Origin of the sequence: Bradyrhizobium sp. 17 (assembly GCF_023073515.1) — a bacterium.
Lineage (GTDB): Bacteria > Pseudomonadota > Alphaproteobacteria > Rhizobiales > Xanthobacteraceae > Bradyrhizobium > Bradyrhizobium canariense_D.
This window is the reverse complement of the sequence record NZ_JADPJQ010000125.1, coordinates 1-114,857: the sequence shown is the minus strand read 5'-3', so window position 1 is coordinate 114,857 and position 114,857 is coordinate 1. Positions and strand designations below refer to the sequence as shown.

General features: G+C 61.6%; 105 protein-coding genes and 11 pseudogenes (1 of these 116 running past the window's edge). 49 read left to right on the top strand and 67 right to left on the bottom strand.

What is annotated here, in order from left to right:
• From IVB13_RS34110 to IVB13_RS34095, 4 genes are all read right to left on the bottom strand, one after another.
• Window positions 1-894, bottom strand: partial view of an MBL fold metallo-hydrolase gene (locus tag IVB13_RS34110; RefSeq protein ID WP_085352554.1) — the 5' portion only. The gene continues 30 nt to the left of window position 1, outside the view; the window shows 894 of its 924 coding nt (coding positions 1-894); the start codon lies at window positions 892-894; its stop codon lies beyond the left edge, outside the window.
• Between the two features lie 149 nt (window positions 895-1,043).
• Window positions 1,044-2,258, bottom strand: coding sequence for an acyl-CoA dehydrogenase (locus IVB13_RS34105; RefSeq protein WP_007594720.1), 1,215 nt, complete (start codon window positions 2,256-2,258; stop codon window positions 1,044-1,046).
• Window positions 2,259-2,418: 160 nt separating this feature from the next.
• A complete protein-coding gene (ribB, locus tag IVB13_RS34100; RefSeq protein WP_018456228.1) occupies window positions 2,419-3,495 on the bottom strand; it encodes a 3,4-dihydroxy-2-butanone-4-phosphate synthase in 1,077 nt (358 codons plus the stop codon).
• A gap of 153 nt (window positions 3,496-3,648) precedes the next feature.
• The gene (locus IVB13_RS34095) at window positions 3,649-5,376 is read right to left on the bottom strand and encodes a cation:proton antiporter (protein WP_085352555.1); all 1,728 of its coding nucleotides are present in this window, start codon (window positions 5,374-5,376) and stop codon (window positions 3,649-3,651) included.
• Between the two features lie 67 nt (window positions 5,377-5,443).
• Between IVB13_RS34095 and IVB13_RS34090 the strand changes: the two genes are divergently transcribed.
• Window positions 5,444-5,971 (top strand): DUF3124 domain-containing protein, encoded by a 528-nt coding sequence (locus tag IVB13_RS34090; RefSeq protein WP_026233112.1) that lies wholly within the window; start codon window positions 5,444-5,446, stop codon window positions 5,969-5,971.
• A 91-nt stretch (window positions 5,972-6,062) separates the two neighbouring features.
• Window positions 6,063-7,295: a PLP-dependent aminotransferase family protein gene (locus tag IVB13_RS34085; RefSeq protein ID WP_247491693.1), complete on the top strand. Its 1,233-nt coding sequence runs from the start codon at window positions 6,063-6,065 to the stop codon at window positions 7,293-7,295.
• Window positions 7,296-7,299: 4 nt separating this feature from the next.
• Here the strand turns inward: IVB13_RS34085 and IVB13_RS34080 are convergent, their stop codons facing one another.
• The gene (locus tag IVB13_RS34080; protein ID WP_018456224.1) at window positions 7,300-7,572 is read right to left on the bottom strand and encodes a helix-turn-helix domain-containing protein; all 273 of its coding nucleotides are present in this window, start codon (window positions 7,570-7,572) and stop codon (window positions 7,300-7,302) included.
• 157 nt (window positions 7,573-7,729) lie between these two features.
• Between IVB13_RS34080 and IVB13_RS34075 the strand changes: the two genes are divergently transcribed.
• Together IVB13_RS34075 and IVB13_RS34070 are read left to right on the top strand one after the other, a co-directional pair.
• Window positions 7,730-8,182, top strand: a complete 453-nt coding sequence (locus IVB13_RS34075) for a hypothetical protein (RefSeq protein WP_247491680.1) — start codon at window positions 7,730-7,732, stop codon at window positions 8,180-8,182.
• Window positions 8,183-8,278: 96 nt separating this feature from the next.
• A complete protein-coding gene (locus IVB13_RS34070; protein ID WP_247491678.1) occupies window positions 8,279-8,506 on the top strand; it encodes a hypothetical protein in 228 nt (75 codons plus the stop codon).
• Between the two features lie 235 nt (window positions 8,507-8,741).
• Here IVB13_RS34070 and IVB13_RS34065 read toward each other — a convergent pair whose 3' ends face one another.
• The 8 genes from IVB13_RS34065 to IVB13_RS34030 all read right to left on the bottom strand — a co-directional run bounded on the left by IVB13_RS34065 (window position 8,742) and on the right by IVB13_RS34030 (window position 16,525).
• Window positions 8,742-9,560 (bottom strand): aldo/keto reductase, encoded by an 819-nt coding sequence (locus tag IVB13_RS34065; protein WP_247491676.1) that lies wholly within the window; start codon window positions 9,558-9,560, stop codon window positions 8,742-8,744.
• A 145-nt stretch (window positions 9,561-9,705) separates the two neighbouring features.
• Window positions 9,706-11,256: an alkaline phosphatase D family protein gene (locus tag IVB13_RS34060; RefSeq protein WP_247491666.1), complete on the bottom strand. Its 1,551-nt coding sequence runs from the start codon at window positions 11,254-11,256 to the stop codon at window positions 9,706-9,708.
• 119 nt (window positions 11,257-11,375) lie between these two features.
• Window positions 11,376-11,795 (bottom strand): hypothetical protein, encoded by a 420-nt coding sequence (locus IVB13_RS34055; protein ID WP_247491664.1) that lies wholly within the window; start codon window positions 11,793-11,795, stop codon window positions 11,376-11,378.
• Window positions 11,796-11,902: 107 nt separating this feature from the next.
• Window positions 11,903-12,904, bottom strand: a complete 1,002-nt coding sequence (locus tag IVB13_RS34050; protein ID WP_007594746.1) for a nitronate monooxygenase family protein — start codon at window positions 12,902-12,904, stop codon at window positions 11,903-11,905.
• A gap of 92 nt (window positions 12,905-12,996) precedes the next feature.
• A complete protein-coding gene (locus IVB13_RS34045; protein ID WP_247491662.1) occupies window positions 12,997-14,616 on the bottom strand; it encodes a DHA2 family efflux MFS transporter permease subunit in 1,620 nt (539 codons plus the stop codon).
• A complete protein-coding gene (locus IVB13_RS34040) occupies window positions 14,613-15,767 on the bottom strand; it encodes an HlyD family secretion protein (RefSeq protein WP_247491660.1) in 1,155 nt (384 codons plus the stop codon). The genes IVB13_RS34045 and IVB13_RS34040 overlap by 4 nt, the downstream gene beginning before the upstream one ends.
• Window positions 15,768-15,967: 200 nt before the next feature.
• Window positions 15,968-16,126, bottom strand: coding sequence for a hypothetical protein (locus IVB13_RS34035; protein WP_007594751.1), 159 nt, complete (start codon window positions 16,124-16,126; stop codon window positions 15,968-15,970).
• Between the two features lie 24 nt (window positions 16,127-16,150).
• Window positions 16,151-16,525, bottom strand: coding sequence for a PRC-barrel domain-containing protein (locus IVB13_RS34030; RefSeq protein WP_007594753.1), 375 nt, complete (start codon window positions 16,523-16,525; stop codon window positions 16,151-16,153).
• A 157-nt stretch (window positions 16,526-16,682) separates the two neighbouring features.
• On the opposite strand from IVB13_RS34030, the gene IVB13_RS34025 reads away from it, so the two are divergent.
• The 7 genes and pseudogenes from IVB13_RS34025 (at window position 16,683) to IVB13_RS33995 (ending at window position 21,183) form a co-directional block, all read left to right on the top strand.
• Window positions 16,683-18,470, top strand: coding sequence for a thiamine pyrophosphate-requiring protein (locus IVB13_RS34025; protein ID WP_018456213.1), 1,788 nt, complete (start codon window positions 16,683-16,685; stop codon window positions 18,468-18,470).
• A gap of 8 nt (window positions 18,471-18,478) precedes the next feature.
• The gene (locus tag IVB13_RS34020) at window positions 18,479-18,706 is read left to right on the top strand and encodes a hypothetical protein (protein ID WP_018456212.1); all 228 of its coding nucleotides are present in this window, start codon (window positions 18,479-18,481) and stop codon (window positions 18,704-18,706) included.
• A gap of 87 nt (window positions 18,707-18,793) precedes the next feature.
• Window positions 18,794-19,345: a DUF4142 domain-containing protein gene (locus tag IVB13_RS34015; RefSeq protein ID WP_247491659.1), complete on the top strand. Its 552-nt coding sequence runs from the start codon at window positions 18,794-18,796 to the stop codon at window positions 19,343-19,345.
• 188 nt (window positions 19,346-19,533) lie between these two features.
• Window positions 19,534-19,632: pseudogene (locus IVB13_RS34010) on the top strand (NAD(P)-dependent oxidoreductase); the annotation flags it as partial.
• A gap of 134 nt (window positions 19,633-19,766) precedes the next feature.
• Entirely contained in the window at window positions 19,767-20,351 is a 585-nt protein-coding gene (locus tag IVB13_RS34005; protein WP_018456209.1) for a phosphatase PAP2 family protein, read from the top strand.
• Window positions 20,348-20,695 carry a DUF3147 family protein gene (locus IVB13_RS34000; protein WP_018456208.1) on the top strand — a complete coding sequence of 116 codons (348 nt, stop codon included), beginning with the start codon at window positions 20,348-20,350 and terminating at the stop codon, window positions 20,693-20,695. Before IVB13_RS34005 ends, IVB13_RS34000 begins: the two co-directional genes overlap by 4 nt.
• Window positions 20,695-21,183, top strand: coding sequence for a DUF3147 family protein (locus IVB13_RS33995; RefSeq protein ID WP_018456207.1), 489 nt, complete (start codon window positions 20,695-20,697; stop codon window positions 21,181-21,183). The genes IVB13_RS34000 and IVB13_RS33995 overlap by 1 nt, the downstream gene beginning before the upstream one ends.
• Here IVB13_RS33995 and IVB13_RS33990 read toward each other — a convergent pair.
• Window positions 21,180-21,347: a hypothetical protein gene (locus tag IVB13_RS33990; RefSeq protein WP_247491657.1), complete on the bottom strand. Its 168-nt coding sequence runs from the start codon at window positions 21,345-21,347 to the stop codon at window positions 21,180-21,182. The two genes, IVB13_RS33995 and IVB13_RS33990, sit on opposite strands and share 4 nt — an antisense overlap.
• Window positions 21,348-21,523: 176 nt before the next feature.
• On the opposite strand from IVB13_RS33990, the gene IVB13_RS33985 reads away from it, so the two are divergent.
• Window positions 21,524-21,772, top strand: a complete 249-nt coding sequence (locus IVB13_RS33985; protein ID WP_018456205.1) for a hypothetical protein — start codon at window positions 21,524-21,526, stop codon at window positions 21,770-21,772.
• Between the two features lie 137 nt (window positions 21,773-21,909).
• Here the strand turns inward: IVB13_RS33985 and IVB13_RS33980 are convergent, their stop codons facing one another.
• Complete coding sequence (locus IVB13_RS33980) at window positions 21,910-22,116, bottom strand: hypothetical protein (protein ID WP_007594775.1); 207 nt, start codon at window positions 22,114-22,116, stop codon at window positions 21,910-21,912.
• Between the two features lie 315 nt (window positions 22,117-22,431).
• On the bottom strand, window positions 22,432-22,626 hold the full coding sequence (locus IVB13_RS33975; RefSeq protein ID WP_247491717.1) for a hypothetical protein: 195 nt from the start codon (window positions 22,624-22,626) through the stop codon (window positions 22,432-22,434).
• Window positions 22,627-22,722: 96 nt separating this feature from the next.
• Between IVB13_RS33975 and IVB13_RS33970 the strand changes: the two genes are divergently transcribed.
• Complete coding sequence (locus IVB13_RS33970) at window positions 22,723-23,235, top strand: DUF4142 domain-containing protein (protein WP_085352567.1); 513 nt, start codon at window positions 22,723-22,725, stop codon at window positions 23,233-23,235.
• Between the two features lie 4 nt (window positions 23,236-23,239).
• Here the strand turns inward: IVB13_RS33970 and IVB13_RS33965 are convergent, their stop codons facing one another.
• Window positions 23,240-23,536, bottom strand: coding sequence for a hypothetical protein (locus IVB13_RS33965; RefSeq protein WP_247491655.1), 297 nt, complete (start codon window positions 23,534-23,536; stop codon window positions 23,240-23,242).
• Window positions 23,537-23,818: 282 nt separating this feature from the next.
• Between IVB13_RS33965 and IVB13_RS33960 the strand changes: the two genes are divergently transcribed.
• On the top strand, window positions 23,819-30,106 hold the full coding sequence (locus IVB13_RS33960) for a HAMP domain-containing protein (RefSeq protein ID WP_231188781.1): 6,288 nt from the start codon (window positions 23,819-23,821) through the stop codon (window positions 30,104-30,106).
• A 13-nt stretch (window positions 30,107-30,119) separates the two neighbouring features.
• Window positions 30,120-31,610 carry an HWE histidine kinase domain-containing protein gene (locus IVB13_RS33955; RefSeq protein WP_085352570.1) on the top strand — a complete coding sequence of 497 codons (1,491 nt, stop codon included), beginning with the start codon at window positions 30,120-30,122 and terminating at the stop codon, window positions 31,608-31,610.
• Here the strand turns inward: IVB13_RS33955 and IVB13_RS33950 are convergent.
• On the bottom strand, window positions 31,607-31,828 hold the full coding sequence (locus IVB13_RS33950; protein WP_018456200.1) for a hypothetical protein: 222 nt from the start codon (window positions 31,826-31,828) through the stop codon (window positions 31,607-31,609). The genes IVB13_RS33955 and IVB13_RS33950 overlap by 4 nt on opposite strands.
• 138 nt (window positions 31,829-31,966) lie before the next feature.
• On the opposite strand from IVB13_RS33950, the gene IVB13_RS33945 reads away from it, so the two are divergent.
• Complete coding sequence (locus IVB13_RS33945; protein ID WP_247491653.1) at window positions 31,967-32,224, top strand: hypothetical protein; 258 nt, start codon at window positions 31,967-31,969, stop codon at window positions 32,222-32,224.
• A gap of 94 nt (window positions 32,225-32,318) precedes the next feature.
• The gene (locus IVB13_RS33940; RefSeq protein WP_018456198.1) at window positions 32,319-32,567 is read left to right on the top strand and encodes a hypothetical protein; all 249 of its coding nucleotides are present in this window, start codon (window positions 32,319-32,321) and stop codon (window positions 32,565-32,567) included.
• A 130-nt stretch (window positions 32,568-32,697) separates the two neighbouring features.
• Here the strand turns inward: IVB13_RS33940 and IVB13_RS33935 are convergent, their stop codons facing one another.
• The gene (locus IVB13_RS33935; RefSeq protein ID WP_039799669.1) at window positions 32,698-32,907 is read right to left on the bottom strand and encodes a hypothetical protein; all 210 of its coding nucleotides are present in this window, start codon (window positions 32,905-32,907) and stop codon (window positions 32,698-32,700) included.
• An 18-nt stretch (window positions 32,908-32,925) separates the two neighbouring features.
• Window positions 32,926-33,142 (bottom strand): annotated as a pseudogene (locus IVB13_RS33930) (hypothetical protein).
• Window positions 33,143-33,257: 115 nt separating this feature from the next.
• On the opposite strand from IVB13_RS33930, the gene IVB13_RS33925 reads away from it, so the two are divergent.
• Complete coding sequence (locus IVB13_RS33925) at window positions 33,258-33,452, top strand: DUF3072 domain-containing protein (RefSeq protein ID WP_018456195.1); 195 nt, start codon at window positions 33,258-33,260, stop codon at window positions 33,450-33,452.
• Window positions 33,453-33,537: 85 nt separating this feature from the next.
• Complete coding sequence (locus tag IVB13_RS33920; protein WP_018456194.1) at window positions 33,538-33,855, top strand: DUF6496 domain-containing protein; 318 nt, start codon at window positions 33,538-33,540, stop codon at window positions 33,853-33,855.
• A 6-nt stretch (window positions 33,856-33,861) separates the two neighbouring features.
• Here the strand turns inward: IVB13_RS33920 and IVB13_RS33915 are convergent, their stop codons facing one another.
• On the bottom strand, window positions 33,862-34,236 hold the full coding sequence (locus tag IVB13_RS33915; protein WP_026233103.1) for a hypothetical protein: 375 nt from the start codon (window positions 34,234-34,236) through the stop codon (window positions 33,862-33,864).
• 267 nt (window positions 34,237-34,503) lie between these two features.
• The gene (locus IVB13_RS33910; RefSeq protein ID WP_085384116.1) at window positions 34,504-36,042 is read right to left on the bottom strand and encodes a Do family serine endopeptidase; all 1,539 of its coding nucleotides are present in this window, start codon (window positions 36,040-36,042) and stop codon (window positions 34,504-34,506) included.
• Between the two features lie 209 nt (window positions 36,043-36,251).
• Here IVB13_RS33910 and IVB13_RS33905 point away from each other — a divergent pair.
• Window positions 36,252-37,077 (top strand): annotated as a pseudogene (locus IVB13_RS33905) (universal stress protein).
• 114 nt (window positions 37,078-37,191) lie between these two features.
• Here IVB13_RS33905 and IVB13_RS33900 read toward each other — a convergent pair.
• The 9 genes from IVB13_RS33900 to IVB13_RS33860 all read right to left on the bottom strand — a co-directional run bounded on the left by IVB13_RS33900 (window position 37,192) and on the right by IVB13_RS33860 (window position 46,426).
• Window positions 37,192-37,404: a hypothetical protein gene (locus IVB13_RS33900; protein WP_018456190.1), complete on the bottom strand. Its 213-nt coding sequence runs from the start codon at window positions 37,402-37,404 to the stop codon at window positions 37,192-37,194.
• A 279-nt stretch (window positions 37,405-37,683) separates the two neighbouring features.
• A complete protein-coding gene (gene rpe, locus IVB13_RS33895; RefSeq protein WP_247491643.1) occupies window positions 37,684-38,421 on the bottom strand; it encodes a ribulose-phosphate 3-epimerase in 738 nt (245 codons plus the stop codon).
• Entirely contained in the window at window positions 38,418-39,353 is a 936-nt protein-coding gene (cbbX, locus tag IVB13_RS33890; RefSeq protein WP_018456188.1) for a CbbX protein, read from the bottom strand. Before cbbX ends, rpe begins: the two co-directional genes overlap by 4 nt.
• A gap of 97 nt (window positions 39,354-39,450) precedes the next feature.
• On the bottom strand, window positions 39,451-39,858 hold the full coding sequence (locus tag IVB13_RS33885) for a ribulose bisphosphate carboxylase small subunit (RefSeq protein ID WP_007594833.1): 408 nt from the start codon (window positions 39,856-39,858) through the stop codon (window positions 39,451-39,453).
• An 11-nt stretch (window positions 39,859-39,869) separates the two neighbouring features.
• A complete protein-coding gene (locus tag IVB13_RS33880) occupies window positions 39,870-41,330 on the bottom strand; it encodes a form I ribulose bisphosphate carboxylase large subunit (protein ID WP_247491641.1) in 1,461 nt (486 codons plus the stop codon).
• A gap of 31 nt (window positions 41,331-41,361) precedes the next feature.
• Entirely contained in the window at window positions 41,362-42,447 is a 1,086-nt protein-coding gene (gene fba / locus IVB13_RS33875) for a class II fructose-bisphosphate aldolase (protein ID WP_247491639.1), read from the bottom strand.
• Window positions 42,448-42,461: 14 nt separating this feature from the next.
• On the bottom strand, window positions 42,462-44,483 hold the full coding sequence (gene tkt / locus IVB13_RS33870) for a transketolase (protein WP_247491637.1): 2,022 nt from the start codon (window positions 44,481-44,483) through the stop codon (window positions 42,462-42,464).
• Window positions 44,484-44,499: 16 nt separating this feature from the next.
• On the bottom strand, window positions 44,500-45,375 hold the full coding sequence (locus IVB13_RS33865; protein WP_063993396.1) for a phosphoribulokinase: 876 nt from the start codon (window positions 45,373-45,375) through the stop codon (window positions 44,500-44,502).
• A 13-nt stretch (window positions 45,376-45,388) separates the two neighbouring features.
• Entirely contained in the window at window positions 45,389-46,426 is a 1,038-nt protein-coding gene (locus tag IVB13_RS33860) for a class 1 fructose-bisphosphatase (protein WP_247491635.1), read from the bottom strand.
• Window positions 46,427-46,545: 119 nt separating this feature from the next.
• Here IVB13_RS33860 and IVB13_RS33855 point away from each other — a divergent pair, with 119 nt between their 5' ends.
• Window positions 46,546-47,517 (top strand): LysR family transcriptional regulator, encoded by a 972-nt coding sequence (locus tag IVB13_RS33855; RefSeq protein WP_018456181.1) that lies wholly within the window; start codon window positions 46,546-46,548, stop codon window positions 47,515-47,517.
• 257 nt (window positions 47,518-47,774) lie between these two features.
• Here the strand turns inward: IVB13_RS33855 and IVB13_RS33850 are convergent, their stop codons facing one another.
• The 6 genes from IVB13_RS33850 to IVB13_RS33825 form a co-directional block, all read right to left on the bottom strand.
• Window positions 47,775-47,984: a hypothetical protein gene (locus tag IVB13_RS33850; protein WP_085352580.1), complete on the bottom strand. Its 210-nt coding sequence runs from the start codon at window positions 47,982-47,984 to the stop codon at window positions 47,775-47,777.
• Between the two features lie 138 nt (window positions 47,985-48,122).
• A complete protein-coding gene (locus IVB13_RS33845) occupies window positions 48,123-48,533 on the bottom strand; it encodes a DUF4118 domain-containing protein (protein ID WP_247491633.1) in 411 nt (136 codons plus the stop codon).
• A gap of 136 nt (window positions 48,534-48,669) precedes the next feature.
• The gene (locus IVB13_RS33840; RefSeq protein WP_018456177.1) at window positions 48,670-49,863 is read right to left on the bottom strand and encodes an MFS transporter; all 1,194 of its coding nucleotides are present in this window, start codon (window positions 49,861-49,863) and stop codon (window positions 48,670-48,672) included.
• A gap of 52 nt (window positions 49,864-49,915) precedes the next feature.
• Window positions 49,916-50,470 carry a TetR/AcrR family transcriptional regulator gene (locus IVB13_RS33835; RefSeq protein WP_247491631.1) on the bottom strand — a complete coding sequence of 185 codons (555 nt, stop codon included), beginning with the start codon at window positions 50,468-50,470 and terminating at the stop codon, window positions 49,916-49,918.
• Window positions 50,471-51,574: 1,104 nt separating this feature from the next.
• On the bottom strand, window positions 51,575-52,534 hold the full coding sequence (locus tag IVB13_RS33830) for an N-carbamoyl-D-amino-acid hydrolase (RefSeq protein ID WP_247491629.1): 960 nt from the start codon (window positions 52,532-52,534) through the stop codon (window positions 51,575-51,577).
• Between the two features lie 513 nt (window positions 52,535-53,047).
• Window positions 53,048-53,203, bottom strand: coding sequence for a hypothetical protein (locus tag IVB13_RS33825; protein WP_247491627.1), 156 nt, complete (start codon window positions 53,201-53,203; stop codon window positions 53,048-53,050).
• Window positions 53,204-53,380: 177 nt separating this feature from the next.
• Here IVB13_RS33825 and IVB13_RS33820 point away from each other — a divergent pair, with 177 nt between their 5' ends.
• The 3 genes from IVB13_RS33820 to IVB13_RS33810 all read left to right on the top strand — a co-directional run bounded on the left by IVB13_RS33820 (window position 53,381) and on the right by IVB13_RS33810 (window position 54,574).
• On the top strand, window positions 53,381-53,641 hold the full coding sequence (locus tag IVB13_RS33820; protein WP_018458811.1) for a hypothetical protein: 261 nt from the start codon (window positions 53,381-53,383) through the stop codon (window positions 53,639-53,641).
• A gap of 161 nt (window positions 53,642-53,802) precedes the next feature.
• Complete coding sequence (locus tag IVB13_RS33815; RefSeq protein ID WP_026233665.1) at window positions 53,803-54,027, top strand: hypothetical protein; 225 nt, start codon at window positions 53,803-53,805, stop codon at window positions 54,025-54,027.
• Window positions 54,028-54,247: 220 nt separating this feature from the next.
• Window positions 54,248-54,574: a hypothetical protein gene (locus tag IVB13_RS33810; RefSeq protein WP_085352582.1), complete on the top strand. Its 327-nt coding sequence runs from the start codon at window positions 54,248-54,250 to the stop codon at window positions 54,572-54,574.
• A gap of 662 nt (window positions 54,575-55,236) precedes the next feature.
• Here the strand turns inward: IVB13_RS33810 and IVB13_RS33805 are convergent.
• From IVB13_RS33805 to IVB13_RS33775, 7 genes are all read right to left on the bottom strand, one after another.
• Window positions 55,237-55,482, bottom strand: a complete 246-nt coding sequence (locus IVB13_RS33805) for an FAD-dependent oxidoreductase (protein ID WP_247491617.1) — start codon at window positions 55,480-55,482, stop codon at window positions 55,237-55,239.
• A gap of 137 nt (window positions 55,483-55,619) precedes the next feature.
• A complete protein-coding gene (locus IVB13_RS33800) occupies window positions 55,620-55,826 on the bottom strand; it encodes a hypothetical protein (RefSeq protein ID WP_247491614.1) in 207 nt (68 codons plus the stop codon).
• Entirely contained in the window at window positions 55,823-56,026 is a 204-nt protein-coding gene (locus IVB13_RS33795; RefSeq protein WP_247491612.1) for a hypothetical protein, read from the bottom strand. The genes IVB13_RS33800 and IVB13_RS33795 overlap by 4 nt, the downstream gene beginning before the upstream one ends.
• A gap of 141 nt (window positions 56,027-56,167) precedes the next feature.
• Window positions 56,168-56,383 (bottom strand): hypothetical protein, encoded by a 216-nt coding sequence (locus IVB13_RS33790; RefSeq protein WP_247491611.1) that lies wholly within the window; start codon window positions 56,381-56,383, stop codon window positions 56,168-56,170.
• Between the two features lie 57 nt (window positions 56,384-56,440).
• Window positions 56,441-56,875, bottom strand: a complete 435-nt coding sequence (locus tag IVB13_RS33785) for a thiamine pyrophosphate-binding protein (protein WP_247491600.1) — start codon at window positions 56,873-56,875, stop codon at window positions 56,441-56,443.
• 290 nt (window positions 56,876-57,165) lie between these two features.
• Window positions 57,166-57,606, bottom strand: a complete 441-nt coding sequence (locus IVB13_RS33780; RefSeq protein ID WP_247491580.1) for an Lrp/AsnC family transcriptional regulator — start codon at window positions 57,604-57,606, stop codon at window positions 57,166-57,168.
• An 82-nt stretch (window positions 57,607-57,688) separates the two neighbouring features.
• Window positions 57,689-58,585, bottom strand: a complete 897-nt coding sequence (locus IVB13_RS33775) for a LysR family transcriptional regulator (protein WP_247491715.1) — start codon at window positions 58,583-58,585, stop codon at window positions 57,689-57,691.
• Between the two features lie 154 nt (window positions 58,586-58,739).
• On the opposite strand from IVB13_RS33775, the gene IVB13_RS33770 reads away from it, so the two are divergent.
• The 3 genes from IVB13_RS33770 to IVB13_RS33760 are packed head-to-tail and all read left to right on the top strand — an operon-like array spanning window position 58,740 to window position 63,005.
• A complete protein-coding gene (locus tag IVB13_RS33770) occupies window positions 58,740-60,164 on the top strand; it encodes a VOC family protein (RefSeq protein ID WP_247491578.1) in 1,425 nt (474 codons plus the stop codon).
• A gap of 36 nt (window positions 60,165-60,200) precedes the next feature.
• Window positions 60,201-61,763: an aldehyde dehydrogenase family protein gene (locus tag IVB13_RS33765; RefSeq protein WP_247491556.1), complete on the top strand. Its 1,563-nt coding sequence runs from the start codon at window positions 60,201-60,203 to the stop codon at window positions 61,761-61,763.
• A gap of 12 nt (window positions 61,764-61,775) precedes the next feature.
• The gene (locus IVB13_RS33760) at window positions 61,776-63,005 is read left to right on the top strand and encodes a pyridoxal phosphate-dependent aminotransferase (protein ID WP_247491545.1); all 1,230 of its coding nucleotides are present in this window, start codon (window positions 61,776-61,778) and stop codon (window positions 63,003-63,005) included.
• Window positions 63,006-63,104: 99 nt separating this feature from the next.
• Here IVB13_RS33760 and IVB13_RS33755 read toward each other — a convergent pair whose 3' ends face one another.
• Window positions 63,105-63,788, bottom strand: a complete 684-nt coding sequence (locus tag IVB13_RS33755) for a GntR family transcriptional regulator (protein ID WP_247491543.1) — start codon at window positions 63,786-63,788, stop codon at window positions 63,105-63,107.
• Between the two features lie 167 nt (window positions 63,789-63,955).
• Between IVB13_RS33755 and IVB13_RS33750 the strand changes: the two genes are divergently transcribed.
• The 4 genes from IVB13_RS33750 to IVB13_RS33735 all read left to right on the top strand — a co-directional run bounded on the left by IVB13_RS33750 (window position 63,956) and on the right by IVB13_RS33735 (window position 71,817).
• Window positions 63,956-67,360 carry a molybdopterin-dependent oxidoreductase gene (locus IVB13_RS33750; protein ID WP_256467706.1) on the top strand — a complete coding sequence of 1,135 codons (3,405 nt, stop codon included), beginning with the start codon at window positions 63,956-63,958 and terminating at the stop codon, window positions 67,358-67,360.
• Between the two features lie 50 nt (window positions 67,361-67,410).
• Window positions 67,411-68,865, top strand: coding sequence for a TIGR00366 family protein (locus tag IVB13_RS33745; protein WP_247491530.1), 1,455 nt, complete (start codon window positions 67,411-67,413; stop codon window positions 68,863-68,865).
• A 313-nt stretch (window positions 68,866-69,178) separates the two neighbouring features.
• Complete coding sequence (locus IVB13_RS33740) at window positions 69,179-70,534, top strand: integrase arm-type DNA-binding domain-containing protein (RefSeq protein ID WP_247491528.1); 1,356 nt, start codon at window positions 69,179-69,181, stop codon at window positions 70,532-70,534.
• Window positions 70,535-71,616: 1,082 nt separating this feature from the next.
• Window positions 71,617-71,817: a hypothetical protein gene (locus IVB13_RS33735; RefSeq protein ID WP_247491526.1), complete on the top strand. Its 201-nt coding sequence runs from the start codon at window positions 71,617-71,619 to the stop codon at window positions 71,815-71,817.
• 489 nt (window positions 71,818-72,306) lie between these two features.
• Here IVB13_RS33735 and IVB13_RS33730 read toward each other — a convergent pair whose 3' ends face one another.
• The 3 genes from IVB13_RS33730 to IVB13_RS33720 all read right to left on the bottom strand — a co-directional run bounded on the left by IVB13_RS33730 (window position 72,307) and on the right by IVB13_RS33720 (window position 75,032).
• Window positions 72,307-72,654, bottom strand: coding sequence for a hypothetical protein (locus IVB13_RS33730; RefSeq protein WP_247491525.1), 348 nt, complete (start codon window positions 72,652-72,654; stop codon window positions 72,307-72,309).
• Window positions 72,655-72,670: 16 nt separating this feature from the next.
• Complete coding sequence (locus IVB13_RS33725; RefSeq protein WP_247491713.1) at window positions 72,671-72,871, bottom strand: hypothetical protein; 201 nt, start codon at window positions 72,869-72,871, stop codon at window positions 72,671-72,673.
• Between the two features lie 1,258 nt (window positions 72,872-74,129).
• Window positions 74,130-75,032, bottom strand: a complete 903-nt coding sequence (locus tag IVB13_RS33720; protein WP_247491523.1) for a methyl-accepting chemotaxis protein — start codon at window positions 75,030-75,032, stop codon at window positions 74,130-74,132.
• 340 nt (window positions 75,033-75,372) lie between these two features.
• On the opposite strand from IVB13_RS33720, the gene IVB13_RS33715 reads away from it, so the two are divergent.
• From IVB13_RS33715 to IVB13_RS40325, 4 genes and pseudogenes are all read left to right on the top strand, one after another.
• Window positions 75,373-75,774, top strand: a complete 402-nt coding sequence (locus IVB13_RS33715; RefSeq protein WP_247491521.1) for a hypothetical protein — start codon at window positions 75,373-75,375, stop codon at window positions 75,772-75,774.
• Window positions 75,774-76,100, top strand: a pseudogene (locus IVB13_RS40335) (ATP-binding protein); the annotation flags it as partial. The gene IVB13_RS33715 and the pseudogene IVB13_RS40335, both read left to right, overlap by 1 nt.
• Window positions 76,075-76,284: an ATP-binding protein gene (locus tag IVB13_RS40330; protein ID WP_276578413.1), complete on the top strand. Its 210-nt coding sequence runs from the start codon at window positions 76,075-76,077 to the stop codon at window positions 76,282-76,284. The pseudogene IVB13_RS40335 and the gene IVB13_RS40330, both read left to right, overlap by 26 nt.
• Window positions 76,199-76,661: pseudogene (locus IVB13_RS40325) on the top strand (ATP-binding protein). The gene IVB13_RS40330 and the pseudogene IVB13_RS40325 overlap by 86 nt, the downstream one beginning before the upstream one ends.
• Window positions 76,662-77,275: 614 nt before the next feature.
• On the opposite strand, the gene IVB13_RS33705 reads toward IVB13_RS40325, so the two are convergent.
• From IVB13_RS33705 to panB, 3 genes are read right to left on the bottom strand one after another with little or no spacing between them, the layout of a single operon-like run.
• Complete coding sequence (locus IVB13_RS33705; protein ID WP_247491510.1) at window positions 77,276-77,446, bottom strand: hypothetical protein; 171 nt, start codon at window positions 77,444-77,446, stop codon at window positions 77,276-77,278.
• 42 nt (window positions 77,447-77,488) lie between these two features.
• Entirely contained in the window at window positions 77,489-78,364 is an 876-nt protein-coding gene (gene panC / locus IVB13_RS33700) for a pantoate--beta-alanine ligase (RefSeq protein WP_247491508.1), read from the bottom strand.
• 13 nt (window positions 78,365-78,377) lie between these two features.
• Window positions 78,378-79,250: a 3-methyl-2-oxobutanoate hydroxymethyltransferase gene (gene panB / locus IVB13_RS33695; protein WP_247491506.1), complete on the bottom strand. Its 873-nt coding sequence runs from the start codon at window positions 79,248-79,250 to the stop codon at window positions 78,378-78,380.
• Between the two features lie 685 nt (window positions 79,251-79,935).
• Here panB and IVB13_RS33690 point away from each other — a divergent pair.
• Complete coding sequence (locus IVB13_RS33690; RefSeq protein ID WP_247491504.1) at window positions 79,936-80,088, top strand: hypothetical protein; 153 nt, start codon at window positions 79,936-79,938, stop codon at window positions 80,086-80,088.
• Between the two features lie 581 nt (window positions 80,089-80,669).
• Here IVB13_RS33690 and IVB13_RS33685 read toward each other — a convergent pair.
• From IVB13_RS33685 to bioB, 5 genes and pseudogenes are all read right to left on the bottom strand, one after another.
• Entirely contained in the window at window positions 80,670-81,935 is a 1,266-nt protein-coding gene (locus tag IVB13_RS33685) for an adenosylmethionine--8-amino-7-oxononanoate transaminase (protein ID WP_247491503.1), read from the bottom strand.
• Window positions 81,932-82,316 (bottom strand): annotated as a pseudogene (locus IVB13_RS33680) (AAA family ATPase). The gene IVB13_RS33685 and the pseudogene IVB13_RS33680 overlap by 4 nt, the downstream one beginning before the upstream one ends.
• Window positions 82,317-82,327: 11 nt before the next feature.
• Window positions 82,328-83,488 (bottom strand): 8-amino-7-oxononanoate synthase, encoded by a 1,161-nt coding sequence (locus IVB13_RS33675; protein ID WP_247491711.1) that lies wholly within the window; start codon window positions 83,486-83,488, stop codon window positions 82,328-82,330.
• 70 nt (window positions 83,489-83,558) lie between these two features.
• Complete coding sequence (gene panD, locus IVB13_RS33670) at window positions 83,559-83,912, bottom strand: aspartate 1-decarboxylase (protein ID WP_247491501.1); 354 nt, start codon at window positions 83,910-83,912, stop codon at window positions 83,559-83,561.
• 7 nt (window positions 83,913-83,919) lie between these two features.
• Entirely contained in the window at window positions 83,920-84,957 is a 1,038-nt protein-coding gene (gene bioB, locus IVB13_RS33665; protein WP_247491499.1) for a biotin synthase BioB, read from the bottom strand.
• Window positions 84,958-85,070: 113 nt separating this feature from the next.
• On the opposite strand from bioB, the gene IVB13_RS33660 reads away from it, so the two are divergent.
• From IVB13_RS33660 to IVB13_RS33645, 4 genes and pseudogenes are all read left to right on the top strand, one after another.
• Window positions 85,071-85,700, top strand: coding sequence for a GntR family transcriptional regulator (locus IVB13_RS33660; RefSeq protein ID WP_247491465.1), 630 nt, complete (start codon window positions 85,071-85,073; stop codon window positions 85,698-85,700).
• Window positions 85,701-85,863: 163 nt separating this feature from the next.
• Window positions 85,864-86,169, top strand: coding sequence for a Dabb family protein (locus IVB13_RS33655; RefSeq protein ID WP_247491463.1), 306 nt, complete (start codon window positions 85,864-85,866; stop codon window positions 86,167-86,169).
• A gap of 171 nt (window positions 86,170-86,340) precedes the next feature.
• Window positions 86,341-87,733, top strand: a pseudogene (gene pabB, locus IVB13_RS33650) (aminodeoxychorismate synthase component I).
• The gene (locus tag IVB13_RS33645; RefSeq protein ID WP_247491461.1) at window positions 87,730-88,323 is read left to right on the top strand and encodes an aminodeoxychorismate/anthranilate synthase component II; all 594 of its coding nucleotides are present in this window, start codon (window positions 87,730-87,732) and stop codon (window positions 88,321-88,323) included. Before pabB ends, IVB13_RS33645 begins: the two are co-directional and overlap by 4 nt.
• A 260-nt stretch (window positions 88,324-88,583) precedes the next feature.
• On the opposite strand, the gene IVB13_RS33640 is transcribed toward IVB13_RS33645, so the two are convergent.
• Window positions 88,584-90,104: a porin gene (locus tag IVB13_RS33640; protein ID WP_247491460.1), complete on the bottom strand. Its 1,521-nt coding sequence runs from the start codon at window positions 90,102-90,104 to the stop codon at window positions 88,584-88,586.
• Window positions 90,105-90,645: 541 nt separating this feature from the next.
• Window positions 90,646-90,774: a hypothetical protein gene (locus tag IVB13_RS40250; RefSeq protein ID WP_256467191.1), complete on the bottom strand. Its 129-nt coding sequence runs from the start codon at window positions 90,772-90,774 to the stop codon at window positions 90,646-90,648.
• A gap of 665 nt (window positions 90,775-91,439) precedes the next feature.
• Here IVB13_RS40250 and IVB13_RS33635 point away from each other — a divergent pair.
• The 4 genes and pseudogenes from IVB13_RS33635 (at window position 91,440) to IVB13_RS33620 (ending at window position 95,891) form a co-directional block, all read left to right on the top strand.
• Window positions 91,440-92,655 (top strand): ISAzo13 family transposase gene (locus tag IVB13_RS33635; RefSeq protein ID WP_247491458.1). Its coding sequence is split into 2 segments (ribosomal slippage): window positions 91,440-91,999 and window positions 91,998-92,655, totalling 1,218 coding nucleotides; the frame shifts between segments, so codons are not numbered across the junction.
• 334 nt (window positions 92,656-92,989) lie between these two features.
• Entirely contained in the window at window positions 92,990-94,474 is a 1,485-nt protein-coding gene (istA, locus tag IVB13_RS33630; RefSeq protein ID WP_247491709.1) for an IS21 family transposase, read from the top strand.
• Window positions 94,471-95,282 (top strand): annotated as a pseudogene (gene istB, locus IVB13_RS33625) (IS21-like element helper ATPase IstB). The gene istA and the pseudogene istB overlap by 4 nt, the downstream one beginning before the upstream one ends.
• A 219-nt stretch (window positions 95,283-95,501) precedes the next feature.
• Window positions 95,502-95,891, top strand: coding sequence for a recombinase family protein (locus tag IVB13_RS33620; RefSeq protein WP_346732293.1), 390 nt, complete (start codon window positions 95,502-95,504; stop codon window positions 95,889-95,891).
• Window positions 95,892-96,454: 563 nt separating this feature from the next.
• Here IVB13_RS33620 and IVB13_RS33615 read toward each other — a convergent pair.
• The 8 genes from IVB13_RS33615 to IVB13_RS33580 form a co-directional block, all read right to left on the bottom strand.
• On the bottom strand, window positions 96,455-97,978 hold the full coding sequence (locus tag IVB13_RS33615) for an altronate dehydratase (RefSeq protein WP_247491705.1): 1,524 nt from the start codon (window positions 97,976-97,978) through the stop codon (window positions 96,455-96,457).
• A 343-nt stretch (window positions 97,979-98,321) separates the two neighbouring features.
• Window positions 98,322-99,935 (bottom strand): L-glutamate gamma-semialdehyde dehydrogenase, encoded by a 1,614-nt coding sequence (gene pruA, locus IVB13_RS33610; protein ID WP_247491456.1) that lies wholly within the window; start codon window positions 99,933-99,935, stop codon window positions 98,322-98,324.
• Between the two features lie 349 nt (window positions 99,936-100,284).
• Entirely contained in the window at window positions 100,285-102,252 is a 1,968-nt protein-coding gene (locus IVB13_RS33605; protein WP_247491454.1) for a hydantoinase B/oxoprolinase family protein, read from the bottom strand.
• 3 nt (window positions 102,253-102,255) lie between these two features.
• Window positions 102,256-104,304: a hydantoinase/oxoprolinase family protein gene (locus IVB13_RS33600; RefSeq protein ID WP_247491451.1), complete on the bottom strand. Its 2,049-nt coding sequence runs from the start codon at window positions 104,302-104,304 to the stop codon at window positions 102,256-102,258.
• Window positions 104,305-105,155: 851 nt separating this feature from the next.
• Window positions 105,156-106,544 (bottom strand): aspartate aminotransferase family protein, encoded by a 1,389-nt coding sequence (locus IVB13_RS33595; RefSeq protein WP_247491449.1) that lies wholly within the window; start codon window positions 106,542-106,544, stop codon window positions 105,156-105,158.
• Between the two features lie 90 nt (window positions 106,545-106,634).
• Window positions 106,635-107,603 (bottom strand): D-2-hydroxyacid dehydrogenase, encoded by a 969-nt coding sequence (locus IVB13_RS33590; RefSeq protein WP_247361442.1) that lies wholly within the window; start codon window positions 107,601-107,603, stop codon window positions 106,635-106,637.
• Window positions 107,604-107,778: 175 nt separating this feature from the next.
• Window positions 107,779-109,173 carry an MmgE/PrpD family protein gene (locus IVB13_RS33585; RefSeq protein WP_247361444.1) on the bottom strand — a complete coding sequence of 465 codons (1,395 nt, stop codon included), beginning with the start codon at window positions 109,171-109,173 and terminating at the stop codon, window positions 107,779-107,781.
• 249 nt (window positions 109,174-109,422) lie between these two features.
• On the bottom strand, window positions 109,423-110,460 hold the full coding sequence (locus IVB13_RS33580; RefSeq protein ID WP_247491446.1) for an ABC transporter substrate-binding protein: 1,038 nt from the start codon (window positions 110,458-110,460) through the stop codon (window positions 109,423-109,425).
• Window positions 110,461-111,007: 547 nt separating this feature from the next.
• On the opposite strand from IVB13_RS33580, the pseudogene IVB13_RS33575 reads away from it, so the two are divergent.
• The 5 genes and pseudogenes from IVB13_RS33575 to IVB13_RS33560 form a co-directional block, all read left to right on the top strand.
• A pseudogene (locus IVB13_RS33575) lies at window positions 111,008-111,251 on the top strand (transposase); the annotation flags it as partial.
• 315 nt (window positions 111,252-111,566) lie between these two features.
• Entirely contained in the window at window positions 111,567-111,692 is a 126-nt protein-coding gene (locus tag IVB13_RS40245; RefSeq protein WP_256467705.1) for a hypothetical protein, read from the top strand.
• Window positions 111,676-112,347, top strand: coding sequence for a transposase (locus IVB13_RS33570; RefSeq protein ID WP_247491444.1), 672 nt, complete (start codon window positions 111,676-111,678; stop codon window positions 112,345-112,347). The genes IVB13_RS40245 and IVB13_RS33570 overlap by 17 nt, the downstream gene beginning before the upstream one ends.
• Before the next feature lie 36 nt (window positions 112,348-112,383).
• The gene (locus IVB13_RS33565) at window positions 112,384-112,653 is read left to right on the top strand and encodes an IS110 family transposase (protein ID WP_247491442.1); all 270 of its coding nucleotides are present in this window, start codon (window positions 112,384-112,386) and stop codon (window positions 112,651-112,653) included.
• 194 nt (window positions 112,654-112,847) lie between these two features.
• Window positions 112,848-113,203: pseudogene (locus IVB13_RS33560) on the top strand (IS3 family transposase); the annotation flags it as partial.
• Window positions 113,204-113,256: 53 nt separating this feature from the next.
• Here the strand turns inward: IVB13_RS33560 and IVB13_RS33555 are convergent.
• Window positions 113,257-114,732 (bottom strand): annotated as a pseudogene (locus IVB13_RS33555) (IS66 family transposase); the annotation flags it as partial.
• Window positions 114,733-114,857: the final 125 nt, after the last annotated feature.

Here is a 114,857-nt window from a genome sequence, read left to right as displayed (position 1 = left end):
GATCACGGGATCGCCGTCCGTCGCCACCACGCCGCGGGCGACCAGGTCTTCCAGATGCGCCAGCACGGAATAGCCCGCCGCGGTGGTGAGCCTCGGATCGATGCCGATATAGATCGCCCGGACCATGGTCGGGATGTCGGTCTCGCCCTTGGCAAGGCGGTGCAGGATGGAGGCCTCGCGCGCCTTGCGGTGACGGATCAGGAAGCGCACGAAGCGCGGGCCTTCTGGAATTTCGGGGCCGTGACCGGAGAAATACACATCCTCCTCGCGCGCGGCGAGACGATCCAGCGATTCCATGTAGTCGATCATCGAGCCGTCGGGCGGGGCCACGATCGAGGTCGACCATCCCATCACGTGATCGCCGACGAAGTTGAATTTTCGCTCGGGCCAGGCAAAAGCGAGGTGGTTGGCGGTATGGCCGGGTGTCGCCACGGCCTCGAGCCGCCAGCCATCTCCTTCGACCACGTCGCCATGGCCGATCCTGATATCGGGCGCGAAGTCGCGGTCGGCGCCGGATTCCGGGTTGTGCTTCTCGCTCTCGAAGCGCGGGCGCGAGGCGCGGTGCGGGCCTTCGGCGTAAACTGGCGCGCCGGTCGACCGCTTGATCCGCGCGGTGTTCGGCGAATGGTCGCGGTGGGTGTGGGTGACGAAGATATGGCTCACCGTCTCGCCGCTGACGGCATCGAGCAGCGCCGCCGCATGCGCCTCGTCGTCCGGACCGGGATCGATGATCGCGACGTTGCCCCGGCCCACGATGTAGCTGACCGTGCCGGTGAAAGTGAACGGACTCGGATTGTTACAGAGCACGCGCCGCACGCCGGGGCGGACTTCCTCGACGATGCCGGGCTTCAGCGGAAAGTCGCGGTTGAACGGGACGTCGTCGTTGTCGGACATGGCTTGCTCGTACCTTGCTGACTTCGTCATGCCCGGCCTCGTGCCGGGCATCCACGTTCTTCGCGTGGTCTAAGACGTGGATGGCCGGGACAAGCCCGGCCATGACGCGATTGGAGAGTTCAGTCGCATCCCACACTGGGGCGGTTTGCTCAGAAAAACGCCTGAATGCCCGTGATCGCGCGGCCCAGGATCAGGGCGTGGACGTCGTGGGTGCCCTCGTAGGTGTTGACGGTCTCGAGGTTATGGACGTGGCGCATCACGTGATACTCGATCGAGATGCCGTTGCCGCCGTGCATGTCGCGCGCGACGCGGGCGATGTCGAGCGCCTTGCCGCAATTGTTGCGCTTCATGATCGAGATCATCTCGGGAGCGAACTTGCCCTCGTCCATCAGGCGACCGACGCGCAGCGAGCCCTGAAGGCCCAGCGCGATCTCGGTCTGCATGTCCGCGAGCTTCTTCTGCACGAGCTGGGTCGCGGCGAGCGGCTTGCCGAACTGCTTGCGGTCGAGCGTATACTGGCGGGCGCGGTGCATGCAGTCCTCGGCCGCGCCGAGCACGCCCCAGGAAATGCCGTAGCGGGCGCGGTTGAGGCAGCCGAACGGGCCTTTCAGGCCGGAGACGTTGGGCAGCAGCGCGTCTTCCGGAACCACGACACCGTCCATCACGACCTCGCCGGTGATGGAGGCGCGAAGCGACAGCTTGCCGCCGATCTTCGGTGCCGACAGGCCCTTCATGCCCTTCTCCAGCACGAAGCCGCGGATCTGGTTGTCGTGCGCGGCCGACTTGGCCCAGACCACGAACACGTCGGCGATCGGCGCGTTCGAGATCCACATCTTGCTGCCGGTCAGGCGATAGCCGTCCGACACCTTCTCGGCGCGCGTTTTCATGCCGGCCGGATCGGAGCCGGCATCAGGCTCGGTCAGCCCGAAGCAGCCGACCCACTCGCCGCTGGCGAGCTTCGGCAGGTACTTCTTGCGCTGGTTCTCGTCGCCATAGGCGTAGATCGGATACATCACCAGCGAGGACTGCACCGAGTTCATCGAGCGGTAGCCGGAATCGACCCGCTCGATCTCGCGCGCGACCAGACCATAGGCGACATAGCCTGCATTGGCACAGCCATATTCCTCCGGCAACGTGATGCCGATCAGGCCGAGTTCGCCCATCTCGTTGAAGATCTCGCGATCCGTCTTCTCTTCGAGATAGGCCTTGGCGACGCGCGGCAGCAGCTTGTCCTGGGCGTAGGCGCGCGCGGTGTCGCGCACCATGCGCTCGTCTTCGGTGAGCTGCTCGTCGAGCAGGAACGGATCGTCCCACTGGAAAGAAGCCGAAGCCGGCTTGTCCTTGGCCTGAGGGCGCGCGGTCATGAAACGTCCTTTCGTCTGGTTCCGTCAAAATTTGCCCGACAAAGTAAAGCGCCGCGGCAACAAGTGCAATTGCGTTGCAGATGTACGGGTCTGCGTGATTCCCGGGGACCCGCGAGGCGCGCCTCGGGGGATGCGCTTCGCGCACCCCTGGATGACAGCGCTAGCTTTCGAGTAGCTCGTTGGCGACGATCTCGATGCCGAAGCCCGAAAGGCCCTTGTAGTCGTGCACCGAGGAGGTGAGATGCCGGATCGAGGTGACGCCGAGATCGCGCAGGATCTGTGCACCGACGCCGACTTCGCGCCACTGGCGGTTGCGGTCGGCCTCGGTCGCGCTCTCATCGGGCAGCGGCGCCACAGGGACACCGGCCGCACCGTCGCGCAGATAGACCAGAACGCCACGGCCCGATTTCTTGAAGTGCTCGAGCACCGCCGCCATGCGCTTGTGGCCGGTGAAGATGTCCTTGACGATGTTCGGCTTGTGAAAGCGTGTCAGGACGTTCTTGCCGTCGCCGACGCCGTTGTAGACGAAGGCGACATGGGCGATGGAATCGAACGGCGAGCGGTAGGCATAGCCCTGCAGCGGCCCGATCGGGCTCTCGGTGACGAAGGTCGAGACCCGCTCGATCAGTTTCTCGCGCACCTGGCGGTAGGCGATCATGTCGGCGATGGTGACGTGCTTGAGCTTGTGCTGGGCGGCGAAGCGGGCGACCTGCTCGCCCTTCATCACGCTGCCGTCGTCGTTCATCAACTCGCTGATGACGCCGACCGGCGGCAGGCCGGAGAGCTTGCACAGGTCGACCGCGGCCTCGGTATGGCCGGAGCGCAGCAGCACGCCGCCGTCCTTGGCGATCAGCGGGAAGATGTGACCGGGACGGGCGAAGTCGTTGGCGCCGGCATTGGGATTGGACAGCGCGCGGCAGCACGAGGCGCGCTCCTCGGCCGAGATGCCGGTGCCGCCGTCGGGCTTGTAGTCGATCGAGACCGTGAATGCGGTGGTGTGCGCTGAGTCGTTGTGGGCCACCATCGGATCGAGCCGCAGGCGGCGCGCATCTTCGCTGGTGATCGGGGCGCAAACGATGCCGGAGGTGTGGCGGATGATGAACGCCATCTTCTCGGCGGTGCAGAACGAGGCGGCGACGATCAGATCGCCCTCGCCCTCGCGGTCTTCGTCGTCGGTGACGACCACGAGCTCACCCCGGGCAAAGGCCTGCAAGACTTCCTGGACGTTATCCGGCATTTCCCAATCTCTATCGGTTATGGCCCGGAGGCTTAGCCGGACTTGAGCCGGGGCGCTAGTGTCCCCGGCGCAACCGCATATGCCGGACCGCAGCCCTGCCCGACGGGCGGCTCGCGTCGGGCCTAAGCCCGGTGAGAAGCCGGCCGGGAGCGGTCAGGGCAGCACTTCGCGCCGCTCGCCGAGCCGCTGATCGAGCTCGGCCCGCTTGTCGGCCAACAGGCCGGCCTGGGCGGCCTCGATCACCGTGAACAGCTCATGGGCGTCGCTGAGCCGGGTCACGGTGACATAGCTGGCGCCAGCCGCGTAGAGTTCGTCTACATCCGACAACAGATCGGCCGTGGCAATGATCATGGCGGTCGGGTTGAGGGTGCGGACGTGGCGGACCAGCTTCTCGTTGCTGGCACCCTTCAGAAGCGCATCCGGGACGCTGAGGATGATCATCTCGGATTTGCCGACGCCGGCATGGAGCAGCGTGTCGGCGCTGCTGATATCGCCATAGATCACGTGCAGGCCGCGCGACAGCAGCGTCTGGTACACATTGGGATTGAAGTCGATCACGGTGATCTGCTCGAGCAGCACCGGTGCCTGCCGCTCGATCTCGGCCAGCAGCGCGCTCGCCGCACGGAAAAAGCCGAGGATGACGATGCGGCGCGCCTCGCCATGGCCCTCGTGTCCTTCCTCGCCGTGGCCATTGCCGTGGTCGAGATCGCGCAGGCCGATCCGCTTCAGGGGACCGATCGCCCAGCGGGTGATCTCGTCGCTGCGGGTCATCACGAAGGTCGAGAGCACCGCCAGCACCACGAAGGCGAAGGAGGCCGCGTTCGCCGTCTGGGCTGCGATGTGGTGGTCGGCAACGCCGGTCTGGATCACCACCAGCGAGAACTCGGAGATCTGCGCGAGATTCAGGGCCGGCAACAGGCTGGCGCGCAGGCCCTGCTTCATCAGATAGAGCGGGACGAAGGTGGTCACGAGGCGGCTCACCACCGTGAACGCCGCGATCATCAGGGCAAGTCCGATCACGGAGAGGCCGGGCACGGGAATGGTCATGCCGAGCGCGACGAAGAACAGCGTGATGAAGAAATCGCGAAGCGTGGTGACCTTGGCCGTGACATCGAGCGCGTAGGGAAAGGTCGAGAGCGAGACGCCGGCGATCAGGGCGCCCATCTCGCGCGACAGCGACAGCCGCTCGGCGGTCTCGGCGACCAGGAAGCACCAGGCGAGCGCGCCGAGCAGGATCAACTCGGGGCGGCGGGCGATCTGGTGAAACAGGCGCGGCAGCACGTAGCGGCTCACCAGCAGTGCCGCGGCGACCAGCACCGCGACCCGCCCGATCGAGAGCAGGATCACGCTGATTTCCAGATTGGCAAGGCTCGGCTGCACCGCTAGAAACAGGATGGCGAAGATGTCCTGGAGCACCAGCACGCCGAGGGTGATGCGGCCGGGCAGCGTGTCGAGCTCGCGCTTCTCGTAGAGCACCTTGACGATGATGACGGTGCTCGACAGCGCGCAGGCGACACAGAGGTAAACCGCATCGAACTGTCCGCCCCCGAGCGACAGGCCGATGCCGACGAAGAACAGCACCCCGAGCAGGCAGCCGCCGAGGAGCTGGCCGCCCGCCGCGAACAGGATGACCTTTCCCGCCCGCACGATCTTCTTCAGGTCGATCTCCAGGCCGATCATGAACAGCATGAAGATCAGGCCAAGCTCGGAGATGACGCTGATCGATTCCTGCGACTTGACCCAGCCGGCGCCAAATGGACCAATGCAGAAGCCGGCGATAAGATAGGCCAGGATCAGCGGTTGCCTGGAGAAGTGGGCAAGCAGGCCCAGCATCCAGGCAAACAGGATACAGAGAGTGATGTCGCGAATGAGCTCGTGCATGCCAGATTGGTCCGTTTTGCCGCACCCTAGTGATCGAGTGCGTTGCGGCAAGCGAGCAATTCGTCACATGCGGATGGGGCTCGCCATTGCACTGCTGCTATGCCCCCTCGCCTGCTCCGTGCCCGCAGCCGCTCAATCCAAGGTGAATATCGAACAAAACTTTGCAGATTCCCTCACCGCACTGCCGAAAGAAGAACTCGCCGTCGCCGGCGGGTTCTACGTGCCCGCCTATTCCAGTGTCGCGATGAGCCAGGGCAAGCTGCGCGTCGACTTCTCGGTGACCCTGAGCGTGCACAACGCCTCCGAGACGCAAGCACTGGTTGTCAAACGCATCGCCTATTTCGACACCGCAGGCAAGCAGGTCGAGAGCTATCTGAAGGCGCCCGTCGCGTTGAAGCCCCTCGCCACCGTCTCAATCTTCATTCCGACCGACGACGTACGCGGCGGGACCGGAGCCAATTTCCTGGTCGATTGGGCCGCAGCAAGCGAGATCGCCGAGCCTGCTGTCGAGGCCTTGATGGTTGGCGGCGTCGCCAATGCGCATTACGCTTTCATCAGCCAGGGCCGTCCGACCCGGACGGCCGGCAAGAACTAAGGCCGTCTGTCCGCCGGATGCGGGCAAAAGAAATAGGCATGGCCGACGCAACGCCGGCCGGCTCAAAAAGAAAACAACGAGGAACGCTCCCATGACGTCCAGCTTCGATTTTGCGCCCCTGTTTCCCGCAGGGCTGCCGGCCCCCTCTGCGCGCTGGACGGGCCTCGCCAAATACAGTTTTGTCGGCGGCAACAACGACTCCGAGCAGGTGCCGCTCGATGATCTGATCGAGGCGGCCAATCTGGCTCTGCAACGCGAAGGCCGCTCGCTCGCCACTTACGGGCTGGCACATGGTCCCCAGGGCTATCTGCCCTTGCGCGAATTCCTGGTGGCAAAACTCAAGCGCGATGCCGGCATCAACTGCACGCTCGACGATCTCCTGATCGTGTCCGGCTCGCTGCAGGCGCTCGACCTCGTCAACGCCACGCTGCTGACGCGCGGCGACACCGTGATCTTCGAGCAGGATAGCTATCAGGGCTCGCTGACCCGCCTGGCACGGCTCGGAGTCAACGTGATTGGCATTCCCCTCGACCACGACGGCATGCGCATGGACGTGCTGGCCACGACGCTGGCCGACCTCAAGGGCCGCCGCATCCGTCCGAAATACATCTACACCATTCCGACCGTGCAGAACCCGACCGGCAGCATCATGCCGGAGGGCCGCCGCACCGAGCTGTTGCGGCTGTCGGCAGACTACGGCGTGCCTGTTTTCGAGGACGATTGCTATGCCGATCTGGTCTGGTCGGGACAGCGGCCGCCGGCGATCCATGCGATGAGCCCGAACGGCGGCGTGATCCATATCGGCTCGTTCTCCAAGTCGATCGCGCCGGCGCTGCGCGTGGGCTTCATCGTCGCGCCCTGGGATCTGATGTCGCGGATGCTGGCGCTGAAGACGGACGCCGGCTCAGGCGCGCTGGAGCAGATGGTGCTCGCTGCCTATTGCAAGCCGCATTTTTTGACCCACGTGCCGGCACTGACGAAGGCGCTACGGACCAAGCTTGATACGCTGATGGAGGCCGTCAACGAGCAGTTCGGGACGGCCGCCGAGTTCGAGGAGCCCAAGGGCGGGATCTTCCTGTGGGTGAAGCTGCCCGATCAGGTGGATACGCTGAAGCTGTATCAGGCCGCGCTTGCCGCCGGCGTATCGATCAATCCGGGGCCGGAATGGTCGACTGACAAAAACCACTCCAGATCGCGACTGCGGCTGTGCTTTGCGAGCCCCTCGCATCAGCAGATCCGCGAGGGCGTGGCCGTGCTGGCCGAGGTCTGCCGCAAGGAGTTCGGCGTGCCGGCCCGCAGTGCCAATGTGGAGAATCGAGCTTGAGCCTTCAGACGATCTGGGGCTGGCTGCCGTGGATCGCGGAGGCCAGCCGCAGCAGCAGCACAATCGAGACGTTGCCCTTTCCGGCCTCGATCTGGGCGATGTAGCGCTCGGATATCCCGGAGCGGCGGGCGAGCTCCCGCCGCGACAGGACGCAGCGCATGCGCGAGGACTTCAAGCGGTCGCCCAGCTCGGCTAGAAACGCGCTCTCGGAATAAGGCGGCACGGCGCAGCTCCCCGGCAGCACCTCGCCTGCGAAATCCCTGACTTGATTCAGCATCGGTTTATCCAATTTCCCTTCGGGAGCGCCATCCTACCGGGGAAACGGGCTGCCTCATTGACGCGGATCAAATTCGCGCGCGAATGGCGGTCAGCGTGGACGATGGCGCGCGGGATGCTACACTTCGGAATTCTTTGCAGGTGGGGCCTTTCAGGACATGAGACGTTGTTTGTGCCGCTCTATCGCGGCAGCAGTGCTGTGGGTTGCGTTCACGCCCGCGGCCGGTGCCGAGTCGCTTGCGGCGACCGTCGAGCAATGGGGCCTGCTTGGCTCATGGGCGGTCGATTGCGCCGGCCGGCCCGACCGCGAGAAGGGCGCGCTCTTGACTTACGAGATCCGGAAGGACGAAAGGGTGATGTACCGGCGCAATTTCGGCGAGGCCAAGGACGAAAACGAAGTGGTATCGGCGATGGTCAGCGCCGACGGCCTGCTCAATGTGATGGTGTACTTCCCCTTGCTGCAGCAGACCCGCGAGTTCGGCCTCCTACTCTCGAAGCAAGGCAGCTTGCGCGCAATCTACAATCGCAGTGAGCGCGGCGAATACACGATCAGGGACGGCAAATACGTCGCCACTGGCGCGCCAACACCTGCACAACAGCGCTGCGATTAACTCACCTGAACAGGCGTTCAGAATTCTCCTGCGATTCCTCCGGAACGTTCCCGCGAATGCGCCGTTTAGATTTGCATTCCATTGGAGGAGGACATCATGAAGAAGATTGGTTATGTGCTTGCCGCTGTCGGCGCGCTCGCGGTTGCAATGCCGACGCTCGCCAGCGCGGAGACGGTAGTGATCAAGCGCGGTGGTCATCATCACGGCATGTATGGCGCCCGCGCCGAATACGGCATTCATCGCGATCACGGCTGGCATCGCGGCTGGCGCCATCGCGACCGCGTCGTCGTGATCAAGCGTGGTCACCGTCATCATTGGGACTAATGCGCAACGCAATATGGAAATGGCCCTTCACGGGGCCATTTTCTTTGCGTGCCTTCTTCCTTCTCCCCTTGTGGGAGAAGGTGGCGCGAAGCGCCGGATGAGGGGTATCCCTCGGCGAATTCAAACTGACAAATGTGCGCGCGGAGAGAGACCCCTCACCCGTCTCGCCGCTGCGCGGCGAGCCACCCTCTCCCACAAGGGGAGAGGGTCCGGCGGTGCGGCCCAGCGTCGACTCTCAGTCCCATGCCGGCGCGAAGCCGGGATTGACGCAGCGCCTGTCCTTCGGCAGCGCGGCGATCTTGTTGCGGTCGGCATCGTCGAGCGTGATCTTCAGCGCGTCGAGATTGGCCTGCTGGCTCTCTCGGCGCGAGGCTTTCGGGATCGCGGCGACACCGTCCTGGTCCAGCAGCCATTTTAGCGCGACCTGCGCCGCAGTTGCATTATGCTTGGCGCCGATCTCGGCCAGCACCGCATCTGACGCGATGCGTCCCTGCGCCAGCGGGCAATAGGCGACCAGCGGGATCGACTTGGCGTTGAGATAGGCCAGCACCTTCGATTGATCGAGCATGGCGTGGTATTCGATCTGATTGCATGCGATCGGCGCCTTGATGTCCTCGACCGCGATCTTCAGCAGCGCCGCGGTGAAATTGGCGACGCCGATCGCCCGCGTCCGCCCCTCCTGCTTCAGCGTCATCAAGGTCTCGAACACAGCACCCCAGTTCGCCGCCTTGGACGGCCAGTGCACGAGATAGAGGTCGACATGATCGAGCCCGAGCTTGGTCAGGCTGGCGTCGAAAGAGCGACGGATGGCGTCGGGGCTGAGGTTCTCGTGCCAGACTTTCGTCGTGACGTGCAGCTCGCCCCGCGGCAGCCGGGCCGCGGCGAGCGCCGCGCCGATCGGTTCTTCGTTGCCGTACATCTCTGCGGTATCGATATGGCGATAGCCGATCGACAGTGCGCTCTCGACCGCCGCGCGGCAGGTATCGCCCTGCATGCGGAAGGTCCCGAGGCCGAGCTTGGGCATGCTGATGCCCTGTGTCTTGAGATTATCCATGAACAAGTTCCTGACATCGTTCGGCCCGCCGGAGGCCAGCAGCGATGCTGCGTGAGCAGACTCTTCGGGGATGGAAAAGAGGTGGCGGGAGCGGACAGCATAGTGCGGCAGACGCACGGCGGCCAATCAAGATCGGGTTAGCGACCTAGGAATGCTGCGCCACCACGGCTGGACGCGTCTGCGGCTGCGGCTCGATATCGACCGACCAGAGATCCCGGTTGTCGACGTCCTTCAGCGTCACGGTCATCACGCCGGTTCGGCCATCGATGTCGACCTTGCCGAAGAACTGCAGTCCGAAACAGGGCGCGAGGTTTTCGCCCTGCGCCTCACTGCACCCGTTCTGGTACATCGCGACCGGACCAAAGGTATTGTCGAGCTCGCCCGGGCCCCAGGTTCCGGCGTGCAAGGGCCCCGAGACGAACTCCCAGAACGGTTCGAACTCCTGGAATTGCGCCCTGTTCGGATCGTAATAATGCGCGGCGGTGTAGTGCATGTCGGCGGTGAGCCAGACGATGTTGCGGATTCCGGCGCGCTTGATGGACGCGAGAAGATCGGCGATCTCGTGCTCGCGCCGGTCGGGCGGCCCATCACCCAGCGCGACCGCATCGAGACTGACCAGGCCGATCGGCAGATCGGCCGCGATCACCTTCCAGGTCGCGCGCGAGGCCGCGACTTCACGCTTCAGCCAGGCGAGCTGCTCGGCACCCAGGATCCAGCCGCGATGATCGTCGCCCTTGTTCCAGCTCTCGTCGCGATAGCTGCGCATGTCGATCATGAAGACGTCGAGCAGCGGACCATAGGCGATCTTGCGATAGACCCGCCCCTTTCGCGCGCCGATGTCGCGGATCGGCATGAAGTCGAAGAACGCGCGACGGGCGCGCGCGACCAGGCGCGGGGTGCCGTCATCCTCGTGGCCGGCGGCGTCATAGCTGCCGGTCGGCGACCAATCGTTGGTGACCTCGTGGTCGTCCCATTGTGCAAACATCGGCACCTCGGCGTGGAAGGCGCGGAAGTGCTCGTCGAGATGGTTGTATTTGTAATTGCCGCGGAACTGCGCCAGCGTGTGCGCGACCTCTGATTTCTCCTCGGTCACGACATTGCGCCAGATCTCGCCGTTCGGCAGCTTCTGCTCGGAGGGGATCGTGCAGTCGGCGTAGATGTGATCGCCCGAGTGGATGAAGAAGTCCGGGCGATTGTCGAGCATGGTGCGATAGCTGCGGTAGCCGCCGCGCGATGTGTCGATGCCCCAACCCTGCCCCGCGGTATCGCCGGACCACAGGAACGAGATCGACTGGCCGGCAGCCGGCGCAGTGCGGAAATGGCCGATGCGACTTTCACCGGCATCGTCGAAGCGCACACGATAGAAGATGTCCTGCCCGGGCGGCAGATCGTCCAGCAGCAGTTTCGAGGTGAAGTCGTCATCGGGCGACGCATCGCTCGAAGCCGACGCGATCACGGTCTTGAAGCTTTCCACGGATGAATAATCCACCCGCATCCGCGCCTGCCTGTCGGCGCGCGCCCAGATCACGGCGGAGCCATCCGAGACGTCGCCGGACTGGATGCCGCCTGCGATCTGCGGACGATCCGCGGCGCGGCTGAGATGCGGCGTTGCGAGCGCGGCAACGGCGAGGCTCGAGGTGGAACGGACCAGGAATTGCCGCCGAGTCCAGGCGCGCGAGGCGCGGAGCGCTACCATTCAGGAAACCTTCGTCGACTAGCGACGGAAGGTGCCTGCGTCGTTTGACCCCCGGCTTACGGTTTCTTGACCGCGGGCCTACGGTTTTGCAACGTGCCGGATGACGGCTCGGAGCTGACCTAGTGCTTCCAGTTGCAGATGCCGCCGCTGCGGCACGGCCAGGTCTGGATCCGGGTGTCCATCGCCTGCGCGTCGAGCGGATTGCCGTGGCGATGCGCGAGCTTGGTGCGTGCCGCGCCGCGTGGCTGCGCGGGCTTGACGTGCGCGACCTTCGGCTCCGACACGCGCACGCGTTCGGCGGCGACCTTCTTCGGCCCGTCGACCGGCTCGGCGCGCGCCTGCGCCTCGTTGCCACCGCGCGCCTCCAGCGCGACCGGCGCGAACCGGGTTTCGGGCCCGAGCCGCTTGGGCGACAACACCGCCTTCGAAAGATCGAGGCCGAGATAGTCGTCGGGCTTGTAGTCGTCAGCGCGCGCGACGCCGCCCCATGCGAGCACGAGGGCAACGGCCATTGCAAAAGGAGCGCTCTTCAGAATCACGGACGCCTCCTGAAATTGATTGTTAAGAGGTAATTTACCTCTATTTAGGAGGCGTCGCGCGCAATTCCAGCGGTCAGCTGCCGCCGTGGTTAAGAAGTTTGGCGGTGTCAGGCGACCTTTCGCGGTGCACCCGTCTCTTCAAGAAACCCCATTAGACGGGTACGGATGATGGTTTCCGCCTCAGCCATGATCCTGTCGACGAGTTCCTTGCAGGTGGGGATGTCGTGGATGAGGCCTGCGACCATTCCGCAGCTCCAGGCGCCGGCGTCCATCTGCCCATCCAGCATGATCCTGGGATAGACGCCCGCGACCTGGTCGTGGATGTCGTCGATCTTCAGCTTGTCGCCCTTCTCGCGTTCGATCTCGAGCAGGCGGTCGACATTGGCGTTCTTCAGCACGCGCTCGGTGTTGCGCAGGCTCCGCATGATCAGGCGGGTGTCGCGTTCGGTCGCCGCGACCAGCGCGTTCTTGACGTTCTGATGCACCGGGGCTTCCTTGGTGGCGATGAAGCGCGTGCCCATGTTCATGCCGGCCGCCCCCAGCGACAGCGCCGCGACGAGGCTGCGGCCGTCCGCCATGCCACCGGACGCGACGAACGGAATCTTCAATTCCTCCGCCGCGCGCGGCAGCAGAATCATGTTGGGAATGTCGTCCTCGCCGGGATGGCCGCCGCACTCGAAGCCGTCGACACTGACGGCGTCGCATCCGATGCGCTCGGCCTTCAGGGAGTGGCGCACCGAGGTGCATTTGTGGATGACCTTGATCCCGGCAGCCTTCAGCGCCGGCATGTAGGCTTCCGGGCTGCGGCCGGCGGTCTCCACGGACTTGATGCCGCCTTCGACGATGGCGGCGATGTATTCCGGATAAGGCGGCGCGGCGAAGGTCGGCAGGAAAGTGAGGTTCACGCCGAACGGCTTGTCGGTCATATCGCGGCAGCGTGCGATCTCTTTTGCCAGCAGCTCCGGCGTCTTCTGCGTGAGACCGGTGATGATGCCGAGTCCGCCGGCATTGGAGACGGCAGCCGCCAGCTCGGCAAAGCCGACGAAATGCATGCCGCCCTGGATGATGGGGTGCTCGATGCCGAACAGTTCGGTGATCGCGGTCTTCACTTAAACTACCTCCCGGGCTCTTGCTTGACGTTCGGACCAGTCTAGCCAGACTTTTGCGCCGCGGTCACCCTTTCTCTCCGAACGGCCATTGCTCAATGCCCCCGCGCGGGAGCGCCCAGCTTGATCGGGCGCAGCACCGCGGCGGTCGGGATCATCAGCACCGCGATGATCGCGAGCGTCCAGAACACGTCGATATAAGCGAGCAAATCGACCTGCTGCTGCAAGGTGCGCCCAACCCAGGCGACCGCCTGCGAGGCTGCATCACTCGCGTTCGAGCCCTGAGCCTGGAAGAAGCGGGTCATCGTCTCGATGGTCTGCTGATAGCCGAGGTCCGATGGCGCGGCGTGCTCGATCAGGCGGCTCTGGTGGAATTGCTGGCGCTGCGCCAGAATTGTCTGCGCCAGCGCGACGCCCATGGAGCCGCCGATATTGCGGGCGACGTTGATCAGCGCCGACGCCTGGTTGGTCTTGTCGGGCGGCACACCGTCATAGGACGCGGTCGTGACCGGCAGGAACAGGAAAGGAAGACCGAGCGCGAGGAAGATCCGCGACATCGCGGCATAGCCGTAGGTGATATCGCCGGTAAGGCCCGTGAGATGCCACATCGAGAAGGCGACGATGGCGGCACCGAACATGATGAGATATTTCGGCTGCACGCTGCTGACGAGGCGGCCGACCACTGGCATCAGCACCAGGGTCGCGACGCCGCCGGGCGACAAAGCGAGACCGGCCAGCATGGCGGTGTAGTTCAAATCGCTCTGGAGCAGTTGCGGCAAAAGCTGTGTCGTCGAGATCAGCACCGCGCCGGTCGCAAGCATGACCAGGAAGCAGGCGGCGAACTGGCGACGGCCCAGCAGGCGGAGATCGACGATGGGATCCTCCCGCGTCAGCTCCCACGGGATCAGCGCAAGCAGTGACATGGCCGAAAGTACCGCGAAGAACACGATCATGTTCGAGCCGAACCAGTCGTTGCGCTGGCCTTCGTCGAGCACGTATTCAAGCGAGCCGAGCCCGATCGCGACCAGCAGGAAGCCGACATAGTCGACCCGCAGGCCCTTGCTCAGCAGCTTCTCCCGCTCCTCCTCCGCATCCGAGGGCTCGTTGACCAGCGTGCCGACCAGAAACAGCGACAGCAATCCCATGGGGACGTTGATCAGGAACACCCAGTGCCAGGTGTAGGTGTCGGTGATCCAGCCGCCGAGCGTCGGACCGATCACGGGTGCGACCACGACGGCGACGCCGTAGATCGCGAAGGCCTGGCCGCGCTTGTGCGGCGGAAAGGAGTCGGCAAGAATCGCCTGCTCGCTGGTCGCCATGCCGCCGCCGCCAAGGCCCTGAAGGATGCGGAACAGCACCAGCGCCTGCAAATTCCAGGCGAAGCCGCACAAAAGCGAGGAGACCGTGAAGATCGCAACGCAGATCATGTAGAAGCGCTTGCGGCCGATCACGGTCGACAGCCAGCCCGAGATCGACAGCACGATGGCGTTGGCGACGAGATAGCTGGTGATGACGTAGGTGCTCTCGTCGATGCCGACGGCAAGCCCACCGGCGATGTGGCGCAAGGCAACGTTGGCAATGGTGGTGTCGAGCACCTCCATGAAGGTCGCGATCGAGACGACGAACGCGATGAGATAGGGATTGTGACCGCCCGCCGCCGAGCGCTCCGGCGACCAGCCGTCCGCGGACGCACTGCCCTGCGCCGTGTCGGTCATCGCACCCTGGTCCAGGGCACGACCGACATGCCGGGACCAACGGGCAGATCGGCCGGCCAGCTGTCGACCACGATCTTCACCGGCACGCGCTGCACCACCTTGACGTAGTTTCCGGTGGCGTTCTCCGCCGGCAACAGGCTGAACGCGGTGCCGGAGCCCGGCTGCACGGACTCGACATGGCCGGTGAGCTTGCGCGTGGGATAGGCATCGATGCGGATCTCGACCGGCTGACCCGGCCGCATGTCGTTGAGCTGCGTCTCCTTGTAGTTGGCGACGATCCAGACCTCGTCAGGCACGAACATCATCAGGCTCTGTCCGGCTGTAACGAAAGTGCCCTTGGCGCCGCTGAGCTTGACGACGCGGCCGGACTGCGCCGCAACCACGCCGGTATATTGCAGGTTCAGCTTGGCCTGATCGAGCTGCGCCTGCGACTGGTGGAGCTGCGCCCGGGCGCCCTCGAGCTGCGCGTGCAGCGACTTGATGCCAACTTGCGCAGCCGTCACCGCGGTCTTCGCGCGTTCAGTGTTGGCCTGCTGCGCCTGAAGGTCGGAGCGGGTCTGCTGCTGGCGCTGCACGGTGCCGGCCCCCTTCTCGACCAGATCCTGGGCGCGCGCGAACTCTTCCTGCGAGAACTGGAGCTGGGCCTGGGCCTGTTCGAGCTGCGCCTCCGCCTGCTTGATCTGCTCCTGCTGGGAGACGATCTGCGCCTCGACATTGGCGATGTTCGCCCTGGCGACCGCGACCTGCGCATTGGCCTGATCGATGGCGATGCGATAGTCGCGCTCGTCGATCTTGGCGAGAAGGTCCCCGGCTTTGACATGCTGGTTGTCCGTCACGGGTATGTCGGTCACGTAGCCGCCAACCTTGGAGGCCACGGAAAAGCTGCGCGCGGCGACGAAGGCATCGTCGGTGGATTCATAGTGGCGCACCTGGAGCCAATAGAGCACTCCGCCGATAAGGGCCGCGAGCAAGACGATGGTGCCAACGCTTGCCAGCAACCAATGCTCGCGAATCCGCTCTCGCAGCGACGGCGCCTTGGCCGGCTTCGAGTCCGTGGCGTCACGGGCCTGATCAGGAGATATCTTCGGAGCTTCCTTCGCCCTCTGCGGCTGCTCCGCGGACGGTCCACGCTCCCGTGTTTGAGCATCCACGGTGAACACCTTTCTCGGGGATCAAACTGGCGGCAGAGCCGCCAAGGCCGGCACACGCGCCGCGAGCCCAACTGCAACTCCTGATCATGGTTCCGCTTGTTGCGAGCACCATCGCGTTCGTGAACGCCCTGCCCAAAAAGCGAGCGCGGCACAGTGCATGCCGCGCTCGCCTCGATATCTCATGGGAAGCGCACCCGGTCTCAGTGCGTCTTCGTCGCGTGCCATTTCTCGAGATCGGGTTTCACCTCGTCCGATCCCTGCTCCTTTTCCGGAGTGCCCTTCCAGGGCTTGTCCGTCTGCTTGTGCGAACCCCAGTCGCTCTGCTGCCGGGGATCGTCGTTAGGCCGCTCCTTGCTCATCGAGCTTCCTTTCGGTGGAAACGCTTACGCGAAGGGGACACCGTAATAGGAGTTGATCCCGCGAACCGCGGCGTCATCACCCCAGTTCCAATCACTCCGTTCGCCGTATTTGGGCGCGCCTTCCAGTTCCTTGGTGGTGATGCCGGTGACGTAACCGCCGAGCTCCGTGTCGTATTTCAGCGACTGCCACGGCAGCGGATAGTGGTCGTTGCCGAGGCCCAGAAATCCGCCGAAGCCGAGCACGGCGTAGGACACCTTGCCGCTGATCTTGTCGATCATCACGCGTTCGATCGAGCCGATTTTGTTGCGATCGGCACCGTAGACCGATGTTCCCTCGACCTTGTCGCTGCCGATCAACCGACCCATCTCGTTTTGGTCCAGTTCACCCTGATTCAACATCTCAATTCTCCACTCAGCCGATTGTGGAGACAACCCGAAGAGGTGCGCGATCGTTCCGGCATGTTCCGTCAGACTTGAGGAACATCGCCGGAAACGGGTGGTTCTCTCAACTTCAAATCCCGGAAACAAAATACCGGAAAACGAAGGGCCGCCCTTGATGTCCCAGACCGTCTCCGACTTCATCGTTCAACGTCTGCATCAATGGGGCGTGCGCCACCTCTTTGGCTATCCTGGCGATGGCATCAACGGCGTGTTCGGAGCCCTTCAGCGTGCTGAGGGCAAGATCGGCTTTGTTCAGACCCGGCATGAGGAGATGGCCGCTTTCATGGCGAGCGCCTATGCGAAGTTCTCTGGCCAACTCGGGGTCTGTATCGCAACTTCGGGCCCCGGCGCCTCGCATCTGATCACCGGGCTCTACGATGCCCTGCTGGATCACCAGCCCGTGCTCGCGATCGTCGGCCAGCAGGCACGCAATGCGCTGGGCGGGCAATATCAGCAGGAACTCGATCTCGTCTCGATGTTCAAGGATGTGGCTGGCGCCTACGTCATGCAGGCCTCCTCGCCGGCGCAGATCCGGCATCTGATCGATCGATCGATCCGGATCGCGCTGGCCCGGCGGACGCCAACGGTGATCATCCTGCCCAACGATATCCAGGAGGAGCCCTACGAGGACCCGCCGCGCGCTCACGGCACTCTGCACTCCGGCATTGGCTATAGCGCTCCAAGCATCAAGCCTCGTGACGCTGACCTCGACCGTGCCGCCGAGGTGCTCAATGCCGGCAAGAAGGTCGCGATGCTCATCGGCGCCGGCGCGCTCCACGCCACCGAGGAGGTGATCGCGGTCGCCGACCGCTTGTCCGCCGGCTGCGCCAAGGCGCTGCTCGGCAAGGCGGCGCTCCCCGACGATCTGCCGTGGGTCACCGGCTCGATCGGCCTGCTCGGCACCGAACCCAGCTACAACATGATGATGGAATGCGACACACTTCTGATGGTCGGCTCCGCCTTTCCCTATGCCGAATTCCTGCCGAAGGAAGGCGCGGCGCGCGGCGTGCAGATCGACATCGACGCCAGCATGATGTCGATCCGCTTTCCCATGGAGGTCGGCCTCGTCGGCGATGCCGCCGAGACGCTGCGCGCCCTGCTGCCGCGACTGAAACCCAAGAGCGATGGCGCCTGGCGCCAGGGTATCCAGGACGACGTCGCGAAATGGTGGAAGACGCTCGATGATCGGGCACATCAGCCCGCAGCACCGGTCAATCCGCAGCTCGTCGCCTGGGAGCTGTCTCCGCGCCTGCCCGACCGCGCCATCGTCACCAGCGATTCCGGCTCCTGCGCCAACTGGTTCGCGCGCGACCTGAAGATGCGCCGCGGCATGACGGCCTCGCTCTCAGGCGGGCTCGCCTCGATGGGTGCCGCGGTGCCCTATGCGCTCGCCGCGAAATACGCCCATTCCGACCGCCCGGTGATCGCACTCGTCGGCGACGGCGCGATGCAGATGAACAACATGGCCGAGCTGATCACCGCCGCCAAGTATTGGCGCGACTGGAAGGATCCGCGCTTCATCGTCTGCGTCTTCAACAACGAAGACCTCAACCAGGTGACCTGGGAGCAGCGCGTCATCAACGGCGATCCGAAATTCGAGGCGTCGCAGCGCATACCAAACGTGTCCTATTCGCGCTTTGCCGAACTGATCGGCCTCTCCGGCATCTATGTCGACAGCCCGCGGCTGCTGGGCTCGGCCTGGGAGCAGGCGCTGGCGAGCGAGATGCCGGTGGTGCTGGAGGTGAAGACCGATCCCGAAGTGCCGCCGCTGCCGCCGCACATCACCTTGCAGCAGGCCAAGAACTTCTCGCTTGCGCTGCTGAAGGGCGATCCCAACGAGAGCGGAGTGATCAAGGGGGCGGCGCGGCAGGTGCTGGAAAAGATCCTACCTGGAAACGAATAAGGTGAAGCATGAGCGATTTCCGCGATATCCAGCACGGCGTCAACGATCCCGTGGATGGCCTCGACGTGAAGCGGCAGATCAACGACAACCGGACGCCGCATGAACGGGCACAACGCCATGCAGACGTGCGTGCCGAGGCCACTGCCACGCCGAGCGAGCCGTTTCTGCCCGAACGGCTTCGGCGCAAGCCTACCGATCCAATCAACCCGCGGAGCGGGCGGAGACCGACGGATTAGCCGTTAGGAACTCCGGCCGCTGCAGTGTGTTGGTGGGCGCAACGTCGCGCGGCGAGAGGCTGCGCGCCCATTCGGAGGGATCGGACCATGAAACGAATGATTATCGCAGCTGCTTGCGTGCTGCTCGCAGGCCCCGCACTCGCCCAGTCGCTCGGCGAGAAAACCGGCGTCAACTCGGCGCTCGGCGTCGCGCCCGCCACTGCCGACTTCGTCAAGGAAGTCGCCATCAGCGATATGTTCGAGATCGAGTCGAGCAAGCTCGCCGAGCAGAAAGGCAACGCGCAGGAGCAGACCTTTGCGCAACAGATGGTGACCGACCACACCAAGACCAGCAGCGAACTTAAGGGCCTTGTCAGCGGCGGCAAGGTGCAGGCGACCCTGCCGACAGCACTCGACAGCTCGCATCAGAGCAAACTCGACAAGCTCAAGAGCGCGAATGGCAAGGACTTCAGTTCGGATTACAATTCGTACCAGGTCAGCGCCCATGAGGACGCAGTCTCGCTGTTCGAGCGTTACGCCAAGGGCGGCGACAATTCCGACCTGAAGGATTGGGCCGGCAAGACGCTGCCGGCGCTCAAGCACCATCTCGACATGGCCAAGGAGCTCGGTAAGGCGCCGAGCGTCGGTCAGACCAAGTAAACATCTTACGAGGACGCCGGCCCTACCGGCGTCCTCTCGTTTTGCAACGATGCCTGTCTCCGCGCAGTGAGATCGAAGATCGCGGAGATCGTCATGACACATCACGACAAGACTTCAGTATCCCGCCGGCACGTCGTCCAAGCGGCGAGCGCAACGCTCGCTGCTGCTTCGCTGGCCTCTTCGACAGCGGAGGCATGACGCCGCTCGGCCGTTCCGGCCAGCCCGCCGAACTGGCCTCGATTTATGTGCAGCGTGCCGCGGCCGACGCGAGCAATGCGACCGGCTAGGTGTATGGGTCCGCTGGTGGATCGGGACAGCCGTAGTCGGCGCGGCAGACTTATGCCACGAGGCAGAGCCCAGGAACCTTCTTTGTCTCCGGGCTTTACAAAACTGTCATGAAGGACATCACGCTTGCAGACCGATGGCATTAGTAGAGGTTAAACCTAGCCGGATCGACACCGCGATCGCGGATACGATCGCTGATCACACCAATTCAGGCATCGAGCACACGGCGCAGACATTGACCTGGGCTGCCGACGAGCACGTGCTGCTCGCGCTGGCCGCGGCAGGGTGGCTCTACACTCATATTTGGCAGCCCCAACAGCGCCCCGTTGCAAATCACGTTCTGGCCGTGTCGCTGGCGACTGCCGTCCTCCCGCATGTCCTGAAATCCATATTCGATCAGACCAGGCCAGACCGGCTGACCATACGCGGACACCGACATGGAGTACCCATCTCAGGACAGGCGCGCGACGCCTTCCCGTCCGGTCACGCGGTCCATATGGGCGCACTTGCCTCGGCGGCGGGCCTGCTGCCGAAAACGCCGCGTCGGTTGGTGCGTGCGATTGCGGTCGCACTTTCGCTGACACGGATTGCGGTACTCGCGCATTGGGCAAGCGACGTCGTCGCAGGCTTTGCGCTGGGCGCGGCCGTAGAGAGACTCTTGCGGCCATGGACACTGACGCAATCGTTGCGCAAGCAGCTCACTTGGCGGAAACGGCCATGACCGAATATGTCGTGCGCTTCATCGCCGGTGGCATCATCGTCTCCGCTTTTGCGATCTTGGGCGATATGCTCAAACCCAAAAGCTTTGCGGGGTTGCTCGGCGCAGCACCGTCAGTTGCACTGGCGACGCTCGGCATCGCCGTCGTCCAGCACGGCCCGCAATATGCCGCGGCAGAAAGCTGGACGATGATCTATGGCGCGGTCGCGCTCGGCTGCTACAGCGTCGTCGTCTGCCATCTGCTGATCAGATACTGTGTGTCCGCGCTGCCGGCGACCGTCCTTGCTGGTATCGTGTGGCTTGCGGTCGCCTTCGGCCTGCTCGCCGGCTTTGGAGGTGCGGCCTGATGCCGGTCAAGCTGTCGCTCTCCGCGCTGAAGCAGACGCGCTGGTACGAATACGGCATTCGTTTCCTGCTCGGTGGCCTGGCGACCGTGCTCACGGGGGTGCTGGGAGCGCGCTTCGGTGTTTCCGTCGGCGGACTTTTCCTTGCGCTTCCCGCCATCTTCTGCGCGAGCGCAACGCTGGTCGAAAGCCATGAACGGCGCACCAAGGAGAAGGCCGGCCTCAGCGGCACGCGCCGCGGACAAGAGGCCGCCGGGCTCGACGCGGCTGGTGCCGCCTGGGGAAGCATCGGTCTCCTGGCATTCGCCGCCGTCTTTCATGTTACCGTGGCCGCAAGCGTTCCGGGCGCTTTCGCCGCCGCGTTGATAGCTTGGGCCGTGGTTTCGGTATTGGCCTGGGGGCTCAGGCGCAAGCTGCGCATCGTCTCCCGCAAACCGCACCGGTCAGCCCATTCGCCATCAGCAAAGGGTTCTCCCCTTACGAAGCGTTAGCCCGCTTTGGCATGCATTGACGGCTGCAATCTCGGCGGTTGAAGGCCCGGGCTGTTGGCCCAGCGCTCGACCTGCTCGATGACCTTCTGGTGGCTGGGACGCACCGGCCTGGGTGCTTCGCTCTCTTCGACATGTGTGCGGGGCAATCTGACTTCGTTCGACATGACGTCTCTCCCATTTGCCGGGAGTATACACCTGTCAAAGGATCTTTGCATCACATAAGTTATTGATTTTATTATATTTTCTGTCTAACTTGGCGTCATAGCCGCATCTTGTGGAACCGCGGCCGAATGAGTTCGTTGAGTAAACTACTCAACTTGCTCATTTTGGGTGATTGATCATGAACGACCTTCGCGCCGAGCGGCTCCAGGTCATGCTGTCACCGGAAGAACTGGCCGCGGTGGACGACTTCCGGTTCAAACATCGCATGCCGACGCGAGCCGCGGCCGTGCGCGAGCTCCTGAAGCTCGGACTGGCCACCGCCGCAGTCGATGCAGGGGCGAATGTCAAATCGAGCAGGTTCGGAGTTTTCGGGCGCGGCCCGGACGGCCATACGCAACCGCATCCCGAGCGCGGCTCCGAGGATTAGTCCAGCCTGAGGCTCAAGCAAACGGCCCCGGCACGGGGTGCCAGGGCCGTCCTTGGAGATTACTTCCGGATCACCGGGGGCATGACAACCGGAAGCAATCCCTCGACTCTTCGCGTGTGAATTCGTTCCTGAAGGAATTAACCGCTCGGCGCGTCGCCGGAATCATCCGGCGCCATGCCGGAACCGGGCGTCTTGCTGTTGTCGTTCAGCTTGGGATCGCGCGTGGCCTCACGAGAGGGCGAGCCCTTTGGCTCCGACTTGTGCACGGTCTGCGCACGCTGCTTGTCCCGCGGCTGCTGTTCACCGCGCTGATCTCTGATGATGCCTTGGTCGGAATGGGCCATGATAGCTCTCGCCTCTTTGCTGTCTCGAAGCGCTTACGCGCCGGAGCGTCGAAGGTTCCGACCCGCGAGATCAGACTGCTAACTGTGCGCTGAGTGCACCGGGGTCGATGCATTTTCGTGATGCACCTGCCGCACTGTCGTCACGGTGGCGAACGCGACCGACATGCCAAAGGCGAGGATGAGCGAAAGAAGAGCCAGACGTGGAGCCATTGCAAAAACCTCCTGAAACAGGAAATCAACGCGATCGACTGTTACGAATGATCCTGCTTGTTGTCCGTGCGCAGTCTCACACGCAGATCCACGAACACGACAGAATTACGCATCCTGCTTTTGAGGCCTGCGCGTTGGAACGGGCGGCACCTCGCCGTCGAGCCAATCCTGCTCGTCGGCAAGTGCCGTCCACGCATTCGCCATGCGCAGAAAACGATTGTGTGCCGGCTGTGCTTCGGCCCTCTCGGCGAGCTGGAGGCAGTTGCCGGCGTTATCCCTGAAGATCTCGGACTGTTTCATCAACATGAATTGGGGACGGAACCGACGCGTCGCAACCGCCCTTACCGGATCGTAACATCTGCGGAACTTTCGACCGCCATCCGCCATTGGACGTCCATGCGGATTCTTCTCGCGATGGTTTTGGCGTTCATCAGCACTGCACCGCTTGCCGACAGCACCGGAGAGCGACGGCCGACCGGCCGCACGCCGACCGCAACCGAGACCATCAGCGACCTCTACACTTTCAGCCGCTTTCAGCAGGGCTTGCTGGAGAGCACCGACCTGAAGGGCAATGCCGAGGTCAAGAACCTCGCCGCCCTGCGCGCCGAAGAAGCAGCCCGGCGCGACAAGGCCCTGAAACAGATTCAGGAGACGATCGGCACCGAACCGCGCGTCGCCAAGACGACCTCGGCGAGCGCGAGCCTGGTCGAGCCCGAAACTTCGGACGGACCGACTTTCGTCAGAAGCTTCTATGCCGCGCAGATTCCCGAGTATGAATCGGTGATCGACCTGCTCGAGCGCTATCTGAAGGCGCCCGACAATGCCGCGCTTGCAACATTCGCGCGCGAGCAGCTCCCGCTGTTGCGCTCACAGGTCAAAGACGCCGAGCGCACCATGGCAGACAAGTAGCCGTTTATTTCTTGCTCGGATGACTTTGCTGGCTCTCCGGCCGCACGGTGCGGTCGCTCTCCGGCATCCGGTCCCGGCCGGCATCCCCATTGTCATCCTTGCCGCCCGAAGTCGAGGTGCCGCTACCGCTGGGATTAGAGCGGGTCGACGCACCCGTAGTTGGTGTGTCCGCGCGTGGGGTGGCGGAGCTTGCGGCGGGGTCGCCGGTCACCGCACCACGGCCGCTGGGCGCGCCGCCTTGTGCGAACGCCGATCCAGCCAACAACATCACCGTGCCGATCACGGCAAATCCTGCTTTCATGTGCGCTCTCCCTGTATTCGAGGCTAACAGCAGGACCAGCGGTCCGTTCCGGAAGCGATGACCGAGGCCCGAAACGGGGCCCCAAGGTGTCTTCCCTCGGCCGAAATCAGGAACCCAATGGAACCATTCCGAGGTATCGCTATTATGTTAATCGGGCTGAGCAAAGCAGGTTCCACGTCCTGGCGCCGTAACGTTGGCGCTTGATTTCGAATTTGGCTGACGCTCTATTTTGATAATCCGCGTCTTGCCTGGGAATCGGCTGACGCCTGCGGGGGACAAATTATGAGCGACCTCGATCCCGGATCTGCATCACGTTCCGGTCGTCGCGTTCCAAAGCCAAAAACCAACGGCATGTCGGAGCCCGATTCCCGGGCAGAATTGCTGCTCGCCCTGCAGGCCATGCGCAACGGCGATTTCTCCGTGCGCATGAGCGGCGACTATCTCGGCATCGACGGCAAGCTCGCCGACACTTTCAACGACATCATCGCCGCCAATCAGCGCATGGCGCAGCAGCTCGAACTGGTCGGCCAGGTGGTGGGCCGCGAGGGCAAGACCCGCCAGCGCGTGAAGTTTGGGCTGGCCTCCGGCTCCTGGGCCGACATGGAAGGCTCGGTCAATACGCTGATCGACGATTTGCTGTGGCCGACGCGCGAGGTGACGCGCGCGGTCGCAGCCGTGGCGCAGGGCGACCTGCTCCAGACCGTCAAGCTCGACGTCGATGGACGCCCCCTGCGCGGCGAATTCCTGCAGTCGGCGACCATCGTCAACACCATGATCAAGCAGCTCGGCGTGTTCACCTCCGAGGTGACGCGCGTGGCGCGCGAGGTCGGCACCGAAGGCAAGCTCGGCGGCCAGGCCCAGGTGCCTGAGGTGACCGGCGTCTGGAAGGATCTGACCGAGAGCGTCAACTCGATGGCGAACAACCTGACCAACCAGGTTCGCAACATCGCCGAGGTGACGATCGCAGTTGCGAACGGCGACCTCTCGAAGAAGATCACGGTCGACGTCCGCGGCGAGATCCTTCAGCTCAAGGAAGCCATCAACACGATGGTGGACCAGCTCCGCTCCTTTGCCTCGGAAGTGACGCGCGTGGCGCGCGAGGTCGGCACCGACGGCAAGCTTGGCGGCCAAGCCATCGTGCCAGGTGTCGCCGGCACCTGGAAGGATCTCACCGACAGCGTCAACGCGATGTGCGGCAATCTCACCGCACAGGTGCGCAACATCGCCAACGTCACCACCGCCGTGGCCCGCGGCGACCTGTCGCGCAAGATCACGGTGGACGTGCGCGGCGAAATCCTGGAGCTGAAGGACACCATCAACACCATGGTGGACCAGCTCAACTCGTTCGCCTCGGAAGTGACGCGCGTCGCGCGCGAGGTCGGCACCGAAGGCAAGCTCGGCGGCCAGGCCCAGGTGCCGGGCGTCGCCGGTACCTGGAAGGACCTCACCGACAACGTCAACTTCATGGCGTCGAACCTCACCGCGCAGGTCCGCAACATCGCCGACGTTGCCACCGCCATCGCGAGCGGCGACCTCTCCAAGAAGATCACGGTGAACGTCTCGGGCGAAATCCTTCAGTTGAAGGAAACGCTCAACACGATGGTCGACCAGCTCAACGCCTTCGCCGGCGAAGTCACGCGCGTCGCGCGCGAGGTCGGCACCGAGGGCCGGCTCGGCGGCCAGGCCAACGTGCTCGGCGTCGCCGGCACCTGGAAGGACTTGACCGAGAGCGTCAACTCGATGGCCTCGAACCTCACCGCGCAGGTCCGTAACATCGCCGAGGTGACGACCGCGGTCGCGGGCGGCGATTTGTCGAAAAAGATCACCGTCGATGTCCGCGGCGAGATCCTCGAGCTGAAAGACACCATCAACACCATGGTGGACCAGCTCAACGCCTTTGCCGGCGAAGTCACGCGCGTTGCCCGCGAGGTCGGCACCGAAGGCAAACTCGGCGGCCAGGCCCAGGTGCGCGGCGTCGCCGGCACCTGGAAGGATCTCACCGACAGCGTCAACTCGATGGCCTCGAACCTGACCGGCCAGGTCCGCAACATCGCCGAAGTCGCGACCGCGGTGGCCAAGGGCGATTTGTCGAAGAAGATTACCGTCAACGTGTCAGGCGAAATCCTTCAGCTGAAGGAAACGCTCAACACCATGGTGGACCAGCTCAACGCCTTCGCCGGCGAAGTCACGCGCGTCGCGCGCGAAGTCGGCACCGAAGGCAAGCTCGGCGGCCAGGCCGAAGTCCCCGGCGTCGCCGGCACCTGGAAGGACCTCACCGACAGCGTCAACTCGATGGCGGGCAACCTCACCGCCCAGGTCCGCAACATCGCCGAAGTTGCGACCGCGATCGCCGGCGGCGACTTGTCGCGCAAGATCACCGTGGACGTGCGCGGCGAGATCCTTCAGCTCAAGGACACGCTGAACACGATGGTCGACCAGCTCAACCGCTTCGCGGGCGAGGTGACGCGCGTGGCGCGCGAGGTCGGCACTGAAGGTCGGCTCGGCGGCCAGGCCAACGTGCCCGGCGTCGCCGGCACCTGGAAAGACCTCACCGACAGCGTCAACTCGATGGCGGGCAACCTCACCGCCCAGGTCCGCAATATCGCCGAAGTCACCACTGCCGTGGCGCGCGGCGACCTCTCGCGCAAGATCACCGTCGACGTCCGTGGCGAGATTTTGGAGCTGAAGAATACCATCAACACCATGGTGGACCAGCTCAACGGCTTTGCCGGTGAAGTGACGCGCGTGGCGCGCGAAGTCGGCACCGAAGGCAAGCTCGGCGGCCAGGCCGAGGTGCCCGGCGTTGCCGGCACCTGGAAGGATCTCACCGACAACGTCAACTTCATGGCCTCGAACCTCACGGCTCAGGTCCGCAACATCGCCGAGGTCGCGACCGCGATCGCCGGCGGCGACCTGTCGAAGAAGATCACGGTGGACGTGCGTGGCGAAATTCTGCTGCTCAAGGACACCTTGAACACCATGGTCGAGCAGCTCCGCTCCTTCGCCGCGGAAGTGACGCGCGTCGCGCGCGAGGTCGGCACCGAGGGCCGGCTCGGCGGCCAGGCCGTCGTGCCCGGCGTCGGCGGCACCTGGAAGGACCTCACCGATAACGTCAACCTGCTGGCCGCGAACCTCACCACCCAGGTCCGCAACATCGCCGAAGTCACCACCGCCGTCGCGCGCGGCGACTTGTCGCGCAAGATCACCGTCGACGTGAAGGGCGAAATCCTCGAGCTCAAGAACACCATCAACACCATGGTGGACCAGCTCAATGCGTTCGCCGGCGAAGTGACGCGCGTTGCCCGCGAGGTCGGCACCGAAGGCGAACTCGGCGGCCAGGCCCAGGTGCCCGGCGTCGCCGGCACCTGGAAGGATCTCACCGACACCGTCAACTTCATGGCGGCGAACCTGACCGAGCAGGTCCGCGGCATCGTCAAGGTGGTGACCGCGGTCGCCAACGGCGATCTCAAGCAGAACCTCACCGTGAAATCGAAGGGCGAGGTCGCGGCGCTCGCCGACACCATCAACAACATGACCGAGACGCTCGCGACTTTCGCCGACCAGGTGACGTCGGTGGCGCGCGAGGTCGGCGTCGAGGGCAGGCTCGGCGGTCAGGCCGACGTGCCCGGCGCCGCGGGCACCTGGAAGGACCTCACCGGCAACGTCAATTTGCTGGCAGCCAACCTCACCTCGCAGGTGCGCGCGATCGCGGAAGTGGCGACCGCCGTGACCAAGGGCGACCTGACGCGGTCGATCCAGGTCGACGCCCGCGGCGAGGTCGCAGAGCTGAAAGACAACATCAACACGATGATCACGAACCTCCGTCTCACGACGGACGTGAACACCGAGCAGGACTGGCTCAAGACCAATCTGGCGAAATTCACCAACATGCTTCAGGGCCAGCGCGACCTCACCACTGTCGGTCGCCTGCTGCTGACCGAATTGTCGCCGCTGGTGAACGCGCATACCGGCGTGATCTACCAGGTCGAGAATGAAGAGAATCCGCGGCTCCTGCTGCTTGCCTCCTATGCCGGCGACGGCGTCTATCCGTATCCGCGCGTGCTGCCATTCGGCGACGGCCTGATCGGCCAATGCGCGCTCGACCGGCGCCCGCGCGTGATTGCGGACATTCCGCCCGACGTGGTGCCGATCAATTCGGCGCTGCTTCGCGTCGCGCCGAAGAACCTCGTGGTGCTGCCGGTGCTGTTCGAAGGCCAGGTCAAGGCGGTCATCGAGCTCGCCTCGCTCACCTCCTTCACGACCTCGCAGATGACCTTCCTGGAGCAGCTCACGGACTCGATCGGCATCGTGCTCAACTCGATCGAGGCGACGATGCAGACCGAAGGCCTTCTCAAGCAGTCGCAGCAGCTCGCCGGCGAGCTCCAGACCCAGCAGCGCGAATTGCAGCAGACCAACGACCAGCTCGAACAGAAGGCGCAGCAGCTCGCCGAGCGCAACGTCGAAGTCGAGCGCAAGAACCAGGAGATCGAGCAGGCCCGCCGCGCACTGGAGGAAAAGGCAACCGAGCTCGCGCTGACCTCGAAGTACAAGTCCGAATTCCTGGCCAATATGAGCCACGAGCTGCGCACGCCGCTGAACTCGATCCTGATCCTCGGCCAGCAGCTCACCGACAATCCGGACGGCAATCTTACCGGCAAGCAGGTCGAATTCGCCCGCACCATCCATGGCGCCGGCACCGACCTGCTCAATCTCATCAGCGACATTCTCGATCTCTCCAAGATCGAGTCGGGTACGGTGACGGTCGACGCCGAGGAAATCCTGACCGCGAATCTGCTCGAGACGGTCGGGCGGCCGTTCCGTCACGAGGCGGAGAACCGCAATTTGTCGTTCAAGATCGACGTCGATCCGAATCTTGCGCGCAGCCTCGTCACCGATTCCAAGCGCCTGCAGCAGGTTTTGAAGAACCTGCTCTCCAACGCCTTCAAGTTCACCGCCGAAGGCGAGGTGCGCCTGAAGGTCGCCGCCGCGGTCGGCGGCTGGGGCACGGATCATCCCGTGCTGAACTCGGCGCCGGCCGTGATCGCATTCGAAGTGTCCGACACCGGCATCGGCATTCCCCTGGAGAAGCAGAAGCTGATCTTCGAAGCGTTCCAGCAAGCGGATGCCGGCACCAGCCGCAAATATGGCGGCACCGGCCTGGGCCTTGCGATCAGCCGTGAACTCGCAAGCCTGCTAGGCGGCGAGATCCACCTGCGCAGCTTGCCGGGCAAGGGCTCGTGCTTCACGCTTTACCTGCCGCTGAAATATTCCGGCCCGACGCTCGCGCCCCGCGCAACGCCCCAACAGAGCCAGCCGCCGGCGCTGCAGCCCGCGACAGCCGAACCGCAGCGCGTGATCGAGCAGCTTCCCGACGACCGGCTCAACCTCGAACCCGGCGATAGCATCCTCCTGATCGTCGAGGACGACCCGCACTACGCGCGCGTGTTGGTCGACCTCGCCCGCGACAAGGGATTCAAGGTGCTGGTCGCGGCCCGCGGCGCGGAGGCGCTGGAGCTTGCAAAGCAGTACCAGCCGAGGGCTGTCTCGCTCGACGTATTCCTGCCGGATATGCTCGGCTGGACCGTGCTGAGCCAGCTCAAGCACAATCCGCTGACCCGCCACATCCCCGTGCAGATCATCACGCTCGACGAGGACCGCCAGCATGCGCTGGCGCGCGGCGCCTTCTCCTTCGTCAACAAGCCGACGACGACCGAGGGTGTCTCGGCCGCGCTGACCCAGATCAAGGAATATGCGCGACCGCGGCGCAAGCGGCTGCTCATCGTCGAGGACAACGAGGCCGAGCAGCTCTCGATCCGCGAGCTCCTGCATCACGACGACATCGAGATCGTGACGACCGGCACCGGTGCCGACGCCCTCTCGATGCTGCGTGAGAACCCCTGTGATTGCGTCGTGCTCGACCTGCGCCTGCCCGACATGACCGGCTTCGAGGTGCTGGACCAGATCCGCAATGACGAGGCGCTCTCGAACGTTCCGGTGGTCGTCTTCACCGGCCGCGAGCTGTCGGCCGAGGAAGATGCGGAGCTCCACACCATGGCGCGGAGCATCGTGGTCAAGGGCGTGGAATCGCCGGAGCGCCTGCTCGACGAGACCGCGCTGTTCCTGCACCGCGTCATCACGGAGTTGCCGATCGAGAAGCAGCGCATGCTCGAGAAGCTGAACAGTTCCGACGAAGACCTGATCGGCAAGACCGCCCTCCTCGTCGACGACGACGCCCGCAATATCTTCGCGCTGTCGAGCGTGCTGGAGCGGCGCGGCATGAAGGTGCTGACGGCCACGACCGGCAACGAGGCGGTGGCCCTGGTCGAATCCAACCCGGAGATCGCCATCGTGCTGATGGACATCATGATGCCGCAGATGGATGGCTATCAGACCATCGGCGTCATTCGTGAAAACCCCACCTTCGCCCGTCTTCCGATCATCGCGTTGACGGCCAAGGCCATGAAGGGCGACCGCGAGAAATGCCTCGAGGCCGGCGCGTCCGACTATCTCGCCAAACCCGTCAACACCGATCAATTGCTGCTTGCAATCCGCATGTGGCTGCACCGCTGAGTTGGATGCCCGTATGGACCACGAAAAGGTCAACATCCTCCTCGTCGACGACCAGCCGGCCAAGCTGCTCGCCTATGAGGTGATCCTGAAGGATCTCGGCCAGAACCTCGTGATCGCCTCGTCCGGTCGCGAGGCTCTGGAGGTGCTGCTTAAGACCGAGATCGCGGTGATCCTGGTCGACGTCTGCATGCCCGAGCTCGACGGCTTCGAGCTCGCCGCGATGATCCGCGAGCACCCGCGCTTCCAGAAGACCGCGATGATCTTCATCTCGGCCATTCAAGTCAGCGACATCGACCGCCTGCGCGGCTACGAGATGGGCGCCGTCGACTACGTCCCGGTGCCGGTCGTGCCGGAGGTGCTGCGCGCCAAGGTCAAGGTGTTTGCAGAGCTCTATCGCAAGACGCGCGAGCTCGAACGGCTGAATCAGGACCTCGAGGACCGCGTGCGTGCACGCACCGCCGAGCTTGAGAATTCCACAGCAAAGCTGCGCGAGAGCGAAGAGCGGCGCAGCATGGCGATCGCCGCCGGCAAGATGGGCTCCTGGGACTGGGACTGGATCACCGGCGACTGGATGTGGGACGAGGGACAATACCGCATCTTTGGTGTTGGCCCGGAGAGCTTCGAGGTGAATCCGGCCAACGTTCAGGCGCTGTTGCATCCGGATGACGTCGATCAGTTGCGCAAGGCGATCGCCGAATTCAACAAGGGCACGCGCTCCTATGAAACGGAGTTCCGCATCGTGCGGCCCGACGGCGATGTGCGCTGGTGTGTCGGCACGGCCGCCGCCACGGTTGACGATAGCGGTCGGGTCATGCGCGTCAGCGGCGTGACGGTGGACATCACCGAACGCAAGCGCGCCGAGGAACGGCAGACTCTCCTGGCGCGGGAAGTCGATCATCGCGCCAAGAATGCGCTGGCGCTGGCGCAATCGATCGTGCGCCTCACCCGCGCCGACGAGGTCAAAGCCTATGTCAGCGCCGTCGAGGGACGCATCAATGCACTGGCGCGCGTGCACACGATCCTGTCGCTATCGAGCTGGCAGGGCGCCGAACTCTCGAAGCTGATCGACGAGGAGCTTGCGCCCTACTCCCTCGGCGGTCAGATCAAATTGGCGGGGTCGGAAGTTCAGTTGCTGCCGGCAACCGCCCAGACGCTGGCGCTGGCGCTGCATGAGCTTTTCACCAACTCGGCGAAATATGGCGCGCTCTCGACGCGGACGGGACGGCTCGCAATCGGCTGGCAGGTCGAGGACGAGCTGCTCACGCTGACCTGGGAGGAATCCGGCGGCCCGCTCGTCATGACGCCGAAATCCCGCGGCTTTGGTACGCGGAGCCTGCTTGCGAGCGTCGAGTCCCAGCTCGGCGGGCAGGCGCGATTCGATTGGCGCGCCGAGGGTCTGCTGTGCCGGCTCGAGGTGCCGTTGGTCCGCAAGACTGCCGCGACGACCGCGCCCGGCAACTTCGAAGCCGCCAGCTCCGCCGAATTGCAGCGCGCTTCCGGCTAACCGGAGGCCGCACTCTTCCTGCGCTGCGTCGTTTGCGGCTCGCGCGCGACCCGTCCTTCGAGCCAGGCTTCTGTTTGGGCGAGATCGCGCAGAGCCTTGGCATAGCGGCACGCCGCGCTTCGCTCCGCGCCGCGGGGCAGCTTGCGCGCTTTGCGGAGGATGTCCGCAGCGGCATTACGATAAGCCAGAGAGCGATAGAGAAAGACCACCTTACCCATATCGAATGTTCCCGTGTTGCGCGGTCATTCTCGCCCACCCGGCATGAACGTCGGATGAAGCGGACGATGACAATTCCTTCATGCGGGTGGAACCGGCGCGTGTCGCAGGCGTTGCATGCGAGATTGGGATAGAGTTCCATGCGCGCGAAGAAGTCGTCTGACCTGATCTCTCCCAGCGGGCTCGTCAAGCTGATGACGCACGCGATGATGGGCGCAGCCTTAGGACTCGCTTTCAGCCTCTTGCTCGTGCTGTCCAATCCCGGCGTCGCCAATTTGCTGAGTCACGGCGGAAGGCAGGCCGTTGTCGTTTTCGCCCTCACCTTGGTGACGACGTTCGCGATCGGCGCGACACTGACGGGCGTCGTTTTCATCCTGGCCGAGGACAAGCGATCTTGAACTATGCGTGCTTTACCGGAATTCTTTGTTCGGAACTCCTGCGACGAATGGCAGTTGGCTGCCTGCGTCAATTCAACTCAGGGAGTTCCCGCAGATGAAGACCACCAAGCTCGCTCTTGCCGTGATGTTGGCAACCGGCCTCGCCGCTGCACCGTTCGCCGTGCAGGCCAAGTCGCACAAGGCAAAACACGGATCATCGATGTCATCGTCGCAGACCACCACGGGCGCCAACACCAAGTCCTCCAAGGGTGCTGATCCCTCCGGTCAGGGCGGCTCCGGCCCCGGCTCCGACCAGGGCGGCACCATGACGAACAACAAAGCCGGCATGAGCAACACCAAGTAGGCGTTCGTCGAAAACACGAAGGCCCCGCGATCGCGGGGCCTCTTGCTTTGGTATTCGAACAGACTTCTCTCGGGCCGCTTCGTCAACATGCGGTATCGACGAGCCCCGCACCTCGCGTTGCGCGTAGGCTTCAGCTACGATGGCTGCCCAGGATGTCAGGATGAACGCCTGCAGGATCTGACTTCACCAGATGGTCGAGTCGTGCGCGCTTGCGCGCGATCAAGAGCTGGGCCGCGGCGTCGTCGAGCCCCTCGCGTTGCAGCTGCCGGATGGCAGAGCCCAGTTCGAGAATCTCGGCGCGCAGCTTTAGAATCCGGTATGCATCCGGGTCTTCCTCCACCGTGCGCTCCCAAGGCTCTCAGCGGCGCGCGATCACGCGCAGAGGACTACCTGATGTCTTCGCGGAACGAAGGCGCATCCCGGACATTCGGCAGGACATCGCCGCCACCTGCAGCCTTCCATTCGCCGATCAGCAGATTGATTTTCCGGCGCAGATCCATCTGCGCCAGGGCCTTCTCCGTGCAGTCCCGATCGCGCTCGACAAGCTCGCGTACGGCCGCCTCGACATCGGCCATTTCCAGCCTCAAGGCGCTGATTTTACGTCGAATTTCATTAATTTTGTTGTCCATGACTTGTTAGAACAAAATAAGAACATATAGTCAAGTCACGATTTCAGAAGGGAGAAGCGACATGCAGGTTCAAGGTAAATACGATGCCAAGTCTTTCCTCACCGAGCAGATGACGCGGGCGCAGGGCCTCCGGCTGAAACGGCTGAGCGAAGAGGCGTATCAGCCCGCGCAATACGCGCGGGATCTGTCCTCCAGCGAGGCAGCACGGCGCATTCAGGTGCTGGAAGCGGAGATCGAGCTGGCGGATTCGTTCTAGGCTAGGTCGCCCATCCGGAACGTTGCTTGCGCTTTCGGAACCATGCCTGTCCCGGATTGTTTTCCCGGGCCAAGGGAGAACATGCATGGCACGCAAGGCAAAGAAGCGCCGCTACTCGCGCAGCTCCGGCAGCGATGTCGAAGGCGAGATGAAGCGCTACAAGAAGGGGACCGCGAAAAGCGGACCGGGCGGTCGAGGCGGACGCGTGAAGAGCCGCAAGCAGGCAATCGCGATCGGCCTGTCGAAAGCGCGCAAGAAGGGCAAGAAGGTCCCGAAGAAGGCCGCGAAACGAAAGACGTCCAAGAAGACGTCAAAGAAGACATCTCGGAAAACATCCAAGAAGACTTCGAGAAAGAGTTCGAAGAAGACGTCGAAGCGCAAATCCTCCAAACGGTCGCGCTGACCTCAGTCAGATCATGCTGCCCGGCATGAAGCAGCGGATCGAAACGCCGAACGCGGTCTTCACCGGCCACACCATGGTGCGGCCGGCCCGGTTCGGCTCGGTGATCACGGCTTCGTCCGGTACCTCGACCCACTCGCCGTCGAGCCGCACGCGGTAATGTCCATTGTGCGAGTCCCAATCGGGATCGGCGACCGCAAACCCATCCGCATCCGAGCAGCACGGACCGAGATGGCTGCGCAGGCCGTCGAACCACGGCTTGAGAGGTGAGTCCGCGTAGCGGCCGTCGTCGCGCCCGAGAGCGTTTCCACCCCATAGCACGAGTGGCGCTACCAACGGCGCCACAAGCAGCGCACTTCTCAGCGAGAGCTTCAATCGATCCATGTCGGCACCGATCAAATACGAATTGCCGGCCGGCTCAGCGGCGGCAAGTTCGAAGTTCCACGCTTGCAATCGTCGGTGGCTTCATTGCCGCCGAGTCTGTACGAGATCCGCAATTGTGATGAGCGAACACGGCTTTTTCGGACGAAACCGGGTCATCCTCCCTGCCGTTAACGAGAATGTTATCGGCGATGTGCGGAAATCCTGAAGGCGAACAGGAAAGGCGGCCCGAAGGCCGCCTTTTTGGAGTTGCGCCGATCGACGTTCGCCTTATGCGAGCGGCACCGCCACGAACCGGGTCGTCTGCGCGCTTCTGACCTGCAGCAGCACGCTGCGCTTGCCGGACGATTTCGCTTGCGCCAGCTCCGAACGGACATCGCCGATATTGGCGACGGCCTTGCCGCCCACGTTGAGGATGACGTCGCCGGTCTGGATGCCGCGTTGCGCGGCCGGGCCTTGCGGATCGACTTCAGTGACGACGACGCCCTTCTGGCCGGCGCCCTGCACGTCGCCGGCCGGAGCCAGGCTGAGCCCCAGACGCGGCGGCATGCCGGCATCTGGCTGCGACTTGCCCTCGTCGGCTCTAGCCTGCCGCTCGTTCGGCAACTCGCCAAGCGCCAGTGTCACCGTCTTGCTGTCGCCTTTGTGGACGACATTGAGCTTCACGGACGTGCCCGGCGCCAGGGTGGCGATGGTGCGGGCGAGATCGCGGGAATCCTTGATCGCGGTGCCATTGACGGCGGTGATGACGTCGCCCGCCTCGATGCCCGCCTTCGCCGCCGGGCTGCCGTCCTGCGGATTGTCGACGATCGCACCGCGCGCCTCCTTGAGGCCGAGACTGTCGGCGATATCCGACGTCACCGGCTGCACCTGCACGCCGAGCCAGCCGCGTGTGACCGCGCCCTTGTCCTTCAACTGTGCGACGACGAGCTTTGCGGTCGAAGCCGGAATGTCGAAGCCGATGCCGACCGAGCCGCCGGAGGGCGAGAAGATCGCGGTGTTCACGCCGATCACGTTGCCGTTCATGTCGAAGGCCGGCCCGCCGGAATTGCCCTTGTTGATCGGCGCGTCGATCTGGATGAAGTCGTCATAGGGACCATTGCCGATGTCGCGGCCGCTGGCCGAGACGATGCCGGCGGTCACGGTGCCGCCGAGGCCGAAGGGATTGCCGACCGCGACCACCCAGTCGCCGATACGCGGCTTCTGGTCGGAGAATTTGACGAACGGAAAATCCTTCTTGCCCTCGACCTTGATCAGCGCGAGATCCGTCTTCGGATCGGTGCCGACCACTTTCGCGCTGTAGATGGTGCCGTCGTCCATCGTCACTTGCACCGATTCGGCGTGATCGACGACGTGGTTGTTGGTCACGGCATAGCCGTCGGCGGAGATGAAGAAGCCGGAGCCCTCACCCGTGATCATCTGGCGGCGCTGGCGCGGCATGCCCTCCATGCCCCCCGGGCCGCGGAAGCCGAATTGCCGCGAGAACTGGTCGAACGGCGTCGCCTCGTCCGAATCCATCCGGTTCTGTTGCAGCATCGCGCTCTTATCATTGTCCTGGTCGATCCTGACCCGCACCGAAATGACGGCGGGTTTGACCTTGCTGACGAGGTCGCCGAAGCCCGGCGGTGTCGCGGCGGTCTCCGCGGCCTGGGCGGGCGCAATGAAGGAGGTCGCGCTGAACGGCGAAGAGCCGGGAGCAGTCGCCAGCACGGCCACGCCAAGCGCGGCCACGGTGCCGAGCAGCGCGAGCCGGCGCGGCCTCAGGACCTTGCGGGACGTTGTGGTGTCGGAATTGACGTGATCGCTCATGTCGATATGTCCATGTTGGGTAAGTCGCCTTGCACCCAACATGGTGGTCGCCACCTTACAGCGTCCCGTCCACGCGATTAAATCTTGGCAAAGTAGCCGGGCCGGCGATACGGCCAAAGGTCAAGGCTGCACGTTTGATGCAGCTCAACGCGGGCCATGCGCACCGTGGAAGACTGCGGCCACCGGATGATGTCCATCGGAGGCACGTCATGTACAAAGACATTCTCGTCCACATCCCCACCGAGCGGCCGATCCGCCCGGTGATCGACGGCTCGATCTCGCTCGCAGCGGGCCTCAACGCCCATCTCGATGCAGTTGCGGTTGGCTATGTGGCAACCAGTGCGGCCTATATCATGGAGGGCGGCGCTGCGGTGGCGGCGGTGTTCGAGATGGAGCGCGAGAGTGCAGTGGAGCGGGCCGAGGCGGCGCTCGCGGTATTCAAGAGCAAAGCGATGAACGCCGGCATTTCCTACACATGCCACCCACTCGGGGCGATGCCGGGGGATGCGGTCGGCTTGCTCGGCGAGATGGCGCGGCTGCACGATCTCAGCATCGTGCTCCAGCCGGATCCGGCGCAAGGCTCACTCGACAACGATGTGCCCGGCGAGATCCTGTTCCAGGCGGGTGGCCCGGTGCTTTTCCTGCCCTACACCTTCCATGGAGCGTTCAAGGCGAAACGGATCGGCATCTGCTGGGATGGCAGCCGCCTCGCCGCGCGCGCTATGCGCGACGCCTCACCATTCCGAGGAGATCGTGATCATTGCGATCAACGAAACAGATATGGTTCCCGAGGAAGTCTCGACGCGCAATCTGGCAAGGCATCTCGGCCGGCGCGGACTGTCGACCCGCACGGTCAACCTGTCGGCGGCGCGCTCTGACATTCAGCCGACCATGCTGTCGCTGGCAGCCGATGAGAACCTGGATCTTCTGATCATGGGCGGCTACGGCCATTCGCGTTTGCAAGAACGGTTCCTCGGCGGCGTCACCCGCGCCATGCTGGAAGCCATGACCGTCCTGACGCTGATGTCGCATTAATCGAGGGCTTATCCAGGTCGGGCCGGTCACAAGCCTTGTCGTTCGGGCTGACAACCGCGTCTTGAGCGGTGCCGGCGTCGGCAAGTTCAGGTCATATTCGAACAAGTTGGACCGTCACGCCGCGGCGGGTCTCTCCCACGCCGTGGCCTCGACGCCGTCCTCGTCTTGTTGCGCATTGCACGCGTCGAAATGCGCCTTGAGTTCGACTTCGGCGAGATGTTCGAAATGTTCGGCCTGGCCGAGCAGTTCCCAGCTCTGGAGCGGCCGGTAGGCGGCCTGCTGACGACAGAGGGACGCTAGCGCGCGGTAGCGACGTACGTTGTCCATGAGACCCTCCCTCGCATTCACAGAGCTTATTGCCCTTATTTGCGTCAGGGCGATGGCGGTTGTGCAAAAGATTTGCTGCGCCCGCCGCGCGCTTGACTCGCTTGTTTCTAGGCAAACGCGTATCGAGGCGAAAGTTCCAATCAGCGCGGACTCAACGCTTCGGACCTTACCGCAGGCCAAGGCTAGGGTTGTGGGTCATCCTCGTATATCTGCAGTGCAAAGGGGCACGCCCTGGCACACCCCATTACGGTGCCGGCTCGCCCGCCTGTATCCGGCAGTCTACCGGATGAGCGCGGGCTCACCGGCACGCATTGTCTGCGCCGAACTATGTTGCAGCATCGGAACCCTGCCGGCTTCCGCAGCGGCGCGGATGGCCGCGACGTTGCCGGCATAGTCCGCGCTGCTCTTGCCGCGAAACACGGCGGAGCCCGCTACAAGCGTATCGGCGCCCGCAGCGGCCACGGCGGCGGCATTGTCGCGCGTGATGCCACCGTCAACCTCGAGTCGGATCGGCCGGTCGCCTATCATGCTTCGAATACGCCCGATCTTCTCGAGTTGGGATTCGAGGAAGGACTGGCCGCCAAAGCCCGGATTGACCGTCATCACCAGGACGAGGTCGAGGCGATCGAGCACATATTCGATCGTGCTTTCGGGAGTCGCGGGACACAGGCTGACGCCGGCTTTCTTGCCGAGCGCGCGGATGGCCTGGAGCGAGCGATCGAGGTGCGGACCGGCTTCGGCATGCACCGTGATGACATCCGCGCCGGCCTTCGCGAACGCTTCGAGATAGGGATCGGCGGGCGCGATCATGAGATGCACGTCGAACATTTTCTTCGTCAGCGGCCGGATCGCCCTGATGACGTCCGCGCCATAACTGATGTTCGGGACGAAATGCCCGTCCATGACGTCGCAGTGAATCCAGTCGGCACCCGCCGCATCGATCGCCACGATCTCCTCGCCGAGGCGGGCGAAATTCGCAGCCAGGATTGACGGCGCGATGAGGATTTCTCTCGTCATGGCTTCGCACTCCCCTGCGCGTCCGCACCGCCGCTGAAGACGCGGCTCGCCAGGACGTCCATGGGATCGATCGTTTCGAGGTCGGCGATATCGAGCATGCGGTCGAGATCGGACACCAGCCGATCGGCCTGCCGCAGGCGGATGCGGTCGACGGCGTTGCGGATCGAGCGCGCATTGGAGAAGAACGGCTGGGTCCGACGTAGCGCGATGTATTTCTCGAACGCCTCGCGCGCCGCCGCCGAGAGGCGATAACCCCGTTCCTTCAGCATCAGCTCGGCGATGACGAGCAGCTCGGCTTCCGCATAGTCCGGAAAGTCGATGTGATGCGCGATCCGCGAACGGAAGCCGGGATTAGAGGCAAAGAAGCTCGTCATCCGCTCGCCATAGCCGGCAAGGATCACGACGAGGTCCTCGCGCTGGTTTTCCATCACCTGGAGCAGGATCTCGATCGCCTCCTGGCCGTAGTCGCGCTCGTTGTCGGGACGGTGCAGATAATAGGCCTCGTCGATGAACAGCACGCCGCCCATCGCCTTCTTCAGGATCTCCTTGGTCTTCGGCGCGGTGTGGCCGATATACTGGCCGACCAAATCGTCGCGCGTCACCGAGATCACCTGCCCGCGCCGCACGAAACCGAGGCCGTGCAGGATCTTTGCCATGCGCAGCGCGACCGTCGTCTTGCCGGTGCCGGGATTGCCGGTAAACGACATATGCAGCGTCGGTGGCGACGAAGCCAATCCCGCACGCTGCCGAATACGTTCGATCAGCAAGAGCGACGCGATCTGGCGCACGCGGCTTTTCACCGGCTTCAATCCGATCAGCTCCTGCTCGAGCTGCTGCAGCGTGCCCGTGATTCCAGCCTCTTCGGCCTCCTTGCGGAGATCGAAACTGGTCTCGCCGGGCTCAGTGGTCATTGCGTGGGGAACATCCAGCATCGGCACCTCGAAGAAAAGGGCTTCGCCGCGGGGAGCGGCGAAGCAGTGGTCCGCCAAGGAAACGGAGCAGGGAGTGCTCCGCGCGGAGGAGAATGACTTAGGTTGGTGCGTGCGCGGGCTGCCGGCGCACGGTGGTGTAGCGGATCGCGCGTCCGCCCACCTCCTGCCGCACCAGCTCGAACTCGGCTTCCTGCGGCGGGCGGTTGACGATGAACGAGATCCGCACCGATTCCCACCCATGGCTGGAGTCGAAGCCGCTGAGGCGGATGTATCGGTCGCCATACACTCTGCGGCATTCGGCGAGCTCCATCATCACGCCGGCGGCGTCCTGGAGATCGAACATCGGCAGGCCCCACATCTCCCAATAGGTGTTGCGGGGATGCGGATCGTCGGTGAACTCGATGTTCACGGCCCAACCATTGGTCAGGCAATATTGCACCTGCTTGGTGATCTGGTCGTCGGTCAGATCGGGCAGGAACGAGAAGCAGCCTTGGGTCAGCTTCATGTCAAATCTCCTCAAACGGTTTCGAGCGCGGTCGGCACGAAGTCCGGCGTGTCCGTGGATTCATAATTGAAGGAGACGTCCTTCCAGACCTCGAGCGCAGCTTTCAGCGGCGTGCAGGTCTCGGCCGCCCTGGCCAGGATCTCCGGTCCTTCGTGGACGTAGTCGCGGCCCTCGTTGCGGGCGAGGATCATCGCTTCCAGCGCCACACGATTGGCGATCGCGCCGGCCGCGATGCCCATGGGATGGCCGATGGTACCGCCGCCGAACTGGAGCACGACGTCCTCGCCGAGCAGGTCGAGCAGTTGATGCATCTGCCCGGCATGGATGCCGCCGGAGGCGACCGGCATCATCTTGTTCAGGCTCGCCCAGGACTGGTCGAAGAACAGGCCGTGCTCGAGCCTGGCCGGGTTGAAGTCTTCGCGGCAGACATCGTAATAGCCGCGCGTGGTGTTGGGATCGCCTTCGAGCTTGCCGACCACGGTGCCGGCATGGATGTGGTCGACGCCGGCAAGCCGCATCCACTTGGCGATGACGCGGAATGACACGCCATGGCTTTTCTGCCGCGTATAGGTCGAGTGACCGGCGCGATGCAGATGTAGGATCATGTCGTTGCGCCGCGCCCATTTCGCCATCGACTGGATTGCGGTGTAGCCGATCACGAGATCGATCATGACGATGCAGGACCCGAGCTCCTTCGCGAACTCGGCGCGCTCGTACATATCCTCCATGGTTCCCGCGGTGATATTCAGGTAGGTCCCCTTGGCCTCACCGGAGGCCGCCTGCGCCCGGTTCACCGCCTCCATGCAATAGAGGAAGCGGTCGCGCCAGTGCATGAACGGCTGCGAGTTGATGTTCTCGTCATCCTTGGTGAAGTCGAGCCCGCCCTTCAGCGCCTCGTAGACCACGCGACCGTAATTGCGGCCCGAGAGGCCGAGCTTAGGCTTGACGGTCGCGCCGAGCAGCGGTCTGCCGAACTTGTCGAGCCGCTCGCGCTCGACCACGATGCCGGTGGCCGGTCCCTGGAACGTCTTCACATACGCGACCGGGAAACGCATGTCCTCCAGCCGCAGCGCCTTCAGCGGCTTGAAGCCAAATACGTTGCCGATGATCGAGGCCGAGAGGTTGGCGATCGAGCCCGGCTCGAACAGGTCGAGGTCATAGGCGATGTAGGCGAAGTACGAGCCCGGCGTGCCCGGCACCGGATCGACGCGGTAGCATTTCGCGCGATACTTCTCGGCGGCGGTCAACCGATCGGTCCACACCACCGTCCAGGTCGCGGTCGAGGATTCGCCGGCGACTGCGGCTGACGCCTCGATCGGATCGACGCCCTCTTGCGGCGTGACGCGGAACAGCGCGATGACGTCGGTGTCCTTGGGCACGTAGTCGGGCTCCCAATAGCCCATGCGCTTGTATTCCATCACGCCCGATCGATATCTTTCCTTGCCGCGGACGGTTCCTGCATGTGCATTCATGGCTCTCTCCTGCTCTTCTCTCTCTGAATGACTAGGCCGCGACGGGCTCGCGGGCGTCGACGCGCGGATCGAGATCGCCGGCGCGGTAGCGCCGCGCCATCTCGCTCAAGGGAACGGCCTTGATACCGCTGGCGTGGCCTGCGGTGCCGAACTGCTCGAAGCGCTCGCGGCAGAGCTCGCGCATCGCATCCATGGCGGGCTTGAGAAATTTGCGCGGATCGAACTCGGAGCGCGTTTGCGCGGCCACTTTCCGGAACACCGCGGTCATTGCCAGCCGGCAGTCGGTGTCGATATTGACCTTGCGCACGCCGCTCGTGATGCCGCGGACGATCTCCTCGACCGGCACGCCCCAGGTCTGCGGCATCTCGCCGCCAAACTGGTTGAACATGTCCTGGAGCGGCTGCGGCACCGAGGAAGAGCCGTGCATCACGAGATGCGTGTTCGGCAGCCGGCGATGAATCTCCTCGACCACCCGCATCGCCAGAATGTCGCCGTCCGGCTTGCGGCTGAACTTGTAGGCGCCGTGCGAGGTGCCCATCGCGATCGCGAGCGCATCGACTTTGGTGGCGCGGACGAAGTCGACCGCCTGGTCGGGATCCGTGAGCAACTGATCATGGCTGACCGTGCCTTCGACGCCGTGACCGTCCTCCTGCTCGCCGCCCCCATGCTCGAGCGAGCCGAGCACGCCGAGCTCGCCTTCGACGGAGGCACCGACCCAATGCGCGAGATCGACGACGCGGCGGGTGATCGCAACGTTGTAGTCGTAGTCGGCCGCGGTCTTGGCGTCGGCCTTGAGCGAGCCGTCCATCATCACCGAGGTGAAGCCATGGGCGATCGCGGACGCGCAGGTCGCCTCGTCATTGCCATGGTCCTGGTGCAGGCAGAGCGGGATGTCTGGATAGGTCCGCTCCAGCGCATCGATCATGTGCGAGAGCATGAGGTCGCCGGCATAGCTGCGCGCGCCGCGCGAAGCCTGGATGATGACGGGCGCGTCGACCTCGGCCGCCGCCTGCATGATCGCGATGCCCTGCTCCATGTTGTTGATGTTGAACGCCGGCACCGCGTAGCCGTGACTGGCGGCGTGGTCGAGCAGCTGACGAAGAGTGATACGGGCCACGACAAATCCTCCTGTTATTGCTTGCCGGCGCGGGCCATCGCCCGCCGGGCGGCTTCCGCAACGCCTTGCGGCGTGATGCCGAATTCGCGGTAGAGCACCGGGGCCGGCGCCGAAGCGCCGAAGCCGCGCATGCCGACGAATTCGCCCTCGGTGCCGATCCAGCGGTGCCAATCGCCGACGACTGCCGCCTCGATGCCAACCCGCGGCGCGGTGCCGAGCACAGCGGCGCGGTAATCCTCCGGCTGCTCCTCGAACAACGCGAAGCAGGGCGCGGAGACCACGGCCGCACGGACGTGCTCGGTAGCGAGCAGGCGGGCCGCCTCCAGCGCAATAGACACTTCCGAACCCGTTGCGATGAGCGTCACGTCGCGGCCACCGTCCGGCGAAACGATCAGATAGGCGCCGCGTGCGACGCGGTTCCTCCCGCGGACATCGCTGCGGAAGGTCGGCAGCGCCTGACGGGACAGGCACAGCACGGAGGGACGATTTTCAGCTTGGAGCGCGCAGTCCCATGCTTCCAGCGTCTCAACCGCGTCGGCCGGCCGGAAAACAAGCAGGTTCGGAATGACGCGGAGCGCTGCGAGATGCTCGACCGGTTGGTGCGTGGGGCCGTCCTCACCGAGGCCAATGGAGTCATGGGTCATCACATGAATGACGCGGATCCGCATCAAGGCCGCAAGGCGGATCGCCGGCCGGCTGTAATCGGAGAAGGCGAGGAAGGTGCCACCATAGGGAATGAAGCCGCCGTGCAGCGCGAGACCGTTCATCGCGGCCGCCATGCCATGCTCGCGGATGCCATAATGGATGTAATCGCCGGCGAACGCGTCACGCTTGACCGGGGTCTGCGCCTTGGCATGCGTCAGGTTCGAATGCGTGAGGTCCGCCGAGCCACCGACGAATCCGGGTATCGTCCCTGCGATGCCGTCGAGCACCTGTTGCGACGCCTGCCGCGTCGCGAGCTTCGGACGCTCGGTGGCAAAGCGCTCGCGCAATTTCGCCGAGGCCTGGGCATAGGCGTTCGGCAGGGCAACCGCCTTGCCCTCGATAAACAGGTCGCGCTGCTCGGGCGTCGCGCATTCATAGCGATCGAGCCAGGCGAGACGCTCGACCTGCCCGCGCTGCCCGATCATCCGCCATGCTTTCAGGATCGTGACAGGCACCACGAAGGGCTGATAGTCCCAGCCGAGCGCTCGCCGCGCCGCCGCCGCCTGTTCGGTGCCGAGCGGCGCGCCATGCGCCTTCTCGGTGCCCTGACGATCCGGCGCGCCATAGCCGATGATGGTGCGGCAGGCGATCAGCGACGGTCTTGCGCTCTCACGCTCCTCCGCAATCGCCTGCGCAACTGCTTCGGAATCGTGCCCGTCGACACGGCGCACCGACCAGCCGGAGGCAGCGAAGCGCGCAAGCTGGTCGTCGGAGGTCGCAAGCGAGGTCGGCCCGTCAATGGAGATGCCATTGTCGTCGAACAGTACGATCAGGCGGCCGAGCCCGAGATGGCCGGCGAGCGAAATCGCTTCCTGGCTGATGCCTTCCATCAGGCAGCCGTCGCCGGCGATCACATACGTAAAGTGATCGACGAGGCCATCGCCATGCCGCGCATTGGCCATGCGCTCGGCGAGGGCCATGCCCACCGCGGTCGCAATCCCCTGCCCCAGCGGACCGGTCGTGGTCTCGACGCCCGGCGTGTGGCCATATTCCGGATGCCCCGGTGTCTTCGAGCCCCATTGCCTGAAGGCCTTGATGTCGTCGAGGCTGACGTCGCCGCCGGTGAGATGGAGCAATGCATAGAGCAGCATCGAGCCGTGGCCCGCCGACAGCACGAAGCGATCGCGATCCGGCCAATGGGGGTGAGCCGAGTCGAATTTCAGGAAGCGCGAGAACAGCACGGTGGCGACATCGGCCATGCCCATGGGCAGTCCGGGGTGGCCGGACTGCGAAGTCTCGATGGCGTCGACCGCGAGGAAGCGGACGGCGTTGGCGAGATCGCTATGCGATACCGCCGTGAGGTCAGCGTCGGCGTGGACGGAGATGTTCATCGGATCCTCCCCTCGTTCACTTCAGGTTTCGCTTACGCTCGATCAGCTGCATGATCAGCGGCGTCAGGATCAGCTGCATCGCAAGATCGAGTTTCGCGCCGGGACACACGATCGAATTGGCACGCGACATCCAGCTTTGCGGCAGCATCGAGAGCAGATAGGGGAAGTCGATGCCGCGCGGGTTCTTGAAGCGGATCACGACCATCGACTCGTCCGGCGTCGGGATCCAGCGCGCGATGAACGGATTGGAGGTGTCCACCGTCGGCACACGCTGGAAGTTGATGTCGGTCTCGGAAAATTGCGGGCAGATGTAGTGGATGTAATCGGGCATCCGCCGCAGAACGGTGTCGGTAACGGCCTCGGTCGAATAGCCTCGCGCACTGCGGTCGCGGTGCAGCTTCTGGATCCATTCGAGATTGATAACGGGCACGACGCCGATCTTGAGGTCGGCATAACGCGCGACGTTGACCTTGTCGGTAACGACAGCACCGTGCAGGCCCTCGTAGAACAGAAGGTCGGAGCTCTCCGGCAGCCGTTTCCATTCGGTGAAGGTGCCGGGTGCGGCGCCATGCAGCGCGGATTCCTCGGCGTCGTGGACGTAGTGCCGCGTCGTCGCCGTGCCGGTCTCGCCATAGTCGCGGAACGCCCGCTCCAGCTCCTCGAACAGATTGGTCTCGGGGCTGAAATGGCTGAAATGCCTGTTGCCGCGATCGGCCTCCTTCGCCATCTGCGTGCGCATTTCCGCGCGATCGTAGCGATGGAAGGCGTCGCCTTCGATGTAGGCGGCGTTGACCTTCTCGCGGAAGAAGATCTGCTCAAAGGTCTTCTTGACCGACGTGGTGCCGGCGCCGGAAGAGCCGGTGATGGAGATGATCGGATGCTTCCTGGACATCGGGGCGCCTCGCTCAGAGCCGGAAGAAGCCGCGCCGCGCGAACAGCGGTGCGGAGACGCTGGCGACCAGCAAGGGATCGCAATGCAGTTCCTCGACGCGCTGCACCTCGTTGTTCGAACCCATGATCAGCGGCACGCGTTGATGCAGGCTCTGCGCCGAGAGTTCGAGGATACGCTCGCGCCCGGTCGAAGCCGAGCCGCCGGCCTGCTCGACGATGTAAGCCATCGGGTGCGCCTCGTAGACGAGGCGCAGGCGGCCATCGCCATAGCCGGGCCGTGAATCGGAGGGATAGAGGAACACGCCGCCGCGGGTAAGGATGCGATAGGCCTCGGCCACCAGCGAGCCGACCCAGCGCATGTTGAAATTGTGGTTGGCCTGCCCTTCCACACCGGCGAGGCATTCGTCGACGAACGCTCGCACCGGCTGTTCCCAATGCCGGCGGTTCGAGGCGTTGATCGCGAACTCCTCGCAGGTCTCGGAGATCTGCACGGCGCTACGTGCGAGACGGAAGCAACCGGACTTGCGGTCAAGCGTGAAGATGTCGACGCCCTCGCCAAGCGTCAGCACCAGCGAAGTCTGCGGGCCGTAGGTGACGAACCCCGCCGCGAGCTGCGCCGAGCCGCGCTGATGGAAGGCGAGCGCGAGATCGTCGGGCGCGGGCAGGATCGAGAAGATCGTGCCCACGGTCATGTTGATGTCGATATTGGAGGAGCCGTCGAGCGGATCGATCGCGACGCAGATCTTCGCCGCGCGGTCACCGATCTGCGGTTCACGCATCTCCTCCGACGCCAGTGCCGCGATCGGCAGCTTGCCGAGACAGCGGCGCAGGATCGCATCCGCCTGCACGTCGAGATCGCGCTGCACGTCACCGTCGCTGTTGCGGCCGGTGGTCAGGCCCGATGCATCCGCAAGGTCTCCCGTGGCGATGAGATCGGCGATCTCGATCGCGGCCGCCGCGATGGCATCGACCGCGGCCACTACGGCCAGCGCATGCGGCGCCGTCTCGGAATACCGCTGAAGGTGGTCGTCCAGCCTGAGTTGCCCGGTCATCTGCGTCCATCCCTTTGCAGCGCCGCATCCAGTTCCCTCCTCGCTGGAGGTCGGTGCGGTCAGTGCCAACAACGACGAGATTGACAGGGGCGGCTTAATAAGCAAAATTTCTATTCATAATGAGCGCCAAAGAATTATCTTATAATGTCCATTCGGCAGCACAGCTCCGGCATCTCACGATCCGGCAGCTTCGCTCGCTTGCGGCGCTCTCGGCAAAAGGCAGCGTCACGGCAGCCTCGACCCAGCTCGGCCTGACGCAGCCGGCCGTGACCCAGCAATTGCGCCAGCTGCAGGATCTCGCCGGACTGCCGCTGCTGCAGCGGACCGGCGACGGCATGCTGCTGACGGAAGCCGGCAAGGAGGTGCTGGCGCTCGCCGAGCGCGTCGAGGCCGCAATCGCGGACTGCCAGGGTTCGCTCGACCTGCTTGCGGGGCGAACCGGCGGCACGGTGCATCTCGGCGCGGTCTCGACCGCGAAATATTTCGTGCCGCACGCGATCGCGGCATTCTCGAAGCGGTATCCGAAGATCGAGATCAAGCTCACGGTCGGCAATCGCGAGGAGATCCGCGGGGCCATGCACGGCTACGACCTCGACTTCGCGGTGATGGGTCGGCCACCGGCCGATGTCAGCGTCGACGTCCGGCAGCTCGGGCGCAATCCGCACATCATCGTCGCGCGCAAGGGGCACTGGCTGGAGAAGGATTCCGGCCTCAACCTCACCGACCTCGTGCACGAGACCTTCCTCACCCGCGAGCCCGGCTCGGGGACGCGGACACTGATGGAAGGCATGTTCCAGAGGTCGGATCTTGAGCCGATCATCGGCATGGAGATGAGCAGCAACGAGACCATCAAGCAGGCGGTCATCGCCGGGCTCGGCATCGCCTTCATCTCGGCCCACACCGTGGCGCACGAGCTCACCGAGGGCCGGCTGATCGTGCTCGACGTCGCGGGCCTGCCGATCGTGCGGCAATGGTACGTGATCCGCCGCAGCGACAAGGTGCTGTTGCCGCCGGCGCAGGCGATGTTCGATTTCTTGGGATCGGAGGGGTCGAACTATCTTCCCGACGTGCCCGAATTCGGCGCGCGATAGCCCGTCGAAATTCAGCCCATCAGCTTCATCGCGACCGTAGCCGCGAGAATGACGATGATCTGGAGCAGGCGCTCGGTCGTGAAGATGCGGTTGAAGGTGGTCATCGCTTGCCCCGGCCGAATTGGGATGTCTCGGTCGGGACGTTGCTAGCACAGACGGGCGTCGAGATAACTCCGTAATCGCCCTGTGTTTTCCGTGCACGACCCGACGACCGGCCCTTCGGCGGGCCTGCGCAAGGCCGCGCCGATGGTTAACGATCAGGCCGCGCGTGTAGCGGCGTAGTCCATCTGCGCGGCGAAATAGGCTTCCAGCTCCAGCAGCGCCCGCGCTTCCCAATCCTTCGCCTGCTCGAGCAGCGACCAGCTCTGGTCCGGGCGGAATGCAGCGGTCTGGCGATAGAGCGATGCGATACCGCGGTAGCGGCGCACGTTCTCCAAGATGGCGTGACCGGTAATTTGGCCGTTCATGTCCGAAAACTCCCTCGTCATTCCCGAGGGAGAAATTGCGGCCAAATCTTTTTCGAAAAGTTAGCGCCGCACAGCAAGCGTGCGAATGGTTTCCGGACTGTTGCCCGCGCGCAACGTGCGCGGCCGCACAAGGCCGATCTATTGCGAATTCGTCGCCGCGCTCTCGCCCCGCGGCTTCAACCCACCGCGGCTGATGATCTCGCGGCAGAGATCGGCAAGGCCGATCACCAGCACGGCGAGCAGGCAGAACAGCTTGATGGAATCGGCATGCGCGCTGGTCAGCGAATTGAACTCGAAGAAGGGCGGCATGAATGCCCACCATACCAGCGGAATGGTGAGTAGTGAGGCGAACGCCGCCGCCGGTGCGCCCGCAATAATGCCGAGCACGAACAGGCTGGGCAGGAACGCCGCGAAATAGAGTTTTGCGCCGAGCGCGACACAGCCGCCCTGGAGCGCAGCCGACATTGCGACAACGATGAATCCAAGCAGAAACGCCTGCCACGACCATGGTCGTACCCGCGGTACGCCAACCAGCCCCGCACGCCTCATCAGCCTCCCCCTGCCGCCCGTTAACCAGGCTCGCTTGCGACCAAAGTACTACAGCGGCAGGGAAACTGCGAGGTGGAAATTGCCGACCCGGCGGCCTTGGTAAACGGGCCGGATCGCTAATTGGAGCAACCAGCCCCTACTCGGTGGCCGCATAGACCAGGCCTGCGACGGGCAGCGCGAGGCCAAAGGCCGATGCGAGCGTCCAGCCGCCTTGTGCAAACGCCCACGCGCCGACCGCCGAGCCCGCCGCGCCCGCGGTGAAGAAGGTCGCCATGTAGAGACCGTTGAGGCGGCTGCGGTGCTCATGCCCCAGCGCGAAGATCGCGCGGAAGCCGAGCACGACGTTGCCCTGCACGCCGATGTCGATCGCGATCGCAGCCACGACCAGGCAGGCGAGGTTCAGCACCGATCCGGGCGCGCCGACATGCGTAATCAGGAATCCTACGGCCGCGAGTAGCAGCGCGACCAGCGTGGCCATGCGGCTATGGCCGCGATCGGCAAGCCGTCCCGCGATCGGGGCTGCGAACACGCCGGCGACACCGGCAAGCGCGAACAGCGCGATGCCGCGCTGGGTGAAGCCGAATTCGCTCGCGAGCAGCAGCGGCGTCACGGTCCAGAACAGGCTGAAGGCGCCGAACAGGCTGGCCTGGTACAGCGCGCGGCGGCGCAGCAGCGGCGTGGTCCGCACCAGATGGAGCATCGACAGCAGCAACTCGCCGTAATGCATCCGCGCGACCGGCCTGCGCTTCGGCAGCGTCATCCAGAGTACCGCTGCGAGCACGATCATCAACGCGGCCGAGCAGAAGAACACTGCATGCCACGACAGCATCGCCGTGACGAAACTCGACACCGGCCGCGCCAGCATGATGCCGAGCATCAGGCCGGTCGAGACGTTGCCGACGACGCGGCCGCGAATGGCTGCCGGCGCAAGATGCGCCGCATAGGGAATGATGATCTGCACCGCGACCGAGCCGAGTCCGATGAACAACGCGGCGATCAGGAAGGGCAGCGCGTGGGACGCGAACCCCGCGGCGAGCAGGGCTGCCGCGCCGAGCGTGATGACGGAGCAAATCAGGGTACGGTTCTCGACGAGGTCGCCGAGCGGGACGATGAAGAGAAGCCCCACGCCGTAGCCGATCTGCGTCATGGTGACGATCAGTCCCGCCGCTTCATGCGACAGGCCGAGCGCGGCGCTGATCGGGGCGATCAGCGGCTGGGCGTAATAGATGTTGGCGGCGACCATGCCACAGGCCGCGGCAAGCACGAAGGTCAGTCGCTGCGACACCGCATCCGGATCCGGCGCGGTCTCGATCGTGGCATTCATCGTCATTCACAGGCTCTCCAGATATCGGAAACGGTCGTTTCCTAATATGACAAAAAATTCAGGCGAGCAGCTTAATCGCGACGGCGACCAGGCGCTTGCCGTCGAGCGAAAGGCCCGCCTTGCCGACCACGCGCAGGCCTTGCGTGATGCAGATCATCAGGCGCGCGGTGTCGGCGGCGGCGACATGGCGGGGAATCGAGCCGTCGGCCTGCCCCTCGCGAATGAGGCCGGCGATGAAGCCTTCGTTGGTCTCGAGCCGCGCGCTGACGAGGGCGGCGACCACCGGATCGACCGCGGACAATTCGACCGCGCTGCCGACCACGAGGCAGCCGCGCCGCCCCTCGCTGCCCTGGGAATGCTCTACATACGACAGCAGCATGTTGCGCAGCCGCTCGCGGCCATTGTCGCCTTTTGCCGCCGCGCTGCGCGTCTGCTCCTGGCGCAGCGCGGCGTAGCGCTCGAAGGCGGCGAGAAACACCGCATGCTTGTCGCGAAACGCCTTGTAGACGCTGCCGGTCGCCAGCCGCATCGCCGCGGTGAGATCGCCGATCGAGGTGGCATGATAACCGCGCTCGGAAAACACGCGGACGGCCCTGTCGAGCGCGGTGTCCATGTCGAACTCCCGCGGACGGCCAGGCGGACGGCCAATGGGCGGGGATTTGCGGGCCGCTTTTTGCATTGCACGATAATAGGGAATGTTTGTTTCCAAACAAAGACACTTGGTTGTGATTGGGGCGGTAGGGCCACTAACTCCGGCGTCGCCCCTGGCCAAGGCCAGGACCCATTATCCCAGGGAAGGGGTTGGGCGGACATTCGTTCGGTGGGATTGATATCGCCTTAAATCGATAGACCTCGCGGTATGCGTCCTGGCCTTCGCCACGACGACATTTGAGGTTGTTATGCCTGACTGCCGGGCATCGCCACGGCGCAGGCCACATCGCGGTCCTGCGCACATTTCAACTTGCAGACATGCCTTCTCATCCTCGCGGCTGATTCCGCCCGAGCTTTGCTTCGTCGCTTCACCCTCTTGTCCAAGAGGGCGCAGGGAAGGCCGGGTGCCGGCTGGCACCCGCGGTCCGCTGCGCGAAAAGCACACGCAGAGAGAACCGCACAGCAGCATACAGGTGTAGCCAATCACTCGGCCTTCCCTGCGCGATGGTTGGACGGCTTATGCCGTGCTCTCCCGGGAGCCGAGTTCTCTTTGGCCTCCCTCGTCCTCGCAGAAGTCACCGGCACCGCGCCGGTTGACGCAGATGCCGCATCCGCAAGAGCTTGACCGTAGCAACGACGGCCAGGACCACACGGTTTTGCCGTACGCGCTCGCCATTTCGCCGCAGTTTTCCCAGCCCTGTCGACGGAGCCGGAAACTTACAGACGAGACGAAGCCTAGCAGCGCCGCTCGTCGGCACGCAGCCTTGGGCTCACGGAGAGCAATCCGCCCTGCCCTTGGCCTCTCGCACCCGAACGCTGCCGCGTCCACCGCAAGCCCGGCTCGCGAACATGACGACCACAAGATCGCCCCTCAAGGATGAGCCGGGATGGACGACACATACGCCGTTTCCGAATTTCGGTAAAGCGGAATATTTTTGTGAGAGCGGATTGACACGGGGGCGACACAGCAAGGTCCCGTAGCCCGGATGAGCGAAGCGACATCCGGGGTCTTGCCACAAGCGACAGCGGTCCCGGGTGTCGCTGCGCTCACCCGGGCTACGAGAGCTCACCGCTTCGTTCGCACCGGCGTTCCGTCGGCCATGAGTGTCACTCCCTTCCGTTCGACAATCATCCCGTAGGCGTGCGGCTGACGGTGAACGTCGAAATTGAAAGTGGTGCGCTTGTAGGAGTTGCAGAGATCGAGATCGCAACGGGCGAGCGCGATCTCGTCCCCCTTGGTCGTGCATCGCGCGATGATCTCGCCGGAGGGCGCGATGACGCAGCTTCCGCCGATGTGGTCGACGCCCTCCTCGACACCCGCTTTGGCGACGCCGACCACGAAGGTGCCGTTCTGGTAGGCGCCGGCCTGCATCACCAGATGATTGTGGAACAGCGAGAGATCGTCATGCTCGGGTGCGGGCGGATTGTGCACCGGCGTGTTGTAGCCGATCATCACCATCTCGACGCCCTGCAGGCCCATCACCCGGTAGGTCTCGCTCCAGCGGCGGTCATTGCAGATCGCCATCCCCATCACGCCGCCAAAGGCCTCGGTCACGCCAAAGCCATCGCCTGGATCGAAATAGCGCTTTTCCAGATGCTGGAATTCGCGCCACGGCTCATGCTCGGCATGCCCGGGCAGATGAACCTTGCGATATCTCGCGACGATGGCGCCGCTCTTCTCGACCAGGATCGAGGTATTGTAGCGCCTGACAATTCCGGCCTCGACCGTCAGCTCGGCATAGCCAAGATAAAATCCGATGCCGATCTCGCGCGCGAGATCGAACAGGCCTCTTGTCTCCGGCCCCGGCATCTCGCGCTCAAAGAAGCTGTCGATCTCAGCCTGATCCTCGAAATACCAGCGCGGAAAGAACGCGGTCAGCGCGAGCTCGGGATAGACGATCAGGTCGCAGCCGTTGGCCTTCGCCTGGCGCATCAAGGCCATCAGGCGCGCCACGACCGCGGTTCTCGTCTCGGTCCGCGCGACAGGGCCAAGCTGGCCGGCTGCGATCGTCACAAATCTCGTCACGAATCTTTCCCTCGTCCGCTTCCCGGGTCAGGTCGCGGCAGAGACTATCGCGCGATGCGCCGCGCGCACAGCCTCGCTGTCCGGCACGGTGCCCAACCGAGAGGCAGCCCGACCGTCACGTGGAAAGTACCGAGAACAGATAATCTCGCAAACCCCCGCTCGTGCTGCTCAGGCGATCGAGCATGGGCAGCTACACGCCTACCGGGGGGAAGATGCATCTCACGGAGCGCGACTTACCAACCCGCCGATGCAGGTTCGTTGAAGAACATCGTCTGATCGCGCGCCGCCATGCGCGAGGGCTGGCGTCGACGGTGCCTCTCCGCACTGCGCTTGTTCGAAACGGTCCGAGCTGCTTGCTTCGGCGTCGCATCAGGCTGCGCCACCATTGCAAAAGCTTGGCGGGGCCTCTCCTGCGTGGGCAGCGCGTCGGCGACGGCAGGCGCGGGAGTCGGCGGAACCGACTCGGCTTTGGACAGCGATATTTGCCGTACGCTGGTGTCGAGGACGATCTTCTCAGGCCAGGTTTGCGCGGAATGAACGCGCACAATCGACCGATCTGGCCTCGGCCGGCGCGGCGGCGCTCACGGGGGCGGTCATGTACCGGTCGGCGAGGAAAAGGAGGGCGAGCAGAGCGCCGCCGGTGAAGACGAAATAGCGGATGAGCGGCATGGGTCCCTCGATCGCCTCGTTGTCGAGGCCCCTGCAGCAACGGGAAAGAGTGGCAATCGTTCCGGTGCGCTGTCGAGCAATCGCGGGAGACGCTCAGCCGCCCACTGGCATTCCGCTTGCTGCACGGGAATCAAATCCCTCAGACCCGCAGTGGGTCTGTCTCATCGTGAGGCGATCATGCACCCGACGTCCCGTTTCGAAGCGACCATGCCGACACAGCTCCACGCATTGATCTCCGATCTGCGTTGGCGCTTGCAAATGATCGACGCCGACATTCTGGAGGAAGAACGGAAGGCCGGAATCTCCGATCCCCAAAACCTCGCCTACCCCATGCTAGCGCAGAACCTGCGGGCCCGGCGCGACAATATCCGGGTGAGCATCGCGATTCTCGAAAGCCGCCTCGAAAAGCGATCGACGGAGCGGCCGCGCGCGGCCTGATGCGGCGACGGCGATTGGCTCCCGTCGCACCCAGGTTAACGCGAAGGAACTCCCGTTGCCGATCTGCAACGGTTCCCGTCCGTCTGAAGCCGGACAAAAGAAACTCCCATTGCGGCCACGAACCCCTCTCACAACGCCGTGAGACGAGCAGGGGAACGACGATGCGTGCGCAAAGAGTCTGGGTGGTGAATGGGGCCGCCAGCGTCGAACAGTTGCAAACCAGATTGGACGATCTGAACAAGCGGCTCGGTCAACTCGAGACTCAGCACCCCGAGAGCTGGAAGGTCGAAGAGCTCAGATCGACTGCGCTCAGCCTGTCGCGCGAGATCGACGACATCCGCTGCGCCGAGGCGACGGCGGCGCTGAGCGAGCTCCTGCGGAAATAGCCGGCGTTCGCGATTCGCCCGTCGCGCAGGAACCAACGCCGCCTCCCCGCCATTGCCATGCCGAGCATGGAGCAAAATCATGACCAGGCACCTGACGCGGGCCGATCTCGCGCGCGGCGTGGCCGGCGCGGTATCCACGCTGGTCCTGTGCGCGACGATGGCATTCACCATCGCGCGCCACTTCGCTTTGTAAGGCATTTGGCGCTGTGAGGTATTTTCGATGACGTCCGACCCCGAGGAATCGGTCAGGCTGCAAGGCTACGGCGAGATGACCCTGCGTACGGCCGTCACGACGATGATGTTGCTTGCGCCGCGCGAGCGCGCGGATGCCGCCATCTTCCGCGTCCGCGACGGCGTCCGGCTTGCCTCAAGCGAGATTGCCGAACTCGCCTCCGAATGGGGCATCACGCCAACGCCGGAGATCAGGTCTCCGAACCTCGTCCCGGAGCAGCACTGGACCCACGTCGTTCGCGGCATGGTGCGTGAGGCGCCGCTGCCGGCGCTGATGATTGCGTTTATGGTCGGCGTGCTGGTGGCGAGGCGGTAGTCCTCTGACCTAGCTTGCAACGCCGAGTTATCGAAACAGGCAATGCCGAGCCATGCCACCGCGACAGACCGCCCTGTCCGGCCAAATCGGCCGTGGACCCGCCCTGAAAATCGTTGCAAGAAGACGCTCCCGGGCGCCGGCGGCTGGTCCGCCAAGCTTGGGAACGAGCCTCTAGAAAAACGTCGACTTTTGGAAGAATGGTCGGAGTGGCAGGATTCGAACCTGCGACCCCTGCGTCCCGAACGCAGTGAGCATCTTCTAAGTGATTGATCCTTCTCGCTGCGACAGGTGTTTCCGTCTCGTTTTGTTCACGGTCGTTTCACCCAATTCGTTGCGATTTCGTTGCGGCGTCCTGGACGAGAACAGGGCTGCGGGAGATCTGAGATAGTTGGATGCGGGCTGAGACTAGGTCCTGGCCGCCGGCAACGCGGCGCCTTTCCAAATCCCTAGTTTCCAAATGAACAGCCAACAGCGGGACCCGGGACAGGGCAGTGATAGCGATCGTCGAAGTCGAGGCCCTAAGGGCCCCCGGCGAGGAGCCAATCGCCCTTGCGCGAAGGATCAAGACAAATTGGCTCGCTAAGCGCAGCGCATAGAGCGTGGTCCGCTTCGCGGGCACGCACTCCGTCTAGCCGTGACAGACCGCTCACCTATCGCGGGCCTTAGTCCTGGCGGATATCCGGCGAGGCCGAGGCTATGCCGATGACGGGGCGTCCGTCAGGCGTCGAAGGCCGATGGCCCATCCAGCGATCAACCGTCAGGCCCGCGCGTGCTCCAGGACCCGGGTAGGTCGTCAGCGCATGCCGAACAAGAATCTCGACGCGGGCCCAGTCCGGCTCGGCGTCGACGTGCGCAAGCTCAACCTGTCCGGAGAGCCGCAGGCCGGCCGGCGTCGGCGTGTTGGCCATTCTTCCATCGCTCGGCATGATCGGAAGCCGCGGGCCGGCCGCAGGAGGTTCAATGCGCCGTGATAGCCGCGCCCGCTTGCAAGAAAAACCCGATCACCCGCGGCCTCACTCAGCGCCTTGGACCAAATACCCGCAGATCACCGCGCGATCGCAATCGATCCGGCCCTGATGGTTGTCACCGCTTCAAGACGACCATTCGTCACGGCAAAGCCCGTTGCGCGCGCCTGACGAAGGACCGCGCCTCGCGTGCGCGCGGTGTCCACGATCGCCGCCACATAGGCGTCGGGGTCGGTACAATAGGCTCCCTCCTCGACGAAAGCGCCGAAGCGATAGCCCGGGCTCAATTCGGCTCACGGCGACGCAGCTCGCCGGCGTCCAGTTCGGCCCATCGCAACCCGTTCTCCTTGCGAATCCGCCAAGCAAGCGCGTCATCACAGAAAGCTCTCCGATCGGGATGGGCAGAAAGCAGACCCGTGCGGCGGATGTAGTCCGGTTTGCCGATTGCATGCGCGGACATCACCCACTTGCGGAAAATCAATGGCATAGGTGTTGCCGATGACTTCGGGTTCGAGATGGACCTGAATGATGCTTGTCTCTCCGTTCGGGACCGGCCATTGCCAGTTCATGGTGGCGACCGAACCCATGCGACAGCCAAATAGATCACAAGGTCAGCGCGTCCGAGCGCTCACACCGCGTGCGGATGGAAGCCGTTGTCGCCAATGATGCCGATGCCGAGCTTGTGGTCATCGCGAATGACTCCTTGCCCGGTGATCGTGGTGACGACGGGAATGTCGAGCCGTTCAGCAAGCGCGGTGATGGAAGCTGCCGCGCCGGACCGATTGGCACCACCGCCGGCGACGATCAAGGGGCGCTCAGCGGCGAGAATGGCGTCGATTGCCACATTCACATCGCAATCCGGCGGCGTGTTCCGATAGGATGGCGCCTGTCGGCGCTGCGGCTAGATATACAGCGACACCGCCTCTCCCGGCATGTCCTGGTAGAGAAGGTCCTCGGGCAGCGCGAGCACGACGGCACCCGGACGACCGCCGGTCGCCTCGCTGAAGGCACGACGTAGGATCTCGGGCATCTTCCCGACGTGACCCAACGTCTCAGCGCGCTTGCCGACAGGCTTGAAAAGCTCCTCGACAGGCAATTCGGTCAAGGTGCCGCGTCCGACACCTGGCTGCGGGATGTCGTTGACGAGGAGGATCAATGGCACCGAGGACTTGTTGGCTTCGGCGGCGCCCGGCAAACCATAGAGCGCGCCGGCACCACTCGGCACCTCCGCGACCGCGGGCTTGCCCGAAAGACGTGCGTAGCAGTCCGCCATAAACACTGCTGAGCGTTCATCCTGACACAGGATATGACGCGGGGCGTCCTTGACCGTTCTCAATGCCTCGTAGAGCGCGACATTCGTGTCCCGGGAACACCGAAAATGACATCAACGCCGTATCCAGACAGCATGCTCACGAGAGCAGTTGCACCATTCATTCCGAATGCTCCTTGATCTTGTTTTTCTTATCCAGGAGCATAGGCGCGGCATAAATATCCAAACCGCCGGCTTTAGGAATGATATTGTTACATTCCGCTGGCTTACACTTCGCTCCGATGGGAAATGAGCAATTTTGCACATGAATGTGGCGCGCCGATCGTATCGGATGCAGGCTTTCGCCTAGCTTCTGCTCACCTCTCGAATTTTCGGGCGAGCAGAACGGAAGATGTGGTGCGCCTGACGCCATCCATCTCGGCGATCCAATCGATAACTTCGTCGAGATGAACTGAGGTCGCGCAATTGATCTTCACAAAGAGATCAAACGGGCCGCTCAACGTATAGCAATTGATCACTTCGGCTCGCTTGCGCAACGCTGCAATGACATTGCCCTGCCGCCTGACTTCAAGCTCGATCAGGATAATCGCCGAGATCGCCGTAACATGATCTCCCTTGCCTAGAATGGCGGTATAGCCGGCGATCGTTCCCTGTTTCTCCAGCCTTGCCATTCGCCCCTGCGCGGTTGCGCGGGACACGCCAAGCGTCTTGGCGATATCGGCGACAGAGGTCCGCGCGTTCGCAATCAGGACGTTGATGAGATCCTGGTCCTTCCTGGCGTCCGCTGGGCGGGCCATTTTTACCCCTTCGGATTGATTATTTTTCGACAAAACGACGGGAAATTATTGCACTTTGCCGACCCGAGTCCTGCGTATCCCCTCACCGGTCGGGTGCGGTCTCCGCCACCAGCCACTCACGGAAAGCCAGAAGCGGCGGATACGTCGCGCGTTCGGAGGGCCAGACGAGGTAGTATCGCTCGGGACTCTCCATCGGCAGATTGATCGCGCGCACAAGCTTGCGGCTCGCCAGTTCGTCCTTGATCAGGAACGTCGGGAGCAGCGCCACACCGACGCCGGCAATCGCGGCTTGGGCCACAGTCGCGAACTGGTCGAACACCATCCCCTGAAATATTCTGCCAGGCACATCGTGAAGCGAAAACCACCGATCCCAGGCCTGAGGGCGGGTGGAGATGCTGAGCAGCGGAGCCCGCTTGAAGTCGCCCGCAACACGGAAGCCGTGTTGCCGTTTAACTGCGGGGCTACAGGCAGGAACCACTTCCTCGGATCGCAACAGCACCATCTCCGCACCTGGCCACTCCGGCTGACCGAAATGAATCGCCGCATCCAGTGCTTCCGCACGGAAATCGAAGTAGGACAAGCGCGTCGCAAGATTGATCGTGATCCCGGGATTTGCCGACAGGAACCGGGGCAGGCGCGGCGCGAGCCAACGCGTGCCGAACGTCGGCAGGATGGCGAGATTGAGCATGCCCCCGCTCGGATTCGCGTGAAGATTAAAGGAGGCGGTGCTGATCTTGTGCAGCGCTTCGCGGACCTCGCGCGCATAGGCGTCGCCGACGGCAGTCAGCCGAATGGTCTGACGCTCGCGAACAAAGAGTTCGACGTCGAGCTGTTTCTCTAGAATCTTGATCTGACGGCTGACAGCACTTTGGGTCAGGCTGAGCTCACGCGCTGCCAAGGTCATGCTGCCGGTCCGAGCGGCGGACTCGAACGCCGCCAGCACGGCAGTGGAGGGAAGGAAGCGACGAGGCGTTTGCATGCTCATTCCAATTCAGAATGACCTATTGAGAAAACATTGATTGAATCGGCTCGTTCCGCAAGTCTAATTTCGACGATCATAACCAAATCGCATGGACGTGCCATCAGACCAGGCACGCCGGCGCAAGCTTGTTTCTGTGGCAATGGAGATACTGATGACAGCGCTGCATGCGGATCCCAACGAAATCCGCAGTCTGTTTTCCCGCGCCATGTCGGAAATGTACCGAGCCGAAGTGCCGCAATACGGAACGCTCATGGAGCTCGTCAGTGACGTCAATCGCGATATCTTGCAGCGGCACAGTGACCTTTGCGCGACCCTCGCACGAAACCACGAACTCGATCGGTTGAACGTCGAGCGTCACGGCGCTATCCGCTTGGGGCGGCCCGAAGAGCTGTTCAATATCCGCCGTGTCTTCTCCGTGATGGGCATGCATCCGGTCGGCTATTATGATCTGTCGGTCGCAGGTGTCCCGGTCCACTCGACCGCCTTTCGGCCCATCGCAGATGCAGCACTCCGCCGCAATCCGTTTCGAGTTTTCACCTCACTGTTGCGTGTCGAGCTTATCGAGGACGAGGCGCTTCGCAGGCAGGCTGAACAAATCCTTGCCGAGCGCCGGATTTTCACGCCACGGGCGCTTGAATTGGTCAACATTTTCGAGGCCGACGGTCGCCTGACCCGCCCGCAAGCCGAGGAGTTCGTCTGCGAAGCCTTGCAAACTTTCCGCTGGCACAGCGAAGCGACCGTGAGCCTCGATGTCTATCGAAAGCTGCATGACGCTCATCGATTGATAGCTGATGTGGTGAGCTTCAAAGGCCCTCACATCAATCATCTGACGCCGCGCACGCTTGACATCGACGCCGTCCAGGCCGGAATGCCACGACGCGGCATAGTGCCAAAGGCCGTTATCGAAGGTCCGCCGCGCCGCAACTGCGCGATCCTGTTGCGTCAAACCAGCTTCAAGGCGCTGGAAGAGCCGATCATCTTTTGGCAGACAGACGGCAAAAGCGCTCAGGGAATGCATACCGCACGCTTCGGCGAGATCGAGCAGCGCGGCGTTGCGCTCACGCCGAAAGGCCGCGAGCTCTACGACGCATTGCTTGCCTCGGTGCGTCAGGCCAGGGCGGCGGGGTCGACCACGGGCGACTACGACGCCGGACTCGCCGGGACGTTCACGGCTTTCCCGGACGATTGGGCGGCGCTGCGTTCGCAGGGCCTCGCTTTCTTCCGCTATTCGGCGACGCCGACAGGCGTCGAGGCAGGCAAGCAGCGGGCTCTGCCCTCGACCCTTGACGATTTGGTCGCCGAAGGCCTTTTGCGCTACGATCCAATCGTCTACGAGGATTTCCTTCCTGTCAGCGCGGCAGGAATCTTCCAGTCGAATCTCGGCTCCGATGCGCAGCAGAGCTACGCCGCACGTTCGAACCGGGCTGCGTTCGAGGCCGCCCTTGGTGCCGAGGTTCACGACGAAATGACGCTCTACGCGAAGACCGAAAAGGATTCCGTGGAGCAAGCAATGAACCAACTCGGTTTCGCCGCATGCCACACGCAGGGAAATCGCCTGATCGGAGCGGCGGCGTAAATTGAATCAACATCCAACCGTCCGAGAGACCTTGTCATGACCGTCACATCCAACGCCCCATCGCGCACCATCATGCCCCTGGCAGACGAGGTAGATGCACTCCTGAGCAAGCTGGGCGTGGCGCGAAGCCGTTATGTCGGCGGCACGCTTGCCGCGCGGTCGCCGATCACAGGGGAGGTCACCGCCCATGTGCACGAGATCGCCGCCGATGAGACGCAGGCCGCAATCGCCAAAGCCCATGCGGCATTCCTCGAATGGCGCCTGATCCCTGCCCCGAAACGCGGCGAACTCGTACGCCTTCTTGGCGAAGAACTGCGCGCCAACAAGGAGGCGCTGGGCAGACTTGTCTCGATCGAGGTCGGCAAGATCATTTCGGAGGGCCTCGGCGAGGTCCAGGAGATGATTGACATCTGCGACTTCGCCGTGGGCCTGTCTCGTCAACTTTATGGCCTGACTATCACAACCGAGCGCAGCGAGCACCGGATGATGGAGACGTGGCATCCGCTCGGCGTCACCGGGATCATCTCGGCATTCAATTTTCCAGTCGCGGTGTGGTCATGGAATGCCGCACTTGCCCTGATCTGCGGCAACAGCATCGTTTGGAAGCCGTCCGAGAAAACGCCGCTGACTGCGCTTGCGACCGAAGCGCTGTTCGCGCGCGCCCTGGCGCGCTTTAGGCTGGAGGGCGGTGATGCTCCGGGCGCGCTTTCAATCGTGCTGTTTGGCGGCCGGGCCATCGGCGAAATCCTCGCCGACCATGCCAAGGTGCCCTTGGTTTCAGCGACCGGATCGACGGCCATGGGCCGTGCCGTCGGGCCGCGGCTTGCCCGGCGTTTTGCCCGCGCGATCCTGGAGCTCGGCGGCAACAACGCTGCCATTGTCACGCCGACCGCCGACCTCGACCTGACATTGCGTGGTGTCGCGTTCGCGGCCATGGGCACGGCCGGGCAACGCTGCACGACACTGCGCCGTCTCTTCGTCCATGAGAGCGTCTACGATGCATTCGTTCCGCGCCTGAAGCGGGCGTATCAAAGCGTGGCGGTTGGCAATCCGCTCGAGGACGGCAATCTGGTTGGTCCGCTGATCGATGGCACGGCCTATTCGGCCATGCAGAGGGCCCTCAGTGAAGCTCGCGCGGCCAGCGGCTCGGTGCTCGGCGGTGATCGCGTTGTGTTCGATGGGGCCGATCAGGCCTACTACGTTCGGCCGGCGCTGGTCGAGATCGCAGATCAGATCGGACCGGTCGAGCATGAGACCTTCGCGCCCATCCTCTACGTCATCAAATATCGTGACTTCGACGCGGTGCTCGGCCTGCACAACGCAGTTCCGCAAGGCCTCTCGTCCTCGGTCTTCACCAACGATTTGCGCGAGGCGGAAGCCTTCCTGTCGGCGCGGGGCTCGGATTGCGGCATCGCCAACGTCAATATCGGCCCGTCGGGAGCCGAGATCGGCGGCGCTTTCGGTGGCGAAAAAGAGACCGGCGGCGGGCGCGAGTCGGGTTCGGACGCGTGGAAAGCCTATATGCGGCGCGCCACCAACACCATCAACTACGGCCGGACTTTGCCGCTCGCCCAGGGCGTCAGGTTTGACGTGACCTGAGGGAGAACACGCATGAACGCTCCCATACTCACGTCGTCGCTGTTTCGGCCGGCGGACCGCCTCTCGGCGATTGGCGTGTCGGAGATTCTGAAGATCAGCGGGCTCGCTGCCGAGATGAAGCGCCACGGCCAGGACATCATCATCCTGGGCGCCGGCGAACCCGACTTCGATACGCCGGAGTCGATCAAGGATGCCGCCGATCGCGCCATGCACGCCGGCGCCACCAAATACACCGCTCTCGACGGCTCGCCCGAGCTCAAGGCCGCCATTCGCGCAAAGTTCAAGCGCGATAACGAGCTCGAGTTCGCGCAGGACGAGATCGCGGTATCGGCCGGCGCCAAGCAGGTGCTGTTCAACGCCATGATGGCCACCATCAACCCCGGCGACGAGGTCATCATCCCGACGCCGTTCTGGGTAACTTACGCCGACATCGTCGCGATCGCCGGCGGCATGCCGGTGCTGGTGCCATGTTCCGAGGCCAATGGCTTTCGGCTTCAAGGTGACGCCCTTGAACGCGCGATCACGTCTCGCACGCGATGGCTGATGCTGAACTCGCCATCCAATCCATCCGGCGCGGCTTATTCGGAAAGCGATTATCGGCCGATCCTCGACGTGCTTATCAGGCATCCGCATGTCTGGCTGATGGTCGACGACATCTATGAGCATATCATCTACGGCGATTTTCGTTTCGTCACGCCGGCGGCGATCGAACCGGCTCTCCGCAGCCGGACACTGACCGTCAATGGCGTCTCGAAAGCCTACGCGATGACCGGCTGGCGCATCGGCTACGGGGCTGGGCCAAGCGCTCTGATCCGTGCGATGGCTGCCGTCCAGAGCCAATCGACCTCCTGCCCGTCATCGGTCAGCCAGGCTGCGGCCATCGAGGCACTGAACGGTCCGCAGGATTTCGTCCGGGACCGCTGCCGGTCATTTCAACAGCGGCGCGATCTTGTCGTCGGCGCGTTGAACGCGATTGACGGCATCAGTTGCCGCTTGCCCGAAGGCGCATTTTACGCGTTTGCGAGCTGCGCCGGCCTGATCGGCAAGATCACGCCTGACGGCCGAACGCTGCAAAGCGACACGGACTTCGCGGAATATCTTCTTCGCGCCGTTGGCGTTGCCGTCATCCCTGGTTCGGCTTTCGGGCTTGCGCCGTATTTCAGGATTTCCTACGCGACCTCCGCTGTCGAGCTCGAGGACGCGTGCCAGCGCATCGCACGTGCAAATGCGCGACTCTCGTGAACGCCCAGGGAAGACGTTGAGAGACCATGACTGCGACACTTCACCGCGACACGCAATAATCGTGGAGGCATTACGCCTGACTTGATTCGGGCCCGGCAATTACCGGCCACGACCGCGATTTGCGACGATCGGCTCGCGCGGATTGGTCATCCGAGATAGTGCCTCAATAAAGACCGGCTCCCAGGCTCTGATATGGCGCCTGAGAAGATTGGTAAGCGCTTCTTCCTCGCCGGCCATCGCGAGTTCGATGATCTGGTAGTGCTCGGCGGCGGATTCGTTCTGGCGGGCGAGACCTGCGCGCGACTTGATGCCGTATAGCCGCATCTGATCGCGCAATCCCATCACCATGTCGGTCAGTCGAGCATTGTCCGCCGCCGCCGTCAACAATTGGTGAAAATTTCGATCCGCTTCGAGATAATGCCGGATGTCTTCCGCCTTGACTGCCCGTGCGATCTCGTCGGCGAAAGGTACAAGCTTCTTGAGATTTTTCTTCGGCTTGCGCGCAACGATCGCTGCCGCGTGAAGCTCCAGCACCTCGCGCAGATCGAACAGGTTGCGGAGTTCGGTCAAGGTCGGCTCAACCACCTTGAAGCCGCGATTGCGCATCGGCTCGATCAACCCGCTGCGCGCCAGTTCGAGAAGCGCTTCCCTGACTGGCGTGCTCGACACGCCGAGGCTCGCAGCGAGCGTCGGCACGGAATACATCGACCCCGGCATGCTCTGGCCGGAAATGATCTCCGCGCGCACCTGCTGTAGCACCTGCTCCCGTAAGTTCTGGTCCATTCCCACTCCGGCTTTCGTCGGCCCCGGAATCATCCGGTCGTCCGCGGCACAATAGTCGGCTTTGTTGGCGGCACAATAAATGGGCTTGACGGCGGATAGGCCGCGGACGAGACTTGGTAGCGCATTACTATAATGCGTTACGATGAACCTCTTACGAATGGCCCGATATGGCGCAGCGCGTACCCGGCTATTGCACGCTCTGCCGATCCCGGTGCGGTGCGATGATGGTCGTCGACAATGGCCGGCTGATCGGGGTCGAGCCGCTGTCTGGGCATCCGACCGGCGGCGCGCTGTGTGCGAAAGGCCGCGCCGCGCCCGAGATGGTGCACAGTCCGCGCCGCCTGACCAAACCGCTTCGCCGAACGGCGCCCCGGGAGGCAGCCGATCCCAGCTGGACCGAAATTTCCTGGGATGAAGCCTTGAGCGAGGTTGCCCAAAAGCTGGGCGACATTCGCAAGACATCCGGTGCCGAAGCGGTGGCCTTTGCCGTCACGACGCCGAGCGGCACGCCGATGGTCGACAGCTTCGAATGGGTCGAGCGCTTCATCCGCTGCTTCGGCAGTCCAAATCTGATCTACGCGGTTGAGATCTGCGGCTGGCACAAGGACTACGCCCATGCCCTGACGTTCGGACGCGGCATCGGCGCTCCCGATTATGAGCGTGCCGATGCAATTGTGCTCTGGGGGCATAACCCGGCCCGCACCTGGCTTGCCCAGGCAACCCGCATCGCCGATGCGCGACGGCGCGGCGCGCGCGTCGCGGTGGTCGATCCCAAACCGAACGGCTCGGGACAACAGGCCGATATCTGGTTGCGTATCCGCCCCGGCGCGGACGGCGCGCTGGCGATGGGCGCGATCCGGCACCTGATCACGACAGGGGCGTACGACGCCGACTTCGCGACGCGCTGGACCAACGGGCCGCTGCTGATCGACACCGCCACGGGACGCTTCGTTCGTGCGAGCGAGCTCTGGGCCGATCGATCCAGCGACGATTTCGTCACGCTGGACCGATCCGGAGCGGCGCGCGCCTTCGATCCCCGAATGGCGGCGCTCGATCCCACCTCCTGCACGCTGGATGGCCGGGCAACACTCACCACGCGAGACGGCCGTGCGATCACGGCAGCGACGGCCTTCTGTTTGCTAACGACCGAGGCAGCTCCCTACACGATCGCGCATGTAGCCGAATTGACCTGGCTCGACGAGAGCAAGATCGCGGCTTTCTACCAGCTGTTCGAGAACAGCCCCCGGCTCGCCTATCATTCCTGGACCGGCGTCGGCCAGCACACCAATGCGACCATGACCGAGCGGGCCATTGCGACGCTCTACGCGCTCACCGGCGCCTGCGACCGTCCCGGCGGCAATATCTGGCCGGTCCCGCCTCCGACACGCACCGTCAACGACTATGCCTTGTTGCCGCCGGAGCAAAAGGCCAGGGCGCTCGGCCTCGACGCGTTGCCGCTCGGGCCGCCAAGCCGGGGATGGATCACGGCACGGGATTTCAGCCGCGCGGTTCTGACCGGCGAACCCTACCGGGTCGAAGCGCTGATGAGCTTCGGTACCAATTTCATGGTGTCACAGGGCGATTCTTCGCGCAATCGCGCGGCATTGCGCGCGCTCGACTTCCACGTCCACGTCGACATGTTCATGAATCCGACGGCCGAGAATGCCGACATCGTGCTGCCCGCCAACATGCCGTGGGAGCGGGACGCCCTGAAGATCGGCTTCGAGATCACGCAGGAAGCCGTCGAGACGATCCAGTTTCGCCCGCAAATGCTGCCGCAGCTCGGTGACTGCAAGGCAGACTATGAAATCGCGGCCGACCTCGCGGGCAGGCTGGGCCTGACCGACGAATTTTTCGGCGGCGATATCGAGGCCGGCTGGAATCATCAACTTGCACCGCTTGGCGTGACTGTCGACGACTTGCGCCAGCATCCCGAAGGCCTGCGTTTCCCTCAACCTTTTCGTCACGAGAAATACGCGCTGCCGCAACTGGACGGCACGCTTGCAGGCTTTGCCACCGTCACCCGCCGCGTCGAGATCTATTCGGAACTGATGCTCGAACATCACTACGCGCCGTTGCCGGGCCATGTCGAGCCTGCCGAAAGTCCGCTCGCGGACCGCCCCGACGGTCGCTTTCCGTTGGTGCTCACCACCGCCAAGAGCGGTTGGTTCGTCCACAGCTCGCATCGCCACATCGCCTCCCTCCGCAAGAAGACGCCCGATCCTTCCATCGAGATCAACCCGCTGCTCGCAGCGAGGCGCGGCCTCCTGGACGGTGACTGGGCGGTCGTCACAACCTCAGCCGGCGAAGTCCGGCTGCGCGTGCGCCTGAACGAAGCGCTCGACGATCGCGTCGCCGTCGCCGAGTTCGGCTGGTGGGAGGATTGTCCGCCACTGGGACGCGACGCGATCCGGCCTGCGGGATCGCCGACGTCAAACATGAACGGCGCCCTGAGCGACGCGACACGCGATCCGGTCAGCGGTTCGGTGCCGCTGCGCGCCACGAGTTGCGACATCCGCAAGGATGAGACCGCGAGCCGCGGTCACTGGGCAGGCCGGCGCAGCTTCGCAGTGGCCTCCATTCGCATTGAAGCCGCCGATGTCGTCGCGCTGGACCTTGCACCACACGACGGCGGTGCGATTGCCGCGTTTCGCCCGGGACAACACGTGCTGCTGAGCCTGCCGGGATTGGACGTTGCCCGCGCCTATTCGCTGACCGGCCACGACGGCCGCGATGTGCTGTCGATCGCGGTCAAGCAGCGCCGCTCCGGCGATTCAAGCCATGCCAGCAATGCCGTTCATCTGTCCGATCACGTCCACCGTCTGGCGGTCGGCGACGAAGTTCAGATCGAGTCGCCGAAAGGCATTTTCACGCCACCGCTGCGCGGACGCCGCCCCTTAATCTTTCTTGCCGCCGGCATCGGCATCACGCCCTTTATCGGTCATCTCGAAGCGCTGGCCCGACAAGAGTCTGCCGAGCGCGTTGGCAGGGTTCTGCTGCTCTATGGCTGCCGTAGCGGCGGCGAGCATGCCTTTGCCGGACGGTTGCGGCAGCTCGCGGTTCTGCTGCCAGAGCTCGAACTCGTTACTGCGTATTCGGCGCCGCGCGCGCAGGATCGCTGCCCCGAGGACTACGACTACGCGGGCCGGCTGGACCTGTCGGCAATCGATCCGCTGCTGCCATCGAGACCTCTCGCCTATCTCTGCGGTTCGCCGGACTTCACGACAGCGATGACGGCCCGGCTAATCGAACGCGGCGTTCCGCGCTTCGACATATTCACGGAAGCGTTCACCTCGCCACCGATCGTGCCGCGGACGTTGAAGGCGCAGACCGTCCACATTGCCGATAGCGACAGGAGCTTCACCTGGACGCCGGAGCTTGGTAGCCTTCTCGATGCGGCCCAGGCGGCCGGCGTGCCATTGCCCAGCGGCTGCCGCGTCGGCCAGTGCGCGAGCTGCCTCATGCGCGTCGTCGACGGCAACGTTGCACAGCTCGGCGGCGACAACAGCGCGACGGACCAGTGCCTGACCTGTCAATCCGTTCCGCTGTCGGAGCTCACGCTCGCACTCTGATCGGCAAATCATGAACTGAACGCAACACCAACGCGACTATGGGGGCCGCAATGACCGATACGACGGATAAAGCTATCTTCCTCGCCGAAGCACCGACACAAACCAACCCGCTTGCGAGATTCTCGCAGTACATGGTCCGATTCGCCGAGCGCTGGTTCCCCGACGCATATGTCTTCGTTTTGATCGCCGTGGTCGTGATCGCGCTCGGCACCATCGTGCATGGCGGTTCACCGCTTGCGGTCAGCCGGGCGTTTGGCGACGGCTTCTGGAATCTCATTCCGTTCACGATGCAACTGGCGCTGGCCGCGGTCGGAGGCTATGTCGTCGCCATGTCGCCGCCCGTTGCGGCATTGATGCGACGGCTGGCCGGCGTGCCCTCCACCGCACGCGGTGCCGTTGTTTTCGTCGGCGTGCTCAGTATCTTGCTGTCATTGCTGAACTGGAGCCTGAGCCTGATCTTCTCCGGCCTCTTGGTGCGCGAAATCGCGCGGCGCAACGATATCAAGCTCGATTATCGCGCCGCCGGTGCGGCCGGCTATCTCGGTCTTGGCTGCGGATTCACCCTCGGCATCACGTCATCGGTCGCCCAGCTTCAAGCCAATGCGGCGAGCATTCCGGCCTCGCTGTTGCCGATCACCGGTGTCATCAGTTTTTCCGAGACCATCCTGACATGGCAAAACCTCGTCACGATATTGGTCGTGACCACGCTGTCCGCAGCAATCTGCTATCTGACAACGCCGAACGATGCGTTGGCAAGAACCGCAGAGGATCTTGGCGTGTCTCTTGATGGCGACCAGATCGAGCCAAAGAAGCCGGCACGTCCCGGAGACTTTCTCGAGTTCAGCCCTGTTCTAACCATTCTGACCGTGGCGTTGGCCTCGGGCTGGCTCTGGTGGACCTTTCAGTCCGGCAATCCGCTGATCACTCTCTCAGGCCTGAACACCTATAATTTCGTGCTTCTGATACTTGGCATTCTCCTGCATTGGCGTCCCCGCAGCCTCGTCGAGGCTTTTTCGAAGGCAACGCCGAGCGTCTCGGGCTTGTTATTGCAGTTTCCCTTCTACGCCGGCATCGCCCAGATGCTGACCAAAGTGCCAAATAGCAGCGGATTGACGCTCTCCGATACCATCGCTCACTGGTTTGCGCACGTCTCAGTCAACTCAACCGTTTTCTCGTTCCTGATCGGAATTTATTCAGCGGTGCTCGGCTTTTTCATCCCGTCAGCCGGCGGCAAATGGTTCATTGAGGCGCCTTACATCATGAAGGCGGCCAACGAAGTCGGAGCTCATCTGGGCTGGACCACCATGGTCTACAACATCGCCGAGACGCTGCCGAACTTCATCAATCCGTTCTGGATGCTGCCCTTGCTTGGCGTGCTTGGGTTGAAGTCAAAGGACTTGATCGGCTACACCTCCGTGCAATTCTTCGTGCACTTCCCGATCGTCATGATCCTGGCTGCGATCTTGATGACGACTTTCACCTACCATGCACCAATTCTGCCCTGAGAGTGCAGCAGTCGAGCTTATAAAAATGATGCAGCCTCCGCTGGATTTCAACATTGAATGAAAGCGCGCACAGCGACTGCTTCTTCCGGCATGACTTTTGCTAACGTAGAAATCAGCGAACTTTGATGGAGAGTTCAAAACCGGCGCCTTTCTACGATTTCTGAATCTGCGCCACACTACGACAAGGTCCAAAAAGGCCTTTTATCTATAGAGACTTGTCGCATAGCTTCGCAGTCCAGCGAACCCACACCTTCAAACACCTCGGCTCGCCAAAACCGTTTGAAAACCGTTTTAGCAGTTCACGCCCGCCGTCATGACCGACATTCGCATTGCTCTCAGCGACAAGGCCATCGCTCAGCTACCGACTCCTGAAAATGGCTGGTATCTGGCTCGCGACACTGAGTTGAAGGGCTTCTTCGTGGTCGTGGCGAAGCGAAAAAGAACTTTTACTGTTCAAGGTGATCTTAGACAGCGAGGAAAGCGGGCCTCATCCATCAGAGTGTCCATTGGAAATGCCAGTGAGTTGACCACTCGACGGGCCCGCACGATTGCCAAGGAATATCTTGCTCAGATCAGCAAAGGGCACCACCCGAAAGCGACGCACGGAAAGGCCGAACAGGCCGATACTGGTGGGAATAGTGCTGTAGCGGTCGCTACCCTGAAACAGGCTTGGCAACGCTATCTGGAAGCCCACTTGATCCGAAAAGGCCGCAGCGAGAAAACTATAAGCGGCTATCGCGATCACGTCGAACGTCTCTTTTCGGAATGGCTCGACACACCTTTGCTCGCTCTCGCGAACGATCCCGCTCGCGTCGCCGAAAAGCATGATCAGCTTACCAGGGAGAACGGTCCCTACATGGCGAATAGCAGCATGCGGACGCTGCGGGCCATCTACAATCATGCTCGGAAGACCAATCGATCCCTGCCGCGTGACAATCCCGCAGATGCTGTCGATTGGAATCAGGAGGAGCGCAGGAATACTGGTATGGGTACCGGCGATTTGAAAGGATGGTTTCTTGAGCTGGCCAATCTGGATAATCCAATCCGGCGTGAATTTCATCTTTTCACATTGCTGTGTGGGTCCAGACCCACCGCATTGCAGCAGGCAAGGCCCGAACACATCAATTTTCGACGGCGAACGCTCCACATCCCAAAGCCCAAGGGAGGCAGTAAGCGAGCGTTCGACATCCCGCTGTCTCGGGAGATGATCCTGAGCCTCATTCGAGTGCTTCGTTTCGGCAGGCAAATGCATCCGTCTCAGGCGCCAAAATGGTTATTCCCAGCTGAGAGCGCTTCAGGACACTTAGCGGAAACAAAGGAGGATCGAGATATTTTGTCAAAATGGGGCAATGACCTTCGTCAAACATTTCGGACGATTGCCACCGCTGCCGGCGTTTCCGAATTCGATGCCAAGCTCCTCATGAACCATTCTATAGTTGGTGTGAACGCGGGCTATGTCACCCGACACAAGCTGGTCGAGGACCACCTACGCAGCCAACAACAAGCTATCAGTACCGTCGTGTTTTCCGCACTCGGTAAGTCGCTTACGGGAGAGGAAGCTCTGATTGATTGGCTTGGTCACGGGGCTAACCGTAGAGCCATTACCCAATTCCGATTGGAGCCAACCACTCTGGCCGAGGAGCAGGAACGAATTCGGCAGGCGGCATGACCCTGGAGCTAGCCGCCGGAAGAGTGTGGCAGCGGAACTCGGCAGACTGTTCTGGACGGTGTACCAAAAATTGCCGATCCATCACCCCCTCAGATGGCTTCGATACAGTGGTGCAAACTCCGGATCCGCGATCACGTTAAGTCAGCCCGGTGACCGGATTGTAGCGCTTTCCAAGCACGCCCTAAGGACCTGCGGCTACCGGCATTCTGTACGTAACGAACTCAAGGCTTTGAGCGTCGTTTTGGCCGCACACGGATCAGTATCCGAATGGAGGAATCAAAATCCGCTTAATTACTCAGAGATTTCAAGGCTCATTTGGAAAAAGCGGGCCGATTCGCCTCTAGCAGTCTGCTGAAAAACTATGAAGTTGAGAGTTTTCTTGTCTTTGTCCGGTCGCTGACGGGGCGGAGCGCTGGAGGTTGGATGCCGTGTTCGGCCCCGCGCCGGGTTACCCCCGGCGCGGGGTGGCTAAGCGGCAAGCAGTTTGGGAATGCGGATCAGGTTATAGGCGATCAGATTGAGTAGGAAGTCGGCGGCGACAGATACCGCCGATCATGTCGCCAATCTTCGCGCCATCGGCGTGACGCCGCATAGGCCGTCACCAAGACCGGCAAGACCCGCAACAGCGCCATCGACGAACGAACCACGCTGCATCGTGGATATGGCATGTCGCAATCGCGCCGGACGATGGTCGAATGCATCTTCGGGTGGCAAGCAGCATGGCACCATGCGCAAGACCAAACATCGTGGCATCGCTCGGGTCGGCGCCATCTCGCAGCTGCGAACGACCGTACTTCTCCGGAGGGCTCAGCAGGCTGTTGGCCCACTGCGGACTTTCGGATCGTGGCTTTGGTCGCAAACGGTGCAGACGGACGCGCAGCCGGCCTCGGCGACGGCATCGGGCACCATCGACTTGCTGCACGTCGGACACGTCTTCCAGATCGGATAGAGCACTGCAGTCGGATTTCCTCTGCCGCCTCGATCTTAGCCCCGCCCTTGACCCACTCATGCGGATCGATCGCGATTGACGTGCGTCCCGCAACCTATCGAAATCGGGGTCCGGTGATGTTGCGGGGTGTGTCATGGAAGAATTCTACAGGGGCTTCGCGCAGCGGGCCCGCGATCTTGCGGAGAACGCAGATCCGTTCACCAAGCGGCGGCTGCTTGATCTGGCCCAGCGATACGAGCTCAAGAGCAGACCAGGCGTCGCGAGCGGGCGGTCCCATCCGCCGCAGCGCGCCACGCCGCCGACGGTGCTGTTCTCCGGCGCCGGCGAAACCTGAAGGCGGGCTACCCGCGCACGCCGCAGGGCGGCCTCGAGCTTCTCCTTCTGACCTCGGCCTATTGATTCCCAGACCGCGCTCGTCGGGGACTCACTGCAGCGTCGGCACGCTGCCAAGGATTAATCGATGGGAACGCTGATGTGTAAATTGCTTCCAAAATCGACGCCTCTATTACTCGGTTGATCAACAACTTACCGCGCCCATCCAGAGCGAATTCACGAAGGCCGCCAAGAACCGAATCCTCGGACGGTGCGCGTAAGCTGGTTACGCAAGCTTTTCTGTATTTGGGTAGCCCTAACGACCGAAAAGCAAATAGCTTTGGTCGACGCCGCGTCGTTCGCGAGTTCCCTCGCTCCAGCCGATCGCGCGCCGGTAGCTGCCTAGCGCCTCCGATTGCCTGAGCGCGCCGAGATCGACCACTCGGGTCCCCGGCTAAGACCTGGTGTCTCGCCTTTTCTCTTACTGATCTGGCGAGCTTAGTGCTGGCGTCTATGCCCGGTCGGCCTGCGCAACTGATCGCGACGGTATCGGCTTGAGTTGCTCGGAGGTGCCCAACTCTGCCTTTCCCATCACTTCTGCAGCGATCGGCCGTGCTTCCATGATTTCAAGTACCGCGCGTCCCTTTTCGGTGATGCGCCAACCGCCATGGATACGCTCAATGAGCTTCTCCGAGAAAATATCAAGGTTCGGCACACGGCTGGCCATTCTTTTGGTGCGCTCGGACCAGTCCCGACCACTCGTTGCTAAAATGGCCATATCGTGCTTGAGATCCGACATCGGCGCGAACCCATCCGGATAGCTCACGAGGATCTTCAGCACTGTGACTTGGAAATTCACCTGATTGACAAATGTGCTACCGCCACATGGTCGGGGCTTGCGAAAGAGCTTCGCGGCCGATCTCTTTGAGGACCTCGGGTTTCGTCTCGCCCCGGGTGGCGGCTTCTAACATCTTCGAAGCGACATGGGCGCGAGCTCCGGTGTCATAAGGGGGAAGCCCCTCGCAGACCTCGTCGAAGAGGGTGCGTAGAAGCGCTGCGGTCGCGGCATCCAATATCGTAGCTCTCCCATCATTAAAAGCTGCGGGTTTCAAGTTGAAGAATGAAATGCGTCAATGGCGCATTACGGCGCTACCTCCCAATTCTGCGCGGAGCCCTCTCCAACGTCTCCTCTGGATCTTACATCCTCGATGGAACGCGTCGGGAAGCGAGAATGACATACGCTATCATAGTAATTTGTTTTTCTATTCTCATGACGTCTTTTGGATAGGCCACCATCCTGAAGTTTAGACGCTCGCTGCTGCGACATCAATCGATTCGAAGCGACGGACGGACCCGTCCTACACTTTGACGGTCGCCTCGCCGCGTTCCTCTTCGGAGGCACATCGCATTGCGCGAGCGAGCCAACGCGAGGAATTCAAGTTTGAATGACGCAGAAACAGCCCGCTAGGGCCGTAGAGCGATCAGGGAGTCGCACCTCGAAATCGCAAGAGAGAAGTATCGCTGCAACGTTTGACTTTCCGATCGGTACGTCGGCCGGTGACGTTTACAAATCGTACCTCTCATCTATCGACGTGACTGTAACACTTCACTTGTAACACTTCACTTCCGTACGAAACGAACGAACTATTTTATCTGCGATGCTCGCCAGGATTGTGCCAGGTTTCACTTTTCGGTAGCCGTGAACGCACGCGGTGCCGCCTAGGGGCGAGCGAAATCCAGGTGATGCGAATTCTGCTATTCGCGTTGCGGGCAATGGGTAGGGAATGAATGCTCCGCTTCTATTTCAATCTTGAAGGAAACCAAAATGTCGAGGATCCGTTCGGCATGGCATTCGAAAACGAGCTGCAGGCCTTGCACGCAGCTCAACGTCTGGCACGCGATGTAGCGAGTGCTCAACCTGCGCTACGAGGCACAACGTGGGTGGTCGTGACCCGCAGGGACCGAGATGAGGCCTACTACGTCAGCATATGACCAGAATAGCCAAGTGAAGAGTCCCGCTCACTCTGTGTCCCAAAATCTGAGGAAAGAGAGCCATCTCATGAGCGCCATTGGGTAACTCCCGCGCGACTTGATCACCACGGCTCTTGCAGCCTTGCCGGCCAAATCATGGGGATCTGCGGGCGCCGATCCATACCGAATCGAGTGCGTCCAAGCATGCGACCGAAATCTCAACGCCTTCCTTGTGGACACCGCGCCGATGAACTCCTCTCGTCACTTCAGGGTCCCGCAGCCGCCGCGATCTCCCGATGACCGCCCTGGAGCGTCAGTTGGCTGGCCAACCTAAGCTGCTTGAACCTTTTCCGCAGCTCGTATTCAACCGAGTGCTTTCCTCGGACAGGAGCTGGGCCGACGTAAGCAGCTGGCGCGAGGCCGCTCCGGTTCGTTCGCGCCGTCTGTCACTTTATGGGCACTGGCCGCCACCCCGGTAGTTCTAGCCGCCGCTCCCTGCACATTGAAAGCAATGCTCTTGCTCGTTGCCTGCTGCTCTCCGATAGCGTCGACCACCGTCCTGGCAATCGCCGAGATACGGCCGATGATGAGGCCAACTTCAGCGACCGCGCCAACCGACTCCGCCGTGTTAACTTGAATCCCGCCAATGTGCTCGCTAATCTCGACAGTTGCATGCGCGGCTTCGGCAGCGAGAGATTTCACTTCTTGCGCGACAACTGCAACGCCTCTGCCGAACGCTCCGGCGCGGGCGGCTTCGATCGTGGCGTTCAGCGCAAGCAAATTGATCTGCCGTGCGACCGCTGCGATCACCTCGACCACGCCGCCGATTCGCTCCGCCGCAGCTGTCAAACTGGCCATAGGCCGGTCGCTAAGCTCGACCTTGCAAACCCCTTGATACGCGATATTGGCCGCTTCTTCGACCCGCCGACAGATGCTCGTCATCGCTTCCGCCATTTCGCTCGTCACGGCCGCGACGTGTCGAACGTTTGAGGATGCTTCCTCGGACGAGGAAACGACCTCGACGGAGAGTTGCCGGCTGTGATCGGCCGAGCAGGTGAGACTGCGTGCGGACGCTTCAAGTTCCAACGAAGCGGATGAGACGCTGTCGATGATTTTACCGACGGCAGCTTCGAATTCGCCGGCGAGTCGAGCGACATCGGCCCTACGTTGCACGGCGGCGGCATGATCCTGTTCGGCTTTCGCGTCGAGATCGGTTCGTGCCTTTTCATGCGCTTTCAGTTTGAACATTTCGACCGCTTCGGCCATCTTCCCAGCTCATCCCTTCGGCCAAGGCCCGGCAAACTCACGTCGAACTGACCGTCGCCGAGCTGACGCATGGTCGTGGAGCACGATGCCGCGACGCGCACCGTCGTGTTCAAGGACAAGCTGACTGCGTTTGCCAAGCACTGGGGATTCCGGCCGCGGGCTTACGCGCCATATCGAGCCCGGACCAAGGTCAAGACCGAGAAATGGCGTTGGCTACGTCAAACGGAATGCGATCGCTGGCCGCGCCTTCCCAAGCTGGGAAGCCCTTGAAGCGCATCTTGAGTCTTGGACACGGGAGGTCGCCGATGGGCGCCAGCATGGCACCACTGGCGAGCCACCGATGGAACGGTTCAGACTCAGCGAGGCGCCTGCGCTGAAGCCCATCGCCGGGAGGCCGCCCTTCCAGGCCGCACGTGAACTGATCCGGCGCGTCCAGGCCGACTGCGCGGTCGAGATCGACGGCAGCGCCTACTCTGTGCCATGGCGGCTGATCGGCGAGACGGTGAGAGTGACGATCGCCGATGGCGTGGTGCGCATCCACCGCGGGATCCATAAGGTGGCCGTTCATCTGATCTGTGTCGGTCGGCGCGGTCGCGTCGTTGACCCTACACACTTTGAGGGCCTGACTGGCTTTAAACCGAGCCGTGCTGCCGAGCTCGCGTTATCGCCTGTCTCGCCGCCGTCGCCGACGCTGCTGCGGCCGCTCGGCGAGTACGAAGCGATTGTGGGAGGGGGCTTCTGATGCGAGCCATTGTTCCCGACCGCCTGAGCGATATGTTGACGCGCCTGAAACTGACGGCTGTCCGCGACCAGCTGGATGGGTTGTTGGATGAAGCCGGCCGACAAGTGCTGAGCCTACGCGAGACCCTGGTGCTGCTGTGCGAGCGCGAGATCGCCCGCAAGGATCAGCGGCGCATCGAGATGACGCTCAAACTTGCCCGCTTCCCGTTCGTTCGCGATCTGTCGGGCTTCGACTTCTCGGCCCAGCTGTCGCTGGATCCCAAGCAGATACGCGAGCTTGCGAGCGCTCGCTGGATCGCCAATGGCGAGAACGTGTTGCTGCTTGGGCCACCTGGCGTTTGGCAAGACGCACCTTGCGTTCGCTCTTGGGCGCGAAGCGATCCTGGCTGGGCATTCCGTTCAGTTCGTCGCAACCACGACTGTCGTTGCGCAGCTTCCTAAACGTCACAGCGAGGCCGCATCGAGGAGCGACTGGCGCAATTTGCCAAGCAAAGCTTCTGATCATCGATGAGCTCGGATATCTGCCCTTTGAACTCAATGCCGCGTATCTGTTGTTCCGGTTCGTTAGCCGTCGCTATGAGAGAGGCGCGATCCTGCTGACCAGCAACCGCAGCGTCGGCGAGCTCGGTCTTCAGCGAACCCGTGGTCGCCACCGCGATCCCTGATCGTCTGCTGCACCACAGTCACTTCATCACGATCCGCGGCGACAGTTATCGGTCGAAGGAGAAGCGTCGCAGCGGGTGCTGCAGAAGCCCGCCGCGCCCGATGCCAAATCGGAGAGGAACTCGTGACGCAAGCCGCTCGCTCGCTACAGCGCTATCGGGGCGCGCTTGGCGAGGCGGCTTGCGTCAGTTCCTTGACGGGTTTGCGCGGCCGGTACTGTACTGAGCTCTCTGAACGGGATCTGACCTGCTTCGTTTGGGTCAATGACGATGGACTCAGTAATTTGGATTGATTTCGAATTGCTGAACTCACGCGGTACGTTACGTACAGAGATGCGCTTCGATTTCGCTGGCGTTCTTGACTCGCCTGCAACCAGTATGGCTCCATCACCAGAATTGCTGGAGTGATCATGCAGGATCAAACTTCGCGTCAGGACGATGCGAACGAAAAGAAAATCGCAGCGCGGCGTGCGCGCAAAGGGAATGATCGCCCCTGGACCGCAGTTGAACGGCACAAACTGCGCGGACTGATTGACAGAGGGCTCCCGGCAAGCACGATTGCAAGAACTCTCAGGCGACCGTTGGCTTCGATAACGGCGATGGCCAATAGTCTGGGCTTGCATTTGAATTAGGAACAACCGGAAGCCAAACGAGACTGACGAGAAATTTCCGGCACATCAATTGAAGGGTTACCGCGCGAGACGACGTCGACGAGGCAGACTACGTTAGCGATCCCGAGCGCGGAGGGACGTTACGGAACTGGACTCTGACCCAACCAGCCTGCGCACTGCTCGGCGAATAGATGAAGCGGGATTCTTTGCGCCAAGTGACACGCTCTAGCTATTTTGCATGACGATTTGACAACAGCGTCATCGTCGTCTGAGACGGTCGGTTGATGCGTCTGCCATAACGTTCCGCCAAGTCCAGCAGCCTTGTTCTAATGAACGGGTCTGCCTTGTCCGCCAGCTCGCGAATGATCTGGGCCCGGTCCATCAAAAACTGCTCGTTCACGAAGATACCTACCAACTGCAACTTTGAATATTCCGAGCGGCGTCAGTCGCCGAGGCTCCGTTTCCCGTCCGGAGTAGGCAAGGACAGTATCACGTTATCGATTAACCGCGTGGAGCCGACATAGGCCGCCGCACAGAGCGCCGCTGGGCGCTGCAGCGGGCTCTCGGCGGCCTTAAGCGTATGAGCATCAACGAGCTCAAGGTACTGGACTCGATCAACCCTGTTCAACTGCTCCTTCGCAATCGCAATCAGCTTTTCCACGTCGCGCTCTCCGGAGCGGAACTTGTCTGCTGCAGCGAGGAGCCCCCGGCTGATGGTAACGGCCCGTCGGCGTCCTTCCTCGCTGAGATACCGATTGCGACTGCTCATTGCCAGCCCGTCCGGTTCCCGAACGGTTGGTATGGTCACGATGTTTACCGGAAGGTCCAGATCAACGGTCATGCGACGTACGACCGCGCATTGCTGAAAGTCCTTCTGTCCAAAAAACGCAAGGTCGGGTTGCACCATATTGAAAAGCTTACAAACGACGGTCGCGACGCCGCGAAAATGTCCGGGCCTGTACGCACCGCACAATGGCATAGCGAGGTCGCCTGGTTCGACGAAGGTCTCAAATGTTGTCGGATAGACCTCCCGTGCGTCTGGCGCGAAGAGGATCGCGACGCCAGCGTTACGGCACAGTTGTTCATCACGGATAAAGTCCCGCGGATACGTACTGAGATCCTCGTTCGGTCCAAACTGAGTGGGATTGACGAAGATGCTTAGGACCGTGATATCGCTTCGCGTCCGGCTCGCCTGGACCAAGGCCAGGTGCCCTTCGTGGAGATATCCCATCGTCGGCACCAAGCCGACGCGTTTGCCCTCCTTTCGAGCCTCTGCGAGAGCGTGACGCAACTCGGCGACCCTGGTGATTGCTTGCATTTTGAGCTTTGCATCAGTTTGAGTTGAAAGGCGTCCAGTTTGTGATCGCATCATTGAGTCCCTCGGGAAGTCCATAGGACTCTTCTGACGCGGGAAAAGCACCATTACGCACATCGGCGGCCCAGTGCGCCAGCGCGTCCTGCAACAGCTGGAAACCAGTTGAATAGGCACGAACGAATTTTGGGCGATGACCTTCGGTCAACCCCAAAACGTCATGGAACACGAGCACTTGTCCAGAGCAACTGGCCCCCGCCCCTATCCCGATCGTCGGTATGCTCAGCGATTCAGTCGCTCGTGCAGCCAGTTCGGCCGGAATGCCTTCCAGGACGAGAGCAAAGCAGCCGGCCTCCTGCAGACGCTGCGCATCATCAAGCAGGCACAAAGCATCATCGGCTTTCCGGCCCTGCACCTTGAACCCGCCCATGATATTGACGCTCTGGGGGGTGAGACCGAGATGACCCATGACAGGAATTTCGCAGTCGACCAAGGCACGTATCATTTGGACACGCTTGGCACCACCCTCGAGTTTGACAGCATCAGCGCCACGCTGGAGGAAGCCTCCGGCGTTCCGGATTGTCTCCTCGACACCGAGGTGAAAGCTGAGAAAGGGCATATCGGCCACGAGCAAGGCGCGGGGCTTTGTGCGCGCAACAGCGTCCAAGTGATGGTTCATCATGGCCATACTGACAGGCAGCGTGTTGTCGAGTCCGAGGCACACGTTCCCCACGCTGTCCCCAACAAGAATGACGTCGACGATCGGATCGGCGATCCGTGCCGTCACCGCGTCGTAAGCGGTGGTCATTACAATTCGACGTCCCTCCTGGCTCCAACGCTGTAGAACTGGAAGCGTGATACGTTCAACGGGCCGCTCCGAAATGTAGCTCATCCTGCCTCCCGATCATCAGCCAACCCTTACCCCCTGGAGTTAGCGCTTCCTACGGAAACCGACCGAGCGCCGTCAATAGCGAGTGGAAGAAAGAAACGTACCTCTCCCCTACCGCAAACAGACGCAAAAAACCTCCAATGATCGCGCAATCATCGAACGCGGCCTTCCAAGCCGCCCTTTCCCCGTGCGAGAACGGAGCCTGCTCTGCCGCGGGCATCTTAGCCAACCTACTTGAGGCGATGGGGTGCCTCAGCGGTGGACGCCGCGCTGGCCGGCCGGCGCTGTGTCGATCCAGGCGCCCGCGACCGCTGCGCCGGCCTGAAACCAGCACGAAGCGGCGATCAGCAAGGCCGCAACTCCAAGAGAACCGGCATTTCTGGTGTCAATCGTCGGGATGTCGTAAGCAAAGGCAAGGTTGAGTGGTAACGTCGATAGCAATTGTAGCCACAAACTCCTCTTCGCGTTACCACATCGCGCAGGTGACCCGGACCTAAGGACCGAGCGCATTTGGCGCAAGTTCGATCGCCTCACGGTGTCCTCTGATTGGCGAGCACGAACTTCATAGGGTGGATCCTCCAGTGCGCTCCGATCGGTCTGAGATCTTGTCTCCGTGTCACCTTTCCATCGCTTTGCGCCTCGCTAGCGTTGCATTTGAGCTAAGGCAACCTGAGAAGAGCGCTTAGGCATGATTTTCCATGCACGCCGCTTCAAATTCTGTGTGGCCCTCGGTGGCGTGTGCCAACCCGCGCGCAACCCGAAGCCATTGGTGATCGGCCTGCCGGCGCGCATTGAAGCGGTCGACGCATTTCTTGGAGCAAAGGGCTGTCGCCACCAGTAGTGTCGGCCCGAATTTAACGCCACAGCAGGCGCAGCATTTTGCTGGACCGCCGTGCGAACGTGAGAGCTGTTTCGCATTCTCGCCTCCTATAGGGGATTTCCTGCTTCGCCCCCTGCCATTTCTCATCTGCGTATTCTGAACAAACGGAGGCTCTGTGCCTCGTTGCCGATGTAGGACCTCGCAATCCGCCCTATGTGGATACAGGTTACGGCGCGGCGGTGGCATACCGAGCAACGTCAGGCGATCTCTTTCGCAGAGAATCGCGCCAATCACGACTTCCGGGCGACTGCTATCGTACTTACCGCCGGTATTGACAGGCCGGACCAGCTGGGCTGGGTAAATGATATTCTCAGGCCGACAAAGAACCTGAACAGCAAAGCAAGCTTAAACGCACCTCCTCCAGCGGCGCCAATACCAATCACGGAGGAATTGATATCGGATTGGAATTGGTACACCGTCGGCACGTGGCGATGCTCGGTCCATCGAAGGAACGCACAGGTTGTGCCTGGAAATGAGCCGAGGCTGACTATCGGAATGATCAGAGACTGAGCTCTCGGTGGCGCGCACGCGAGAGCGCCTCGTCAAGCAAGTGCATCGGCAGCATCGTGGATCCCGGCATAGATTTCATCAAGATCTGCCGCTGTCACGCAATAAGGTGGCATCACATAGATCGTATTTCCAAGCGGGCGTAGCAGCAGATTGCGGCTTTTAAAGAATGCTCCAAGTTTCGGGCCGATGTCCGCGAGATAGCCCGCATCGCTGGTTCTCAGATCGAGAGCCGTAATGGTGCCGGTCCGACGGACGTTTGCAAAGCGCGGATCGGTTCGAAATGTTTCAATAGCTTGCTCTTGCATTGTGGCCACCGACGCCACCCGGTCGCGATATTTTTGATCTTGCCAAAGATCCAGGTTTGCCTTCGCGGCGGCGCAGGCCACGGGGTTCGCAATATATGAGCTTGAGTGAAAGAACGTGCGAGTGCGGTCCCTCGAATAGTGAGCATCAAAAATGTCTGATCGGCAGAGTGTCACCGCGAGTGGAAGCGCTCCTCCTGTGATTCCCTTCGAATAGCAGGCTATATCGGGCGTCACATCGGCTTGCTCGCAGGCGAACAATGTTCCAGTACGGCCCCAGCCCGTCATGACCTCGTCGGCAATGAAAAGAACGTCCGAAGCCTCGCAGATCCGCTTCATTTCTTTCAGCACCCAGGGTGGGTACATCAGCATCCCACCTGCCCCTAGTATCAGAGGCTCCACAATAAAGGCGGCGGGCATTTCGTGTCGGCACACCGACTCAAGTGCATCGAGCGTTGTCTGCTCATGACCCCTGGCAGGAAACGGGATCGAGGTCACATCGAAAAGTAATGGTCCGTACGCTGCGTTGAAGACGCCTCGGGCGCCGACCGACATCGACCCAACGGTGTCTCCGTGATAGGAGTGCTGCATTACGACAATGCGTATCCGTTGCTTGCCGATGTTATGCCAATAGCCGAGCGCCATCTTGAGGGCGACCTCCACGCTCGCGGAGCCACTGTCGGAAAAGAAGACGTGATCGAGCCCACGCGGCGCGCGTTTTAACAGCTCCTTGGCAACCTCCTCCGCCGGATCATGGGAGTACCCGGCGAAGATGATTTGAGTGAGCTTGGCCGCCTGTTCCTGAATAGCGCGCACAATGTGTGGATGGCAATGACCATGCGTCACGACCCACCAGGATGAGATTGCATCTATCATACGGCGACCATCCGCGGTGAAAAGATAAGCACCATCACCGCGCTCAATCCTTGTCATCTCGTCTTCGAGCGCGTGTTGCGTGAACGGATGCCAGATCGGCTGCTTGCTATTGGGCATCATGGATTCAAGAAATCGCCACGCACAAATGAGCCTTTGAATATTTTCTGCAGCGTATCGGCCGTAAGAGGCGCAATCCAAGGCAACCGCCCAACGCGCGTACTCGCCCGATTTCGCAAATCGCGCCCTCGCTTTCAGGATTTCGTTCCCCAATGAACGCAATGCCGCGGACGCTGATATGCCGCTTTCGCAAAGCCTCTATTGAGAGCAGCGAGTGATTGGCGGTGCCGAGCTCCGTGCTCGCGCAAAGCACGACGGGAAGGCTCCATCGCTCGAAGATATCAATGTAAAGCGTACCCCGATTTAGGGGCACCATGAGCCCGCCGGCTGGCCCGCGGCAAAGACTGTCTTTCCAATCCCGGTATCGGTTCCGGTCACCACGATGCGCGGTCACGTCAAGACTTGAGCCTCGTTTCTTCGGCGAGAGCGTCGAGCATTGCTCGCACATCATCTTCCCCCACGTTGAGTGTCAGTGAAATGCGCAGGCGGGCCGTGCCAGCCGGCACAGTCGGCGGCCGAATTCCGCGGATATCGAAGCTCCGGGCCTGCAATGCAGAGGCGAGCCGGATTGCGCGGGCGTTCTCGCCAACGATATAGGGCACGATCTGTGAGTCCGAGGGACTTTTGAGACCGCGCACGCGGAGTTCCCGGTGCGTAAACGCGACCAGGTCGGCCAGACGCTTCTGCCGCTCGGGTTCCTCTTGCAGGATCAAGAGCGCCTCCCGTACGGCCACGGCCATCAATGGCGAAGGGGCGGTCGCAAAAATAAATGGACGGCAGCGATTGACCAGGAAGTCGCGCAGCGCTCGTACGGTAGTCACCAATGCCCCGGCAGCTCCCAGAGCCTTGCCACAGGTATGAAGCACGAGGACATTCTCGCGCCTCTCATAAGGCGCCGTGAGTCCTCTTCCGCGCTCGCCGTAAACGCCTGTAGCGTGGGCTTCATCGACCATCAGAAACGCATCGTACCGATCGGTGATCACCACCAGGTCTTTCAGCGGCGCGAAATCGCCGTCCATACTGTAGAGACTTTCAACGACGATCCAGACGCGGCCGACGCCGCCGTTTGTGCGCCACTCACGAATCGTGTCTTCGACGGATAGGGGATCGTTATGCTCGCTGATCCGAAAATCGGCCCGGCTGGCGCGCGCACCTTCATGAATACTTGCGTGCACGAGAGAGTCGAGAACAAGCAGATCGTCCCGCTGCGGGAGCGTGGTCAGGACGGCAACATTTGCGACATAACCGCCGCCAAAGAAGAGCGCCGTCTCTGTTCCAAAGAATTGAGCCGCCTCTGCTTCGAGAGCCTCATGTTCTTCGCAATTGCCGCGCAGAAGCCGCGAGCCGCCGGCGCCGACTGGCGTTCCGGCCTCAAGTGCAGCGCAGATCGCGTTTTTCATACGCGGCGCGCTCGCCAGCGCCAGATAATCGTTCGATGTAAAATCGATCCCACCGCGCGGCCCGAGGGCGCGGAGCCGATCGTCTTTCAGCGCGTGCAGGGCCGCAACATAGCCGCCGACCTTGGCGCGTGGTTTGGCTTCATTCCTCACCTGCATACTCAAATCGATCTCGTCAAAAGTCCTGATAGCGGAGCGGTCAACTGCCCCAGCACCGCTTAGACAATTTTCAGTTGCGCAAGATGCGATTTTCTCGATCAACCAGCACAACGCGGGGCCTAAAGGTTTTGGCTTCAGTCTCATCAAACGAGGCATATGCAACGATAATGAGCTTGTCTCCGGGTATGGCGAGACGCGCAGCCGCGCCGTTCAGGCCTACAGTGCCGGACCCTTCGGGTGCCTCGATCGCGTAAGTGGCAAACCGTGCTCCGGTATCGACGTTGTAGATTTCGACGCGTTCATTGACCAGGACTCCAGCCGCGTCCAACAGCTTTCGATCAATTGAAATCGATCCTTCATAATGCAGGTCGGCCTCTGTGACCGAGGCCCGATGGATCTTGCCCTTCATCAACGTAATTCGCATTTTGGACCTAAGCTGGAGTTTGCTCGAGCGTGCTTGCCGACTGTTCTAGCTGGGCAAGCCCGCACGCGATGCCGAGCCGACTCAGCAAATTCGTGTCTCGATTGGCATTCGCGTTTCTGGTGGTCAACAGCATATCGCCGATGAAGATCGAATTTGCGCCCGCCAAAAAGCTCAGCGCCTGGAGTTCATCAGTCATGTACTTCCGTCCGGCCGATAAGCGCACCACGCTCTTCGGCATCATGATCCGGGCCGTTGCGATCAACCGCACCAGCGCGATGGGATCCAAACGGTCCGCTGTATGACTGACGGGAACGCCCTTGACCTCGTTCCACAAGTTGATCGGCACGCTTTCTGGATGTGAGCGCAGATTGGCGAGCAACACGAGCATGGCGAGGCGGTCCTCGACCCGCTCGCCCATGCCAACAATACCGCCACAGCAGACTTTGATGCGAGCCCGGCGTACATGTTCTAGAGTCTCGATGCGATCTTGCAGAATGCGGGTGGTGATGATCTTGCCGTAGAAATCCGGCGAGGTGTCGATATTGTGATTGTAGAACTCTAGCCCGGACTCGGACAGCCGCACTGCCTGCTTGGCTGTTAGCATGCCGAGCGTGACGCAGGTTTCCAATCCAAGATTTTTAACTGCGCTCACCATGGCAGGGACCCGATCGAGGTCCCGCTCTTTTGGGCTGCGCCAGGCCGCCGCCATGCAAAAGCGGGTTGCGCCCGCCTCCTTCGCGCGCTCCGCTTTGACCACTACGTCTGCGCAATTCATGAGACGGGTTGCTTTCAAGCCGGTGTCATAGTGCGCGCTCTGCGAACAGTAGCTGCAGTCTTCCGGACACCCGCCTGTCTTGATGCTGAGGAGACTTGCGGCTTCAACGCGGTTTGGATCGAAATGATCGCGATGAGCGCTCTGTGCCTGATACATCAGATCGGCAAAAGGAAGACCATAGAGCGCTTCGGCCTGAACGCGCGTCCAATCACTGCGAACTGCCGAGGCGCCACTCCGTCCGTTTCGTACCGTTTCAACACCAACGCTCATCGGGCACCTTGGCTCATCATAGATAATCGTGTGAACTATCCATAGTCATCGCTTTTGAATAAATGCTAGTCCAACTCGTCTGCGGATGCACCCGTTTTTGCGATAGATAATCTATGATCGGTGATGCGACGACAATTGTAACACGCATTGCCGACTCGATCGGCGAACGCATTATCAGCGGCGCACTGCTGCCAGGGGTCCCACTCCGACAAGATCACGTCGCGCGAGAGTTCAATTCCAGCCACGTCCCTGTGCGCGAAGCCTTTCGACAACTTGAAGGCCAATACCTTGTCATGGCTCAGCCACGTCGCGGAGTACGTGTTGCACCGCTTGATGCCAAGTCCGTGAAGGAGATCGCCGAGATGCGCGCCGCCCTCGAAGTGGTCGCGCTGCGCAATTCGGCTCCAAAGCTCACCTCCGCAGATTTAGCACGGGTCGAGCTCGCCTTGATTGACGGAGACAACGCCGAGACCATCGAGGAGTTCGAAAAGGCCAATCGCTTATTTCACCAAGCGCTGGTAGCCTCCTGCGGGATGCCGCGGCTGCTCGCCAGCCTCGACGGACTACAGCTTGCAAATTCAAGATTGGTCTTCGCGATGGCGCGGTCTGCAGGGTGGCGACCTCGGTCGAATCAGGATCACCGCCTGATTCTGCAAGCGCTGCGGGCGCGTAACCTCGATCAAGCTTGCAATCTGCTCGCGCGCCACATTCAAACGATTGAGCGCCTTGCATTTCTCGCCTGAGGACGAGGAAAGCGGTTTGACGAATTCCTTCGGACCGCTCGCCCGCAACAACGTCATAGGCTCATGCTCCTGCCGCTCGACCGGGCTATACGATCGAGCGTTGCAGTGAGTTCGATCTCGCGATAGTCATACGACCTGCCTTCGGTTCAATGCAGAGTCATTGATGATTCGTCACACCGTTTTGTTCTCCGCCAAAGATAAGGCTCATATCGACCAAATTATCGATGGCCTATCCGTTCTTACCACAATCCCGCACGCGCGGCGGCTCGAGATTGCTCGCAACTGCAAGACCGACGAGCTCGCCAATGACATTGACGTCGTGGTCTATGGTGAGTTCGAAAATGAGAGGGAACTTGCGGCGTACAAGGCGCATGATCTATATCAGGAGTCCATCAGGCGGGTCCGTCCGCTTCGGGAGCTGCGGTTCGCGGCGGACTACACTGTGTTGACGGATGCGCGTTCTGCTTGAACGAGAACGATAAGACAACGCGATCAGCGCATCGGGTCCATTGATGCAGAATAAGGCAGATGATAGGGCTCGCGAGCCGACGGAGCTCCAACGAGCGGCACTCTCGTTAGAATTGACGTCACAAGTGCTGCGCGTTTTATTGCACTCCAGCTGACAGCGATCAATAGGCCGATGCACGTCCGCGAATTGCAGTGGATTGAACCCGTTACGGCGATGCGACGTCTCGCGCGTCGACCTCACCTCACGTTTCTCGATAGTGCAGCAAGACAGGGGTGCTTGGGCGCTACTCCTATCTAACATGCGATCCATTCGGGATTTATATGATCGTGGACGGACGAGCGAGTTGGAATGGAGATGCTCTCAAGGGCGATCCATGGGACGCGCTCCGCGCGATTCTGGCCAAGTATCCTCAAGAGCATCGCCCGGACCTCCCCCCCTTTCAGGGAGGCGCAGCTGGCTTTTTTGCTTACGATCTGAACACGCATTGGAGCGACTACCGCTGCCTGCAATTTCTGGTCAGCGTTTGCCTCAGTCCATCCTGCACTTTTACGACCTCGTTGTCTGCTTCGATCACCGTCTGGGCAGATGCTGGATTGTATCCTCCGGATGGCCGGAGCGGGATCCCGGACGCCGTACCGAGCGCGCAGGTCGGCGCGCCCATGAGTTTGCAGCTCTTCTCGCGCGCCGAATGTCGCCGCCGAACAACTCCACGGCCACAGTGGGCTCTTGGCATTCGAACTTCAGCCGTGAAGGCTATATTGCGGCGGTACAGCGCGTGATCGACCTGATCCTGGCTGGCGATGTCTTTCAAGCAAATATTGCGCAGCGATTCAGCGCCAGGCTATCGACTTCATTTGATCCACTTGCCTTCTACTGCCGGCTGCGGTCAGTGAACCCGGCGCCCTTTTCGGCCCTGCTGCGTTACGGGACGCTGACCATTGCATCAAGTTCGCCGGAACGCTTTTTGAAGCTCGACGGACAAACAGTCGAGACACGACCGATCAAGGGCACGATTGCGCGTTCCGCTGATGCGACAGAAGATCGATGTCGCGCTGAAGCCCTTCTTGCGTCCGAAAAGGACCGCGCCGAGAACACGATGATTGTTGACCTCTTGCGCAACGATCTCTCGCGGGTTTGTACTCCGGATTCTGTCGATGTTCCCGCCCTATGCAACCTCGAATCCTATGCCTCGGTGCACCACCTCGTGTCGATCGTTGTGGGGCAACTCGCAGAGGGGCAGGACGCCATCAGCGCACTCCGAGCTTGCTTTCCCGGCGGCTCCATTACCGGGGCGCCTAAGATTCGATCGATGGAAATCATAGCGGAAATCGAACGAGCCGCACGACAGGTCTATTGTGGATCGATCGGCTTCATCGGCTTCAACAGATGCATGGACACGAACATTGCGATCCGCACTGTGACGATGGACGACGGGCAGGCCGTGTTTCATGCGGGAAGCGGGATCACCGCGATGTCGGATCCCGCGGCCGAATATGACGAGACGCTCGCCAAGGCAGAGCGAATCTTTGACGCGTTTCGTCCTGAGACGTATGTTGCAACTTGATTGTTATCATCGACAATTACGACTCCTTCGTCTTCAACATTGCGCGCTACTTCCGCAAGCTTGGCGAAGCAACGGAGGTGATCCGAAATGATGCGCTAAGCGTCCCCGATCTTGTCGGCGTCAATCCACGCGCGGTGGTCATCTCGCCGGGCCCCTGCACTCCACTAGAGGCCGGAATATCGACCGCAGTCGTCGGCGAGCTTTCCGGTCGCGTTCCGATTCTCGGCATCTGCCTCGGACACCAGTCCATTGGCAGCGTTTTTGGCGGAAGCATCGGGCGCGCACGTCGTCCCATGCACGGCCGCTCCTCACATGTAACCCATGATGGTCGAGGGCTGTTCCAAGGACTTCCATCCCCACTTTGCGTTGGGCGCTACCATTCTCTTGTTGTTGAACTCGATGAATCGTGCGCACCGCATCTTGCGGTAACAGCCCGTTCCGACGATGGCGAGATCATGGCCCTCGCACACCGCTCACACCCGACCTACGGGGTACAATTCCATCCAGAATCGATCCTTACCCAACAAGGTCATGCGCTTCTTATGAATTTCCTCCGGCTCGCAACTGAGTTCGTTGGCCCGGCCGTCTAGACAAATTTGTAGAGGTCAGGAAGAATGGCTGGGCCCCTCTGCCACTCGACCCAGCTTAGGTCGATGACCGCCCCTCAGCGAGAGATCGATTGCAGGACTTCCGCGCTGATTAAGTAACATCGTCGCCCGACTTGAAACCAACCGGTCTCCTCAACCAGCTCGCCCAAACTCACGTGAGATGTAAAAAGGCCCCCGGCGGGCATGCCGGAGGCCTTCCTTGGAGGTCGAACTTAGATTTGGTTCTCCTTCTGCTAGGTTTGTTAGAAGCTGCGCTGAGCTCGGAGCAACAGGACGAGGCTGTTCTGATCTTTGAGCTCGTAGGCAGCTCCGGGCTTTGCGGTCCCTGATTGCAGCGGAAGAGTCACGGTGCTTCCGCTTGCAAATTTCTGATCGAGCATCACGTACGCGAGTTCGCCCGTGAAGGTCAGGTTCTTGACAGGCGTCCACCCCGTCTTCGTGCCGATAACAGCGTAATTAAAGTCGGGATTGCAGCCGGCAAGACCGCTCGAGAGAGCAACAGTTGCGACGACCGCGCCGCAGATGTAGCCCTTAGCCGTGTTGTTGTACCGCACAGCAGCCCACGCGCCGAAGACGGACGTATTCCAGTAGGGATCCCAATTGTGGGTGTAGCCACCGTTGAAGCCGTACGTCGTGGTTAGCTGCTGACCGGCACCCGTGACGAATACGGAATCAGAGACACCAGCAAAGCCGAGACTTTGATATGCTCCAGCCAGACCCGAACCACCGTACATCGCGTAGGTGCTGGGCATAAAGTCCTCGAAGTTATATCTGCTCGCCCCGTTGGTATACACGGCTGTCAAGTTGATCGTGTCACCAGGACCGGTGGGAAGATTCTTGATGGACAACGCCACTTGTCCAGCCCAGCCCCACTTGTCGCCTGGATGACCGGTCGTTTCGTCGGCGCCATAGTAGGCAGCGTGGTTGTCATGCGCGGCGAACGACGCCTGGAAAAGCCCCCAAGCCTGGTCGACGCGGACTCTCGCCACAAGGTCCGGAGCTCGCGAACCGCCGATATCGTTGGCACCGTAAGCCCCGGTCGCAATACCTGCGGCCGTCGCGCCACTCACGTTCCAAATGTTGGTCGTGTAGTTTGCGACCTGATCTTGGAGTGAGAAAGAAGCCGTAATGCCCTGACCGAAATCGGCGGTGTAAGAGACCTGATTCACCGGATCCCAACCAGCGGCTCCTGGCATTTCCAGATTGTTCGCGGCGTATGAGCCCCACGGAGTTCTGAACTGCGACTCGGCCTTACCAAATGTAAACCCGGCGAACTGGATAAAGGCATAGTAAACACCGAGCGACCCACCAGCGATGGCAGAACCGACCGACGACGTGTAAGTGGTCGAACCGTTTACGGCAGTTGTGCCAGCACCGGCATAGGTGCCGCTGGTCCAGGTGAAAACGAGTTCAGCGAATGTCCGGACCACTCCGTACTCGGTCGCGGTGCGCGTATCGATCTGCAGATCCTGGCGGGTTCGCCAAGTATAATAATTGCTGAGCCGGTTCCGTGCACCCGCCACGCCGCTGGTTGCACCATCAAAGTCGCTACTCGTGCCCAGCACGGTATCGGCGCGGAGATACCCACCGAGCTTGATGCACGTGTCAGTGCCAGGAATGTAGTAGAATCCCGCGCCATATAGCGAACAGATCTTCACGTATTCGATCGCTTTGGCCTTTACAGGCAGGTCGGCAGCCTGCACCCCACCTGCAGCGATTAGTCCCGCCGCCGAAGCGAGCAAAAGGCTCTTCATGATCTTCATAAACGTCCTCCAAATTCTCTGGTCAAGATGACGGCTCACCCATTACGGAAGAGCTCTTCACCTCTGCCCCCGCCCCCAAATCATTCTCGACCTGCAGGGGATCCTCGAACGCCAACTGGCAACTTGAAACCAGTGAACGTCGCGGTACGGATCATTCCGCAACTCGCTCGCTTACGTTGACAGATTGCGTTCGGTGTTGAATGAGAAACTTCGTACGTAACGGACGAATGGAGGCAACCGCTCTGCGGCCGTGCTGTTGTCACCTCATATCCGTACGTATCGTACGCGTTTCTCTCGTACGTTCTCTACAACGTGCTGCCTAGTCGACACCTAGGACCTCATCCGACACGACGAGCATGGCAGATGCTTAGCAGTTGCTAATGCCGCGGTGCATATGCAGCTTCAGGTCGGAGAGCCAGCCTCCAATCAGCGCGATAGATGCAGGCTAACGATGACTCGCGTGTGAGCCACTATCATTCATCATCCCAGGCGTTCGTATGAAGACGACCACACGCTGCGCAGACGTCGATTGCCGACGCGATTAACCTAAGGTGCCGCTGAGAATGACGGCGCTCGTCGCGACTTCTTCTGCTTTCAGGCGTGCGGCGCGCTCCGCGAGGTTTATCGCATACGCGGCGGCAAGATTGGTGGAAAGCATTGAGATGGTCACGTGACATGGAATCGCATCCTTCGCAATTCGCAGCAAAACGCCTCGCCCGACCGATGTGGACCGCCACGTCTCTTGTGGGCGCCGCCAGTCGATCCCGGACAGCGAGGGGGATTGAGGAATGTCCCCAATAGTGAGTCTGACGAATAATTTCCGGAGATGGTCGAGGTTGGGGATCCTCACCATTCTTTGTGCGGCCGGTCATTTCGAGTGATCAGGAAGATCGGCCAGCGAGGCCGAGGGATTCCCGCTTCGTATGAAGCTGAGTATCGCGCAGGAAGCAGTCCTCTGATTCAAGCAACCGCAATCGGATATTATGGAGAAGAAGCAAATCAGATTAAGCTGAGTGTGGAGGCTCTACTCGACCTTTAATCGACAGCGGATTGTCCCGACGCACATGAGCATGGATCCAGCCGCTCTTTGTTGACGCTGACGCCCGCGCTCCGACGCCAGATCGTCGAAGACGTCGCCGCGATTTTGGCGGAGATCCCTCATGAAGTCCGAGCTGGTCACACCGAGCCGCTTGGCGCGCCAAGCCGTAGTATACATCCGGCAGTCGACGTCCCACCAGGTTGTAAGGCCTCGCTCATGAATAAGTGAATCTGCGTTTGCTCGCGATTTCAAGTGGTGGGATTCCCGTCCGGGTATGATGCTTGTAGCATCTGCTTGTGATTGATGAATCGGCCATCCGTGGGCGATTTGAGGCGCTCGATCCTTTGCTGGACGAACGCGGACGGCGGCGTTTTGTGGCGGCGGAGGCCTTGACGGCCGGCCATGGAGGCATTGTCGCGGTGTCGCGGGCCACCGGGGTCGCCCGTAGCACCATCGGGCGGGCACTCGCGGAGTTGCGCTGTGGTGAGGAGCTTGATCCAGAACGGGTCCGCAGGCCAGGTGGCGGACGCAAGCCGCTGATTGCGACGGATCCTCGTCTTCTCGATGATCTGCGCTCACTGGTCGAGCCGGCAACGCGAGGTGATCCGCGATCGCCGATGTTGTGGACCTCGAAGAGCTTGGGCAAGCTTACCGAGGGCTTGGGCCGCATGGGCCATACGATCGGGCGTACCCTGGTCGGCAAGCTGCTGCACCAGCTCGATTATAGTTTGCAGGCCAACCGCAAGACGCGAGAGGCATCGAACCATATCGATCGCGACACCCAATTCCACTACATCAACGATCGCGTCAAAGAGGCGCTTGCCTCCGGCAACCCGGCGATCTCCGTCGAAACCAAAGAAGGAGTTGGTTGGCGATTTCAAAAACGGCGGACGGGAATGGCGGCCGAAGGTGGCACCCGTGCACGTCCACGACTTCGTCATTCCAGAACTCGGGCGAGCGGTGCCCTATGGTATCTACGACATCGCCGGCAACACCGGCTGGGTTAGCGTAGGCATCGACCATGATACCGCCGCTTTCGCAACCAATGCCATCCGGAGTTGGTGGCAATTGATGGGCCACGAGCGCTATCCCAAGGCCAAAAGCCTGCTGATCACTGATCACCGCCGAGGCGGCGGCAGCAACGGCTCACGGGTGCGGCTGTGGAAGCTGGAGCTGCAAAAGCAGGCCGACGAACTCGACATCCCGATCACCGTCTGTCACTTGCCGCCAGGCGCCAGCAAATGGAACAAAATCGAGCATCGCCTCTTCTCCTTCATCACCAGCAACTGGCGTGGAAAGCCGCTGATCAGCCATCAGGTCATCGTTCAGCTGATCGGCGCAACAACTACAAAAGCCGGTCTCAAGGTCCGTTGCCAGCTCGATCCCACGACCTACCCTGCCGGCATCAAGGTCTCCGACGACGAACTCGCTGCCGTGAATATCACCCGACATGAATTCCACGGCGAAGGGAATTATACAATCAGCCCAAAGCCACGCGCCTTGCAGCGTTAATTAGCGGACGACGCCTAAGCAATCAGAAGAGCCTGCGCCCTCAATACGCGCTTCGCCAGCGCGCCCGCGAACTCGGATGGCGCGAGGCGGCGATCGACGTGATTAATGCGTGCGGCGCGGCAATCAGGATGGAAGTGCAGCGTCAATCAGGATGAGAGAGCTTCGCCGGGCTCGTGACGCAGGGAGGGCGTAGCCCGACCGGAGTTAGGAGCCCGGCGACGGCGCGATCCGAGCGGACCGCGCCGTCTGGTGATCGCGGCTGGCCGGTGATGGATGGTTCTTCTCGCCAAAGAGGAATCACCCGTTGCCAGGCTGCCATGTCACCGATCACCAGATGAGGCTCTACATGAAGTTCCGTCAAACCAATTCGCCGCCAGAGGCGGCCGCGAAGGCGTCGTTCAGTTCGTCGACCGCCTATCGGCTCGAGAAGGATCTGCGTCTTCCGTCGCAAAAGAAGTCACCGCGGCAAAGGCGCCGGCCGGATCCCTTGGCCAACGTCTTCGGCCTGGAGGTCGTGCCGATGCTGAAGGCGGCTCCCGGCGTGCGGCCTGTGGCGATCTTCGAGGAGATGCTCCGACGCCATCCTGAGCTGGGGGCTGGAATCCGCCGCACGCTCGAGCGCCGGATTCGCGCCTGGCGGGCGATCCACGGCGAGGAGCAGGAGGTCATCTTCCGCCAGACCCACGAAGTGGGCCAGGTCGGCCTGTCCGACTTCACCGATATGGGCGAGCTTGGGGTCGCCATCGCTGGCGTGACGCTCGATCATCGCCTCTATCACTTCCGGTTGGCCTATTGCGGGTTTGAACACGCCCATGTTGTGCTCGGTGGCGAGAGCTTCGTCGCATTGGCCGAAGGGCTGCAGAATGCCCTGTGGTCGCTCGGTGGGGCACCGCGGGAGCATCGGACCGACAGCCTGTCGGCCGCCTTCTGCAATCTCGATCGCAATGCAAGGGACGATCTGACCAAGCGGTACGAGGACCTCTGCGCTCACTACGGCATGCGGCCTTCCCGCAACAATCGCGGCATCGCCCACGAGAACGGGGCGATCGAGAGCTCGCATGGCCATCTCAAGCGGACAATCGCCGATGCGCTGCTGTTGCGCGGCACTGCCGACTTCGATGATCTTGCCGCCTATCGAGGCTTCATCGACGAGATCGTCAGCCGCCGCAATGCCCGCAACGCCAAGCGGATCGACCACGAGCGCGCCACCCTGCAGGCGTTGCCAGATCGCCGCACCTCGGACTACGAGGAGGTGATTGTCCGCGTGACGTCAAGCGGCGGCGTCACCTTGCGCAAGGTGTTTTACACCGTGCCGTCGCGTTTAATCGGGCACCAACTGCGGGCGCGTCTTTACGACGATCGTTCCGACGTGTTTGTCGGCGGCACCCATCTCGTCACCCTGCCGCGTGGGCGGCGGCATCCCAACGGTAAGCACGATCAGGTCGTCGATTATCGGCACGTGATCCATTCCTTGCGGCGCAAGCCAATGGCGCTGCTCAATCTCGTCTACCGTGATCGGCTGTTCCCGCGCGATGCCTATCGCCGAACCTTCGATTGCTTGCGCGAACGGCTACCGGACAGGAAAGCCTGCCGGATCATGGTCGATCTGCTCGCACTGGCCCATGAGCGCGGCTGCGAGGCCGAACTCGCCAATCAGCTCGCGACCGAGCTTGATGCCGGCCGACTGCCCGACCTCAACCGGCTGCGCGCTTACTTCGCTCCCGATCCGGCCTGCGTGCCGCTCGTCGTGGTGCAGCTCGCACCGCTCGCCACTTATGAGTGCCTCGTCGGTGCTGGCGAGATCGGAGGTGCCGCATGAGCACGGCCAACACCATTGACACCGCGCGCCTCAATCTGTTGCTCAACGAGTTGCGGCTGCCAGCCATCAAGGTGCTGTGGCCGCAATTTGCCGAGCAGTCCGACAAGGAAGGCTGGCCGGCAGCCCGCTTCCTCGCCACCATTGCCGAGCACGAGATCGCCGAACGCGGCCGCCGCCGCGTCGAGCGCCATCTCGTCGAGGCGCGGCTGCCCGCTGGAAAGACCTTCGACAACTTCGACTTTGAGGCTGTGCCGATGATCTCCAAGGCGCAGGTGACCGCGCTCGCCGCCGGCGATGGTTGGCTCGGCAAGGGCGCCAATCTGCTGCTGTTCGGCCCGCCCGGCGGCGGCAAGAGTCACTTGGCGGCAGCCATCGGCCTGGCCCTTATCGAGAACGGATGGCGCGTCCTCTTCACCCGCACCACCGATCTCGTCCAGAAGCTCCAGGTAGCGCGGCGCGAGCTCAATCTCGAGGCCGCCATTAACCGCCTCGATCGCGCGACCTCCTGATCTGCGATGATCTTGCCTACGTCACCAAGGACCAGGCCGAGACCAGCGTGCTGTTCGAGCTCATCAGCGCTCGCTACGAGCGGCGTTCCATGCTGATCACCGCCAATCAGCCCTTTGGAGAGTGGAACAGGGTCTTCCCGGATCCTGCTATGACGCTCGCCGCCATCGATCGCCTCGTTCACCACGCCACCATCGTCGAGATGAACGTCGAAAGCTATCGCAGGCGCACCGCGCTCGAGCGGAAGCGTGGTCCAGGGCGACCATCCTCGCACGCGACACCAAAAACATTCGCTGATTGACGCTCCGCGACAATCAGCGCGAACAAAACTCTTGCGCGCGACAATCATCGCGGCAATCATCACCTCGCCGCGACACCGACTCCCCATCCTGATTGTCGCGCGCTTCCCATCCAGATTGTCGCGCTATATTAATGCGGATCTCGGGTTGAGCGGCGCGCCTATAGCACGTAACGCCTTCAAAGAACTCGTTGGCCGTGTTGGCCTGTTGGCCTGAGTGAAGTGGGACCCATCCTCTCGATCGACGTGACCCGCTTGGCGCGTAATTGTACCGACTGGTATCCGCTCCCGGATATCTGCCGTCTACGTCGCTGCCTGATCGCCGACCGCGATGGTGTCTATGATCCGAGCACTCCGAACGGACGGTTACTTCTCGGGCTGAAGGGTGCGATCTACGAGCTTGAACTACATACGATCCGCAGCCGGCTGACCGCCGGCCTGCTGGCTAAAGCCGAACGCGGCGAACTTGCGGTAATGCTGCCAATTGGGCTGATGCGGGACCCGAGCTACGTGTCGTTAAGGATCCCGACATGGCCGTGCAAGGGCGGCTCGGTCTCGTCTTCCAGTTGCTCCTGCAGCTGCGAAGCGTTGCCAAAGTCATGCGAGCGTTGAACGGCGTGACCTGAAACTGCCGCGTCGTGATCGGGATGGCGACTTGTGCGCTGGACGCGCGCGACGCTGGCTGCTGTCGCGGCGATCTTAAAGAACCCCGCATACGCAGGCGCCTTTGCCTATGGGCTCGCTTGATCGACTGGCCGATCCGAGTCCGATTTTTTTCTCCCGACTGGAATGAATTCCCGCCGCGAAGATAATACCCTTCTTCGGATGGCGTCAGCCCGGAGCGACGCGAAAACCTGGGATCCTGTCGTCACGATCTCGACCAGCGGCTGGCCCGGGCAATGCTGCTCGGACCGAGTTCCAACTCACGGCGCGGCTGCGCATGCTGATGTATCTCGCGCGAAGAAGCGCGGCATACCGCGGCCGTCCTCTTGGCGCGACAGATACTGAACATGTTGTGATGAGCGCCAGCAAAAAGCGTGAATGGTTCAATGGGAGGCAGTGCAGTTCTCATAGGCTAGTTGCGGCTGCCGAGCCGAGCCGGGGCGCCAAGTCACTTCAATCGAAACCCAACTACTGCGCCCTTCGCCGAAGATCAACTAGTCCTGCTAACAAGCTCACCCAACTACACCAATCTGCCAGGGTACAAACTCATATCGGCCGACGTTCAAATTCTCACTCTTGCTACGCACGCCGGAGGCCGTCCTCAGGATCAAGTCGAAGATACGTTGGCCCATCTCCCGTACACTGACCGTACCGTCAAGGATTTCACCGCAATTGGCGTCCATATCTTCCTCCAGCCGGCGAAACATGGGGGTGTTACTGGCCAGCTTTATAGACGGCGACGGCTTAGCTCCGAACATGGAGCCTCGTCCCGTAGTAAAGGCAATAAGATTTGCTCCGCCTGCGACCTGCCCTGTTGCGGAAACTGGATCAAACCCCGGCGTATCCATGAAAACAAGACCGCGCTCTAACACGGGCTCTGCATACCTGTAGACAGCCATTAAGGGGCTCGTGCCTCCTTTCATTGCGGAGCCAAGCGATTTCTCAAGAATATTTGCAAGGCCGCCTATCTGATTGCCGGGACTCACGACGCCGTTGATTTGGACGTCGCGCCCGGCGGTGTATTCGTCTTTCCACCAGCGGAGGCGCTCAATCAACTTTTCTCCCACCTCGCGGCTTACGGCGCGGCGCGTGAGCACGTGTTCTACGCCATAAATCTCTGGAGTTTCAGATAGAACGGCAGTGCCGCCATTACGGATCAGGATGTCGACCGCTACTCCCAATGATGGATTGGCCGTAATGGAAGAAAATGCATCAGAGCCGCCACACTGGAGTCCAACAGTGAGATGACTGGCCGGCACTGTCGTCCGCCTTGCGCGATCAGCCTCGGGGAGCAGTTCTTTGACAGCAGCGATGCCGGCTTCGATCGTCTTCCGTGTACCGCCGACTTCTTGCATTGTGAATGTACGTAAGCTCGCCCCCATCTCAAGGTTCTGCGACGACATCAGTCCAGCGACTTGGTTGCGCTCGCAGCCCAGGCCGACAACCAGAACTGCAGCGAGGTTAGGATGGCGAATGTAACCCGCCATCGTTCGGCGCAGGAGATCCATCGGCTCTCCCGTCATTTCCATGCCACAACCCATGGCATGCGCGAATGCCACGACGCCGTCAACGTTTTGATATGCTGCTAACCGCTCGGAAGTGAACCAGTCCGCGATCCCATGGACGGCAGTCGCCGAGCAATTCACCGTTGAAATCACGCCAATATAGTTACGAGTCGCGACGCGACCGTCCGGGCGGACAATACCTTGAAATACCGCTCGGCTTGCTGGCGGAAGCAGTTCAACCGGACGATAATCACGGGAGTGGGCATAGTCTCGATCAAATTCGCGAAATTTGATGCTATCATTGTGAATGACGGCGCCGGCCGGAATGTCTTCCGACGCAAAACCAATGACTACATTATACTTGCGGATTTCTACGTCGCGCTTGATCGGGCTCGAAGCGAGCTTTTGACCGGCCGTTACGCAGTCTTGCGCTACAATTCCTTCACTAGGCAACTCCGTGCCTGCAGCGATCGCCACGCGCGCAATCACAATGTTATCGTCCTTATGGAGCCGGATTACCAAGCCGGTCATTTGCGGCTCGAGCCGTTCAGCCATGAAAGCGATCTCCAATTAGTTCACGAAATGAAGGAGGCCAGGCGGCTCAAGGCTCCGCCATCGCGGGGTGACCGCGAGGGTCCTCTGAGTATTCAGCGTCTCCTCATCCGAGCACGACAGCATTATGCTGGCCCGCTGATGAGTAAACGAGCGGAAGCAATCTGGCTCCAATGAGGTGGCCTAAGCATGAGTCGTCCGGCGCAGGAGTGGCGATGTGCATGAATGATCGCCAACCGTCAGCATACGATCTGCTATTCAGAGATGGAACGCTCATTTTTGGAAGCGAAGAACGTCTCTATTTGTCCTATTAACCTTCCTTCTAGCGGCCGGCAAAGCTCCAGCTTGCCTCAGGAAGGTACGTCTCTTTTATGACGCGTGGAGAGGTCCACCGCAGAAGGTTCATCCAGGACCCTGCTTTGTCGTTCGTGCCACTCGCCCTTGCGCCGCCGAAAGGTTGCTGTCCAGTTACCGCACCTGCGCTCTTATAGTTGACGTAAAGGTTGCCTGCGGCGTTAGCGAGAATGGTTTCGGCTTGAAGCAGAGCCTTGCGGTCCACGCAGTAGATTGAACCCGTTAACCCGTAGTCGCTGGTAGAGTCGACGAGCCGCAAGGTCTCCTCCCACGCGGCATCGTCGTAAACGAAGACGGCCAGCACTGGTCCGAACAGCTCATGGCACATTAGCTCATGCTTTGGGTCAAACACTTCGATCACAGTCGGTTCGACAAACCAGCCCGGATCGGTCCACGACTTGCCACCGCAAACAATGCGCGCACGAGTATCGTCCTTCGCCTTCCCGATACGTGTCGCTAGACGGTCTTGGGAAGCGCCGTCGATGACAGCTCCCATAAACGTATCGCGGTTCGCGACATCGCCAGTTTGAAGCAACTCTATACGCTCGTGCAAATTCGATTTGACTGCAGGCCAGAGGCTCTTAGGGATGTAGGCGCGCGAAGTAGCGCTACATTTTTGACCTTGATATTCAAACGCACCACGGATCAACGCGGTTGTGACCGCAACTGCATCCGTCGAGGGGTGAGCGATGAGGAAGTCCTTGCCGCCCGTCTCTCCTACCATACGCGGGAAAGTGCGATAGCGTTCGATGTTGGTTCCGATTGAACGCCATAGAGACTTGAAAACGTGGGAGGATCCAGTGAAATGTAGGCCCGCGAGATCTGGTGACTCCAGCACGACGCTACTCGTCTTAGCCGGATCTCCCGGGACAAAATTTATGACGCCCGGAGGTAGGCCAGCCTGCTCCAGAATCTCAAAAAAGCGATAGTTGGCTAAAACGGACTTGTCTGATGGCTTCCAGACGCAAACGTTTCCCATCAGCGCCGGACCACAGGACAGGTTAGCGCCGATTGCTGTGAAATTGAACGGACTGACCGCATATACAAATCCCTCCAACGGACGCCAATCAGAGCGATTCACGGCGCTGGGCACGGTAAGCGGCTGGCTTGTATAGATTTTTTGCGCCTCGAACACGTTGAAGCGCATGAAGTCAATTAGTTCGCCTGCTGCATCTGGTTCGGCCTGGTCTATGGTCTTGCTCTGCCCAAGCATTGTGACAGCCGTCATCATATGACGGCGCTCGTGCGCGACAATCTCGGCGGCTCTCAAAAATACGCTCGCGCGCTTATCGAACGGCAGACCCGACCACTCCCGTGCCGCTTTTAGTGAATCCGCAATAGCAGCCCGGACGTCGGTATCTGATGGGCGATGGATACGCGCGAGAAGACGCCCTCGGTCATGCGGCGCCCGGACCTCTTGAACATCATTGGAGAAGATCCGGCGACCGCCGACGACAGCCGGAATTTCGACAACATCCTGCGAGTTCAGATGGCGTTCAAGCTCCTCGCGTGCACTCGGATTGCCATGGTAGTCAAACTCTGGTTCATTGGACGGTCGCGGGAACGTCGGGAAGCCATTCATGTTGGTCGTTCTTTCTAACGCGGACTGAACAACGTCACGATGATCGTGAAGATGTTGGAGCCGACTTTCCAGTAAGGAGGAATGTTCTTTCTTGTTCGGATCACGGTGATTGAGCGAGGCGGTGCGGCCGCCGCAGAAGAAATGGGTTTGAGAGTTCTGTTTTCATCGTTGAACGGTAGAGTAAGTGTGGAGTCGCACAGGTGAGAGGTCAGTCACAAAGCCGCCGCGCGAAGAACCCCGAAGGTCATCACGACCAGCGGCCTTCATGGAGAAGGCCGCGAGAACTTGATCGCTCGCCCTAAATGGCTCGACGATGCATAGAGTTTTCTACCCAGCGTCTGAGTCTCGATTAGGCATGGGGCGCTTGAATGCCGCGGACCAAATCAGCAACGGTATCGCTCACAACGGAAGCGCTGAGGGGCGCCCGCCGCGCGGCTAAAGCGGCACGAGCGTCGCACTGCACCGCAGTGCGTAGTCCAGCCGGTGCCCTTAGCACCGCATTCGCAAATGCGACGCTCGCTTCGGTTGGCCATACCTCTTCATACTCGCCACGGCCATGCCCATGCGTGACGGTAGGCACTGACGTGTGAGTAGCAGCCATTTTCTCGCGGCGCCGTGTTGTCGCCGGAGTATCAAGAATGCCCGACTTGACTATGACGCCATAGACTTCTGCTGCTTCTGCCTCATCTAGAAGGCCGTTCGTTACATCCTCCACAACGAGAGCAGCGGGACGCGTCGTCGGATCGCCAAACCCGCCCCCCGACGGCGAGACCATTAGTATCCGGTCTCCTCGTTGCATTGAAAGCACGCCACCGCGACCAAAGGTCGTTTTCTCACCCCCACGCAACAACCAAGTCTCGCCGCTGCGGCCGGGATGGCCGCCCTGCACGCCCCAAGGCTGAAACCGGAACCGATCCAAGCCACGCACCATAATTTTCGCCTGGGCGGCTTGACACTCAACTTCGATGCATACCGAAGCGCCACCCCGATAGCGACCATGGCCAAAACTTGATGGTACTAACGCATGCTGCCGGATTACTAGTGGGGTTTCGGCTTCCACATACTCGACGGGCGAACTTTTCAAATAGTTGACCAGAGTATCGGTCGCATCCACGCCGTCGGCTCGGTAGCGCCCCCCCGATCCGCCTGAGAATGGTTCGACCACTTCCACTCGCGTCCGCCCGCTGTGTTCCTGCCAGGAAACGGCGATATTGCCGGCTTGGCCTGCGCCGCTGGCGATAATGCCACCATCAACCGCTTGGTTGAGACACCCCATCAGCGCGTCGTAGCAGCGCATAACCGTCATCCAGCGATTACCCATGGCCGCGGGATACTCCGCGTTCATCACCGTGCCAGAGGGCGCATGACTACGCATTGGTCGCAGAACCCCACTGTTCACTGGAGTGGAGGGTTCGATTGAGTAGATGTAGTTGGTTAGCCCAAGACAGAGAGATGAATGCGCACGCATGCCCCCAGTGATAAAGTTTGAAGCGGCCTGCACCTGGGGATCGCTACCCGTGTAATCAATTTCCGCTTCATCGCCCGCAATGCGCAACCGACAATGAATATGCACGGGATCTTTCGTGCCGCTGCCCTCAAGATAATCGGAGAATTCATACTCGCCGTCGCGCAATTTGGCGATCACAGATCGTGCCTTTGCCTCCGCATAGTCCATTACGTCGTTGATCCCTTGGCGAAGGGCAACCACGCCGACACGCTCGCAAAGGTCGTTCATCCTCAGTTCGAGCACCCTCAAACCGGCCATCATTGCTTCGAGATCACCCCAGAGGGCGTCTCCGATTCGAGAGTTATCTTGCAGGAAGTTGCGAAGATCATCGTTCATCACCCCGCCGCGTATCAGCTTGGTGGGACGAATCCGGAAGCCTTCCTGATGACATTCATGCAGGTCTGGCGAGACGCTCCCGGGCACGGCGCCGCCGATGTCCGTGCAATGGATGAAGCACCAAGCGAACGCGACCAGATCTTTGCCATAGAACAGCGGCAGCGCCAGATAGATATCCATCTGATGTGTAACAAGCCCACCGCTATGGAAGGGGTCATTGGTAATCAGCAAATCCCCGGGGGCGATGTCCGAATAATGCTGAAGGAAAGGTGCGAGCGTTCGCTCGGTGCCGGTGGCAGAACCGGTGTACAACGGCATGGCGAAGCTCTCGCCACTCGGGCTTGCAAGCGCAACTGAGAAATCCTGTGTCTGTTTGATGAACGTCGTGTGCGCTGTACGAAAGGCGACTGTGGCCGCCTCTTCTGTCATCGCGGCAAACCGATTCTTCATAATTTCAGTGCGTGCGATATCCATCGCTTAGTTCTCCTTGCTCAGCAAGATGTCACCCAGTGCACCGACTTCCGCACGAAATCCCGGCGGCACCAAGATCGTTGCCAATTCGTGCTCGATCACGGTCGGACCGAGCTGCGTCCAGCCCGCGGCGAGATCAGAACGGCTAAATATGGGACAGCCCGGCCACCAACGTCCGCGGAAGCGCAAATCGCGATGCGATGTTGCCGCGACCTTGACCGACGCCTTGGCATCCGTCATCGCATGAGGTTTCGCTTGTCGGCCGAACGTGCGCACCAACAGTTCATTGATAGCTACTGGTGCTCCGGGGTTTGCATAGCCGAATAGCTTTTCATGCTCGGCGTCAAATGCGGCAGTAAAGCCAGCCATTCCGGCATGGCTGCGCAATGCCTCTGTGATATCTACCGGAATGGTGAAGGACTGTGCGGCATAGCGCATTTCGGCGAGGTACAGCTCATCAATTTGTTTGACCTGCCCGCCGGCCGCCTGATTTGCCACCCACGCGCGTCCTGACTTCGCGAGCTCGTCGAAAATGCGACCCATCTTGTCGGCATCCAGATCCATCCCCGTTACGCTACGTACAGCGTCGTGCACCAAGTCGGCCGCTAGACAGCCAAACGCGCAGAACACAGATGAAAGGCGGGGCACGAGGATACGTTTGATTCCCACCTCCTCCGCCAGCAACGGCCCGTGGATGCCGCCTGCACCACCAAAAATCATCAGCGTGAGATCCGCCGGACCAATACCTGCGCGCGCAAGGAATGGGAGCACTTTGGCCAACATATTGCTCGTAGCGATTTCGATGCAGCTTTCGGCTGCAACAATCACATCACCTCCTCCCACCTCCGCGATGGGCTCCATCGCTTTCTCAGCGAGCGCCCGCGACAACGGGAGACGCCCGCCAAGCAATCCAAGCGGCGAGAGGTAGTTGCAAAGGAGATACGCGTCAGTAAGCGTTGGTGCAGTGCCTCCCATATCATAACAGGCAGGACCAGGCTTCGAACCGGCGCTGCGAGGGCCGACTTTCAGCACCTTCCCGTCCAGCCAGATGATAGAACCTCCTCCCGCACCCATTGCCTCGATTGCCGTCACGGGCAACAAGAGCGGAAAATCGCCAACCTCGGCCTGGGCTGTGAGCGTCGGGCGCCCGACCTGCACCAACGACACGTCGGTCGAGGTGCCCCCCATGTCCATGGTCAGAATCTTCTCGTTCTGGGTCCATTCCGCAAGAGTGCGCGCGGCTGTCACACCTGCGGCAGGACCTGATAACAGGGTGTGCACCGGCAACCGACAGGCCTCGGCTCCCGACATGACACCGCCATTCGATTTTGTCACAAGCAAGCGCGCATTCGGCAAGCGGCGACGCAGAAATCCGTCAACCTCTCCGATATAGCCGGCCATGAGCCGCTTTACGTACACGTTCAACAAGGTCAGCACCGCACGTTCGTACTCTGACTGCTGCGGCCAAACCTCATGCGAGGCAACAATATCGAGTTCGGGGAACGCCGCGCGGGCGATCTCCAACAATTGCTCTTCATGAACCGAGTTGCGGTAGCTATGCAAAAGACATACGCCAATGGCGGTTGCACCGCTCTTCTTTGCCTCCGCTACCGCGGCGATGACCGATTCATGGTCCAGCGGAATTTCCACGCTTCCATCACCGCGCAGACGCTCCTTGACTTCAAATACCATGCCCCTCGGCACGAGCGGCGTTGGCCGCCGGCCAAACATATCCATGGAATGATCTAGACGGAGTCGAGCAATATTCAGGATGTCTCGATACCCCTGCGTAGTAATCAACGCGATCGGCGGCTCGGATCGTTCGATAATCGCATTAGTGCCGACCGTCGTACCATGAACGACCAGAACGGAGTCGTTCTTACGCACGCCCTGGCGTTCGAAGATGGCCTCCAACCCTTCGATTACCGACCGAGCGAACTGAGGACGGGACGTCGGGATTTTCTGACCATCGATCTGGCGATAGCCATCAGCCTCGTCGCACCAAACGGCAAAGTCGGTGAAAGTGCCGCCGATATCGATGCCAATCCTTAACATGATGTCTCTATCCTATTAGTGAGCAAGAGCGATCCCTTTACTACGCCGAAGCTGGTGGGCCGCCGGAGGCCAGGCGCATTCGTGCACCTGCCGGTTATTATTCTCGTCGAACACAGCGCTTCCATTGAATTCAACAGCACTACTGTTCCGGACCTTCAAGACGCCCTCGTGCTTCGCCTCATACGGGCACGACCGATCGCAACAGCGATCGCTAGGCCAAACATCTTCAACTTCGGCTGCGACGAGGATTTGCGTCTGCACAAACCGCGCAGGCGTCGCCGACTGCCCAACGGGGGCTTAGGGCTTCTCCGGGCTTCAGCAGACTCCTCAAGGCGCCCTCGTAGTTCGTGATGATCATCTTCTTACTCTCACCCAGCGTATTGCATAGTACTATTACATATCGTGTACAGTTGCGCAATTGGTTTTTTGCCGGAGATTTCCTGCAGTCGCAGCGAGGGGGATCCCTCGGCCAAAGTCACCCTACGTACAAGGCCTGCTTTCGTCAGCTTCTCTTGTCGGCGCGCGCCACGGCCTCTTTTGCGCCAACCTTGTTTCGGCCGCTAATACAGACGATTGGCTCGTCAGCGCTGATGGCAACATGGCGAGCAGCAGTCTACTCTAGAGACCGCATTCGCACCGCACACGGAATCAGCGCCCGATTCCGACTCGGCATCAGCTACGCTTCTGTTGCAGTACGCGATGTATCTTGCTTCAGGCCTGGATGGCAGGTAGCAACGAAACTAACCGCAAAACGTCCGACTAACCAGGGTTGCGCACCTTGCGTTCGCCGGTAGCTGGCGAATTAGCCCCCTATCCGTCCTCCCGCCGATCGCGGCGTATTGAAGGGTGTATCAAACCGACTTCACTTCCCCTTCCGCTTTCAGTTTGCGGAGCGTTCGGCGAAATGCATACACGGTACGCTCGATCTCAGGTGCTCCATGAGCCGCCGATACGAAACCGCCGGGCGTGAAGAAATCAACGCCATGGCTCATCAGGCTCATACGGATCTTCCCTCTCAGTGGGTTCACGTTGCTGGCACCCTTTAGCTTCTCGAACGGAATTTTCAGCGGATCGAAGGTTGCCGGATCGATCGGATCGTTCCAGGGATTGGGATAGATCAGGAAGACCGAAGATTCCCCATAGACGCCCCACGGCACGCTCTCCTCTATCAGTACCTGGCGCAGGGCCGAGCGTAGCTCCGCCGCGGTTCGGTTGGCCTTCTCGGCGAGCTTCTCGTCGCGCACTAGCGATAGCGCCGTAACGGCAGCGGCTGCCGACAATGGATTGGCGTTGTATGTGCCGGGATGGGCAATTCTCTCGTGGTTCTTCGCAGCGCTGGCCGCGTGATCGATGCGGTTTATAATTGCAGCACTGCCAGCCACCGCACCACCTGGCAAGCCGCCCGCCACAATCTTGCCCAGGATGCACAGATCGGGGGTAACTCCGAGCGCCTTCTGCGCGCCGCCGACGGACCAGCGAAATCCGGTGATGACCTCGTCCATTAACATCACGACGCCCTTCTTCGTCGTGACGTCGCGGACCGCCTGAACAAAGCCCGGTGGCAGCGGCACCTGGCCCCACGATGCGCCCGAAGGCTCAAACATCACTGCCGCAATGTCGTCGTGTCGCTCGATCAGCTGCACGATGTTCGATACGTCGTCGGTTGGCGTTAGGATTGTCAAATCGGTAACGCTCTGCGGCACACCTGGTGTGGTCGTTCCATCATAGTGCGAAATTGCGCCGGGGGCGACATGGTCATGCCAACCATGAAAGTGCCCCTTGAAACGCACGATCTTTTCCTTTCCAGTGTATGCACGGGCAAGGCGGATCGCCATGTGTGACGCCTCCGTACCGGACGCCGTGAACCGCACCTTCTCTGCGCACGGGATCAGCTCACACACAAGCTCAGCCCAGCGCACCTCGAGCTCGTGACTCGCCCCATAGTGCGTGCCGAGATCCATCTGGCGCTTGACGGCCTCAACGACCGCCGGATGCGAATGCCCGAGCAGCATGGCGCCGTGGCCACAGAAGTAGTCCACATACTCGTTGCCATCGACATCCCATTTGAGCGGCCCCATGGCACGCCCGACGTGGATTGAATAGGGATCGAGATAGCGGGCGTCATGTGTAATGCCGCTCGGCAGTACCTTAGTAGCGCGTTCAAAGAGCTTGGCGGAGCCCTCGGTCCTGGCTTTGTAGTCAGTGACGATTACAGAATTTGTCAGCTCAGCCGTAGTCATCTTCCTCTCCTCGCTTTATCACTCGCACGCGCGGGGCCAACAGGCACAGCACGATTATCGACTTGAGCGCTTTGTTAGACGACAATCTCGTCAATAGCCGCGCCTTAGATCGATGACGTTCCTGAGGGCTTTCCCCTCCAGGAAGCGTTGGAGGTTGTCTGCGAAGACCTCAAAGATGAATTGCCCGTCGCTCGTTGAAGCTGCCGAGATATGCGGCGTCGCAATCACGTTGGGCATTGTCCAGAGTGGACTTTCGCAAGGCAACGGTTCTGCCTCAAAAACGTCAAGCATCGCCCCCGCGATGTTTCCCAATTCAAGCGCTTCGATCAAGTGCTCTTCCACCAATACATTTCCGCGCCCAATGTTCAGCAGGTAGGCGCTCTGACGCATATTCGTAAAACGCGCACGGTCCATCAATCCTGAGGTCTCTTGGGTCGCAGGTACAGCCATAACAACAAAATCGCATTGGGGCAGCATAGCGTCGAGATCAGACGCACCAAACAATTGATCAACGCAGGCTACTGGATAGGAGACATCCCTCTTCGAGCCGATTACAGTCATGCCGGCAGATTTTGCACGGCGCGCAATCGAGGTGCCGATTGAGCCAAGCCCAACAATACCAACCGTCATTGCGGATAGCGGCTTCACGCGCTGTGGCTTCCATTGTCGAAGTTCCTGGCATTTAAGAAGGCGAGGAAAGTTCCAGTGGAGCATCGTTATCCCACCGATCACATAGTCAGCGATAATCTCTCCGTGGATTCCGCGTGTATTGGTTACAACGACATCGCCAGCGTTTTCTCTCAGTGTCCTCAAGTGATCGACCCCAGCAGCCGTACACTGAAACCAGCGCAACTTTCGAGCATTGGAGAGTTCAGATGGAACATCAAACGCCAGCAGAACGTCAACTTGTGGCAGAACGCCGTGAGCCGTCGCGTCACGTCCAACCAACACCCGCACTGTCGGGAACCGGGTCTCGATCATTGCCCGAATTTCATGGGCCATGGAGTGATCGATTAAAATCGTGATGCGGCCGGCTTCGACCAAAGATGAACCCTGCAAGATCAAAGCTCCTCGGGACAAAAGAACGTGCTTGGGACCTGCTCACCGGCATTGAAATGCCCAGCTGGACGTCATGTCAGCCCGGACGGTGCACCGCTCCTCGGGTGCCATGCGGGGGCCCGAATATCGGCCTCATCTTTATCGCGCCGGCTAGCAATTGATACAACGACGACTATCACGCAGCTGCGTCCAATGCGCCGAACACCGTTTCGGCTGTCGGCTTCGCTTCGAGCAGTTCCTCGAGCAAACTTCTGGACACAACCAACCGGGATTTCTCAGCGAGAAGCAGCGCCTTTGCTACAAGCTGCTCATCTGAGAGGGGATTATCGTAGTCACCCAAGGGGGAAATGACGAGCTCCTCGAAATAGCCATGTGACGAGCGGATGTTCACGCGTGCGGGCACCTTGAGCGGGTACATCGTGTCCAGTTGGGCGCTTACCTTTATCTCAACCGTTTGCGCAACACGGATGACATTTTCATCGCTAAGCAGGTGAGGCTTCAATGGAAGGAGGGCGGACAGGCCATGCGTGAGCGCAACGGCCATCACGAAAGGCAGGCTGAACTGCGCTGAGATCAGGTCTTTGGGCTGGGCAAGGTTCGGCAATGTCGCCGCGCGCGTGAAAGTTTCAATGAAGATCGATTGTATCCGAGCGCCGGAAGGTAGCCGGTCCACGATCTTGCTCGCCGCATCCACCGCACTGTGTAACCACCTGCAGCACGCGTAGCGTTTGAAGTACACTGCGTCGATAAAGAATGGCGGACTCTCGTTGCAGGCCGCCGCTCCCCAATCCCCGTACCTGGCGGGATTCGAGAAGGCCGCATCATAGCCACGGAATCCATCACCGGCGAGTTCAGCGGCCGCGAAGCCAGTGATCACCGACCAAGGGATGCCTTCCTTTACGTGCCCGCCTTGGAAACCAGAATAATCAGCAGCGAGCAGGTTGGGCGCATGCGACTCCGCGATGGTCAGGGCATGACGAGTGCGCTCAGCATCGAAGCCCCTCAACTTCGCGAGCGCCGCGGCCACACCAATGGCTGACCAACGGCCGGTTGCGACCGTCGCTTGGGCGGCGACGCTTCGCGTACTGGCGCAAGCGATACCAACCTGATAACCTGCAACAATTGCGAGCAGCATATCTTGTAGGTCGGCACCCTGTTCTTGTCCCTGTGCCAGGACCGCTGGAATTATCGCGGCGCCCGGATGGCCTGCGGCGGCACGATGTCCGTCATCAAGGTCAAGGATCGATGCCGCACTGGCATTGACGAAAGCGGCGCCGACGGGACAGAATCTCCCCTCGCCAAACCAGACACCGCTCTTTCCTCTGGCATAGGCCCGCTCGACCCAACGATGCGCCAGCACGACTGCCGGCTGCCCCCTCCCAGCGGCGACACAACCGAGAACATCGACCAGACATCGACGAGCTGCATGGAAGGTAGAGTCAGGCACGCCAGCAACTTCTAGGTTGACTACGTAACGCGCCAATTGATCAACTATTTCGTTCATCTTGTTTTCTGATGTGTTTTGAAGTGCTTTAGATTGGAACGGCGCGTTCTGCGGACGCGCTGCCACTACCAGCTCCCGGACTTCCAAGATATTCATTGGGTCAATTGGCCCACCTAATCATTCGGGTGGATAGAGGGTCGCGTGCCGATTCCTGTCTTGCAGGATAAGAACTCAGCTCGCAAGCCGTCGCGCAAAAAGGATCGCCTGCCTCAACGCCAGATCAGAGGTCGACAAGCCGAAGGACACCATGCCGTGCATCGAGCGTTGAGCCTCACGCGCGAGCGGCGGCGAAACTGTCTGACGTGAGCAGAATCCTCAGATCAGAATCCATTCCTGAAAACGCTTGTTAAGCTCAACAAAATGGTCGGCCCAGTATTCGTCATTGACGAACACGTTCTTCGGACTGCTGAAGTCCGGAAGCCAGCGCCGCACCTTCGCGTCAACGACTTGCTCGGTGCCCTTCGTTACGGGGGAAGCACCAAGTCTGGCAGCGATCGAAGCTTGCTGAGCGGGCCGCGTGACGAACTCAAGAAATCGCATCGCAGCTTCCTTCCGCGGACTTCCTCTGAGGACGCTAAAGTATTGCATGTTGTTGATACATTGGTCGAGCGAGATATCAATTGATATACCCGCCTCGTTCGCAGCCTTAACCCGGTTCGCATAAGTGAGGCTATAATCGACCTCATTCGTCTGAACGAGCGACGTTCCTTGGGTGGTTTCTGCGAACCATTTCACGCGCGACTTGATTCGATCGAGCGCTTTGAAGGCACGATCTATATCTAGTGGGTACAGCTGGCTTGGCGCGACGCCATCGGCAACCAACGCGATTTCCAACGCCCCAGCCCCGAGCGAACTTTGAATTGCGCGACGGCCAGGGAAATTCTTGACGTCCCAGAACTGGGAGAAGTCCCTGGGTGGCTGTTTCGTTCGGTTTGGGTCATAGCCAATGCCGCCCGAATAAATGGCTGTGGGCACGGCAAACGAAGGCGGATTGCGAACAAACCGCGACGGATCAATTAGCTTGGTGTCGATCTGCTCCCAGAGCCCTTCCTTCGCGGCTCCATAGACCTTCGTACCGGGCCCATCGAACACATCCCACTGGACGTTGCCAGTTTCAACTTGAGCTTTGACCTTAGCAAGATCAAGACCATAGATAGGTTCGACAGAAATTCCAGTTTCAGCCGTGAACGGCTTTATCCAGAACTCCTTCATAAAGTCGCCATAGCTCCCGCCGTACGTCGCGAATGAAATAGTCGTAGCAGCGCGAGCTCGATGAGGTAGAACGAAGGGGGCCGCCAGAGACAATGTCGCTCCGAACCTCACCGCGCCAGCCAAGACATCTCGACGGTTCATAAGTGCCTCCCTCTCTTTACAGTACGACATATTGCTTCGTAATATTTCATATCGAATACCACATTGCAAGTCTCTTTAGTTGGCCGCCACTTCGCAGCGTGGTCAGCGAGGGGTCTCCGAAGCTTAAGGGACAAACAAGCCACACTTGGCCCGGATGAAGCAGGTTTGCAGTAATTGGGCTAACAAGCAGCATAACCGTGATGGGGCCGAATGCTCTCCGCTGACTGGCTCTTTGTTCGAAGCGAGGCATGAATCGCCAACTCAGATCCGCGCTAGACCGCTCGGTGGGGCCTGAGCGCGCCGCTGGCCGCCGGTTCAACGCGTGAATAAGCGACCCGGCGCTCACGTCGCTAGCCTAGCCAACGTGTGACCTGCACTGCGTATTTCGTTCAGATGGAGTTAGAGTCCGGTCCGTAGCCAGACAGAACTTTGCACCACCCAGAGCTAAAGTTTTTCGCTCCAGAGCTAGAGTTTTGCGCTGTTGTTTTGAGCTGCTGCCGGTTTGATGGACACCGAGATTGGGTGTTTCATGAAGCCGGAGGTTGTTATGCAGAGACGGAAGTTTAATCGAGAGTTAAAGGTCGAGGCGGTCAAGCTTGTCAGGGAACGAGGGGTGTCGGTGGCGCAAGCCGGCCGTGACTTGGGCGTTCATGAGAACGTGCTGCGAGGAGTTCGGCTCCGACCCGGTGCAGGCCTTCCCCAGCCATGGACAGATGAAGCCTGAGCAATTGGAGATCGAACGGCTGCGGCGCGAGGTCACTAAGCTGAAGGCGGAGCGGGACATCCTAAAAAACTGTCCAGGGCCGTGGCACGCCTGCGCGGTGTAGAAACAGCCTTGTGCTATCCTCTGCGGCTGGGAGGGTAGCGGCCGTCAGCTTATTGGAGGCGCAATCCCCGTTAAAAAACGTGGTCCATGGGTGCATGCGGACTTGAGAGTGGTGCTCCGGCGACGATCCCGGTTAGGAAGATGACGATTGGCATAACCCAGACCCTCCTGCTCACGATTGAACGGAGGATGCTATGCCTAAGACGACGACTGATAACCGCCCGGAGTTGAAGCCGGTCAACCTCGGGGCCGCAGCCATCGACATCGGTCGAAGATGCACATGGCCGCGGTGAACCCGGCCAGCGCTGACATCCCGGTGCGTATGTTCGGCACCTTCACATCAGACCTGTATGATCTGGCCGACTGGTTTAAGGCTTGCGGAGTGACCAGTGTTGCGATGGAATAGACCGGGGGTCTACTGGATCCCGGTCTACGAGATCCTGGAGCAACGCGGCTTTGATGTCATTTTGGTCAATGCGCGGTACGCCAAGAATGTGCCTGGACGCAAAACCGATGTGAGTGACGCCGCGTGGTTGCGCCAGCTTCACTCCTACGGCCTGTTGCGTGGCAGCTTCCGACCTGATGCCGAGATTGCGACCCTGCGCGCCTGTCTGCGCCAGCGAGAGCGGCTAGTGGAATATGCCGCTGCTCACATCCAGCATATGCAGAAGGCCCTGATGGAGATGAACCTACAACTCCATCACGTTGTATCGGATATCACTGGCGCGACGGGCATGCGGATTATCCGGGCCATTGTTGGAGGCGAGCGCAATCTCGATGTGTTGGCAACCTACCGGGAAGTCCGGTGCCATTCTTCGGTCGAGACCATCCGCGCGGCACTGGTGGGCAACGACCGGGAGGAGCATGTCTTCGCCTTAGCCCAATCGCTGGAACTCTACGACGTCTATCAGGCCAAAATGCTGGATTGTGATCGCAAGCTCGAAATCCTGATCGCTGCATTGAGCCTCAAAGGGGCAAAGCCGGTCGGAAAGCTATCGAAGCCACGCATCAAGACCAAACAGGTCAACACGCCCACCTTCGATGTCAGAACCGCGCTGTAGGGCGTCCTCGGCGTCGATCTGACCGAGATCCATGGGTTGGGTCCGTCACTCGCACTCAAGCTCATCGGCGAGTGCGGAACGGACCTGAAGGCAGGGCCGAGCGCCAAGCATTTCACTTCCTGGCTCTGCCTCGCACCAGGCAACAAAATCTCCGGCGGCAAGGTACTGTCTTCACGCACACGCAGATCGTCCAGTCGGGCGGCCGCGCTGTTGCGGCTGGCCGCCACTACGGTTGGACGAAGCGATACGGCGCTGGGAGCATTCTATCGTCGCTGTCCTTACGTGCTGGGAAGGCGAAGGCGGTGACAGCGACCGCCCGCAAGATCGCGGTCTTATTCTACAATACCCTCCGGCACGGTATGAGCTACAAGGACCTGGGCGCGGACCACTATGAGCAGCAATATCGTAGTCGTGTCCTCGCCAACCTTCAACGCCGGGCCAAATCGCTGCGGTTCGTCTTGCAGGCCCTTCCGGGAGGCGCCAATCCGGCTGTTTCTTAGGAAGGCCGCGGCCTTCTTCGCGAAGGAAGCGACATGAAGTTTGTCTTCATTGCGAAGCACCGGAACATCTGGCCGGTGGCATGGCTATGCAATGCGATGGGCGTGTCCCGGTCGGGCTTCCATGCTTGGCTAAACCGATCGCCCAGCGCCAGATCCCGAAGCGACGGGAGCGTAGGCCGGCAGGTGAAGGCCAGCTTCCTTGCCAGCGACCGGACCTACGGCGCACGGCGGGTCTGGCGTGACCTGCTGGCGGATGGCGTCGAATGTGGTCTGCACCGGATCGAACGGCTGATGCGCTTGCAGGCCTTGCGGACGCGGCCAGGCGCCGACGCCTGCCGAAGGACGAAGGCGATCGCCAGATCACGAGTAAGCGCTTAGCCGCAACCCTATTGAGGCTGCTTGACGTTTTGCGGAATCGCCACGGCATGAGGTCTTCGATGCGGCTATGGGGATGGCCGTCGATGATCGTCTCGAGTGTTTCGGCGATGTAGGCGGCCGGGTTGACGTCGTTGAGCTTGCAGGTGGCGACGAGCGACGCAAGCAAGGCCCAGTTTTCAGCCCCGACCTCATGTCCGGCGAAGAGCGCATTTTTTCTGGTCAGGCAGACTGGCCGGATGGCGTTCTCGACCGGGTTCGTGTCGAGCTCGAGGCGCCCGTCTTCGAGGAAGCGGGTCAGCCCCTGCCAGTGATTGAGCGCGTAGCGGATGTCCTCGGCGAGCGTCGAACCGCTGGAGATCATCGACAGCTGTTTCTCGAACCAAGTCTTTAACGCGGCGATTATGGGCAGCGAGTGCTCCCTGCGCGCGGCCAGCCGGATGTCCGGCGATGAGCCGCGCACCATGGCTTCGATGGCGTAAAGCTGTGCGATGTGCCGAACGGCGGCCTCGGCGATCGGCGATTTGCTGTTACGGGCCAATTTGACGAAGCGCCGGCGCAAATGGCTCCAGCAATGCACGAGCGTCCACGGCCCTTGCGGTCGACCGACTTCGGTCAGCCGGTCATAACCGTCATAGGCGTCGCATTGCAGGAAGTGTCCGCAAAAGCCATCCAGGAACTGCTCCGCAAAGGCACCGCTGCGACCGGGGGCATATCGGAACAGCACGATCGGCGGACTTGGGCCGCTGTGGCCGCGGTCGTCGGAGACGATCGCCCAGAAGTACCCCTTCTTCGTGTGGCCTCGCCCGGGATCGAGCACCGGCGCCGTGGTTTCGTCCATGAACAGACGATCCGCCATGGCCAGGCGCTGGCGCATGTGGTCCGCGATAGGCTGAAGATGGAAGCAGGCGCGGCCGGACCAGTTGCCCAGTGTCGCCCGATCAAGTCGGATGCCCTGGCGCGCATAGATCTCGGCTTGGCGGTAAAACGGCGTATGGTCGCCAAACTTGGAGACGATCACGTGCGCAATCGCCGCTTCGGTCGGCAGCCCGCTGGGCACCACGTGCTCCGGTGCGTGCGCCTGCACGACAGGGCCCGAGCAATGGCGACAGATGTATTTCGGGCGGCGCGTGATCAGCACCCGCCATTGCACCGGGATCACGTCGAGGCGCTGGCTGACGTCCTCGCCGATCTTCGTCATGGCGCCGCAACCGCACGGACAGAGCGTGCTCGCAGGCTCGATGATCCGTTCCACCCGCGGCAAATGGGCAGGCAGGCAGCCGCGATTGCGATGAGAACCTTGATCCGGCGCGCTCCGCGATCGGCCCTTGATCACAGCCTCGGCTCTCTCCTGCGCCGCGTCCAGGATGCCTTGCGCGATCTCCACGTCTTCCAGCGGCAAGTGATACTGATCTGGCCGCAGCTTCTCGGACGTCGCGCCAAACTTGTCGCGTCGCAATTCGCCGAGGATGACCTCCAGCCGACGCCGCGCTTCTTCCGACGCCGCCAGCGCCCCCTGATGCTCGCTTAAGGCCGCCTGCGTTTGCGCCCAAAAGCGCTTTCAGTTGTTCATTTTCGTCGCGCAGCGCCGCGATGCTCATGCGCTATTTCGAGCACATCGCCGCCGCGCGTGCC

Coding starts and splice junctions, on each gene's coding strand:
- IVB13_RS34105 (WP_007594720.1), bottom strand. CDS start 2,258: ATGACCGCGCGCCCTCAGGCCAAGGACAAGCCGGCTTCGGCTTCTTTC.
- ribB (WP_018456228.1), bottom strand. CDS start 3,495: ATGCCGGATAACGTCCAGGAAGTCTTGCAGGCCTTTGCCCGGGGTGAG.
- IVB13_RS34095 (WP_085352555.1), bottom strand. CDS start 5,376: ATGCACGAGCTCATTCGCGACATCACTCTCTGTATCCTGTTTGCCTGG.
- IVB13_RS34090 (WP_026233112.1), top strand. CDS start 5,444: ATGCGGATGGGGCTCGCCATTGCACTGCTGCTATGCCCCCTCGCCTGC.
- IVB13_RS34085 (WP_247491693.1), top strand. CDS start 6,063: ATGACGTCCAGCTTCGATTTTGCGCCCCTGTTTCCCGCAGGGCTGCCG.
- IVB13_RS34080 (WP_018456224.1), bottom strand. CDS start 7,572: ATGCTGAATCAAGTCAGGGATTTCGCAGGCGAGGTGCTGCCGGGGAGC.
- IVB13_RS34075 (WP_247491680.1), top strand. CDS start 7,730: ATGAGACGTTGTTTGTGCCGCTCTATCGCGGCAGCAGTGCTGTGGGTT.
- IVB13_RS34070 (WP_247491678.1), top strand. CDS start 8,279: ATGAAGAAGATTGGTTATGTGCTTGCCGCTGTCGGCGCGCTCGCGGTT.
- IVB13_RS34065 (WP_247491676.1), bottom strand. CDS start 9,560: ATGGATAATCTCAAGACACAGGGCATCAGCATGCCCAAGCTCGGCCTC.
- IVB13_RS34060 (WP_247491666.1), bottom strand. CDS start 11,256: ATGGTAGCGCTCCGCGCCTCGCGCGCCTGGACTCGGCGGCAATTCCTG.
- IVB13_RS34045 (WP_247491662.1), bottom strand. CDS start 14,616: ATGACCGACACGGCGCAGGGCAGTGCGTCCGCGGACGGCTGGTCGCCG.
- IVB13_RS34035 (WP_007594751.1), bottom strand. CDS start 16,126: ATGAGCAAGGAGCGGCCTAACGACGATCCCCGGCAGCAGAGCGACTGG.
- IVB13_RS34030 (WP_007594753.1), bottom strand. CDS start 16,525: ATGTTGAATCAGGGTGAACTGGACCAAAACGAGATGGGTCGGTTGATC.
- IVB13_RS34025 (WP_018456213.1), top strand. CDS start 16,683: ATGTCCCAGACCGTCTCCGACTTCATCGTTCAACGTCTGCATCAATGG.
- IVB13_RS34020 (WP_018456212.1), top strand. CDS start 18,479: ATGAGCGATTTCCGCGATATCCAGCACGGCGTCAACGATCCCGTGGAT.
- IVB13_RS34015 (WP_247491659.1), top strand. CDS start 18,794: ATGAAACGAATGATTATCGCAGCTGCTTGCGTGCTGCTCGCAGGCCCC.
- IVB13_RS34005 (WP_018456209.1), top strand. CDS start 19,767: ATGGCATTAGTAGAGGTTAAACCTAGCCGGATCGACACCGCGATCGCG.
- IVB13_RS34000 (WP_018456208.1), top strand. CDS start 20,348: ATGACCGAATATGTCGTGCGCTTCATCGCCGGTGGCATCATCGTCTCC.
- IVB13_RS33995 (WP_018456207.1), top strand. CDS start 20,695: ATGCCGGTCAAGCTGTCGCTCTCCGCGCTGAAGCAGACGCGCTGGTAC.
- IVB13_RS33990 (WP_247491657.1), bottom strand. CDS start 21,347: ATGTCGAACGAAGTCAGATTGCCCCGCACACATGTCGAAGAGAGCGAA.
- IVB13_RS33985 (WP_018456205.1), top strand. CDS start 21,524: ATGAACGACCTTCGCGCCGAGCGGCTCCAGGTCATGCTGTCACCGGAA.
- IVB13_RS33980 (WP_007594775.1), bottom strand. CDS start 22,116: ATGGCCCATTCCGACCAAGGCATCATCAGAGATCAGCGCGGTGAACAG.
- IVB13_RS33975 (WP_247491717.1), bottom strand. CDS start 22,626: ATGAAACAGTCCGAGATCTTCAGGGATAACGCCGGCAACTGCCTCCAG.
- IVB13_RS33970 (WP_085352567.1), top strand. CDS start 22,723: ATGCGGATTCTTCTCGCGATGGTTTTGGCGTTCATCAGCACTGCACCG.
- IVB13_RS33965 (WP_247491655.1), bottom strand. CDS start 23,536: ATGAAAGCAGGATTTGCCGTGATCGGCACGGTGATGTTGTTGGCTGGA.
- IVB13_RS33960 (WP_231188781.1), top strand. CDS start 23,819: ATGAGCGACCTCGATCCCGGATCTGCATCACGTTCCGGTCGTCGCGTT.
- IVB13_RS33955 (WP_085352570.1), top strand. CDS start 30,120: ATGGACCACGAAAAGGTCAACATCCTCCTCGTCGACGACCAGCCGGCC.
- IVB13_RS33950 (WP_018456200.1), bottom strand. CDS start 31,828: ATGGGTAAGGTGGTCTTTCTCTATCGCTCTCTGGCTTATCGTAATGCC.
- IVB13_RS33945 (WP_247491653.1), top strand. CDS start 31,967: ATGCGCGCGAAGAAGTCGTCTGACCTGATCTCTCCCAGCGGGCTCGTC.
- IVB13_RS33940 (WP_018456198.1), top strand. CDS start 32,319: ATGAAGACCACCAAGCTCGCTCTTGCCGTGATGTTGGCAACCGGCCTC.
- IVB13_RS33925 (WP_018456195.1), top strand. CDS start 33,258: ATGCAGGTTCAAGGTAAATACGATGCCAAGTCTTTCCTCACCGAGCAG.
- IVB13_RS33920 (WP_018456194.1), top strand. CDS start 33,538: ATGGCACGCAAGGCAAAGAAGCGCCGCTACTCGCGCAGCTCCGGCAGC.
- IVB13_RS33915 (WP_026233103.1), bottom strand. CDS start 34,236: ATGGATCGATTGAAGCTCTCGCTGAGAAGTGCGCTGCTTGTGGCGCCG.
- IVB13_RS33910 (WP_085384116.1), bottom strand. CDS start 36,042: ATGAGCGATCACGTCAATTCCGACACCACAACGTCCCGCAAGGTCCTG.
- IVB13_RS33900 (WP_018456190.1), bottom strand. CDS start 37,404: ATGGACAACGTACGTCGCTACCGCGCGCTAGCGTCCCTCTGTCGTCAG.
- rpe (WP_247491643.1), bottom strand. CDS start 38,421: ATGACGAGAGAAATCCTCATCGCGCCGTCAATCCTGGCTGCGAATTTC.
- cbbX (WP_018456188.1), bottom strand. CDS start 39,353: ATGCTGGATGTTCCCCACGCAATGACCACTGAGCCCGGCGAGACCAGT.
- IVB13_RS33885 (WP_007594833.1), bottom strand. CDS start 39,858: ATGAAGCTGACCCAAGGCTGCTTCTCGTTCCTGCCCGATCTGACCGAC.
- IVB13_RS33880 (WP_247491641.1), bottom strand. CDS start 41,330: ATGAATGCACATGCAGGAACCGTCCGCGGCAAGGAAAGATATCGATCG.
- tkt (WP_247491637.1), bottom strand. CDS start 44,483: ATGAACATCTCCGTCCACGCCGACGCTGACCTCACGGCGGTATCGCAT.
- IVB13_RS33865 (WP_063993396.1), bottom strand. CDS start 45,375: ATGTCCAGGAAGCATCCGATCATCTCCATCACCGGCTCTTCCGGCGCC.
- IVB13_RS33860 (WP_247491635.1), bottom strand. CDS start 46,426: ATGACCGGGCAACTCAGGCTGGACGACCACCTTCAGCGGTATTCCGAG.
- IVB13_RS33855 (WP_018456181.1), top strand. CDS start 46,546: ATGAGCGCCAAAGAATTATCTTATAATGTCCATTCGGCAGCACAGCTC.
- IVB13_RS33850 (WP_085352580.1), bottom strand. CDS start 47,984: ATGAACGGCCAAATTACCGGTCACGCCATCTTGGAGAACGTGCGCCGC.
- IVB13_RS33845 (WP_247491633.1), bottom strand. CDS start 48,533: ATGAGGCGTGCGGGGCTGGTTGGCGTACCGCGGGTACGACCATGGTCG.
- IVB13_RS33840 (WP_018456177.1), bottom strand. CDS start 49,863: ATGACGATGAATGCCACGATCGAGACCGCGCCGGATCCGGATGCGGTG.
- IVB13_RS33835 (WP_247491631.1), bottom strand. CDS start 50,470: ATGGACACCGCGCTCGACAGGGCCGTCCGCGTGTTTTCCGAGCGCGGT.
- IVB13_RS33825 (WP_247491627.1), bottom strand. CDS start 53,203: ATGCCGCTCATCCGCTATTTCGTCTTCACCGGCGGCGCTCTGCTCGCC.
- IVB13_RS33820 (WP_018458811.1), top strand. CDS start 53,381: ATGCACCCGACGTCCCGTTTCGAAGCGACCATGCCGACACAGCTCCAC.
- IVB13_RS33815 (WP_026233665.1), top strand. CDS start 53,803: ATGCGTGCGCAAAGAGTCTGGGTGGTGAATGGGGCCGCCAGCGTCGAA.
- IVB13_RS33810 (WP_085352582.1), top strand. CDS start 54,248: ATGACGTCCGACCCCGAGGAATCGGTCAGGCTGCAAGGCTACGGCGAG.
- IVB13_RS33805 (WP_247491617.1), bottom strand. CDS start 55,482: ATGGCCAACACGCCGACGCCGGCCGGCCTGCGGCTCTCCGGACAGGTT.
- IVB13_RS33795 (WP_247491612.1), bottom strand. CDS start 56,026: ATGCCATTGATTTTCCGCAAGTGGGTGATGTCCGCGCATGCAATCGGC.
- IVB13_RS33780 (WP_247491580.1), bottom strand. CDS start 57,606: ATGGCCCGCCCAGCGGACGCCAGGAAGGACCAGGATCTCATCAACGTC.
- IVB13_RS33775 (WP_247491715.1), bottom strand. CDS start 58,585: ATGCAAACGCCTCGTCGCTTCCTTCCCTCCACTGCCGTGCTGGCGGCG.
- IVB13_RS33770 (WP_247491578.1), top strand. CDS start 58,740: ATGACAGCGCTGCATGCGGATCCCAACGAAATCCGCAGTCTGTTTTCC.
- IVB13_RS33765 (WP_247491556.1), top strand. CDS start 60,201: ATGACCGTCACATCCAACGCCCCATCGCGCACCATCATGCCCCTGGCA.
- IVB13_RS33760 (WP_247491545.1), top strand. CDS start 61,776: ATGAACGCTCCCATACTCACGTCGTCGCTGTTTCGGCCGGCGGACCGC.
- IVB13_RS33755 (WP_247491543.1), bottom strand. CDS start 63,788: ATGGACCAGAACTTACGGGAGCAGGTGCTACAGCAGGTGCGCGCGGAG.
- IVB13_RS33750 (WP_256467706.1), top strand. CDS start 63,956: ATGGCGCAGCGCGTACCCGGCTATTGCACGCTCTGCCGATCCCGGTGC.
- IVB13_RS33745 (WP_247491530.1), top strand. CDS start 67,411: ATGACCGATACGACGGATAAAGCTATCTTCCTCGCCGAAGCACCGACA.
- IVB13_RS33740 (WP_247491528.1), top strand. CDS start 69,179: ATGACCGACATTCGCATTGCTCTCAGCGACAAGGCCATCGCTCAGCTA.
- IVB13_RS33735 (WP_247491526.1), top strand. CDS start 71,617: ATGGAAGAATTCTACAGGGGCTTCGCGCAGCGGGCCCGCGATCTTGCG.
- IVB13_RS33720 (WP_247491523.1), bottom strand. CDS start 75,032: ATGGCCGAAGCGGTCGAAATGTTCAAACTGAAAGCGCATGAAAAGGCA.
- IVB13_RS33715 (WP_247491521.1), top strand. CDS start 75,373: ATGGAACGGTTCAGACTCAGCGAGGCGCCTGCGCTGAAGCCCATCGCC.
- IVB13_RS40330 (WP_276578413.1), top strand. CDS start 76,075: ATGGCGAGAACGTGTTGCTGCTTGGGCCACCTGGCGTTTGGCAAGACG.
- panC (WP_247491508.1), bottom strand. CDS start 78,364: ATGCAAGCAATCACCAGGGTCGCCGAGTTGCGTCACGCTCTCGCAGAG.
- panB (WP_247491506.1), bottom strand. CDS start 79,250: ATGAGCTACATTTCGGAGCGGCCCGTTGAACGTATCACGCTTCCAGTT.
- IVB13_RS33690 (WP_247491504.1), top strand. CDS start 79,936: ATGATTTTCCATGCACGCCGCTTCAAATTCTGTGTGGCCCTCGGTGGC.
- IVB13_RS33685 (WP_247491503.1), bottom strand. CDS start 81,935: ATGATGCCCAATAGCAAGCAGCCGATCTGGCATCCGTTCACGCAACAC.
- IVB13_RS33675 (WP_247491711.1), bottom strand. CDS start 83,488: ATGCAGGTGAGGAATGAAGCCAAACCACGCGCCAAGGTCGGCGGCTAT.
- panD (WP_247491501.1), bottom strand. CDS start 83,912: ATGCGAATTACGTTGATGAAGGGCAAGATCCATCGGGCCTCGGTCACA.
- bioB (WP_247491499.1), bottom strand. CDS start 84,957: ATGAGCGTTGGTGTTGAAACGGTACGAAACGGACGGAGTGGCGCCTCG.
- IVB13_RS33660 (WP_247491465.1), top strand. CDS start 85,071: ATGATCGGTGATGCGACGACAATTGTAACACGCATTGCCGACTCGATC.
- IVB13_RS33655 (WP_247491463.1), top strand. CDS start 85,864: ATGATTCGTCACACCGTTTTGTTCTCCGCCAAAGATAAGGCTCATATC.
- IVB13_RS33640 (WP_247491460.1), bottom strand. CDS start 90,104: ATGAAGATCATGAAGAGCCTTTTGCTCGCTTCGGCGGCGGGACTAATC.
- istA (WP_247491709.1), top strand. CDS start 92,990: ATGAGGCTCTACATGAAGTTCCGTCAAACCAATTCGCCGCCAGAGGCG.
- IVB13_RS33615 (WP_247491705.1), bottom strand. CDS start 97,978: ATGACCGGCTTGGTAATCCGGCTCCATAAGGACGATAACATTGTGATT.
- pruA (WP_247491456.1), bottom strand. CDS start 99,935: ATGAATGGCTTCCCGACGTTCCCGCGACCGTCCAATGAACCAGAGTTT.
- IVB13_RS33605 (WP_247491454.1), bottom strand. CDS start 102,252: ATGGATATCGCACGCACTGAAATTATGAAGAATCGGTTTGCCGCGATG.
- IVB13_RS33600 (WP_247491451.1), bottom strand. CDS start 104,304: ATGTTAAGGATTGGCATCGATATCGGCGGCACTTTCACCGACTTTGCC.
- IVB13_RS33595 (WP_247491449.1), bottom strand. CDS start 106,544: ATGACTACGGCTGAGCTGACAAATTCTGTAATCGTCACTGACTACAAA.
- IVB13_RS33580 (WP_247491446.1), bottom strand. CDS start 110,460: ATGAACCGTCGAGATGTCTTGGCTGGCGCGGTGAGGTTCGGAGCGACA.
- IVB13_RS40245 (WP_256467705.1), top strand. CDS start 111,567: ATGGCCGCGGTGAACCCGGCCAGCGCTGACATCCCGGTGCGTATGTTC.